The organism is Streptomyces sp. NPDC050743, assembly GCF_044456925.1.
Classification (GTDB): Bacteria; Actinomycetota; Actinomycetes; order Streptomycetales; family Streptomycetaceae; genus Streptomyces.
The window spans coordinates 125,984-239,660 of sequence record NZ_JBITGJ010000005.1; the positions used below are offsets into that span (position 1 = coordinate 125,984).

Annotated in this window: 99 protein-coding genes, 4 tRNA genes, 1 pseudogene and 1 riboswitch (2 of these 105 cut by a window edge); of the genes and pseudogenes, 49 read left to right on the forward strand and 55 right to left on the reverse strand. The window is 70.5% G+C overall.

Annotated elements, in window-relative coordinates; translation table 11 throughout:
* The 6 genes from trxB to ACIBJF_RS08060 all read right to left on the reverse strand — a co-directional run.
* A protein-coding gene (trxB, locus tag ACIBJF_RS08035) for a thioredoxin-disulfide reductase (protein ID WP_399172856.1) crosses the window boundary here: on the reverse strand, positions 1–847 show its 5' portion. Its footprint begins 125 nt before the window's first position; 847 of the gene's 972 nt are visible here — the first part of the coding sequence; its start codon is at positions 845–847; its stop codon lies off the left edge, out of view.
* 215 nt (positions 848–1,062) lie between these two features.
* A complete protein-coding gene (locus tag ACIBJF_RS08040; RefSeq protein WP_399172857.1) occupies positions 1,063–1,992 on the reverse strand; it encodes an anti-sigma factor family protein in 930 nt (309 codons plus the stop codon).
* Positions 1,989–2,714, reverse strand: coding sequence for an RNA polymerase sigma factor SigM (sigM, locus tag ACIBJF_RS08045; protein WP_399172858.1), 726 nt, complete (start codon positions 2,712–2,714; stop codon positions 1,989–1,991). The genes ACIBJF_RS08040 and sigM overlap by 4 nt, the downstream gene beginning before the upstream one ends.
* Positions 2,715–2,736: 22 nt before the next feature.
* Positions 2,737–4,437, reverse strand: coding sequence for a protein kinase family protein (locus ACIBJF_RS08050; RefSeq protein ID WP_399172859.1), 1,701 nt, complete (start codon positions 4,435–4,437; stop codon positions 2,737–2,739).
* A gap of 118 nt (positions 4,438–4,555) precedes the next feature.
* Positions 4,556–6,916 (reverse strand): murein biosynthesis integral membrane protein MurJ, encoded by a 2,361-nt coding sequence (gene murJ, locus ACIBJF_RS08055; RefSeq protein WP_399172860.1) that lies wholly within the window; start codon positions 6,914–6,916, stop codon positions 4,556–4,558.
* Positions 6,917–6,961: 45 nt separating this feature from the next.
* On the reverse strand, positions 6,962–9,343 hold the full coding sequence (locus ACIBJF_RS08060) for a DUF6049 family protein (protein WP_399172862.1): 2,382 nt from the start codon (positions 9,341–9,343) through the stop codon (positions 6,962–6,964).
* 276 nt (positions 9,344–9,619) lie between these two features.
* Here ACIBJF_RS08060 and ACIBJF_RS08065 point away from each other — a divergent pair, with 276 nt between their 5' ends.
* A complete protein-coding gene (locus ACIBJF_RS08065) occupies positions 9,620–11,062 on the forward strand; it encodes a CCA tRNA nucleotidyltransferase (protein ID WP_399172863.1) in 1,443 nt (480 codons plus the stop codon).
* A 110-nt stretch (positions 11,063–11,172) separates the two neighbouring features.
* Here ACIBJF_RS08065 and ACIBJF_RS08070 read toward each other — a convergent pair whose 3' ends face one another.
* From ACIBJF_RS08070 to ACIBJF_RS08085, 4 genes are all read right to left on the reverse strand, one after another.
* A complete protein-coding gene (locus tag ACIBJF_RS08070; RefSeq protein ID WP_399172864.1) occupies positions 11,173–11,688 on the reverse strand; it encodes a hypothetical protein in 516 nt (171 codons plus the stop codon).
* 87 nt (positions 11,689–11,775) lie between these two features.
* On the reverse strand, positions 11,776–13,038 hold the full coding sequence (locus ACIBJF_RS08075) for an MFS transporter (protein ID WP_399172865.1): 1,263 nt from the start codon (positions 13,036–13,038) through the stop codon (positions 11,776–11,778).
* Positions 13,039–13,132: 94 nt separating this feature from the next.
* On the reverse strand, positions 13,133–14,215 hold the full coding sequence (locus tag ACIBJF_RS08080) for an inositol-3-phosphate synthase (protein WP_399172867.1): 1,083 nt from the start codon (positions 14,213–14,215) through the stop codon (positions 13,133–13,135).
* 43 nt (positions 14,216–14,258) lie between these two features.
* Complete coding sequence (locus ACIBJF_RS08085; protein WP_399172868.1) at positions 14,259–14,936, reverse strand: helix-turn-helix transcriptional regulator; 678 nt, start codon at positions 14,934–14,936, stop codon at positions 14,259–14,261.
* Positions 14,937–15,319: 383 nt separating this feature from the next.
* Here ACIBJF_RS08085 and ACIBJF_RS08090 point away from each other — a divergent pair, with 383 nt between their 5' ends.
* Complete coding sequence (locus ACIBJF_RS08090; protein WP_399172869.1) at positions 15,320–18,019, forward strand: transglycosylase domain-containing protein; 2,700 nt, start codon at positions 15,320–15,322, stop codon at positions 18,017–18,019.
* Between the two features lie 161 nt (positions 18,020–18,180).
* Complete coding sequence (locus tag ACIBJF_RS08095) at positions 18,181–19,725, forward strand: glycosyltransferase family 87 protein (protein WP_399172870.1); 1,545 nt, start codon at positions 18,181–18,183, stop codon at positions 19,723–19,725.
* Between the two features lie 81 nt (positions 19,726–19,806).
* Here ACIBJF_RS08095 and ACIBJF_RS08100 read toward each other — a convergent pair whose 3' ends face one another.
* The 3 genes from ACIBJF_RS08100 to ACIBJF_RS08110 all read right to left on the reverse strand — a co-directional run bounded on the left by ACIBJF_RS08100 (position 19,807) and on the right by ACIBJF_RS08110 (position 22,458).
* Complete coding sequence (locus ACIBJF_RS08100) at positions 19,807–20,838, reverse strand: alanine racemase (RefSeq protein ID WP_399172872.1); 1,032 nt, start codon at positions 20,836–20,838, stop codon at positions 19,807–19,809.
* 83 nt (positions 20,839–20,921) lie between these two features.
* Positions 20,922–22,043 carry a peptidoglycan bridge formation glycyltransferase FemX gene (gene femX, locus ACIBJF_RS08105; RefSeq protein WP_365324074.1) on the reverse strand — a complete coding sequence of 374 codons (1,122 nt, stop codon included), beginning with the start codon at positions 22,041–22,043 and terminating at the stop codon, positions 20,922–20,924.
* Positions 22,044–22,146: 103 nt separating this feature from the next.
* Entirely contained in the window at positions 22,147–22,458 is a 312-nt protein-coding gene (locus ACIBJF_RS08110; RefSeq protein WP_399172873.1) for a hypothetical protein, read from the reverse strand.
* Positions 22,459–22,731: 273 nt separating this feature from the next.
* On the opposite strand from ACIBJF_RS08110, the gene rpsF reads away from it, so the two are divergent.
* The 4 genes from rpsF to rplI all read left to right on the forward strand — a co-directional run bounded on the left by rpsF (position 22,732) and on the right by rplI (position 24,438).
* Entirely contained in the window at positions 22,732–23,022 is a 291-nt protein-coding gene (gene rpsF / locus ACIBJF_RS08115; protein ID WP_014673750.1) for a 30S ribosomal protein S6, read from the forward strand.
* 77 nt (positions 23,023–23,099) lie between these two features.
* Positions 23,100–23,678 carry a single-stranded DNA-binding protein gene (locus ACIBJF_RS08120; RefSeq protein ID WP_030640108.1) on the forward strand — a complete coding sequence of 193 codons (579 nt, stop codon included), beginning with the start codon at positions 23,100–23,102 and terminating at the stop codon, positions 23,676–23,678.
* A 58-nt stretch (positions 23,679–23,736) separates the two neighbouring features.
* The gene (gene rpsR / locus ACIBJF_RS08125; RefSeq protein WP_003949403.1) at positions 23,737–23,973 is read left to right on the forward strand and encodes a 30S ribosomal protein S18; all 237 of its coding nucleotides are present in this window, start codon (positions 23,737–23,739) and stop codon (positions 23,971–23,973) included.
* Positions 23,974–23,991: 18 nt separating this feature from the next.
* Positions 23,992–24,438, forward strand: coding sequence for a 50S ribosomal protein L9 (gene rplI, locus ACIBJF_RS08130; protein WP_208899907.1), 447 nt, complete (start codon positions 23,992–23,994; stop codon positions 24,436–24,438).
* Between the two features lie 138 nt (positions 24,439–24,576).
* On the opposite strand, the gene ACIBJF_RS08135 is transcribed toward rplI, so the two are convergent.
* A complete protein-coding gene (locus ACIBJF_RS08135) occupies positions 24,577–25,914 on the reverse strand; it encodes an MATE family efflux transporter (protein ID WP_399172875.1) in 1,338 nt (445 codons plus the stop codon).
* Between the two features lie 481 nt (positions 25,915–26,395).
* On the opposite strand from ACIBJF_RS08135, the gene dnaB reads away from it, so the two are divergent.
* Complete coding sequence (dnaB, locus tag ACIBJF_RS08140; protein WP_399172877.1) at positions 26,396–27,874, forward strand: replicative DNA helicase; 1,479 nt, start codon at positions 26,396–26,398, stop codon at positions 27,872–27,874.
* Between the two features lie 244 nt (positions 27,875–28,118).
* On the opposite strand, the gene ACIBJF_RS08145 is transcribed toward dnaB, so the two are convergent.
* Entirely contained in the window at positions 28,119–28,319 is a 201-nt protein-coding gene (locus ACIBJF_RS08145) for a hypothetical protein (protein WP_399172879.1), read from the reverse strand.
* A 55-nt stretch (positions 28,320–28,374) separates the two neighbouring features.
* Here ACIBJF_RS08145 and ACIBJF_RS08150 point away from each other — a divergent pair, with 55 nt between their 5' ends.
* Positions 28,375–28,614 carry a phosphotransferase gene (locus tag ACIBJF_RS08150; protein WP_399172880.1) on the forward strand — a complete coding sequence of 80 codons (240 nt, stop codon included), beginning with the start codon at positions 28,375–28,377 and terminating at the stop codon, positions 28,612–28,614.
* 279 nt (positions 28,615–28,893) lie between these two features.
* Positions 28,894–30,279: a serine hydrolase domain-containing protein gene (locus ACIBJF_RS08155; protein ID WP_399172881.1), complete on the forward strand. Its 1,386-nt coding sequence runs from the start codon at positions 28,894–28,896 to the stop codon at positions 30,277–30,279.
* A 68-nt stretch (positions 30,280–30,347) separates the two neighbouring features.
* Here the strand turns inward: ACIBJF_RS08155 and ACIBJF_RS08160 are convergent, their stop codons facing one another.
* Together ACIBJF_RS08160 and ACIBJF_RS08165 are read right to left on the reverse strand one after the other, a co-directional pair.
* Positions 30,348–30,800 carry a GNAT family N-acetyltransferase gene (locus ACIBJF_RS08160; RefSeq protein WP_399172882.1) on the reverse strand — a complete coding sequence of 151 codons (453 nt, stop codon included), beginning with the start codon at positions 30,798–30,800 and terminating at the stop codon, positions 30,348–30,350.
* 9 nt (positions 30,801–30,809) lie between these two features.
* Positions 30,810–31,268 carry a MarR family winged helix-turn-helix transcriptional regulator gene (locus ACIBJF_RS08165; RefSeq protein WP_399172883.1) on the reverse strand — a complete coding sequence of 153 codons (459 nt, stop codon included), beginning with the start codon at positions 31,266–31,268 and terminating at the stop codon, positions 30,810–30,812.
* 142 nt (positions 31,269–31,410) lie between these two features.
* Between ACIBJF_RS08165 and ACIBJF_RS08170 the strand changes: the two genes are divergently transcribed.
* Both ACIBJF_RS08170 and ACIBJF_RS08175 read left to right on the forward strand, forming a co-directional pair.
* Complete coding sequence (locus tag ACIBJF_RS08170) at positions 31,411–32,619, forward strand: MFS transporter (RefSeq protein ID WP_399172884.1); 1,209 nt, start codon at positions 31,411–31,413, stop codon at positions 32,617–32,619.
* A 111-nt stretch (positions 32,620–32,730) separates the two neighbouring features.
* On the forward strand, positions 32,731–33,150 hold the full coding sequence (locus tag ACIBJF_RS08175; protein WP_356300880.1) for a heme-binding protein: 420 nt from the start codon (positions 32,731–32,733) through the stop codon (positions 33,148–33,150).
* Between the two features lie 72 nt (positions 33,151–33,222).
* Here the strand turns inward: ACIBJF_RS08175 and ACIBJF_RS08180 are convergent, their stop codons facing one another.
* Positions 33,223–34,089: a GNAT family N-acetyltransferase gene (locus ACIBJF_RS08180; protein WP_399172885.1), complete on the reverse strand. Its 867-nt coding sequence runs from the start codon at positions 34,087–34,089 to the stop codon at positions 33,223–33,225.
* A 151-nt stretch (positions 34,090–34,240) separates the two neighbouring features.
* On the opposite strand from ACIBJF_RS08180, the gene ACIBJF_RS08185 reads away from it, so the two are divergent.
* Together ACIBJF_RS08185 and ACIBJF_RS08190 are read left to right on the forward strand one after the other, a co-directional pair.
* A complete protein-coding gene (locus tag ACIBJF_RS08185; RefSeq protein ID WP_399172886.1) occupies positions 34,241–34,873 on the forward strand; it encodes an HAD family hydrolase in 633 nt (210 codons plus the stop codon).
* 322 nt (positions 34,874–35,195) lie between these two features.
* Positions 35,196–36,455, forward strand: a complete 1,260-nt coding sequence (locus tag ACIBJF_RS08190; protein ID WP_399172887.1) for a globin domain-containing protein — start codon at positions 35,196–35,198, stop codon at positions 36,453–36,455.
* A 5-nt stretch (positions 36,456–36,460) separates the two neighbouring features.
* Here the strand turns inward: ACIBJF_RS08190 and ACIBJF_RS08195 are convergent, their stop codons facing one another.
* The 5 genes from ACIBJF_RS08195 to ACIBJF_RS08215 all read right to left on the reverse strand — a co-directional run bounded on the left by ACIBJF_RS08195 (position 36,461) and on the right by ACIBJF_RS08215 (position 40,175).
* Positions 36,461–36,943 (reverse strand): NUDIX hydrolase, encoded by a 483-nt coding sequence (locus tag ACIBJF_RS08195; RefSeq protein WP_356300887.1) that lies wholly within the window; start codon positions 36,941–36,943, stop codon positions 36,461–36,463.
* An 88-nt stretch (positions 36,944–37,031) separates the two neighbouring features.
* Positions 37,032–37,937: a LysR family transcriptional regulator gene (locus ACIBJF_RS08200; RefSeq protein WP_399172889.1), complete on the reverse strand. Its 906-nt coding sequence runs from the start codon at positions 37,935–37,937 to the stop codon at positions 37,032–37,034.
* A gap of 216 nt (positions 37,938–38,153) precedes the next feature.
* The gene (locus ACIBJF_RS08205; RefSeq protein ID WP_399172890.1) at positions 38,154–39,302 is read right to left on the reverse strand and encodes a cystathionine gamma-lyase; all 1,149 of its coding nucleotides are present in this window, start codon (positions 39,300–39,302) and stop codon (positions 38,154–38,156) included.
* Positions 39,299–39,790: a low molecular weight protein-tyrosine-phosphatase gene (locus ACIBJF_RS08210; RefSeq protein ID WP_399172892.1), complete on the reverse strand. Its 492-nt coding sequence runs from the start codon at positions 39,788–39,790 to the stop codon at positions 39,299–39,301. Before ACIBJF_RS08210 ends, ACIBJF_RS08205 begins: the two co-directional genes overlap by 4 nt.
* A gap of 7 nt (positions 39,791–39,797) precedes the next feature.
* Positions 39,798–40,175, reverse strand: a complete 378-nt coding sequence (locus ACIBJF_RS08215; RefSeq protein ID WP_189818452.1) for a phage holin family protein — start codon at positions 40,173–40,175, stop codon at positions 39,798–39,800.
* A gap of 57 nt (positions 40,176–40,232) precedes the next feature.
* On the opposite strand from ACIBJF_RS08215, the gene ACIBJF_RS08220 reads away from it, so the two are divergent.
* From ACIBJF_RS08220 to ACIBJF_RS08235, 4 genes are all read left to right on the forward strand, one after another.
* Positions 40,233–40,550, forward strand: a complete 318-nt coding sequence (locus tag ACIBJF_RS08220) for a cupin domain-containing protein (protein WP_399172893.1) — start codon at positions 40,233–40,235, stop codon at positions 40,548–40,550.
* 165 nt (positions 40,551–40,715) lie between these two features.
* The gene (locus tag ACIBJF_RS08225; RefSeq protein ID WP_351802827.1) at positions 40,716–40,928 is read left to right on the forward strand and encodes a DUF5326 family protein; all 213 of its coding nucleotides are present in this window, start codon (positions 40,716–40,718) and stop codon (positions 40,926–40,928) included.
* Positions 40,929–41,143: 215 nt separating this feature from the next.
* Positions 41,144–42,085, forward strand: a complete 942-nt coding sequence (locus ACIBJF_RS08230; RefSeq protein WP_399172894.1) for an IclR family transcriptional regulator — start codon at positions 41,144–41,146, stop codon at positions 42,083–42,085.
* Between the two features lie 99 nt (positions 42,086–42,184).
* The gene (locus ACIBJF_RS08235) at positions 42,185–42,622 is read left to right on the forward strand and encodes an SsgA family sporulation/cell division regulator (RefSeq protein WP_351802823.1); all 438 of its coding nucleotides are present in this window, start codon (positions 42,185–42,187) and stop codon (positions 42,620–42,622) included.
* A gap of 210 nt (positions 42,623–42,832) precedes the next feature.
* Here ACIBJF_RS08235 and ACIBJF_RS08240 read toward each other — a convergent pair whose 3' ends face one another.
* Positions 42,833–44,341 (reverse strand): YibE/F family protein, encoded by a 1,509-nt coding sequence (locus tag ACIBJF_RS08240; protein WP_399172897.1) that lies wholly within the window; start codon positions 44,339–44,341, stop codon positions 42,833–42,835.
* Positions 44,342–44,412: 71 nt separating this feature from the next.
* Positions 44,413–44,589: riboswitch (TPP riboswitch) on the forward strand.
* Here ACIBJF_RS08240 and thiC point away from each other — a divergent pair.
* Positions 44,582–46,366, forward strand: coding sequence for a phosphomethylpyrimidine synthase ThiC (thiC, locus tag ACIBJF_RS08245; RefSeq protein WP_399172898.1), 1,785 nt, complete (start codon positions 44,582–44,584; stop codon positions 46,364–46,366). Its footprint overlaps the riboswitch before it by 8 nt.
* Positions 46,367–46,531: 165 nt before the next feature.
* Here thiC and ACIBJF_RS08250 read toward each other — a convergent pair whose 3' ends face one another.
* From ACIBJF_RS08250 to ACIBJF_RS08260, 3 genes are all read right to left on the reverse strand, one after another.
* Positions 46,532–47,395: a hypothetical protein gene (locus ACIBJF_RS08250; protein WP_399172900.1), complete on the reverse strand. Its 864-nt coding sequence runs from the start codon at positions 47,393–47,395 to the stop codon at positions 46,532–46,534.
* A gap of 180 nt (positions 47,396–47,575) precedes the next feature.
* Positions 47,576–48,655 carry a metallophosphoesterase gene (locus ACIBJF_RS08255; protein ID WP_399172901.1) on the reverse strand — a complete coding sequence of 360 codons (1,080 nt, stop codon included), beginning with the start codon at positions 48,653–48,655 and terminating at the stop codon, positions 47,576–47,578.
* 281 nt (positions 48,656–48,936) lie between these two features.
* Positions 48,937–50,049 carry a LacI family DNA-binding transcriptional regulator gene (locus ACIBJF_RS08260; protein WP_351802813.1) on the reverse strand — a complete coding sequence of 371 codons (1,113 nt, stop codon included), beginning with the start codon at positions 50,047–50,049 and terminating at the stop codon, positions 48,937–48,939.
* Positions 50,050–50,480: 431 nt separating this feature from the next.
* Here ACIBJF_RS08260 and hisC point away from each other — a divergent pair, with 431 nt between their 5' ends.
* The gene (gene hisC / locus ACIBJF_RS08265) at positions 50,481–51,560 is read left to right on the forward strand and encodes a histidinol-phosphate transaminase (protein ID WP_399172902.1); all 1,080 of its coding nucleotides are present in this window, start codon (positions 50,481–50,483) and stop codon (positions 51,558–51,560) included.
* Positions 51,561–51,573: 13 nt separating this feature from the next.
* Here hisC and ACIBJF_RS08270 read toward each other — a convergent pair whose 3' ends face one another.
* Positions 51,574–51,960, reverse strand: a complete 387-nt coding sequence (locus ACIBJF_RS08270) for a cyclophilin-like fold protein (protein WP_399172904.1) — start codon at positions 51,958–51,960, stop codon at positions 51,574–51,576.
* Between the two features lie 209 nt (positions 51,961–52,169).
* On the opposite strand from ACIBJF_RS08270, the gene ACIBJF_RS08275 reads away from it, so the two are divergent.
* Genes ACIBJF_RS08275 through cydD form a run of 3 tightly spaced genes read left to right on the forward strand, consistent with a single transcriptional unit; the run spans position 52,170 to position 58,387 of the window.
* Positions 52,170–53,678, forward strand: coding sequence for a cytochrome ubiquinol oxidase subunit I (locus tag ACIBJF_RS08275; RefSeq protein ID WP_399172905.1), 1,509 nt, complete (start codon positions 52,170–52,172; stop codon positions 53,676–53,678).
* A gap of 15 nt (positions 53,679–53,693) precedes the next feature.
* Positions 53,694–54,713 carry a cytochrome d ubiquinol oxidase subunit II gene (cydB, locus tag ACIBJF_RS08280; RefSeq protein ID WP_399172906.1) on the forward strand — a complete coding sequence of 340 codons (1,020 nt, stop codon included), beginning with the start codon at positions 53,694–53,696 and terminating at the stop codon, positions 54,711–54,713.
* Between the two features lie 59 nt (positions 54,714–54,772).
* Positions 54,773–58,387: a thiol reductant ABC exporter subunit CydD gene (gene cydD, locus ACIBJF_RS08285; RefSeq protein ID WP_399172907.1), complete on the forward strand. Its 3,615-nt coding sequence runs from the start codon at positions 54,773–54,775 to the stop codon at positions 58,385–58,387.
* Positions 58,388–58,478: 91 nt separating this feature from the next.
* Here the strand turns inward: cydD and ACIBJF_RS08290 are convergent, their stop codons facing one another.
* The 7 genes from ACIBJF_RS08290 to ACIBJF_RS08320 form a co-directional block, all read right to left on the reverse strand.
* Positions 58,479–59,366, reverse strand: coding sequence for an HAD hydrolase family protein (locus ACIBJF_RS08290; protein ID WP_399172908.1), 888 nt, complete (start codon positions 59,364–59,366; stop codon positions 58,479–58,481).
* Between the two features lie 71 nt (positions 59,367–59,437).
* Complete coding sequence (locus ACIBJF_RS08295; protein ID WP_399172909.1) at positions 59,438–60,340, reverse strand: LLM class flavin-dependent oxidoreductase; 903 nt, start codon at positions 60,338–60,340, stop codon at positions 59,438–59,440.
* Between the two features lie 42 nt (positions 60,341–60,382).
* Positions 60,383–60,850: a hypothetical protein gene (locus ACIBJF_RS08300; protein ID WP_399172910.1), complete on the reverse strand. Its 468-nt coding sequence runs from the start codon at positions 60,848–60,850 to the stop codon at positions 60,383–60,385.
* A 69-nt stretch (positions 60,851–60,919) separates the two neighbouring features.
* Positions 60,920–61,468, reverse strand: a complete 549-nt coding sequence (locus tag ACIBJF_RS08305; RefSeq protein ID WP_399172911.1) for an RNA 2'-phosphotransferase — start codon at positions 61,466–61,468, stop codon at positions 60,920–60,922.
* Positions 61,469–61,722: 254 nt separating this feature from the next.
* Positions 61,723–62,997: an ISL3 family transposase gene (locus tag ACIBJF_RS08310; protein WP_399172912.1), complete on the reverse strand. Its 1,275-nt coding sequence runs from the start codon at positions 62,995–62,997 to the stop codon at positions 61,723–61,725.
* Between the two features lie 547 nt (positions 62,998–63,544).
* Positions 63,545–65,299 (reverse strand): SDR family oxidoreductase, encoded by a 1,755-nt coding sequence (locus ACIBJF_RS08315; protein WP_399172913.1) that lies wholly within the window; start codon positions 65,297–65,299, stop codon positions 63,545–63,547.
* A gap of 32 nt (positions 65,300–65,331) precedes the next feature.
* A complete protein-coding gene (locus ACIBJF_RS08320) occupies positions 65,332–66,174 on the reverse strand; it encodes a M24 family metallopeptidase (protein ID WP_399172914.1) in 843 nt (280 codons plus the stop codon).
* Between the two features lie 267 nt (positions 66,175–66,441).
* Here ACIBJF_RS08320 and ACIBJF_RS08325 point away from each other — a divergent pair, with 267 nt between their 5' ends.
* From ACIBJF_RS08325 to ACIBJF_RS08350, 6 genes are all read left to right on the forward strand, one after another.
* Positions 66,442–67,422 carry an ABC transporter ATP-binding protein gene (locus ACIBJF_RS08325; protein WP_399173033.1) on the forward strand — a complete coding sequence of 327 codons (981 nt, stop codon included), beginning with the start codon at positions 66,442–66,444 and terminating at the stop codon, positions 67,420–67,422.
* A complete protein-coding gene (locus ACIBJF_RS08330; protein WP_399172915.1) occupies positions 67,412–68,329 on the forward strand; it encodes an ABC transporter permease in 918 nt (305 codons plus the stop codon). The genes ACIBJF_RS08325 and ACIBJF_RS08330 overlap by 11 nt, the downstream gene beginning before the upstream one ends.
* Entirely contained in the window at positions 68,326–69,237 is a 912-nt protein-coding gene (locus ACIBJF_RS08335; protein ID WP_399172916.1) for an ABC transporter ATP-binding protein, read from the forward strand. The genes ACIBJF_RS08330 and ACIBJF_RS08335 overlap by 4 nt, the downstream gene beginning before the upstream one ends.
* Before the next feature lie 10 nt (positions 69,238–69,247).
* Complete coding sequence (locus tag ACIBJF_RS08340; RefSeq protein ID WP_351802785.1) at positions 69,248–69,967, forward strand: ABC transporter permease; 720 nt, start codon at positions 69,248–69,250, stop codon at positions 69,965–69,967.
* A gap of 118 nt (positions 69,968–70,085) precedes the next feature.
* Positions 70,086–70,328 (forward strand): hypothetical protein, encoded by a 243-nt coding sequence (locus ACIBJF_RS08345; protein ID WP_399172917.1) that lies wholly within the window; start codon positions 70,086–70,088, stop codon positions 70,326–70,328.
* 251 nt (positions 70,329–70,579) lie between these two features.
* Positions 70,580–70,667 (forward strand) — tRNA-Ser (locus ACIBJF_RS08350).
* A 245-nt stretch (positions 70,668–70,912) separates the two neighbouring features.
* On the opposite strand, the gene ACIBJF_RS08355 is transcribed toward ACIBJF_RS08350, so the two are convergent.
* The 9 genes from ACIBJF_RS08355 to ACIBJF_RS08395 all read right to left on the reverse strand — a co-directional run bounded on the left by ACIBJF_RS08355 (position 70,913) and on the right by ACIBJF_RS08395 (position 81,046).
* Positions 70,913–71,713: an HAD family hydrolase gene (locus tag ACIBJF_RS08355; protein ID WP_399172918.1), complete on the reverse strand. Its 801-nt coding sequence runs from the start codon at positions 71,711–71,713 to the stop codon at positions 70,913–70,915.
* On the reverse strand, positions 71,710–72,987 hold the full coding sequence (gene serS / locus ACIBJF_RS08360) for a serine--tRNA ligase (protein ID WP_399172919.1): 1,278 nt from the start codon (positions 72,985–72,987) through the stop codon (positions 71,710–71,712). The genes ACIBJF_RS08355 and serS overlap by 4 nt, the downstream gene beginning before the upstream one ends.
* 607 nt (positions 72,988–73,594) lie before the next feature.
* Positions 73,595–74,527 (reverse strand): prephenate dehydratase, encoded by a 933-nt coding sequence (gene pheA, locus ACIBJF_RS08365; protein WP_351802777.1) that lies wholly within the window; start codon positions 74,525–74,527, stop codon positions 73,595–73,597.
* Between the two features lie 201 nt (positions 74,528–74,728).
* The gene (gene efeB, locus ACIBJF_RS08370) at positions 74,729–76,012 is read right to left on the reverse strand and encodes an iron uptake transporter deferrochelatase/peroxidase subunit (RefSeq protein ID WP_399172920.1); all 1,284 of its coding nucleotides are present in this window, start codon (positions 76,010–76,012) and stop codon (positions 74,729–74,731) included.
* 8 nt (positions 76,013–76,020) lie between these two features.
* On the reverse strand, positions 76,021–78,012 hold the full coding sequence (locus tag ACIBJF_RS08375; RefSeq protein WP_399172921.1) for a copper resistance CopC/CopD family protein: 1,992 nt from the start codon (positions 78,010–78,012) through the stop codon (positions 76,021–76,023).
* Positions 78,013–78,029: 17 nt separating this feature from the next.
* Complete coding sequence (locus ACIBJF_RS08380) at positions 78,030–78,512, reverse strand: copper chaperone PCu(A)C (protein WP_399172922.1); 483 nt, start codon at positions 78,510–78,512, stop codon at positions 78,030–78,032.
* On the reverse strand, positions 78,509–79,162 hold the full coding sequence (locus ACIBJF_RS08385; RefSeq protein ID WP_399172923.1) for an SCO family protein: 654 nt from the start codon (positions 79,160–79,162) through the stop codon (positions 78,509–78,511). The genes ACIBJF_RS08380 and ACIBJF_RS08385 overlap by 4 nt, the downstream gene beginning before the upstream one ends.
* A 105-nt stretch (positions 79,163–79,267) precedes the next feature.
* Positions 79,268–80,020 (reverse strand): YcnI family protein, encoded by a 753-nt coding sequence (locus ACIBJF_RS08390; RefSeq protein ID WP_399172924.1) that lies wholly within the window; start codon positions 80,018–80,020, stop codon positions 79,268–79,270.
* 162 nt (positions 80,021–80,182) lie between these two features.
* Positions 80,183–81,046, reverse strand: coding sequence for a hypothetical protein (locus tag ACIBJF_RS08395; RefSeq protein WP_399172925.1), 864 nt, complete (start codon positions 81,044–81,046; stop codon positions 80,183–80,185).
* 186 nt (positions 81,047–81,232) lie between these two features.
* Here ACIBJF_RS08395 and ACIBJF_RS08400 point away from each other — a divergent pair, with 186 nt between their 5' ends.
* Together ACIBJF_RS08400 and ACIBJF_RS08405 are read left to right on the forward strand one after the other, a co-directional pair.
* Positions 81,233–81,679: an ATP-binding protein gene (locus ACIBJF_RS08400; RefSeq protein WP_351802763.1), complete on the forward strand. Its 447-nt coding sequence runs from the start codon at positions 81,233–81,235 to the stop codon at positions 81,677–81,679.
* A 7-nt stretch (positions 81,680–81,686) separates the two neighbouring features.
* Positions 81,687–82,250, forward strand: a complete 564-nt coding sequence (locus ACIBJF_RS08405) for a GNAT family N-acetyltransferase (RefSeq protein ID WP_399172926.1) — start codon at positions 81,687–81,689, stop codon at positions 82,248–82,250.
* 10 nt (positions 82,251–82,260) lie between these two features.
* Here the strand turns inward: ACIBJF_RS08405 and ACIBJF_RS08410 are convergent, their stop codons facing one another.
* The 3 genes from ACIBJF_RS08410 to ACIBJF_RS08420 form a co-directional block, all read right to left on the reverse strand.
* The gene (locus ACIBJF_RS08410) at positions 82,261–83,625 is read right to left on the reverse strand and encodes a PLP-dependent aminotransferase family protein (protein WP_399172927.1); all 1,365 of its coding nucleotides are present in this window, start codon (positions 83,623–83,625) and stop codon (positions 82,261–82,263) included.
* A 67-nt stretch (positions 83,626–83,692) separates the two neighbouring features.
* The gene (locus ACIBJF_RS08415) at positions 83,693–85,153 is read right to left on the reverse strand and encodes an aminopeptidase P family protein (RefSeq protein WP_399172928.1); all 1,461 of its coding nucleotides are present in this window, start codon (positions 85,151–85,153) and stop codon (positions 83,693–83,695) included.
* 185 nt (positions 85,154–85,338) lie between these two features.
* Entirely contained in the window at positions 85,339–86,739 is a 1,401-nt protein-coding gene (locus ACIBJF_RS08420) for a PP2C family protein-serine/threonine phosphatase (RefSeq protein ID WP_399172929.1), read from the reverse strand.
* Between the two features lie 610 nt (positions 86,740–87,349).
* Here ACIBJF_RS08420 and ACIBJF_RS08425 point away from each other — a divergent pair.
* Both ACIBJF_RS08425 and ACIBJF_RS08430 read left to right on the forward strand, forming a co-directional pair.
* Positions 87,350–88,036, forward strand: coding sequence for a bifunctional DNA primase/polymerase (locus ACIBJF_RS08425; protein WP_356300982.1), 687 nt, complete (start codon positions 87,350–87,352; stop codon positions 88,034–88,036).
* A gap of 237 nt (positions 88,037–88,273) precedes the next feature.
* A complete protein-coding gene (locus tag ACIBJF_RS08430; protein WP_399173034.1) occupies positions 88,274–88,897 on the forward strand; it encodes a hypothetical protein in 624 nt (207 codons plus the stop codon).
* Positions 88,898–89,140: 243 nt separating this feature from the next.
* Here the strand turns inward: ACIBJF_RS08430 and ACIBJF_RS08435 are convergent, their stop codons facing one another.
* The 3 genes from ACIBJF_RS08435 to ACIBJF_RS08445 all read right to left on the reverse strand — a co-directional run bounded on the left by ACIBJF_RS08435 (position 89,141) and on the right by ACIBJF_RS08445 (position 92,059).
* Positions 89,141–90,106, reverse strand: coding sequence for a DUF5926 family protein (locus ACIBJF_RS08435; RefSeq protein ID WP_399172930.1), 966 nt, complete (start codon positions 90,104–90,106; stop codon positions 89,141–89,143).
* Between the two features lie 317 nt (positions 90,107–90,423).
* On the reverse strand, positions 90,424–91,059 hold the full coding sequence (locus ACIBJF_RS08440; RefSeq protein WP_399172931.1) for an ATP-binding protein: 636 nt from the start codon (positions 91,057–91,059) through the stop codon (positions 90,424–90,426).
* Positions 91,060–91,228: 169 nt separating this feature from the next.
* A complete protein-coding gene (locus ACIBJF_RS08445) occupies positions 91,229–92,059 on the reverse strand; it encodes a glycerophosphodiester phosphodiesterase (protein ID WP_399172932.1) in 831 nt (276 codons plus the stop codon).
* Between the two features lie 250 nt (positions 92,060–92,309).
* Between ACIBJF_RS08445 and ACIBJF_RS08450 the strand changes: the two genes are divergently transcribed.
* Together ACIBJF_RS08450 and ACIBJF_RS08455 are read left to right on the forward strand one after the other, a co-directional pair.
* Positions 92,310–93,812, forward strand: coding sequence for a trypsin-like peptidase domain-containing protein (locus tag ACIBJF_RS08450; protein ID WP_399172933.1), 1,503 nt, complete (start codon positions 92,310–92,312; stop codon positions 93,810–93,812).
* 221 nt (positions 93,813–94,033) lie between these two features.
* Positions 94,034–94,118 (forward strand) — tRNA-Ser (locus ACIBJF_RS08455).
* Positions 94,119–94,545: 427 nt separating this feature from the next.
* Here ACIBJF_RS08455 and ACIBJF_RS08460 read toward each other — a convergent pair.
* A complete protein-coding gene (locus ACIBJF_RS08460) occupies positions 94,546–95,043 on the reverse strand; it encodes a hypothetical protein (RefSeq protein WP_399172934.1) in 498 nt (165 codons plus the stop codon).
* A 330-nt stretch (positions 95,044–95,373) separates the two neighbouring features.
* Here ACIBJF_RS08460 and ACIBJF_RS08465 point away from each other — a divergent pair.
* Positions 95,374–95,849: pseudogene (locus ACIBJF_RS08465) on the forward strand (replication initiator); the annotation flags it as partial.
* Between the two features lie 96 nt (positions 95,850–95,945).
* Here ACIBJF_RS08465 and ACIBJF_RS08470 read toward each other — a convergent pair.
* On the reverse strand, positions 95,946–96,824 hold the full coding sequence (locus tag ACIBJF_RS08470) for a bifunctional DNA primase/polymerase (protein ID WP_399172935.1): 879 nt from the start codon (positions 96,822–96,824) through the stop codon (positions 95,946–95,948).
* Between the two features lie 369 nt (positions 96,825–97,193).
* Between ACIBJF_RS08470 and ACIBJF_RS08475 the strand changes: the two genes are divergently transcribed.
* From ACIBJF_RS08475 to ACIBJF_RS08500, 6 genes are all read left to right on the forward strand, one after another.
* Positions 97,194–97,511: a hypothetical protein gene (locus tag ACIBJF_RS08475; RefSeq protein ID WP_399172937.1), complete on the forward strand. Its 318-nt coding sequence runs from the start codon at positions 97,194–97,196 to the stop codon at positions 97,509–97,511.
* A 327-nt stretch (positions 97,512–97,838) separates the two neighbouring features.
* Positions 97,839–98,822, forward strand: coding sequence for a bifunctional MaoC family dehydratase N-terminal/OB-fold nucleic acid binding domain-containing protein (locus tag ACIBJF_RS08480; RefSeq protein ID WP_399172938.1), 984 nt, complete (start codon positions 97,839–97,841; stop codon positions 98,820–98,822).
* Positions 98,823–98,941: 119 nt separating this feature from the next.
* Complete coding sequence (locus ACIBJF_RS08485) at positions 98,942–99,388, forward strand: MaoC/PaaZ C-terminal domain-containing protein (protein WP_399172939.1); 447 nt, start codon at positions 98,942–98,944, stop codon at positions 99,386–99,388.
* Positions 99,385–100,551, forward strand: coding sequence for a lipid-transfer protein (locus tag ACIBJF_RS08490; protein WP_399172940.1), 1,167 nt, complete (start codon positions 99,385–99,387; stop codon positions 100,549–100,551). The genes ACIBJF_RS08485 and ACIBJF_RS08490 overlap by 4 nt, the downstream gene beginning before the upstream one ends.
* 262 nt (positions 100,552–100,813) lie before the next feature.
* Positions 100,814–101,407, forward strand: coding sequence for a SigE family RNA polymerase sigma factor (locus ACIBJF_RS08495; protein WP_399172941.1), 594 nt, complete (start codon positions 100,814–100,816; stop codon positions 101,405–101,407).
* A 121-nt stretch (positions 101,408–101,528) separates the two neighbouring features.
* On the forward strand, positions 101,529–103,205 hold the full coding sequence (locus tag ACIBJF_RS08500) for a long-chain fatty acid--CoA ligase (RefSeq protein ID WP_399172942.1): 1,677 nt from the start codon (positions 101,529–101,531) through the stop codon (positions 103,203–103,205).
* Between the two features lie 124 nt (positions 103,206–103,329).
* On the opposite strand, the gene ACIBJF_RS08505 is transcribed toward ACIBJF_RS08500, so the two are convergent.
* A complete protein-coding gene (locus ACIBJF_RS08505; RefSeq protein WP_399172944.1) occupies positions 103,330–107,739 on the reverse strand; it encodes a PAS domain-containing protein in 4,410 nt (1,469 codons plus the stop codon).
* Between the two features lie 399 nt (positions 107,740–108,138).
* Positions 108,139–108,555 carry an SSI family serine proteinase inhibitor gene (locus ACIBJF_RS08510; protein ID WP_399172945.1) on the reverse strand — a complete coding sequence of 139 codons (417 nt, stop codon included), beginning with the start codon at positions 108,553–108,555 and terminating at the stop codon, positions 108,139–108,141.
* 273 nt (positions 108,556–108,828) lie between these two features.
* Here ACIBJF_RS08510 and ACIBJF_RS08515 point away from each other — a divergent pair.
* Both ACIBJF_RS08515 and ACIBJF_RS08520 read left to right on the forward strand, forming a co-directional pair.
* Positions 108,829–108,919: transfer RNA gene (locus ACIBJF_RS08515), tRNA-Ser, on the forward strand.
* Positions 108,920–109,123: 204 nt separating this feature from the next.
* Positions 109,124–109,196, forward strand: a tRNA-Arg gene (locus ACIBJF_RS08520).
* Positions 109,197–109,314: 118 nt separating this feature from the next.
* On the opposite strand, the gene ACIBJF_RS08525 is transcribed toward ACIBJF_RS08520, so the two are convergent.
* Entirely contained in the window at positions 109,315–109,806 is a 492-nt protein-coding gene (locus tag ACIBJF_RS08525) for a MarR family winged helix-turn-helix transcriptional regulator (protein WP_399172946.1), read from the reverse strand.
* A gap of 91 nt (positions 109,807–109,897) precedes the next feature.
* Between ACIBJF_RS08525 and ACIBJF_RS08530 the strand changes: the two genes are divergently transcribed.
* From ACIBJF_RS08530 to ACIBJF_RS08550, 5 genes are all read left to right on the forward strand, one after another.
* Positions 109,898–110,266: an HGxxPAAW family protein gene (locus ACIBJF_RS08530; RefSeq protein WP_399172947.1), complete on the forward strand. Its 369-nt coding sequence runs from the start codon at positions 109,898–109,900 to the stop codon at positions 110,264–110,266.
* A 157-nt stretch (positions 110,267–110,423) separates the two neighbouring features.
* Positions 110,424–111,299 (forward strand): DUF2797 domain-containing protein, encoded by an 876-nt coding sequence (locus tag ACIBJF_RS08535; protein ID WP_399172948.1) that lies wholly within the window; start codon positions 110,424–110,426, stop codon positions 111,297–111,299.
* 87 nt (positions 111,300–111,386) lie between these two features.
* Complete coding sequence (locus tag ACIBJF_RS08540; RefSeq protein WP_399172949.1) at positions 111,387–111,743, forward strand: antibiotic biosynthesis monooxygenase family protein; 357 nt, start codon at positions 111,387–111,389, stop codon at positions 111,741–111,743.
* Positions 111,744–111,843: 100 nt separating this feature from the next.
* Positions 111,844–112,584 carry a response regulator transcription factor gene (locus ACIBJF_RS08545; RefSeq protein WP_351802716.1) on the forward strand — a complete coding sequence of 247 codons (741 nt, stop codon included), beginning with the start codon at positions 111,844–111,846 and terminating at the stop codon, positions 112,582–112,584.
* Positions 112,581–113,677, forward strand: the 5' portion of a protein-coding gene (locus ACIBJF_RS08550) for a sensor histidine kinase (RefSeq protein WP_399172950.1). The gene runs 559 nt beyond the window's last position; 1,097 of the gene's 1,656 nt are visible here — the first part of the coding sequence; it begins with the start codon at positions 112,581–112,583; the stop codon falls past the right edge of the window. Before ACIBJF_RS08545 ends, ACIBJF_RS08550 begins: the two co-directional genes overlap by 4 nt.

Below are 113,677 nucleotides of genomic sequence, written 5' to 3' on the forward strand. Positions count from 1 at the left end.
GGTCGACCACGTCACCGGCGGCGAAGACACCGGTCACATTGGTGCGGGTGGACGGAGCGGCGACCTTCAGGTAGCCCTCCTCGTCCAGGTCCAGCTGACCCTTGAACAGCTCGGTACGCGGGTCATGGCCGATCGCGATGAACAGACCGGTCACGGGCAGCTCCGACAGCTCGCCAGTCTTGACGTTGCGCAGCTTCAGACGGGCGAGCTTCTGCTCGCCCTGGATCTCGGCGACCTCGCTGTCCCACACGAACTTGATCTTCGGGTCGCCGAAGGCGCGCTCCTGCATCGCCTTCGAGGCGCGCAGCGTGTCCCGGCGGTGGACGATCGTCACGGACTTGGCGAACCGCGAGAGGAAGGTGGCCTCCTCCATCGCGGTGTCACCGCCACCGATCACGGCGATGTCCTGGTCCTTGAAGAAGAACCCGTCGCAGGTCGCACACCAGGAGACACCGCGACCGGACAGGGCGTCCTCGTTCGGCAGGCCCAGCTTGCGGTGCTGGGAGCCGGTGGCGACGATGACGGCCTTCGCCTTGTGGACCGTGCCTGCGGTGTCGGTCACGGTCTTGATCTCACCGGCGAGGTCAACGGAGACGATGTCGTCCGGGATGAGCTCGGCGCCGAAGCGCTCGGCCTGCGCCCGCATGTTGTCCATGAGCTCGGGGCCCATGATGCCGTCGCGGAAGCCCGGGAAGTTCTCGACCTCGGTGGTGTTCATCAGGGCGCCACCGGCGGTGACGGCGCCCTCGAACACCAGGGGCTTCAGCGAGGCACGGGCGGTGTAGAGCGCCGCCGTGTAGCCTGCGGGCCCGGAGCCGATGATGATCACGTTACGGACGTCGCTCACGGCTTGATTCCTCGTCTCTGGTCTGCGTCAGTCGACCGGTGGGAGCCCCTTTCAGGACTCTCACCCCACCCAACGGATCCTACGGGGCCCGCATTCCCGCTGTGCCGGGGCACACGCATGCGTCGGGTGACGGCGGGAGCGGCCCGGCCGACTCAGGGGTGGCGCCCTCAGCGACGGGCGCGGTCAGAGATGGGCGCGCACAGAGACGAGCGCGCTCACGGGCGAGCGAAGGAATGCTTCAGAAGAACCGTGCCGGCGGAGCCGGGCTGCTGCCCGATACAGGCCGCGTCGACGATGTAGACCGTGACGCGTGCGCTGTCGGCGGCGTCGGGCACCACCACCAGGTAGGCGGACTTACCGCCGTACGTTCCTGTCTTGGCGCCCAGTACGTCGTCGCCCTGGTGGAGCGCCGCCCGGACACAGTCGGGGACGGCGACATCGGTCTGGATCAGGGTGTTGGCGCTCTCGATCGGCTTGGGAGTGTTCTGCCCGGAATCGATGCCCGATCGAGGCCGCTGGCCCTGCCTCCCGCTCTTCTTGTTGGTGAGCAGATCCTTCAGCTGGCTCTGGACACTCGCGCCGGAGAACGTGCCGACGGAAGGGGTCGGCTTTCCATGGGCAGTGGTGGTGTCGGAGGAGTGATCACCGAGTGACTGCAGCACCAGTGACCCCACCCCCAGGACGGCCGCGGTCAGGACAGTCCCCAGGACCACTCGCCTCCGGCGGCGTCCCCGCTCGTGCCCCTTGCGTCCCGGACCGGTCGCCGCCTGAGGACGGCCGGCGGGCCGGTCCGAGGGAAGCGATGTTTCACGTGAAACATGGCCCTGGCCGTCGCCATGCCTCAGCTCGGTCTCCGGAGAGACCTGGGCGCTGAGCGGTTCCGGAGCGGAGGCGCTGAGCAGCGCCTCGGCGGCCAGCGCGGCATCGATGCGCTCGGCCACGTCGGCCGGCATCCGCTCTGCTCCCGATACGGATCCCAGCAGACCCCGGATCTCCTCCAGCGAGGCCCACACGTCCGCGCACAGCTCACACGTCTGCAGATGGCGCCGTACGTCCGCGCCGCGGTCCGGAGGCAGAAGGCCTTCGGCGAGGTCGGAGATCTCCGCGACGTCCGGGTGCCCGGCCGTGTCTGTCGTGGAAGTCACGCTCGCCCACCTCCGCCCTTCACTACGGCTGAATCGCTCGGTCCCGTGTCCTCGGAAGTTCCACTCGGAGCCCCCGTTGCCGGTGGGACGGATGTCCCCTCCACCCGGTTCCGTCCCGCGCCGGGTTCTTCTCCGCTTCCGGAGCCTTCGGGCCGTAGATGCGTGAGGAGGGGCAGTAGCCGGGCTCTGCCCCGGGCACACCGGCTCTTCACGGTGCCCGTGGGCACATCGAGGATCCGTGCGGCCTCGGCCACGGGATACCCCTGCATGTCCACCAGGACCAGGGCGGCCCGCTGGTCGTGCGGGAGAGTGCCGAGCGCTTCGAAGAGCTGGCGCTGGACATCGTTGCGTTCGGCCGGCGCCGAGGCCGACTCGTGTGGTTCCAGCAATTGTTCCAGCCGCTCGGTGTCGTCGACGGGAGCGGTCTTCCGCGAGGCCGCCTTGCGGGCGCGGTCCAGGCAGGCGTTCACCGTGATCCTGTGCAGCCAGGTCGTGACGGCCGACTGGCCCCGGAAGGTATGGGCGGCCCGGTAGGCCGACACCAGGGCGTCCTGGACCGCGTCGGCGGCCTCCTCGCGGTCGCCCAGCGTCCGCAGCGCGACCGCCCAGAGCCGATCCCGATGCCGCCGCACGATCTCACCGAAGGCATCGGGATCGCCTTCCACATGACGGGCGAGGAGATCCTTGTCGCTCACCCGGTCGTATCCGGCGCCCTCCGCCATCTGCCCCTCCCGAGTGGAGACCTCAGCCGGTCACCTTGACGTCTGCCACTCTGCCCCGCCAGTGGCCCGACCCGTCCGAGGGCAGCTCGGTCAGCCACACCAGGAGGTACCGGGTCTTCAGGGGCTTGTCGGGCTTGAGCACCACCGTCGTGCCCGAGCCGCTGGCAACCTTGCCGTAGGCGTCGAACGAAGTCGGTTGCGACCCGGCGTCCGCGCTCGCGGCACGGAGCTCGACCGAGGTCTCCCCCAGGAAGGTGACCGTTGCCTTTCCGACCTGCTGGACCTTGCCCAGGTCGAGGATGACCCCGACGCCCGGCTTCAGGTTTCCGAACTTGGGGCTGAGATAGAAGTCCGTCTGCCAGAAGGTGGACGGGCTGTTGTCGTAGACCTTTCCCACATCTGCGGGCTTCTCGGAGTGGTCCGCGCTGAACGGGTCGAAGTCGCGCGCCTTCTGGATGGCGATCGGCTTGCCTGAAGCCGAAGTCTTCGACCCCTGGTCGCCGTCGTCCGTCGGCTGGCTCTTGTTGGTGTCGTCGGACTTGCCGCCCTGGTCCATCAGTGCGTCCGCCAACTGCCAGCTGCCCAGACCGAGGGCGGCGATGAGGAGCGCGGACACCGCCCATTTCAGCACCTTGCCGGTACGGCTCTGCAGCGGCGGTGGCGGGGTGGTCATCGGCTGGGGCGCGCCGGGGTGCGGCGCCGGGCGGCCGTACGTGCCCTGCTGGTAGGTCGTGCGCTGGTACTCCGGCGGGGCCGTGAAGGCCGGCTCCGGCGGGCGGATGCGCGGCATCTCGCCGATCGCCTTCACCAGCTCCTCCGGCGTGGTGCAGGGGGCCTCGTGACGGGAGGCGGTGGCCCCGTCGTTGGCGAGTGCGCGCATGGACAGCTCGGAGAGGCCTCGGTGAACACCGGCCCGCACCTGGTCCGGTGCGATGAGGCCGACGCCCTTGGGTAGCCCGGACAGGCCGTAGGCGTCGCTCTCGTACGGCCAGCGCTGCGTCAGCGCCGCATACAGCAGGGCGCCGATCGCCTCGGTGTCGGTGCGCTGCGGGGTGTCCGAGTTGATGCCGCGCAGGGCGGCGTTCACGGCGAGGCCCCGGATGCGCCACTGGCCGGTCGAGGCGCGCAGGACGGCGTTGGGGTTGAGCCGGAGATGGGCGAGGCCCTCGCGGTGCGCGGCGGCCATGGCGGAGGCGACCTGACTGACCATCTGGTAGGCGTCGTGCGGCTCCAGCGGGCCGTTCGCGAGAAGCGTGGTCAGTTCGGTGGCGTCGGGCAGCCACTCGTGGACGACGTAGACGAGGTCGTTCTCCTCGACGGCGTCGAGGACCTGGACGAAACGGGGGTCGCCGAGCAGCGCGGAGGAACGGGCGGCGGCGAGGACGGAACGGGCCCGCACGTGCTCCGCGGGCAGGATGTGGACGCCGACGGCACGACGGAGTTTCTCGTCGACCGCACGCCAGCTGCTGAATCCGTCCAGACGGGTGACGCACTCCTCCAGTCGGTAGCGTCTGGCGAGCTTGTGACCGCTGTGCAGTTCGGGAGGCGAGGCCTTCTGTCCGGAGCCCTCGATACCGCCGCTCCCCTGTGCCTCGTCACTGTCCGTGTCCCGTTCCGGGTTCTTGGCCACCCCGTCGGCCGTGGACTGGTCCGCCTTGGCGGTCAGCGGCTGCTCGCCGCTGTTGTCTGCCACGTCGACGGCAGCTGTGCTCCGTTCCGCCACCGTCGTCCCTGCCTCCCCATCCGTTGCACGCTGTCCGACGCCGAAACCAATTGTGCCCACAGTCCGCCGCTATGCACGACACGCGGCGGCGGACGATGGTTGTGCGACTACCCCCGCCTCAGCGGCCCAGACGCCCGCGGACCATACCCACGAGCGAGTTGAGTTCCTCGATGCGCATTCGCCGGGCGGCGACGAAGAAGATGCCGAGCAGAACGGCCCCGCCGACGAGCAGCGCGGCGAAGGAGCCGATGACGCCCTGGCCGAGGGTGTGCCCGATGCCGTAGCAGGCCGCGCCGCTGAGCAGGGCCGCGGGCACCGAGGCGATGCCGAGGCGCGCGTAGGTCCGCAGCACCCGTGCGCCGTCCAGGTCGCCGCCGAGCCGCTTGCGCAGCCGCTGCCAGGCGACACCCACACCGATCGCGTAGGCCAGGCCGTACGCGGCCGCCATACCGGCCACCGCCCAGCGGGCAGGCAGCAGGAAGTAGCACAGCCCCGAGGCACCCGCGTTCACGACGGCGACGATGACCGTGTTGTAGAAGGGCGTGCGGGTGTCTTCGTAGGCGTAGAAGGCACGCAGGACGACGTACTGCACCGAGTACGGGATCAGGCCGAGGCCGAAGGCCATCAGCATGTAGCCCATGTTGGTGGCCGAGTCGGTGCCCGCGGAGCCGAAGATCAGCGTGCACATCGGAATGCCGAGGGCGAGGAAGCCGAAGGCGATCGGGACAATGGCGACCGCGGTGGTGCGCAGGCCCTGGGAGATGTCGTCGCGGACCGCGCCGCCGTCGCCCTCGGCGGCCGAGCGCGAGATGCGCGGCAGCAGGGCGGCCATCAGGGAGACCGTGATGATGGCCTGCGGCAGGCCCCAGATCAGCTGGGCGTTGGCGTAGGCCGCGAAGCCGGTGCCCTTGACACCGGAGTCCTTGCCGGCGGCGGTGGACAGCTGGGTGACGACCATGGCGCCCGCCTGGTTGGCGAGGACGAACAGGACCGTCCACTTGGCGAGCATCGCGGCCTTGCCCAGGCCGTGGCCGCGCCAGTCGAACCGCAGCCGGATCCGGAAGCCCGTCTCGCGCAGGTAGGGGATCATCGCCAGTGCCTGGACGACCAGACCGAGCAGCACACCGATGCCGAGCAGGCGCTGGCCCTCCGGCGGGATGTTCGTGACGGTCAAGCCGGAGTGTGAGGCGGTGCCGTAGACCCAGATGAACGCGCCGAGTGACACGATGATGACGATGTTGTTCAGGACCGGAGTCCACATCATCGCGCCGAACTTCCCGCGGGCGTTGAGGATCTGACCCATCACCACGTGGATGCCCATGAAGAAGATCGAGGGCAGGAAGTAGCGGGTGAAGGTGACCGCCACGTCGTTGGCGGCCGGGTTGCCGGCGATGGTGGGCGACAGCGCTCGCACCAGGAGCGGCGCGGCGAACATCGCGAGGCCGGTGAGCGCGGCCAGCGCCACCATCACCAGGGTCAGCAGGCGGTTCGCGAAGGCCTCCCCGCCGTCCTCATCCTCCTTCATCGACCGCACCAGCTGCGGCACGAAGACGGAGTTGAGACCGCCGCCGACGGTGAGGATGTAGATCATCGTCGGCAGCTGGTAGGCGACCTGGAAGGAGTCGGCGAGGAATCCGAGGCCGAGCGCCGCGGCGATCAGCGCCGAGCGGACGAAACCGGTGAGGCGGGAGACCATCGTGCCCGCCGCCATCACGGCACTGGACTTCAGCAGCCCGGCGGCCTTGCCGCCCTTCTTCGCGGGCGCGGCGGAAGCTGCGGGAGCCGGCTCCGGTTCCGCGTCCCGGTACGGACCGGCGGGATCCGGCGCCGCGGCCGGGGCGGGCACCGGCGGCTGCGCCGGGTTCCCCGGGGCCGCCTGGTAGGGCGCCCCGGCGTACGGGTTGCCCTGCTGGGCGCCCTGGCCGGGCGCGGGCGGGTACTGGCCGACGGGGCCGTACCCGGTGCCCGGAGCGGCGGCCGGCTGGGAGTAGCCGGGCGGATCCATGGGCGCGTGCCCACCGCTGTGCTGCTGGTCCTTGAAGAGATGCGCGAAGGCGTCCGGCTCCTGGTACTCCTCGCCCGAGTGCGCGACCAGGTCGTTGCCGCCCACGAACTGGGTCGTGCGCGGGTCGTCGCCGTAGGGCAGGTACGGGGTCGCACGGTCCGGCTCCGGCGTCGGCGTCTGTGCCCACATCCGCGGGTCGGGCGCGTACGGCGACTGCGCGGGCTGTCCGTAGAGCGGCTGCTGCCCTTGGCTGCCCTGAGGGGGCGGCGGGTGCGCGGCGCGGTCGTAGAGCGCCTCGGCGACCGGGTCCTGGGCGGCGAGGTCGTGCCCCCGGTAGGGGTCCTGGTCGTAGGCGTCCTGGAGGTACATGTCGGCCGCCTGCTGCGGCGGCACCTGGCCGGGCTCCTGCGGCGTCCCGGGGTAACCCGGGCCGGCCGCGCCCTGGCCGCGATCACCGTCGTACGGCGCGTTCATGCTTACCCCACCTCATCGTCCCTGGCCCACCGGCCACGACATCGCTCAACGGTCCACTCTCTCACCCGTCCCGGACGGGTCGGGGCTTTCCGGTGCGGTGTCCGGAGCGGGGTCACTCGCGTGCTCCGGGTCGTCTGCCCCGGTCGGAGAGCCGGAATCCTCCGGTTCCTCCGGGAGACGGTCTGCGGGGGCGTCGGGGTTCCCGGGCTCGTCGGCGGCCTGCCCGTCCGCGTCGGGTCCGTTCTCCTCCGTCTGGCGGGCGGAGGCGCGCTTGCGCTGGGTGTACATCCGGAAACCGGCCAGGACGAGGAGGAGCACACCGCCGCCGATGACCAGCATCACGGTGGGGGTGATCTCGGTGACCTTCACATCGAAGCTGACGGCGTCGCCGTACTTCTGGCCGTCCTCGGTATACAGCTGGGCGATCACCGTGACCCGGCCGTTGGCGTTGGCCGACGTGGTGAACTTCACGGACTGGCTGTGCCCGCCGGAGATCTCCACCGGCTGCTCGTCGTAGGCCTTGCCGCCGATCTTCAGACGGGTCGGCATGGTCGAGGTCAGGCGCAGGACCAGATGGCCGACCGGCTGGACGAGGTTGTTCTGGACGGTCACCGGGATGGTGGCGCTGCGTCCGGAGAGCTTGGTCTCCGACTTGTCGATGAGCTTGACCTGGTCGGCCAGCTCGTCGAGCCACCCCTCCACGCCGTCGCGATAGCCCCGCGCGTTGCCGCTCCTGCCGCTCCACGACGTGGACATCTCACGGTTTATGGCCCGCCCGAACGGCGTGACGACCCGGGACTGGTCGGAGAGGATCACCTGGAAGCTGTCGAGCTTGTCCTGGGTGCGCGCGATCTGCTCGAAGGCCGTCCGCGGCAGTTCCTGCGAGCGCAGCGAGGAGGGGTAGGCGGACCCCGACGGGATGTGCGTGGTGGCGTTCGGATCCGGCTTGTCCTTGGCCGCCGCGGAGAGGTCCTGGGACTCGGACCAGTTCCCGCCCTGGAGCGCCCTCAGCGCCGCCGCCATCGCCTGGGCCTGGCTCGCGGTGGGCATGCGCTGCGGGGCGACCACGATGCTGCGCTGCTTGTCCGTCTGCGCGTTCACCTCGAGGCTCTGCGCCAGGAACTCCTGCACGGCGAGCGTGGCCGAGTCCGCCTTCGTCAGGTCGCCCTCGAAGGCCGTGGACAGCCGGGCGTCGGAGACCACCGCCGTGGTGCCGCCGCCGACCGGGCGGGCGGCGGAGGGCGTGTACGGCAGCCCGGCGGTCTCCTGGAGGCTGTCGCTGCGGGCGATCACGCGGTCGGCGCCGGCGGAGGTCGCGACCTTCATGATCGCCGGGTCCACGGCGCCCTCCACCGGCCAGGCGAAGTCGGTGCTCGGTGTGACGTGGAGCACGGTTTTGACGGTGGTGGCGGCGACGTCGGTGGCGTCCTTGAGGTGGCTGAGCGAGCCGGTGACGCTGGTGCCGTTGTGCGCAAGGGACGCCAGGTCCGGGTCGGCGAAGGGCAGCGCGACGACCTCCTTGCCCGTCACCGCCTTCTGCAGGCCGGCCAGCCACTGCTTGGCGAGCGCCTGGTGCTCCTTCGGGCCGGGCTTGGTGGTGCCCCCGCCACCCGGCAGCCGGTAGTTGCCGGTCGCCATGGCGTCCACCGAGGCCAGTAGATCGGGGTCGATCACCCAGGTGACGTCCAGGTCCTTGCCCAGATCCACCATCTGGGCCAGCCGTCCGCCGGGCGCGAGTTCCTTGGCCAGGTCGTCGTTGCGGAACACCGGCGTCTGGAGCTCGCCTGCGCCCGTCTTGGCCGTCATGTGGACCGTGGAGATCAGCGGCCACAGGTACGTCGTCTTCGTCTTGGTGTCGGCCTCGGACGGCTGCCACGGCAGGAACGTCCGCTGGATGCCGAGCATCTGGTCCCAGGACTGGGCGGCGGTCTTGCCGGAGAGGGAGACACCGAACTCGTAGACGCCGTCGTCGCCGAGGTCGAGCTTGTCCACGGGGACGGAGATGCTGAAGTGCTCCGCGACGCCCGGGGACAGCTTGGCGAACTTCGCCGCGTACTTGCCACCGACCTCGACGCCGGTTCCGCCGGTCAGGTCGTCGGAGTGCTGGGCGACGGAGTCGATCCCCGAGCGGGTGGTCAGCATGGAGCCCACCCGCAGGTCCACGTGGGCGCCGGTGACGGTTTGCTTGCCGTTGTTGGTCACGGTGCCCGACACGGTCAGCGTGTCCCCGTCGGTGGGGGCGCTGGGGGTCAGTGAGTCCAGGGCGACGGACACCGTGTCCGAGGAGGCTGCCTGGGCGGGCGCCGCGGCGGGCAGCTGGAGCAGCCCGGCCAGCAGCGGCGCACCAGCGAGCAGCCCGCCGGCGCGTCGCAGCCACCGGCGGGCAGGTGAGGCACTGGTCCCCTGGAATTCAGCCGCCTCGGCCACGCGCTCGCCCGTCCCTCGTCATCAGTGGTCGTCGGAATGTGCGTCCACGCATGGTAACGATGCGCGCTGAGGGGAAGTGCCGCGGTCTACGTCACAAGATCGAAGAACACCGGCGTCCCGTCCTCTATATCCAGTATCGAGCGGAGAGCTTCCCTACGCCGCGAGGGCAGTGCTTGCGCCGGGTATGAAGGGAGCTGTCCGCGGCCTGTGCCGGCCGGCCGCCCTCGGCCAAATGGAGGGCGCCCCTGGTCGCCGGGGCACGTACCCTCTTCTGTTGTGCCGAACCCCAACGAAGACACTCCCTCTGCCCTGAGCCAGGCGCAGCAGCGCGCGGTCGCCGAGCTGCTGCGGGTGGCCCCCGTCGCCGACGATCTCGCCCGCCGATTCCAGGAGGCAGGGTTCTCCCTCGCCCTGGTCGGCGGGTCGGTGCGCGACGCGCTGCTCGGTCGGCTCGGCAACGACCTGGACTTCACGACCGACGCCCGGCCCGAGGACGTTCTGAAGATCGTCCGTCCCTGGGCGGACGCCGTCTGGGAGGTCGGTATCGCCTTCGGCACCGTCGGCGCACACAAGGACGGCTACCAGATCGAGATCACCACCTACCGGTCGGAGGCCTACGACCGCACCTCGCGCAAGCCCGAGGTGTCGTACGGCGACTCCATCGAGGAGGATCTGGTCCGGCGGGATTTCACGGTCAACGCGATGGCCGTGGCACTGCCGGAGAAGGAGTTCATCGACCCGCACGGAGGCCTGGAGGATCTCGCGGCCCGCGTGCTGCAGACGCCGGGCACGCCCGAGGAGTCCTTCTCGGACGATCCGCTGCGGATGATGCGGGCCGCCCGGTTCGCCGCCCAGCTGGACTTCGAGGTCGCCCCCGAGGTCGTCACCGCGATGACGGAGATGGCCGGACGCATCGAGATCGTCTCGGCCGAGCGGGTCCGGGACGAACTGAACAAGCTGATCCTGTCCGCGCACCCCCGCAAGGGACTGGCCCTGCTCGTCGAGACCGGGCTCGCCGACCATGTGCTGCCCGAGCTGCCGGCGCTGCGCCTGGAGCGGGACGAGCACCATCGGCACAAGGACGTCTACGACCACACGCTGATCGTCCTGGAGCAGGCGATGGCGCTGGAGCAGGACGGCCCCGACCTCACGCTGCGGCTGGCCGCGCTGCTGCACGACATCGGCAAGCCCCGCACGCGCCGCTTCGAGAAGGACGGCCGGGTCTCGTTCCACCACCACGAGGTGGTCGGCGCCAAGATGACCAAGAAGCGCATGACCGCCTTGAAGTACTCCAACGAGCTGGTGAAGGACGTCTCACGACTGGTCGAACTTCACCTGCGCTTCCACGGCTACGGCACCGGGGAGTGGACGGACTCGGCGGTGCGCCGCTACGTCCGTGACGCGGGCCCGCTGCTGGACCGCCTGCACAAGCTGACCCGCTCGGACTGCACCACCCGCAACAAGCGCAAGGCGGCCGCGCTGTCCCGAGCCTACGACGGCCTGGAGGAGCGTATCGCTCAGCTGAAGGAGCAGGAGGAGCTGGACGCGATCCGCCCAGACCTCGACGGCAACCAGATCATGGACATCCTGGGTGTCGGCCCGGGCCCTGTCATCGGCAAGGCGTACAAGCACATGCTGGAGCTGCGTCTGGAGAACGGTCCGATGGAGCATGGCGCGGCGGTGGCGGCTCTCAAGGACTGGTGGGCCGAGCAGAGCTGATCTCTGCCGGGCCGGGTTCGGCGATGTTTCACGTGAAGCACCGGCCCGGACCGAGTGCAACGGAGGGGCGATGTTTCACGTGAAACATCGCCCCTCCGCACATTCGAGCGCTACTTGTTGTCTCCCAGGCAGAGGACGAACGAGTCGCTGCCTTCCTTCCACTCGAGGGCCGCGGTCGTTCCCTTGACCGACTGGCAGGCGAGCTGGGCGACGCTGGTGCTGCCGTCCTTCTTGAGCACCTTGTAGTCCGCCTTCGAGTTGCCGCAGTCCAGCTGCTCGATCTCCGGGTCGCTGTCGCTTCCCTTGTTCGTCAGGCAGTCACCGACAGCGAGCTTCTTGGCGTCGTCGCTGTTGTTGAAGTACCAGCCGCCAGCGATGACGATGAGGCCGACGATGATGCCGGCTATGCGCAGGTACTGCCTGACGCCGCGCTTCGGCCGCTGAGGAGGCACCGGTGCATACGGTGCCGTGCCCTGCTGGGGGAATCCGGGCTGACCCGGCTGCTGCGGGTAGCCGTCCTGGGGCGGGTACGGGTCCTGGGGCTGGGGCTGGCCGTACGGCTGTTGGCCCTGGGGTGGCGTGGTGGTCACTTGGGGGTCCCCCTCAAGGAGTTGCTGAGCGCTCACGTAAGAAGCGCATAAGACGCAGGTAAGTTACCGGCCGCCACTGACACTCCTGAAACTCAAGGGGACTCTGTGGCTTTGATGTGACACTCACCGGCGTTCAAAGCGGGCCATAGTCCCAGCAACTGCCCCGTAGATGACGGCGACGGTGACGACCAGCGCGGCCGAGTGTCCGTCCGGCGGCAGCATCAGGGCCGCCACTCCGGCCGCTCCGACGAAGGCCACGTTGAACAGTACGTCGTACACGGAGAAGATCCGGCCGCGGAAGCCGTCGTCGACGGCGGCCTGGACGATCGTGTCCGTGGAGATCTTCGCGCCCTGAGTGACCAGTCCCAGGACGAAGGCGGCGACCAAGAGGGGACCGGTCGCGAAGGGGAGGCCGAGGGCGGGCTCCAGCACGGCGGCGGCGCCGGAGCACACCACGATCCAGCGCCCCGGACCGAGGCGTCCCGCCGCCCACGGCGTCACCGCGGCCGCCGCGAAGAATCCCGCACCCGACAGCGCCAGAGCGAGGCCGAGCAGCCGGAGCCCGTCCTCGGGGCTCGCGGACAGGGCGTACCGGCACAGCATCAGCAGGAGGACGAGGAGCGCGCCGTAGCAGAAACGCATCAGTGTCATCGCGGCCAGCGCCCCGGCGGCTTCCCTGCGCTGCGGCGCGGCCAGATGACGGACGGCCGCGCCGAGCTCGCGAGCCGTCTCGGTGAGGGCGGTGGCCATGTGCGGCCGTGCCGGCTGCCGGTCGGGACCGAGGAGTGTGGAAGGCATGGTCAGGGATGTCAGGCCGGCGCACAGATAGAGGAAGGCGCCGAGGAGCACCACCGCCGCGTCGGAGCCGGACGCCACGAGCCGTACGGCGAAGGCGAGACCGCCGCCCGCGGTCGCGGCGAGTGTTCCCGCCGTCGGGGACAGGGAGTTGGCGAGCACCAGGCGCTCGGCGTCCACCACCCGGGGCAGGGACGCGGACAGACCGGCGAGGACGAAGCGGTTGACGGCCGTGACACACAGCGCCGAGACGTAGAAGAGCCAGTCCGGGACCTGGCTGACCATCAGCATGGCGGTGGCCGCGGCCAGCAGGGCGCGCAGCAGGTTGCCGTGGACGAAGACCTGCCGGCGGCGCCAGCGGTCCAGCAGGACGCCCGCGAACGGGCCGACCAGCGAATAGGGGAGCAGCAGGACCGCCATCGCCGAGGCGACGGCCGTGGCCGAGGTCTGTTTCTCCGGGGAGAAGACGACGTACGCGGCGAGCGCGACCTGGTAGACGCCGTCGGCGCCCTGGGACAGCAGGCGGATGGAGAGCAGGCGTCGGAAGTACCGCAGGCGCAACAGGACGCGCAGGTCACGGACGACGGGCATGGGGCACAGCCTCACACATGCGGAAGGTCCCCGGGTCAGGGAACCCGGGGACCTTCACAGCCCTGGCAGGAGCGTTCTCGTGCGCCTTGTCGAGCTAGCGCTCGACCTCGCCGCGGATGAACTTCTCGACGTTCTCGCGGGCCTCGTCGTCGAAGTACTGGACCGGCGGGGACTTCATGAAGTAGGAGGACGCCGACAGGATCGGGCCGCCGATGCCGCGGTCCTTGGCGATCTTCGCGGCACGCAGGGCGTCGATGATGACACCCGCGGAGTTCGGGGAGTCCCAGACCTCGAGCTTGTACTCCAGGTTCAGCGGGACGTCACCGAAGGCGCGGCCCTCGAGGCGGACGTAGGCCCACTTGCGGTCGTCGAGCCAGGCCACGTAGTCGGACGGGCCGATGTGGACGTTCTTCTCGCCGAGGTCCCGGTCGGGGATCTGGGAGGTGACGGCCTGCGTCTTGGAGATCTTCTTGGACTCGAGGCGCTCGCGCTCGAGCATGTTCTTGAAGTCCATGTTGCCGCCGACGTTCAGCTGCATCGTGCGGTCGAGGATGACACCGCGGTCCTCGAACAGCTTCGCCATGACGCGGTGCGTGATGGTGGCGCCGACCTGCGACTTGATGTCGTCACCGACGATCGGCACACCGGCCTCGGTGAACTTGTCCGCCCACTCCTTGGTACCGGCGATGAAGACCGGGAGGGCGTTGACGAAGGCGACCTTGGCGTCGATGGCGCACTGGGCGTAGAACTTCGCCGCGTCCTCGGAGCCCACGGGCAGGTAGCAGACCAGGACGTCGACCTGCTTGTCCTTCAGGATCTGGACGACGTCGACCGGCTCGGCGTCCGACTCCTCGATGGTCTGGCGGTAGTACTTGCCGAGGCCGTCGAGGGTGTGGCCGCGCTGCACGGTGACACCGGTGCTGGGCACGTCGCAGATCTTGATGGTGTTGTTCTCGGAGGCGCCGATCGCGTCCGCGAGGTCGAGGCCGACCTTCTTGGCGTCGACGTCGAACGCGGCGACGAACTCGATGTCGCGCACGTGGTAGTCACCGAACTGCACGTGCATCAGGCCGGGGACCTTCGACGCCGGGTCGGCGTCCTTGTAGTACTCGACTCCCTGCACCAGCGACGCGGCGCAGTTGCCCACGCCGACGATGGCTACGCGAACCGAACCCATTCCGGTTGCTCCCTGTGTGTACGAGTGAGGCCCTGAGTGGGTCTCACGTGGCGGTGTCGCCGGGCGTATCCGTCCGGGGGGTGTCCCCGGGACGGGGCAGGCCGCCCGTCGATCCAGTGGTGGTGTCCTGCTGAGCGGACCCCCCGGACGCGGAACCCTTGAGGTCCCGCCCGGCCCGCTCGCTCTCGATGAGCTCGTTCAGCCAGCGCACTTCGCGCTCCACGGACTCCATCCCGTGGCGCTGGAGCTCAAGTGTGTAGTCGTCGAGGCGCTCACGCGTGCGCGCCAGGGAGGCCCGCATCTTCTCCAGACGCTCCTCCAGGCGGCTGCGCCGGCCCTCCAGCACGCGCATGCGCACATCGCGCGACGTCTGCCCGAAGAAGGCGAAGCGTGCGGCGAAGTGCTCGTCCTCGTACGCGTCGGGGCCGGTCTGCGAGAGCAGCTGCTCGAAGTGCTCCTTACCTTCTGCCGTCAATCGGTACACGATCTTCGCTCGGCGTCCGGCGAGAGGAACGGCGTCCTCGTGGGTGCTGCCCGGCTCCTCGATCAACCAGCCGTTGGCGACCAGCGTCTTGAGGCAGGGATACAGGGTCCCGTAGCTGAACGCCCGGAACACCCCCAGGGACGTGTTGAGTCGTTTGCGCAGCTCATAGCCGTGCATCGGGGACTCGCGCAGCAGACCGAGCACGGCGAACTCGAGGATGCCGGAACGTCGGCTCATCGTCGCCTCCTCTCGATCCCGCGGGTCTCTCAGCGCTTCTCGGCGTCTTTATCTCGCGCTGATGTATCGACTCGATACATCACGACGATAGAACGGCCGTCCGCAGGCGACAAGAGGGACGGTGGTGAACGGGGTCACATCACCGATTCATACGAGGCAGGTTGCCTGTTTTGGGGTGAACTTCGGGGTTCGGTGGGTTTTGGCGGTGCGTAGTCTGTGCGGCATGCACAGCACCGGGAACCAAGTGCCGCCTGGGGAGCGTCATCGTCCCCGGTGCAGTACGGGTGAATGCGGAACCGACCACATCCGTACTTCGGGGGGACCGGAAAACAGCCGCCGTTCCAGGCGCGCACGGGTGCGCCTGCCCGAGGAGTAATCGTTCGATGAGCGAGCACCGTCGCAAACCGCCGCAGCCGCAGGGAGGCGGACGTGCCGCGGCCCGACGCGGCCAGCCCGGCTCGTCCTCCGGTCGCCGTGCGGCACCGCGAGGCGCCACCGGGTCCCCATCCGACTCCTATGGGTCCAGTTCCTATGGGTCGGATTCCAGTAGTCCGGGAGGTGAAGAGCGTCCCTACGGCGGCCGTGCCGAGGCCCGCCGGGCGGCGCAGAGAGGCAGCCGCCGCAGAGGCGCCGACAACGCGGGCCCGGGTGGCCGGCGCGGCGGCCTGACCGGTCCCGGGCGCGGCAGGGGCCGTGCGACGACGGCACCCGGCAGGAAGCGGATCATCGACTATCCCAGGGCCGACAAGTACGGCTGGCGGCGCTGGGTCCCCTCCTGGAAGCTCGTGTCGGGCCTGTTCATCGGCTTCATCGGAAGCCTGGTGGCCGTGGCGGGCATCGGGTACGCGATGGTGAGCGTGCCCGACATAGCGAAGACGGCGACGGCGCAGAACAACGTCTTCTACTGGTCCGACGGCTCGGTGATGGTCGCCACCGGCGGCGAGGTCAACCGCCAGATCATCAACTACGCGGACATCCCCAGGGAGATGCGCTACGCCGTCATCTCGCAGGAGAACAAGACCTTCGAGACCGACAGCGGCGTGGACCCGAACGGCATCGCGCGCGCCCTCTTCAACATGGCCCGGGGCGGTCAGACGCAGGGTGGCTCGACGATCACCCAGCAGTACGTCAAGAACGCGATGCTGGACGACCAGTCCCAGACCATCACCCGCAAGTTCAAGGAGATCTTCGTCGCGATCAAGGTGGGCGCCACGGTCCCGAAGGACCAGATCATGGCCGGCTACCTGAACTCGGCGTACTTCGGCCGGGGCGCCTACGGCCTCGAGGCCGCCTCCCGCGCCTACTTCAACAAGGACGCCAAGGAACTGAAGCCGGGCGAGTGCGCCTTCCTGGCGGCGATGCTGAAGGGTGCCACCTACTACGACCCGGCGGGCGCCACCTCGCTCGACCCGGCTGCCACCCCGGACGCGAACAAGAAGCGTGCCCTGGCGCAGATGCAGGACACCCTCGACAAGATGGTCAAGTACGGCCATCTGAGCGCCGCCGAGCGGGCCCACTACACCACGCTCCCGAATGTGCAGAACCCGAGGTCGAACAGCCGGCTGAGCGGCCAGATCGGCTATCTGGTCGACCTCGCCAAGTCCTACCTGGTCAACAACAGCGACAAGACCGGGATCACCGCGGACAAGCTGCAGCAGGGCGGCTACCGGATCTACACGACCTTCGACAAGAAGAAGGTCAAGGCGCTGGAGGCCGCGGTCACCAACGTCCAGAAGGCGAACATCAAGCCCAAGCTGCGACCGAAGACCGACACCCACGTCCAGTTCGGCGGCGCCTCGGTGGACCCGTCGTCGGGTGCCATCAAAGCCATCTACGGCGGTGAGGACGCGACCAAGCACTTCACCGACAACGCCGACGCGACCGGCGCCCAGGTGGGTTCGACCTTCAAGCCGTTCGTGCTGGCGGCGGCCATGAAGTGGGGCGTGCGGAACCCGGATCTGGGCCCCGAGCAGGCTCAGGACGAGCGCACCCAGGTCTCCCCCAAGAGCATTTACAGCGGAAAGAACAAGCTCAAGATCAAGGAATACAACGGGAGGGTCTGGACGGACAAGGACGGCAAGGAGTGGCTCCAGACCAACGACGGCAACGAGTCCGTCAATCCCCCCAGCTACAAGATCGACCTGCGTGAGGCCATGCAGCTCTCGGTCAACTCCGCGTACGTCCAGCTCGGCATGGACGTCGGCCTGGACAAGGTCGAGCAGACGGCGCTGGACGCGGGTCTCCTCAAGGGCAGTCTCGCCAGCGCCAACTACCCGTCGTTCTCGATCGGTACGTCCGACCCGAGCGCGATCCGCATGGCCGGCGCCTACGCCACCTTCGCCGCGAGCGGCCAGCAGAACGACCCGTACTCGGTGGAAAAGGTCGAGAACAAGGACGGGCAGGTCTTCAAGCACGAGGCAGCGCCCAAGGAAGCCTTCACCTCGCTGGTGGCGGACAACGTCACCGACGTCCTGAAGTCCGTGGTCGACAAGGGAACGGGTACCAACGCCCAGCTTCCGGGTCGTGAGGTGGCCGGTAAGACCGGTACGACGGACGGCAACAAGTCCGCCTGGTTCGTGGGCTACACCCCGCAGCTGTCCACCTCGATCACCATGTTCCGCCTGGACGACAACGCGAACAACAAGGCGCGGACCTTCCTGGAGATGTACGGAACGGGTGGCCAGGAGAAGATCCACGGTGCTTCCTTCCCGGCCGAGATCTGGCACGACTACATGGCCGAGGCGCTGAAGGACCAGCCGGTGAAGGACTTCCCGACGCCGCAGCCCATCGGCACGGTGATCAACGCCGAACCGAGCCTGACGCCGTCCCCGTCGGCCACCCAGAGCCCGTCGCCGAGCCCGTCGCCGAGCCCGTCGCCCAGCCAGTCGTCCGTCACTCCTTCGCCCTCGCCGAGCCAGTCGTGCAACGGCTGGGGCTGGAACTGTGACAACAGCGGAGGCACGAACAACGGCGGCACCGACGGAGGCACGACGCCGACGCCGACCGTTACCGACACGACCGGGACCGGAGGCAACACCCGGGGCAACGGCAACGGAGGCTTCTTGGGCGGACAGGGAGGCTGACGGCCGACCACGCTGCAGGCCGGTGTTCGGCGCCTTTCTCGCGGCGAACACCGGCCTCTTGCGTTGTGCGTACGCTGGGAACGTCTGGTCTTCCGGTGCCGTTGGAGCAGAGTTCGCTGTGCTTCGCGCCGCTCTCAGACAGGTACGGCAGGATGTGCCCCATGCCCAGTGCAGAGATGACGCCCGCGAGCATGCGCGAGCCCGAGCCCGTGCGGTCCACCGCGGCAGAACCGGTGCGGCCGACGAGTGAGGACGAGATCGCCCGGGCCGGCAGCGAGCTGATCGGCGGTCCCCTGGGGCAGCGTGCCCTCCTCGGGATCTCCTGGTGGACCCCCGTTCGGGTCGTCGCGCTCGTGGCGATCGGCATGTTCGCCCTCGGCCTGGTCCAGAAGGCGCCCTGCTACCACAGCGCCTGGTTCTTCGGCGCGAGCAGTCAGTACACCAAGGCCTGCTACTCGGACATCCCGCACCTCTACCAGGGCCGCGGATTCGCCGATCACCTCGTGCCGTACTTCGACAGACTCCCGGACGACATGTCCGGCGGCATGGGCTATCTCGAATACCCCGTCCTGACCGGTGTGTTCATGGAGGTGGCGTCCTGGCTGACCCCGCACAGCGGCACCATCCAGCATCAGGAGCAGTGGTACTGGTTCGTCAACGCCGGGATGCTGATGGTGTGCGCGGCCGTCATCGCCGTCTGCGTGGCCCGCACCCACCGTCGGCGCCCCTGGGACGGTCTGCTGGTCGCCCTGTCGCCCGCCTTCCTGCTCACCGCGACCATCAACTGGGACCTGCTGGCGGTGGCGCTCACGGCCGCCGCGATGCTGATGTGGTCCCGGAGCCGCCCCGTCGCCTTCGGTGTCCTTCTGGGCCTTGCCACGGCCGCCAAGCTCTACCCCGTGTTCCTGCTGGGTCCGCTGCTCGTGCTGTGCTGGCGGGCCGGCAAGTGGCGGGAGTACGCCCAGGCCGTGGGCGGCGCGGTGATCGCCTGGCTCCTGGTGAACCTGCCGGTGATGCTCTTCGCCTTCGAGGGCTGGTCGAAGTTCTACACGTTCAGCCAGGAACGGGGCATCGACTTCGGCTCGTTCTGGCTGATCTGGGCGCAGAACTCCAGCAACCCGCCGAGCACGGGCTTTGTGAACACCGCCGCGATGGTGCTGGTGGTGCTGTGCTTCCTCGGCATCGCCGCGCTGGCGTTCACCGCGCCGCGCCGGCCGCGCTTCGCCCAGGTGGCCTTCCTGCTGGTGGCGGCCTTCATCCTCACCAACAAGGTCTACTCCCCGCAGTACGTCCTGTGGCTGGTGCCGCTGGCGGTCCTCGCTCGGCCCAAGTGGCGCGACTTCCTGATCTGGCAGGCCTGCGAGGTGGCGTACTTCCTGGGCATCTGGATGTACCTCGCCTACACGACCAGCGGCGACGCCCACAAGGGTCTGCCGACGCAGGGATACCACTGGGCGATCGTGCTGCACCTGGCCGGCACGCTCTACCTGTGCGCCGTCGTCGTACGGGACATCCTCATGCCGGAGCGCGACGTGGTGCGCCGCTCCGGCGACGACGACCCCTCGGGCGGCGTGCTCGACGGCGCACAGGACGTCTTCGTGCTCGGCGCGGCAGCCCATCCGCCGCGGCACGCCGCCCACTTCGAGGGGCCTCAGGTGGACTGGGGCAGGCCGGAACCGCCGTACCTCGAGGACCGTTCGCTCTGAGCGAACGCGCCGTCGCAAGCCCATGAAGAAGGCCGTACACGCAGGGTGCGTGTACGGCCTTCTCGCTGACCTGCGCCGGGCTCAGTGGTCCACGAGCCGGTCGAACTGTGTGGTGGTGTGCCGCAGATGGGCCACCAGCTCGTCGCCGACCTTCGGCTCCGGGGCGTCCGAGGGGACGAACAGGATCGACACCTGCATGTGCGGCGGCTCGGCGAACCAGCGCTGCTTGCCGCCCCAGACGAACGGAGAAAGGTTCCGGTTGACCGTGGCGAGGCCGGCCCGTGCGACGCCCTTGGCGCGCGGCATGACGCCGTGGAGCGCCTTCGGGGCCTCCAGGCCCACCCCGTGCGACGTACCGCCCGCCACGACCACCAGGAAGCCGTCGGAGGCCGCCTTCTGCTGCCGGTAGCCGAACCGGTCGCCCTTGGTCACGCGCGTGACGTCCAGGACGGCACCGCGATACTCGGTGGCCTCGTGGTCCCCCAGCCACAGCCGCGTGCCGATGCGGGCGCGGAACCGGGTCTGCGGGAACTGCTGCTGGAGCCGGATGAGTTCATCGGACTTGAGGTGGCTGACGAACATCGTGTGCAGCGGCAGCCGGGCCGCGCGCAGCTGGTCCATCCAGCCGATGACCTCCTCGACGGCGTCCGAGCCGTCGGTGCGGTCCAGCGGCAGATGGATGGCGAAGCCCTCCAGCCGGACGTTCTCTATGGCCTGGTGCAGCTGCGGCAGGTCCTGCTCGCTGATGCCGTGCCGCTTCATCGAGGACATCACCTCGATGACGACACGCGCGCCGACGAGGCCGTACACGCCGTCGACCGACGACACCGAGCGCACCACCCGGTCGGGCAGCGGCACCGGCTCCTCGCCACGCCGGTACGGCGTCAGCACCAGCAGGTCACCGCCGAAGTAGTCCTTGATGCGCGCGGCCTCGTAGGTCGTGCCGACCGCGAGCAGATCCGCGCCCAGTCGCGTGGCCTCCTCCGCCAGCCGTTCGTGCCCGAAGCCGTAGCCGTTGCCCTTGCAGACCGGGACGAGGCCCGGGAACTGCTCCTGCACGTGCTTGTGGTGCGCCCGCCAGCGCGCGGTGTCGACGTAGAGCGTGAGCGCCATGGCCGGACCCGGAACCTTTCTCGTGGCTGCGGTGTATCAGAGGTGTGAAAGCTGAGAACCCTATGGAATCAAACGCCCGTGGCTCAGCGGCGCGACATGTAGATGTCGAGCGCCTTGTGCAGCAGCTTGTTCAGCGGGAAGTCCCATTCGCCGAGGTACTCGGCGGCCTGACCGCCGGTGCCGACCTTGAACTGGATCAGACCGAAGAGGTGGTCCGTCTCGTCCAGCGAGTCGGAGATGCCACGCAGGTCGTAGACGGTGGCGCCGAGCGCGTAGGCGTCGCGCAGCATCCGCCACTGCATCGCGTTCGAGGGCCGGACCTCACGGCCGATGTTGTCGGAGGCGCCGTAGGAGTACCAGACGTGTCCGCCGACGATCAGCATCGTCGCCGCCGACAGGTTCACGCCGTTGTGCCGGGCGAAGTACAGCCGCATCCGGTTCGGGTCCTCGGTGTTGAGGGCCGTCCACATGCGCTGGAAGTACGACAGCGGGCGCGGCCGGAAGTGGTCGCGCACCGCGGTGATCTCGTACAGCCGCTGCCACTCGGCCAAGTCCTGGTAGCCGCCCTGGACGACCTCGACGCCGGCCTTCTCGGCCTTCTTGATGTTGCGGCGCCACAGCTGGTTGAGGTTCTTGTGGACCTCTTCCAGGGAACGGTTCGCCAGCGGCACCTGGAAGACATAGCGGGGCTGCACGTCGCCGAACCCGGCGCCGCCGTCCTCGCCCTGCTGCCAGCCCATGCGGCGCAGCTTGTCCGCCACCTCGAAGGCGCGCGGCTCGATGAAGTCGGCCTCCAGGTCCCGCAGGCGCTTGACGTCCTGGTCCTGGATGCCCTTCTTGATGGTGTCGGCGTTCCAGCGCCGGATGATCACCGGCGGGCCCATCTTCACGGAGAAGGCGCCCTGCTGCTTCAGGTGCGCCAGCATCGGCTGGATCCAGTCGTCCAGATTCGGCGCGAACCAGTTGATGACCGGGCCCTCGGGGAGATACGCGAGATAGCGCTTGATCTTGGGCAGCTGGCGGTAGAGGACCAGGCCCGCACCGACGAGCTCGCCGGTGCGGTCGTCGAACCAGCCGAGGTTCTCCGAGCGCCATTCCGCCTTCACATCGGCCCAGGCCGGGACCTGCATGTGGCTCGCCGCCGGCAGGCTCTGGATGTAGGCCAGATGTTGCTCGCGGCTGATGGTCCTCAGGGTCAGGCTCATGTCGGGGCGCTCCTCGGGCTGGTGTGTCCCCATGGGTACAGGGGCTCCGGCTCTCGCGCCGAAGCCTACTGCGCCGTGCGAGCGCCCCGACTGGGCGTACGGCTTAGAGGAGGCCGCCGAACAGTCCGCCGTTCGCCATGCTGATGAGGAAACCGACTCCAGCGGCACCCATTCCCACCACGAGCCCGAAGCGCTCTCGGGTGGTCACCGAGATCCACTGCCCGTAGATGCCGACGACCAGCCCCACCAGCCCCGCCCACGAGGACAGCAGGTGCAGGCCGGAGAAGAAGGACGTGATGAAGGCCAGCACGCCGAGGACGAGCGTGCCCGCCATCAGAGCGTCCTCGAGCGGACGACGCTTGCCGTCCGTGGCGAAGAGGGAACCGGCGACGTTGGGATGCAATGCCTGTGCCATGGGCACCTCCTGCGGAAGACGGCGCACAGTAGCGCCGTACACACCCGACGTGTACAGAGTGACGGCCTTCACGGGCGGATTTCAACCGGAAGCGGGTGTGCGGGTAGTCTGTACCGTCTGCACTGGTGTCTGCCCATGCCTGCCCAGGTAACACTGCGGGATCCCTTCAGAGGCCCCCGATTGTCAGTGGTGGCCGATACCGTTGCGTACGCATCACAACCCTCCTGCCACGGAACGACCGTGGCCGCTGAGTCCAAAGGAGGTGGGTTCCACATGCGTCACTACGAGGTGATGGTCATCCTCGACCCCGATCTCGAGGAGCGCGCTGTCTCCCCGCTGATCGAGAACTTCCTGTCCGTCGTCCGTGACGGCGGCGGCAAGGTTGAGAAGGTCGACACCTGGGGCCGTCGTCGTCTCGCCTACGAGATCAAGAAGAAGCCCGAGGGCATCTACTCGGTCATCGACCTGCAGGCCGAGCCTGCGGTCGTCAAGGAGCTCGACCGCCAGATGAACCTGAACGAGTCGGTCCTCCGGACCAAGGTCCTCCGCCCCGAGACCCACTGAGCCCTTCGCTCAGCTGATCTCGGGATTCGAGTAGCAACCAAGCAGCCAGAGCAGCAAACCCGCCGAGAGGTTCCCCCATGGCAGGCGAGACCGTCATCACGGTCATCGGCAATCTTGTCGACGACCCCGAGCTGCGCTTCACCCCGTCCGGTGCGGCGGTCGCGAAGTTCCGTGTCGCGTCCACTCCCCGCACCTTCGACCGCCAGACGAACGAGTGGAAGGACGGCGAGAGCCTGTTCCTGACCTGCTCGGTCTGGCGTCAGGCGGCGGAGAACGTCGCCGAGTCGCTCCAGCGAGGCATGCGCGTCATCGTGCAGGGCCGGCTGAAGCAGCGGTCCTACGAGGACCGTGAGGGCGTCAAGCGCACGGTCTACGAACTGGACGTCGAGGAAGTCGGCCCCAGCCTGCGCAACGCCACGGCGAAGGTCACCAAGACCGCCGGTGGCGCCCGCGGTGGCCAGGGTGGTTACGGCGGCGGTGGCGGCCAGGGTGGCGGCGGCTGGGGCGGAGGCCCCGGTGGCGGCCAGCAGGGCGGCGGCGCTCCGGCCGACGACCCGTGGGCGACCGGCGCTCCCGCCGGCGGCCAGCAGGGTGGCGGCGGCTGGGGCGGAGGCTCCGGCGGCGGTGGCGGCTACTCGGACGAGCCCCCCTTCTAGGTCCTCGGACCAGGGGCGGGCCGTACCCCAAACTTCTTGATCACACAGGAGAAACACCATGGCGAAGCCGCCTGTGCGCAAGCCGAAGAAGAAGGTCTGCGCTTTCTGCAAGGACAAGGTCACGTACGTGGACTACAAGGACACGAACATGCTGCGGAAGTTCATTTCCGACCGCGGCAAGATCCGTGCCCGCCGCGTGACCGGCAACTGCACGCAGCACCAGCGTGACGTCGCCACGGCCGTCAAGAACAGCCGTGAGATGGCGCTGCTGCCCTACACGTCCACCGCGCGCTAAGGGAAGGGTGACCGACACATGAAGATCATCCTCACCCACGAGGTCACCGGCCTCGGTGCCGCGGGCGACGTCGTCGACGTCAAGGACGGTTACGCTCGCAACTACCTGATCCCGCGGAAGTTCGCTATCCGCTGGACCAAGGGTGGCGAGAAGGACGTCGAGCAGATCCGCCGCGCTCGCAAGATCCACGAGATCCAGACCATCGAGCAGGCCAACCAGGTCAAGGCCCAGCTCGAGGGCGTCAAGGTCCGCCTGGCCGTCCGCTCCGGCGACTCCGGTCGTCTCTTCGGTTCCGTCACCCCGGCCGACATCGCTTCCGCGATCAAGGCTTCCGGTGGCCCCGAGGTCGACAAGCGCCGCATCGAGCTGTCCGCCCCGATCAAGACCCTGGGCGCCCACGAGACGTCCGTGCGTCTGCACCCCGAGGTTGCCGCCAAGGTCAACATCGAGGTCGTCGCGGCGTGACGCTGCGCTCGGCTTGAGCAGCTGAGAGAAGGGCCGTCCCCAGCGGGGCGGCCCTTCTTCGCGTGCGGGGCCGGAATGCGCAGCGCGCGGTGCGTCATGTTTCACGTGAAACCGGGACGGGTGAGCCTGCCGGTCCGGTCAGCGGGTAGCGCCGGTGACGAGCCAGCGACCCGAGCGTGCGCGCAGCCACAAGGTCAGCATGCGGACGGTCATCATCAGTGTCATGGCGGCCCACAGCGCGGTGAGACCGCCGCCGAGGGTGGGCACGAGCAGGGCGACCGGAGCGAACACCGCGAGGGTGACGACCATGGCCCCGGCAAGGTACGGCCCCTCGCCGGCTCCCATCAGGACTCCGTCCAGCACGAAGACGATCCCGCAGAGGGGCTGCGAGAGCGCCACCATCAGCAGCGCGGGCAGCGCCGCGTCCTTGACCACGGAGTCACTGGTGAACAGCGGCAGGAACAGCGGACGGGCGGCCACCACGAGCAGACCGAGAACCACACCGGTCGCGATGCCCCACTGGACCATGCGACGGCAGGCCTCACGTGCTCCGTGGGCGTCGTTGGCACCGAGGTAGCGGCCGATGATGGCCTGTCCCGCGATCGCTATCGCGTCGAGAGCGAAGGCCAACAGGCTCCACAGGGACAAGATGATCTGGTGGGCGGCGATGTCGGCATCGCCCAGATGCGCCGCGACCGCCGTCGCGATCATCAGGATCGCCCGCAGCGACAGGGTGCGGACCAGGAGTGGAACGCCCGCCTGTGCCGAGGCCCGGATTCCGGCGGCGTCCGGGCGCAGGGAGGCACCGTGTCGATGGGCCCCGCGGATGACCACGGTCAGATAGACGGCCGCCATGCCGCACTGGGCGATGACCGTGCCCCAGGCCGAACCGGCGATGCCGAGCCCGGCGCCGTAGACGAGTGCCGCATTGAGGACGCCGTTGGTGACGAAGCCCGCGACGGCGACATAGAGCGGGGTCTTGGTGTCCTGCAGTCCGCGGAGCACTCCCGTCGCGGCGAGGACGATCAGCATCGCCGGGATGCCCAGCGAGGAGATGCGCAGATACGTCGTGGCATAGGGGGCTGCGGTTGTGGAGGCGCCGAAGAGGTCCACGATGCCGGGGGCCAGCGGAAGGACGACGGCGATGACGCCCAGGCCGAGCAGCAGCGCCAGCCAGATGCCGTCCATGCCCTGGCGAATCGCGGCCTGTGGATCGCCGGCGCCGACGCAGCGGGCCACGGCGGCGGTGGTGGCGTAGGCGAGAAAGACGAAGACGCTCACCGCGGTGGTGAGCAGGGCCGAGGCAACACCGAGACCGGCGAGCTGTGCGGTCCCGAGATGGCCGACGATGGCACTGTCCGCCATGACGAAGAGAGGCTCGGCGACGAGTGCGACGAAGGCCGGGACGGCCAGCGCGACGATCTCTCTGTCGTGCCGCCGTCGGGTGGCCTGGGGTATCGCGGGAGCCTGTGTCATGAGCACTAATCTAATCGTCCACAGGTAAGTGATGCAACGCCCAAGTGGCCCTTACTTCTCCCCTCGGAGTGTGTCCTTTCGCGCACCGTTCGATGCGAACTTGGCCCGGCTGGCGAAGTTTTTCTTCTGCACAGCCGGTGGACGGTAAAGCCGCAGGTCAGGGCGATCTTGTGCGGGGGAGCGAGGGCTTGTTCACAGGGCTGTCCACCGGGTCGTGCACAGGTTTCGGCGAGTTCTCCACAGCATCCGGGCCGTCGTCCACATGGCCTGTGGATAACCAGATTGGCTGACGGTGCCGACGGGCCTACCGTTGTCCGGCGCCCGCTCCCTCCCTCGGCCCGGAAAGCGTCCTTTTCCCGGCCCGGGGATCCCCACAAATCCGACCCGTCGGAACCGGAGTTGGGCCTCTCATTTGTCAGTGTCGTGCCGTAGAACAGAGGGCACGGCGAGGTCCGCCGTGCGGACGGGAGGAGGTGGCTCGGTGAGCATTTCCGAGCCCTTGGACGATCCGTGGGCCGACGCCGGACCCAGTGATCGTCTGCCGGCCTCCCGTCGACGCGGTGACGGCGGCCGGGGTCGTGACGAACAGCACGACCGGGGCCGGGAGAGCGCCTCCTGGGACGGCGGGGGTTCCTCCTTCGAGCGGGTGCCGCCGCAGGACCTGGACGCCGAACAGTCCGTGCTGGGCGGCATGCTGCTGTCCAAGGACGCCATCGCCGACGTCGTCGAGATCCTCAAGGGCCACGACTTCTACAAGCCCGCGCACGAGACGATCTACCAGGCGATCCTGGACGTCTACGCCAAGGGCGAGCCGGCCGACCCGATCACCATCGCCGCCGAACTCACCAAGCGCGGCGAGATCAACAAGGTCGGCGGGGCCGCGTATCTGCACAGTCTCGTCCAGACCGTGCCGACGGCGGCTAACGCCGAGTACTACGCGGAGATCGTCCATGAGCGGGCGGTGCTGCGCCGCCTGGTCGAGGCGGGCACGCGCATCACACAGATGGGATACGCGGCCGACGGCGATGTGGACGAGATCGTCAACCGCGCCCAGGCCGAGATCTACGCCGTCACCGAGCAGCGCACCAGCGAGGACTATCTGCCGCTCGGCGACATCATGGAAGGCGCCCTGGACGAGATCGAGGCGATCGGCTCGCGCAGCGGCGAGATGACCGGTGTGCCGACCGGCTTCACCGACTTCGACTCGCTGACGAACGGTCTGCACCCGGGCCAGATGATCGTCATCGCCGCCCGACCCGCCATGGGTAAGTCGACGCTCGCGCTGGACTTCGCGCGGGCCGCCTCGATCAAGCACAACCTGCCGAGCGTCATCTTCTCCCTCGAGATGGGCCGCAACGAGATCGCGATGCGCCTGCTGTCCGCCGAGGCCCGGGTCGCCCTGCACCACATGCGGTCCGGCACGATGACCGACGAGGACTGGACCAGGCTCGCCCGCCGTATGCCGGATGTCTCGGCCGCGCCGCTCTACATCGACGACTCCCCCAACCTGTCGATGATGGAGATCCGGGCCAAGTGCCGGCGCCTGAAGCAGCGCAACGACCTGAAGCTGGTCGTGATCGACTACCTCCAGCTGATGCAGTCCGGCGGTTCCAAGCGCGCCGAGAGCCGTCAGCAGGAGGTCTCGGACATGTCCCGTAACCTCAAGCTGCTCGCCAAGGAGCTGGAGATCCCGGTCATCGCGCTGTCGCAGCTCAACCGTGGTCCCGAGCAGCGCACGGACAAGAAGCCGATGGTCTCCGACCTGCGTGAGTCCGGCTCCATCGAGCAGGACGCCGACATGGTCATCCTGCTGCACCGCGAGGACGCGTACGAGAAGGAGTCCCCGCGCGCGGGCGAGGCCGACCTGATCGTGGCCAAGCACCGTAACGGCCCCACGGCCACCATCACGGTCGCCTTCCAGGGCCACTACTCCCGGTTCGTGGACATGGCCCAGACCTGATAGCGGCCCAGTGAGTGCTTCTCCCCAGAGGTGGGCCCGTGCTGAGCGGCTCGATGCCGCCCGGATGATCGACGCCCTTCACGCGCAGGCTGGCGTTCGCTTGACCCTGGAAGGTGCCTGCCCAGGTGGGCAGGTGGGTGCCGCCTATGTGCGCTGGACGGACGGTCACCGGTCCGTCCTGAAGTGGCGGCCCCATGGCTCGGCCGATGAGATGCGGGCGGGACCGCTTGCCGTTGCCGAGGCGCTACGGCTGGCGGGCTATCCGGCTCCGGCTACCGAGCTGGTTGCCCAGGTCGGCCACGCGGTGATCATGGTGCAAGAGCTTCTGCCGGGCCGGAAGATCGACCACTTCGACCACCGCAGTCTGGACCAGGTGCTCCAACTCAACCAGTTGCAGGCGGATCGGCTTGCCGACCGCCCTGACATCCCCGCAGTGGAGCTTCACTTGTGCGGCGTTGGAACGTTGGATCGCCTCTGTCGGTGCCGACAGCCCGCCTCGGTTGACCGGGGCCGACGCGGTGCACTTCGACTTCCATCCGGGCAACATGCTGGCGACCGACGGAGTGATTACGGCAGTCGTCGACTGGGACGGCGCCGCCCGCGGTGATCGTCGATTCGACCTGGTCACCCTGCGCTTCGGCATTCACGCGAGGGAGATTGATCCAGGGCTGACAGAGCGTCTCGACGACGTCCTTGATTCGCTCCCTGAGGAGATCCTGCGTCCCGCATGGGCTCCCTGAGCCTTCGGATGGTCGACTGGGCCATCAGGCACTTCAGCCCGATCGACGTTGAGCACTGGCTGGACCTGGCCGAACGACGCGTGATCTGACGTTATGACAAGGAGATGACACGGCGCCGCGACAGGGCTGTCTGGCCAAGCCGTGGGCCAACCAGTGAAGCCGCAGGTCACGGCACTGCGCTGTGGCACGAGTCGCGGGAACCTGCAGCTGGCGCGGGGAGGACGGCTTTGCCGGGGAAATGAACTCGACGTCCGTCGTCACAGCAGGTGGACTGGGCGCATGACGTCATCTCAGGAAGAGCTGCTCCCCGGAACGCGCCGTGCCCTGCTGCACCGGATCGCCGTCGCCCAGGCGCAGGGACGGGCGCCGTCGCTGGTCGCGACCGTGGTGCGGGGCGGACAGGCCGTGTGGCACGGGGCGCGGACCTCGGTGGACGGGCACGGGCCGGACGAGAACGTGCAGTACAGGATCGGGTCCATCACCAAGACCTTCACCGCCGTCCTGGTGATGCGGCTGCGTGACGAGGGCCTGCTCGACCTCGGTGACCCGCTGGAGAAGCATCTACCCGGCACCGGTGCGGGCGAGGCGACGATCGCCGAACTGCTCGCACACACCGCGGGCTTGGCGGCCGAGTCACCCGCGCCCTGGTGGGAGCGGACCCCGGGCACCCTGCGCCCGGAGCTGAGCGACGTGCTCGGCGAGCAGCCCCTGGTGCACCCCGTCGGCCGACGGCACCACTACTCCAACCCCGGCTACACGGTGCTCGGCGCGCTGGTGGAGGAGCTGCGAGGCGCTTCCTGGGAGGAGGTGCTGCGCAGCGAGATCCTCGAACCGCTCGGACTGCACCGTACGAGCACGCAGCCGCGGGCTCCGCATGCCGGCGGATGGGCCGTGCATCCGTGGGCGGACGCGATGCTGCCGGAGCCGCTGGAGGATCTGGGCAGGATGGCTCCGGCCGGCCAACTGTGGTCGACGGCGGGGGACCTGGCGCGGTTCGCCGCGTTCCTCGCCGCGGGTGACGACCGGGTGCTGAGCGCGGAGTCGGTGCGGGAGATGCGCACGCCTGCGGCGCCCGCCGAGGCGGCGGACGTGCTGGACGGGGCGACGTATGGACTCGGTCTGCAGATCCAGCGCCGTGACGGCCGGCTCCTGGTCGGCCACTCCGGTTCGCTGCCGGGCTTCCTGGCGAACCTCACCCTCGGCGTCGAGGACGACGTGGCCGCGGTGGTGCTCGCCAACTGCACCAGTGGGCCGTTGCTAGGAGCGGTGGGCGCCGACCTGGTGCGGATCGTCGCCGAGGCGGAGCCGCGGATCCCGGAGCCCTGGCGGCCGCTGCGCGAGGTGGACCCGGCGGTCCTGGAGCTGGCGGGGCAGTGGTACTGGGGGACCAGTGCCTTCGGTCTTCGGGTGACCGCCGACGGCCTTCTCGCGCTGGGTCCGCTGAGTGGCAGCGGTCGGCGTTCCCGTTTCCGCTCCAACGGTGACGGCACCTGGACCGGGCTGGAGGGCTACTTCGCTGGAGAGTTGCTGCGGCCGGTGCGGCGCACGGACGGGACCCTGAGTCATCTCGACCTCGGCTCGTTCGTGTTCACGCGGCAGCCGTACGACCCCGAGGCGCCGATCCCCGGTGGCGTGGACCCCGAGGGATGGCGGGGGATCGGCTAGCTCTGCACACCACAGGGGTGTGTTTCACGTGAAACACACCCTGTGGTGTTCCTGATCCGGCGGCGCTGTCAGAGCGGCAGTTTGAAGCCCTCGTGCGTGGCGCTGAAGCCGAGCCGCTCGTAGAAGCGATGGGCGTCGGTGCGTGTCTTGTCGGACGTCAGCTGAACCATCCGGCATTCCAGCCGGCGGGCGGTGTCGATGGCCCACTCGATCAGCAGGCTGCCCAGCCCGCTGCCCCGTTCATCCGCGTGGATACGGACGGCCTCGATGAGCGCACGGGTCGCCCCCTTGTGGGAGAGGCCCGGAATGATCGTGAGCTGGAGGGTCCCGATCACGCGGCCTTCGCGGACGGCGACGACGAGGTGCTGGTTCGGGTCGGCCTCCAGGCGTCTCAGCGCGGACCGGTACGGGGTCATGTCGTCGGGGGACTCGCGCTGCGCACCGAGCGGATCGTCGGCGAGCATCGCGACGATCGCCGGAAGGTCGTCGGCGGTCGCACGTCGTATTTCAAGATCTCCCATGCGCGCACCCTATGCCGGTACGTTCAGCGACTCCACGACCCGTACCAGCGGCTTCAGTTCAGGGTTCCTGGAGGCCTCGTCCAGGGCCTCGCGCAGGGCGGCGTCATTGGTGGGGCGCGCCTCCTCCAGCAGTCGCAGGCCCGCCTCGGTGACGTTGGTGTAGATGCCGCGCCGGTCGGTGGGGCACAGGTAGCGCTCCAGAAGGCCGCGGTCTTCCAGCCGGGTCACCAGGCGCGTGGTGGCGCTCTGGCTGAGGACGACCGCGTCGGCGACCTGCTTCATCTGCAGATGCCCCCCTTCGCCGTCGTGCTGGCGGCTCAGTACATCGAGCAGTGAGTATTCGCGCACGCTCAGGTCGTGCTTCGCCTGCAGGGCGCGCTCGATGTGCGCCTCGATCCTTCCATGCAGGGCAGAGAGGGCGCACCAGCCCTGCGCGAGGGCAGTGAGCGCGGGGTCCGTCGCTGTCATTGGCGTTCTCCTCCGTCCCGGAGCGGCTGCATCAAGAGTAGAGCAAGCACGCAATAGTGCGCGCTTGCATTTGGCCCGCGTCTGCAACTATTGTGGACGCACGAAAAGCGCATCTGCAATCGCCTGGAAGGCGTACCCCTCCATGCCTCTCGCGCTCCTGGCCCTCGCGATCGGGGCCTTCGGAATCGGAACGACAGAGTTCGTGATCATGGGCTTGCTGCCCGAGGTCGCGGGCGACTTCGGGGTCTCCATCCCCACGGCGGGCCTGCTCGTGACGGGCTACGCGCTCGGCGTGGTCATCGGCGCCCCGCTGATGACCGTGCTCGGCACCAAGGTCTCGCGCAAGCGCATGCTGATGCTGCTGATGGGCCTCTTCATCGCCGGAAACCTGGTGTCCGCGGTCGCCCCCGCCTTCGCGATCATGCTGATCGGACGCGTGGTCGCCTCGCTCGCGCACGGTGCCTTCTTCGGTATCGGCTCGGTCGTGGCGGCCGAGCTCGTGGCGCCCCACAAGAAGGCCGGTGCCATCGCCATGATGTTCACGGGTCTGACCGTCGCCAATGTCGTCGGCGTCCCGCTGGGCACGCTCATCGGCCAGCACGTCGGCTGGCGCGTCACCTTCGGCATCGTCGCCGCCCTCGGGGTCGTCGGCCTCGCCGGCATCGCCAAGCTGGTGCCCGAGATGCCGAGGCCCGAGGGTGTGCACCTGCGGCACGAACTGGCCGCCTTCAAGAACGCGCAGGTCCTGCTCGCCATGGCGATGACGGTCCTCGGCTTCGGCGGCGTCTTCGCAGCCATCACCTACATCGCGCCGATGATGACTCACATCGCGGGCTTCGCCGACGGCTCCGTGACCTGGCTGCTGGTCCTGTTCGGCATCGGCATGGTCGGCGGAAACCTCATCGGCGGCAAGTTCGCCGACCGCGCCCTGATGCCGATGCTGTACGTCTCCCTGGGCGCCCTGGCCGTCGTCCTGGCGCTCTTCACGCTCACCGCGCACAACAAGATCGCGGCGGCCGTGACCATCGTCTTGATCGGCGCCCTGGGCTTCGCGACCGTACCGCCGCTGCAGAAGCGCGTGCTCGACCAGGCGCACGGTGCCCCGACGCTGGCGTCGGCCGTGAACATCGGCGCCTTCAACCTGGGCAACGCGCTGTCCGCCTGGCTCGGCGGCATCGTGATCGCGGCCGGCTTCGGCTACACGGCCCCCAACTGGGTGGGCGCCGTCCTCGCCGCGGCCGCCCTGGTCCTCGCCGTCCTGTCGGCGGCGCTGGAGCGCCGCGATGGCGCCCGCAGCACCGTGGTCGCCACCGGGACGCCCGCCGGCCGGCAGACGCCGGTCCACCACTGAGTCCCTCGCGCACAGGGCACCGCACCCGAATCCCAAGACGTCCGTACCGGGGTTCTCATCCCCGGTACGGCAAGCACCCCCCTCTCAGCTACACCCGAGGAGAAAGCCTCCATGAGCACCACCGCCGTCGCCCCGCTGTCCATCGACGACGCCGAACTGCTCGTCGCCACGGCCCGCCGCGCGGCCGAGGACGCCGGGGTCACCGTCAGCGTCACCGTGCTGGACGCGGGCGGCCACCTGCTCGCTTTCCGCAGGGACGACCGGGCCGTGCTGATCTCCGGCGAGACCAGCACCCGCAAGGCCTACACGGCACTCCAGCTCAACACCCCCACCGCCGACCTGGTCGACGCCGTGCAGCCGGGCGGCCTCTTCCACACGCTGCCCACGGCCCTCGACCGGCCCCTGCTGTTCATCGCGGGCGGAGTGCCCGTCCACCGGGACGGCCGCCTGATCGGCGCCATCGGCGTCGGCGGGGGTGCGCCGGAGCAGGACCACGGCTTCGCCACCGCGGCCGTGCGGGCGCTCGCCTGAGTCACGACCCCACAGGGACAACGCCGGTCTCGCCGCACGACGCGGTGGGACCGGCGTTCGTCGTACAACGGCTCAGCCCGCGGCCACGGTCAGCGGGGCGAACCGGCGGGTCCAGTCCCCCGGGAGAGCCGTGGTGCCATACGTCATCACGGCGTTGAAGGCCACGGAGGCCAGCCCCCGCGCCTTCGCCCAGGTCAGCAGTTCCTCATGGCGCACATCGATGTCGGTGCGCAGTTGACGGTCCGTGTGGGCCGCCAGCGAGCCGACCAGAGCCTTGGCCGTCTCCGTGTCCCGGGCCACCAGGGGACCGACGACATGGGTGTCCATGTTGGGCCACGCGGCCGCGTAGCCGATGATCCGGCCGTCCTCCTCGGCCACCCGCAACTGGTCGGCGAAGGCGGGCAGGCGGGTGATCAGGGGAGTGCGGTCGGCGCCGAACACCTCCTCGTCGAGACACAGGATCGCGGGTAGATCCTCCGCGGCAGCGGCACGGGTGAACACTCCGGATTCCGTCCCGCCGGGAGTGAAGTGGCCCTTCAGCATCTCCGCCCGGCCCGTCACCTTGAAGCCCAGCTCCTCGTACAGGGGACGGCCGTTGGGGGTGGCGTGCAGGGTGAGCGGAGTGGTCCCCATGGTCGACAGGACGTGGCCCATCAAGCGGCGCCCGACGCCCTGTCGGGCATGGCGTCCGGCCACCAGAACCATGCCGATGGCCGCGAGAGCCGGGCGCCCCCATGGGCCGTACTCCGTCACGACGCATGCGGCGACGAGTCCTCCCTGAGGGTCATCGATGCCGAAGCCCTTTCCGGCGGTGAGGAGGAATCCCCACTTGTGTTCCTCGCGTGGCCACCCCCGGTCCTGGGACAAGTCGGCGCAGACGGTGAGATCGCGAAGCGTCAGACGACGGATGGGCAGAGCGGCGAGGGAAGGAGTCGACACGCAGGTCAGGCTGTCTGACCGGCACCCTCGACGTCCACCCGTTTCCCTGCAGACACACGTGCTTTTGGTCATCTCGTGGCCCCCTACACAGCCCGTGGACAGCGGGGCGTGTTTCACGTGAAACATCGGCAGCCGGTTAGCCTCGGGGGCCATGGCGAGACTTCATCTCTTCGATCTCGACGGCACATTGCTGCACGGCAGTACGGCGCCAGTGGAGATTTCCCGCCAACTGGGGTTGGAAGCGGAGACCGTGGCGCTGGACCGGGCGATCGCGGAGGGCCGGATCGGGCCGCCGGAGTACGCGGCGCAGGTGTACGACCTGTGGTCCGATCTGACCGAGGCGCACATCAGCGCCGCATTCGAGACAGCTCCCTGGCTGGCCCGCATCCGGGAGGTCTGGGCAGAGATCAGAGGCGCGGGCGAATACTGCGCGGTGGTGTCGCTCTCGCCATCCTTCTTCGTGGAACGCCTTCTTGACTGGGGCGCTCACGCGGCACATGGATCCCGCTTCCCGGCTGTTCCGTTCACCGAGCCCGTGGATCCGTCCGGGGTGCTCAATGCGGCGGCCAAGGTGACCGTCGCGGACCGGCTCTGCGAGGAATTCGGCGTGGCACGGGCGGACTGTGTGGCCTACGGCGATTCGTCGTCGGACAAGGACCTGTTTGCTGTCGTACCGGTTTCCGTCGCGGTCAATGCGGATGCCCACCTGGCAGGACTCGCAACGCACTCCTACACGGGGCGTGATCTATGGGATGCCTATGAATTGGTTCGCTCTGCCCGGTAGTTGTCGTACTTCATGGTTCGCACCTTTGCTCGATTCGTGAGGAAGGAAGGGGGGACTTGTGTGCGCGGCGGCGGCCGGTAGGGTCGACTCCGGTTCACGTCCGGGATGGAGTCCACTTGTCCCGTGCGAGCCGAGAGCAGGGCAAGCAGCGTAACGGGACGGATGGCGCGAGATTCGCGTTTCCGGATATGTGACCGCGGCATCCGATCGGATGCAACGCTGCGCGGTGCTACGGCAGGCCGCCCGACGGGGGGAAAGCAGGCACCTTCTCCGAGAGAAGGTGCGCAGACCGACCGCAAGACGTTCGAGGCGAGGGCACACCATGGACGCTCCGACCACCACGTCGGGGGAGAACGGCATGCCGGGCGGGGACGGCTGGTTCAGGCCGCGCATGGCATCGTCGGCTCCGCCGCCGGACAGCCCGGAGCGCATGCCGGCTCAGCGGCCGGCGACGGCCGCCCAGGAGGGGTCTGCGGACGCCGTCCTCATACGCCGCACGATGGCCGAGATAGGCCCGATCGCCGCCAAGGTCACCTCTTACTTCTACGCACTGCTCTTCGTCCGCCACCCAGAGCTTCGGGCGCTGTTCCCGGCCGCGATGGACCTCCAGCGAGAGCGCCTGCTGAAGGCGCTGCTCACCGCGGCCGAGCACCTGGACAACACCTCGGTCCTGGTCGACTACCTGCAGAACCTGGGCCGTGGACACCGCAAGTACGGCACGCGCGCCGAGCACTATCCGGCCGTCGGGGAATGCCTGATCGGTGCCTTGAGCAGCTACGCCACCGCCGTCTGGAGCCCGGAGGCCGAGGCGGCCTGGGTGCGGGCCTACACGACGATCTCGCAGGTCATGATCGACGCCGCGGCGGCGGACGAACTGCGGTCCCCGGCCTGGTGGCACGCCGAGGTCGTCACCCACGACCTCAGAACCCCCGACGTCGCGGTCCTCACCGTCCGCCCCGACCAGCCCTACCCCTTCCTCGCCGGCCAGTACACAAGCGTGGAGACCCCCTGGTGGCCACGGGTATGGCGCCACTACTCGTTCGCTTCCGCGCCGCGCTCGGACGGGCTGCTGACCTTCCATGTGAAGGCCGTACCGGCCGGCTGGGTCTCCAATGCCCTGGTCCACCGCGCCCGGCCCGGAGACGTCATACGCCTCGGGCCGCCGACCGGCTCCATGACCGTCGACCATACGACCGACAGCGGACTGCTCTGCCTGGGCGGCGGCACCGGCATAGCGCCCATCAAGGCCCTGGTCGAGGACGTCGCCGAGCGTGGAGCGCGTCGGCCTGTCGAGGTGTTCTACGGCGCCCGCACCGACCACGATCTCTACGACATAGACACCATGCTCCGGCTCCAGCAGAGCCACCCTTGGCTGTCGGTCCGGGCGGTCATCGACCAGCAGGCCCACATCCAGCTCCCCGATGCCCTGCGCGACTACGGCCCCTGGAACGAGTACGACGCCTACCTCTCGGGCCCGCCCGGAATGATCCGCAGCGGCGTCGACACGCTCCGGGACATCGGTGTCCCGTCGAGCCGTATACGGCACGACTCGGTGGAGGAACTGCTCGTCGTCGGAAGCTGAGCGCGCTAACCGAGGTCGGGAGCGTGCATGGCGCGCACCCCCTCGATATTGCCGTCCAGATAGTGGCGCAGCGACAGCGGGACCAGGTGGACGGAGGCGATGCCGACACGGGTGAACGGGATACGGACGATCTCGTACTCACCGGCCGGCTCGTCCACTTCGGGGCCATGCCGCAAGGCCGGGTCCATGGACTCCAGCCGGCAGACGAAGAAGTGCTGCACCTTCACACCGGTGGCGCCGCCGTCCTCGCCGATGTGCTCGACGGTGTCCACGAAGCACGGCACCACATCGGTGATCTTGGCGCCGAGTTCCTCGGACACCTCCCGGTGCAGGGCGTCCACCACGGTCGAGTCCCCAGGCTCGACCCCGCCACCGGGAGTGACCCAGTAGGGATCGACACCGGGCTTGGTGCGCTTGATCAGGATCAGGTCGTCACCGTCGAGAAGAACGGCACGGGCGGTGCGCTTGACCACGGGTCGGACGGTCATGGGAGAAATGTGGCCCGGCTGGTTCCACGTGAAACATCGCATAGAGTCACCTTGTGATCGCCATGCGTGGACTCTGTGCTGGAGGGCCTCAGCACCAGGTCGTGGCAGCCCGCTGAAGCCACTCGTGGGCCCGCGCGATGTGGGGCATGGCGAGGGTGCCGGTGCGCACCACCAGGAAGTAGGTGCGCAGCGGCGGCACGGGCGGATCGTGCAGCGTCACGATCGTGCCGTCGGCGAGGGCGGGGGCACACAGATAGCGGGGCAGCACCGCGAGTCCGGCACCCGCGACCGCACAGGCGAGGACCGCGCGTAGATCCGGAACGACGACCGTGCCCGAGGCGGCTGGACGCGAGTCGAAGACGGAGGCCCAGTAGCGGGAGACGAAGGGCAGCGACTCGTGGACCTCGACGACGGGAAGATCCTCCAGCGCGGGCGCTCCCTTCAGGCGCAGCGCCTCCGCACCGATCCGCTCCAGCCAGCGAGGGGCGGCGACCAGTACGTGTTCCTCGTCGCAGAGCGGAGTCGCGGTCAGCAGAGCGCCGCGCGGACGGGCCGTGCTGATGGCCAGATCATGATGTCCGGAGGCCAGCCCCTCCAGCGTTTCCTCCGCCGTGCCGAAGGAGGCGCGGAGCGCGAATCCCTGGCCGTCGTCGCCGGTCAACTCCGTCAGGGCGGGCAGGGCGCGTTCGGCGGTGAACTCGGGCGGGCCGGCGAGGTGCAGGGTTCTGAGCGAGGACTCGTCGTCCAGGCCGCTCTCGGCTATCTCCACCAGGGCGTCGAGATGGGGAGCGGCCTTGTGCGCGAGTTCGTCGCCGATGGTCGTCGGGGTCACCCCGCGCGCCTGGCGGAGGAAGAGAGGCTTGCCCAGCTGCCGTTCCAGTGTGCGGATCTGCGAGGTGACGGCGGGCTGGGAGAGGCCGAGCAGAGCGGCGGCGCGGGTGAAGGAACCAGCCCGGTGCACAGTGACGAAAGTGCGCAGCAAGGCCAGATCCATGGCGTCCCCTTCCCCCTGTCCCTGCCCTCCTCCGGCCCCAGGCAGGCCCCAACTATAAATAAGTCGATAGGTCTCTGTCGCTAGCGTGATTGGACACTGACAGAGAGTCAACTAGCCTTGTTCGCACGGTTCTTCGCGCGCAGGAACCGAAGACGGTCCGAGCCACGAGGGGGGAGGCTCGGACCGTCGTGCGTCGTCGGCCGGACGGCCGCGGGTTCACTCGGCCGACTCGTCCAGGGCCCGCAGCACGTCGGCGATCAGGTCCTCGGGGTCTTCGGCCCCGACGGACATACGGATGAAGCCCTCCGGCACCGCGTCCCCGCCCCAGCGGCGGCGGCGCTCCGCCGTGGAACGCACCCCGCCGAAGCTCGTGGCGTCCTCCACCAGGCGCAGGGCTTCGAGGAAACGCTCGGCACGCGCGCGTGTGGGCAGCGTGAAGGAGACCACGCAGCCGTAGCGGCGCATCTGCTGCGCGGCGGTCTTGTGCGCGGGGTCGTCGGGCAGTCCGGGATAGCGCAGGCCGGACACCTCGGGCCGCTGCTTCAACGCCTCGGCGACCGCGAGGGCGGTGGCGTTCTGCCGGTCCACGCGCAGCTGGAGCGTGGCGATGGACCGGTGCGCGAGCCAGGCCTCCATAGGCCCGGAGATCGCCCCGACGATCTTGCGCCAACGCCGTACGGCGGCCATCGCCTCGGCGTCGCGGCCGGCGACATAGCCCAGCAGAACGTCACCGTGGCCGGTGAGCTGCTTGGTGCCGCTGGCCACGGAGAAGTCGGCGCCCAGCTCCAGCGGGCGCTGCCCGAGCGGGGTGGCGAGGGTGTTGTCGACGGCCACCAGGGCGCCCTGGGCATGGGCGGCCGCCACCAGCCGCCGGATGTCGCACACGTCGAGCCCCGGGTTGGACGGGGACTCGATCCACAGCAGCCGGGCGCCGTCGAGAACCTCCAGCTGAGCATCGCCGCCGGTGGGGGCGGTGCGCACCTCGACGCCGTACGCCTCCAACTGGGCGCGGACCAGCGGCAGCACCTGATAGCCGTCGGAGGGCAGCACGACCGCGTCCCCGGCGCGCAGCTGGGAGAAGAGCACGGAGGAGATCGCCGCCATGCCGGAGGCGAAGACCAGCGTCTCGACGTCGTCCCGCCCGGGCGCCTCCAGCTCGCCGATGGCCCGCTCCAGCAGCGTCCAGGTCGGGTTCTCGTCACGGCCGTAGAGATACGGGCCCGTCGCCTCGCCGGGCAGGTGGAAATGCGCCGCGAACACCGGTCCGGGCAGGGTCGGCTCGTGCTTGACCGGTTCGGGCAGTCCAGCGCGTACCGCGCGCGTGCCGTCGCCGGTACGGGCCTGTTCCTTGGGGGTGTCGCTCATGCGGCCCGTCCTTCCAGCTGTTCGCGTACGGCGGCGAGCAGACCGACGCTCGCCGCCTCCACCATCTCGAGACACTCCTCGAAGCCGCCCCGGTGTCCGTAGTACGGATCCGGCACGTCGAGGTCGTCACCGGCGGCGGGATCGTACGAGCGCAGCAGGCGGACCTTGCGCGCGTCCTCCTCGGTCGGCGCGAGGCGGCGCAGGGCCTTGAGATGGCCGGAGTCGAGGGCGATCACCAGGTCTAGACGGGAGAACCACGACGGCTGGAACCGGCGCGCGACATGATCGCTGTCGTAGGCGTGCTCCTCGAGGACCGCGATGGTCCGCGGGTCGGCGGGCTCGCCCTCGTGCCAGCCGCCGGTGCCGGCGCTGTCGACCGCCACCCGCTCCTCGAGGCCGGCTTCCGCCACGCGCGCGCGGAAGACGGACTCGGCCATCGGGGAGCGGCAGATGTTGCCGGTGCACACGAAGCAGACGCGGTAGGTCATCGTGGGCTCAGTCCTCGTCGGGCAGGACGACGTGCAGCGCCCAGGAGACGACGGAGACGATCAGACCGCCGACGACGGCCGTCCAGAAGCCCTCCACGTGGAAGCTCAGGTCGAGCTTGCCGCAGACCCAGGAGGTCAGGAGCAGCATCAGCGCGTTCACGACCAGGGTGATCAGGCCCAGGGTCAGGATGAACAGCGGGAAGGTGAGTACCTTCACTATCGGCTTGACCAGCCAGTTCACCAGGCCGAAGATCAGCGCGACGACGATCAGCGTGCCGGCCTTCTTGGCCGTGCTGTCACCCGTCAGAGTGATCTTGTCCAACAGCCACACGGCGACCGCGAGGGCGCCCGCGTTGGCGATCGTCTTGACTACGAAATTCTTCATGTGTCTGATCGTGGCAGACCGGATCGGAACAGAGCAGAGGCGAGGGCGACAGCGGCGATGAAGGCATTCCGGCTGGACGAACTGGAGGCGGAGCGCGCCGCCAACGAGGGGGCCTACCTTCAGTTCCTGCGGGAGCGGAACATGTCCGTCGGCCTGTACGCTCTGAACGCGGGCGAGCACGACCCGCAGACGCCGCACAACCAGGACGAGGTGTACTTCGTCGTCAGCGGCCGGGCGTCCGTCACGGTGGGACTGGAGACCACCGAGGTGGCGCGCGGCAGCGTGGTGTACGTGCCGGCCGGGGTCGCCCACAAGTTCCACCACATCAGCGAGGACCTGAGGGTTCTCGTCGTCTTCTCTCCCCCCGAGGCGTGAGCCCGGACCCCGGGATTCCCTAGGGGACGGGTCAGGGGAGGACAAGGGACGCCAGGCCCCCGCGGGACCCCTCGTCGGCCCTAGCATCGAGTGCAGGACATCGACGCCGTACGTGACAAGCGCGTACGAGCACTCAGACGTACGAGAACGCAAAGGACGAGGGCGATGCGAGAGATCTTCGCGGGACTGCCGTGGTGGGTGAAGTGGGTCGCGGTGCCGGTCATCGCCCTGGTCGTGTTCGGCGGCCTGATAGCGACGGTGGTCGGGTTCGTGATCGGTCTGCTGTTCAAGGCGCTGGTCTTCGTCGCCCTGGTCGGCGGACTCATCTACATCGTGCGCAAGTTCATGTCGAACTCCTCGTCGCGCGGCGACTGGTGACGGACCCGGGGACTGGTGACCGGCAACAAGATCACCGGTTCCCGGCAAGGCGATACCCGGTTTCCCTCGGGCGAGGGAAGTTTCCCGTGAGGCCCTCTGCGTGCGGCGGTGGACGATTAGAGTCCGAAACCACCGCGGGGTCCGGCCCCGCGGGCGGCGCAGATCCCCTCCGTGCTCTCCCCGCACGGGCTGCCCCTCGCGCTCCGGAGTGACCCTTGGCCACGGCTGACACCGCACCGGCAGAACCGCACGCACCCACCATCCCACCGCGCTCCTGCGCACCCCCCACCCAGCGGCCGCCCGCCATCGCGGTCCCGGGACAACCTCACCCCACCGACGCCTCCGGGCCACCCCACCCCACGGACGCCTCCGGGCCGCCGCCCCCCGTCGACGCCCCCGGTCCGCCGGCCGCAGCGACGCTCATCGGATCCGTCCAGCGCGCCATGCGCCTGCTGGAGTCCGTCGCCACCCATGTGTACGGCGCGCCCGCCAAACAACTCGCCCGCGAAACCGGCCTCGCCCTCCCGACGGCGTACCACCTGCTGCGCACACTGGTGCACGAGGGCTATCTACGGCGCGAGAAGGGGCTGTTCTTCCTCGGTGAGGCGGCCGAACGGCTCGGCAGCAGCGGAGCCCAGCAGAAACGTCGCAGCGCGGTGGCGGACACGCTTGCGCACTGGCGTGATTCCATCGGTGTGCCCGTGTATTACGCCATGTACCGGGATGGCGAGATCGACGTCATGTGCGTCTCCGACTCGCCCGAGGCGCCGGCGGTCGAGGAGTGGGCCGACTTCCGCGAGACGGGCCACGCGCACGCCATCGGGCAGTGTCTGCTCTCCCAGCTGGACGAGGACGCCCGCCGCGACCATCTCGCGCGCTACCCCGTGCAGTCCATCACCCCGTACACGGTGCGCGACAACGACGCCCTGTTGCGGCGGCTGGCCCGGTTGCCGCGCATGGAGCCGGTGGTGGAGCGTCAGGAGTACGCGCTCGGGACGGTCTGCGCGGCGGTCCCGATCACGGTCGGCACCACCGTGGCCACCATGGCCATGTCGCTGCCCGCCCACCAGGCCGACCGGCTGCTGCCCGCGGCGCGCCGGCTGCAGACGGAGATCGGGAGGCATCTGGCAACGCTCGCCATCTCTATCAGTATCTGAAAACTTACTCCTTGTGATCTCCTGTGTACGTTCAGCAAGATTTGACCACGGTTAGAGGGATCAATCCGGCCAGTCGATGTCCATACGACGGGGTAGACGATGCGCGAGTCCGTACAGGCAGAGGTCATCATGAGCTTTCTCGTGTCAGAGGAGCTCTCCTTTCGCATCCCGGTGGAGTTGCGCTACGAGACCTGTGATCCCTATGCCGTCCGGCTCACCTTCCATCTGCCCGGTGACGCCCCGGTGACCTGGGCGTTCGGTCGTGAGCTGCTGATCGACGGCGTCGGCCGGCCGTGCGGGGAAGGGGATGTGCACATCGCTCCCGCCGACTCCGAGCTGCTGGGCGAGGTGCTGATCAGGCTTCAGGTCGGCGGAGACCAAGCCCTGTTCCGTTCCTCCGCGCCGCCGCTCGTGGCCTTCCTGGACCGCACGGACAAGCTTGTGCCGCTCGGTCAGGAGGGCGCGCTGGCCGACTTCGACGCCCATCTGGAAGAGGCTCTGGACCGCATCCTGGCCGAGGAACAGAGCGCCGGCTGAAGCGTTACGGCACGGGGCGCCGGGCGCTCCGCCGTGCCGCGTGGGATTGTGCAGGAACGCTTCTGCGTGGGGAGTCGAGACTCGGAAAAGCTCACCGCGCCTAGCACCGGTCACGGCGGGCTCGCTGCCTCCTGGGTCGGTTTCCGGCGGGCTCACTGCTTGCTTGAGTCGGCCTCGGGCGGGCCCACCGCCGCTCGTGTCGTCCCGGCCCTACCGCTTCCGGCGGCGCCCGCGGCCACCGCGTGCCGGGACGGGCCGCGTCGCGGCCGGTGCCGCGGTGTCCGGGCCGGGACGGTCGGCCGAGACCACCAGGGCGGCGAGCGCCGTGGTGACCGGGACCGAGGCGACCAGACCGATCGAGCCCACCAGCGTGCGCACGATCTCCTCGGCCACCAGCTCGCTGTTGGCCACGGTCCCGACACCGCTCTGCGCGATCGAGAACAGCAGCAGCAACGGCAGCGCGGCGCCGGCGTAGGCGAGGACGAGGGTGTTGACCACGGAGGCGATGTGGTCGCGGCCGATGCGGATGCCCGCGCGGTACAGCCCGCGCCAGCCCATCGTCGGATTGGCCTCGTGCAGCTCCCAGACCGCCGCCGTCTGCGTCACGGTGACGTCGTCCAGGACGCCGAGCGAGCCGATGATGACGCCGGCCAGCAGCAGACCGCTCATGTCGATCGACGGATACAGGCCGTGGATCAGGCCGGTGCTGTCGTCCGTGTTGCCGGTGAGGGCGGCCCAGCCGATGAACTGCGAGCCGAGGACGCCGATCAGCAGCAGCGAGACCAGTGTGCCGAGCACCGCCACCGAGGTGCGGGCCGACAGGCCGTGGCACATGTACAGGGCGAGCAGCATGATGGCACTCGATCCGACCACCGCCACGAGCAGTGGATTCGAACCCTGGAGGATCGCGGGCAGGATGAACAGGGTCAGCACCAGGAAACTGACCGCCAGTGCGACGAGCGCCATCACGCCGCGCAGCCTGCCGACCACCACGACCGCGAGCGCGAAGATCCCCGCGAGCAGCGTCATGGGGAACTTCCGGTTCACGTCGGTCACCGAGTACTGCAGGTCCTTCGGCGCCGAGGGCTCGTAGGCGACCACCACCTTCTCCCCCTGGCTGAGCTGCCGGCTCTGGTCCGGCTGCACGATCTCGACGAACGTACGGCCTCTGTCCTTGCCGGTGTCGACCCGGACGGTCGCCTTCTTGCAGCTTCCCTTCGCCTCCTGATCCGCCGAGGTGCCCGCGGCGGGGGAGCTGTCGCCGGCCGGGGCGCCCCCGGAGGCGTTCACCGACTTGCAGCTCACCTCGACGACCCTGGTGACCGTGGCCTGCTGGGTCTCCCGGTCGAAGCCGACGCCACTGCGCTTGTGGGACGGGGCTCCCCCGGGCCAGAGCACGACCAGGCCGACGACGACCGCCACGGTGAACGGGACCAGGACCGCGGCGATGACCTTGCGCAGGTGCCGGGAGACGGGCGCGGCGGGCCCATGGCTGTGGCTGTGGCCGCCGCCATGACCGTGTCCGTGCCCATCGTCGTGGCCATGGTCCTGCTCATGGCCTTGCCTGCGGCTGTGTCCGTCTGACTGCCCATGGCCATGACCGCGGCCGTCGTCCCGGCTGCCCTCCCACTCGGAGGCATGGCCGTCGGCGCCCTGCCCCGAGCTCGGTCGGTGGCGCGGCTCGGGAGGCCGATATGGGTACTGCTGCATTCCGGTCACCGCCCGATCATCGCAACAACGGCAGGGGCCCACTGTTCACCGCGCCACTTATGACGCTAGCGTGGAGGCACCTTTGCACACGCGGGAGCTCGGAGCACCGGGCTGAGAGGGCGCTGACCTCCGTAGGCGCGATGTTTCACGTGGAACAGGCGATGTTCCGCGTGGGTGTCGACAGACGGAAACCGCTGCGTCGACCGCCGAACCTGTTACCGGGTAATGCCGGCGTAGGGAGTAGGTCTCATGACCAACAAGGACGCACGCACGCCTGCCTCCGTTCAGGGCGAGAAGTCCCAGGAGGCCGGGAAGTCCATCGGCTGGCACAAGGCGTACATCGAGGGTTCGCGCCCCGACCTGCGCGTGCCGGTCCGTCAGGTGCATCTCACCAACGGGCAGTCGGTCACGCTGTACGACACCTCGGGCCCGTACACCGATCCGCTCGTCGACACCGATGTCCGCAGGGGTCTGCCGCCGTTGCGGGAGAACTGGATCATCGCCCGCGGTGACACCGAGGAGTATGCGGGCCGTCCCGTCCGTCCCGAGGACGACGGGATCAAGCACACCTCGCCGCGTGGCGGACTGCGCAACCTGGACGCGGTCTTCCCCGGACGGCCGCGCCAGCCGCGCCGGGGCCGGGCCGGTGAGGCGGTCACGCAGCTCGCATACGCACGCCGGGGCGAGATCACCCCGGAGATGGAGTACGTGGCCATCCGGGAGAACGTGTCCGCCGAGGTCGTCCGCGAGGAGATCGCGGCCGGCCGGGCGGTGCTGCCGGCCAACGTCAACCACCCGGAGATCGAGCCGATGATCATCGGCAAGCGGTTCCTGGTGAAGGTCAACGCCAACATCGGCAACTCGGCGGTGACCTCCTCCATCGAGGAGGAGGTGGAGAAGATGACCTGGGCGACCCGTTGGGGTGCCGACACGGTCATGGACCTCTCCACCGGCCGCAACATCCACACCACCCGCGAGTGGGTGCTGCGCAACTCCCCCGTCCCCATCGGCACGGTGCCGCTCTACCAGGCCCTGGAGAAGGTCGACGGCAAGGCTGAGGAACTGACCTGGGAGATCTACAAGGACACGGTCATCGAGCAGGCCGAGCAGGGCGTGGACTACATGACCGTCCACGCGGGCGTCCGACTGCCGTACGTGCCGCTCACCGCCAACCGCAAGACGGGAATCGTCTCGCGCGGCGGCTCGATCATGGCCGCGTGGTGCCTGGCGCACCACAAGGAGTCGTTCCTGTACGAGAACTTCGAGGAGCTCTGCGAGATCCTCGCCGCCTACGACGTCACCTACTCGCTGGGCGACGGCCTCCGGCCCGGTTCGATCGCGGACGCCAACGACGAGGCGCAGTTCGCGGAGTTGAGGACGCTCGGGGAACTCAACCGGATCGCCAGGCGTTTCAACGTACAGACGATGATCGAGGGCCCGGGACACGTCCCGATGCACAAGATCAAGGAGAACATCGACCTTCAGCAGGAGATCTGCGATGAAGCTCCGTTCTATACGCTCGGCCCGCTGACCACGGACATCGCGCCGGCGTACGACCACATCACCTCCGGCATCGGCGCCGCGATGATCGCCTGGTGGGGCACGGCGATGCTCTGCTACGTCACGCCCAAGGAGCACCTTGGCCTGCCCAACCGTGACGACGTCAAGACCGGTGTCATCACCTACAAGATCGCCGCGCACGCGGCCGACCTCGCCAAGGGGCACCCGGGCGCCCAGGAGTGGGACGACGCACTGTCCGACGCCCGCTTCGAGTTCCGGTGGGAGGACCAGTTCAACCTCGCTCTGGACCCCGACACGGCACGGGAGTTCCACGACGAGACCCTTCCGGCGGAGCCGGCCAAGACGGCCCACTTCTGCTCGATGTGCGGGCCGAAGTTCTGCTCCATGAAGATCTCCCAGGACATCCGCCGTCAACACGGCGGCAGCCAGGAGGAGATCGAGGAGGGCATGGCCCAGAAGTCGAGGGAGTTCGCGGCGGCGGGTAACCGGGTGTACCTGCCGATCGCGGACTGAAGGCCGGACGCGAGCGTCCGCGTTTCCGAGCCGCCGCAAGGCGTCACGCGAAGCGCGGACCCGGCCGGCGCCGGTCAGGGCACCGGGACGCCGGCACCCCGGTGGGCCGCCCGGTCGGTCCCACGTCGGTCGCGAGCGCGGGCCGTGTCCGGGCTGCCGGTGGGGCTACTCGGGCTGGTGCTCCGGGCCGCCGAAGTCCGGGCTCGTGTAGTCCGGGCTGGTGAAGCTCGGCCGGCCGGACTGGGTGCCGTCGTCGGGGCTGCTGAATCCGGGGCGGTCGTACCCCAGACGGGGCATGCGGCCGCGCGGGGCGGGTGGGGTCGTGTGGTGCAGGGGAGCCGCTGGCCGGGGTTCGGCCAGTGCCTCCGTGAGGAACGGCAGGATGCCGCGCTCCAGCAGGGCGGCCCGCCAGGCCTCTCTGGCGCTGTCCAGTTCCCGGTGCGCCGCGTCCAGTGCCTGGGCCTGTGGCGAGTTGCCGTTGCGCAGGGCGGTGAGGAGCAGTCCGACCGCGGCCAGGAGGACCGTGGCCGCGGTCACCGCGCTGAACACCCACCCGGCGGTGAGCATGGTCTGGGCGAAGCCCTGTCCGGGGCTCAGCGTCTTCAGGATGTATCCGACGAGCAGGAAGATCGCCGCGGCGGTTCCGGAGAGGAGGGGAGCCAGTACGGCGATGACCGCGACGGCACCCGCGCCGGTGCTCTCGGCGGCCTCGCCGAAACTGCTGACGAGCCCGGGGATGGCCGAACTCTGGTCCGCGGGAACGGACTCACCGGAGGCCGAGGGAGTCATCGCGGGCTGACGCAGTTCCTGGCGGACCTTCACATAGTGCTGGTATTCGGCCGCCGCGGCGGCCGTTATCAGTGCGGTGGCGTTGAGCGCCATGGTGCGCAGTTGTTCCGGATTGAGCCGCTGTCCGACAGCGGCCAGTTCCGGTCGCTGTGGTGCGGAGCGCAGCGCCTCATCGAGGAGCCGCTCGAATTCCTGGCGGTCCTCGCTCTGCAGGTGCTGCGGAACGCTGTTCATGTGCATCCCCCGATGCTCCGTAGGGCTTGGGGCTCGCACGCCGGCGAGCCGTCGGGCAGAAACGGAGGGGAGCCTGCTACGGATAAGCCGATGGTAGAGCCGTCACGGCACACGGTGACAGGGGGTTGCCGGAAATTGCCCACCGGCCTGCGGGCACTCCGCCGGGGGCGGCCGCTGGCGGAACGGTCAGTTGGCGAGGGGGAGTTGCCGGACGAGTAGCTTTCCGGCCATGGTCACCCCGCCGTCCATCGCGATGGCGAGCCCGTCGGCGTAGACGTGCGGGCCCTCCACGACGGGACCGGTGCCGTCCTCGCCGTCCTCGGAGCCGACCTCGCCGAGGAGATAGGGGATCGGGCTGTGACCGTGAACGATGCGGGTGCCGCCGTACGTATCGAGGAGCGAGCGCACGGCGTCGGCGCCGCCCTCGTCGCGGAAGGAGAAGCGCTTGGTGAACTTGCGGAACAGATCCCAGCACTCGTCCGCGTCGTTGCGGGTGAGGGTCTCGCGGACGGTGTCGTTGACCGCCTCGATGGAGTCGCCGTAGTCGAGGTAGGCGGTGGTGTCCGAGTGCACGAGCAGATAGCCGTCGACCTCCTCGACGGCGTCAAGGCGGGCCATCCACTGCAGATGGTGGTCCTGGAGGCGGTCCATGTCGGTCTTCTGGCCGCCGTTGAGCAGCCAGGCCGCCTGGAAGGTGGCCGTGCCCGCGCCGGAGTTGACGGGGGTGTCGCCGAACCGCTTGGCGCCGAGCAGCAGCAGCTCGTGGTTGCCCATGAGGGCCTTGCAGTAGCCGCCGGCCGCCGCGGCCTCGGCAGACAGCCGCATCACGAGGTCGATGACGCCGATGCCGTCCGGTCCGCGGTCGGTGAAGTCGCCGAGGAACCACAGCCGGGTGGTGCCGGCACACCACTGGCCGGAGTCGTCGATCAGCCCCTGCGCCTGCAGTGCGGCCATCAGTTCGTCGAGGTACCCGTGGACGTCTCCGACGACGAACAGCGGTCCGGGCCCGGTCGCCGGCTGCGGGGCCGGGGTCGCGGGTGCCGTCTCGACGGGGACCTGGGCCGTCTCCGTGCGGTTGATGACCGGGAGGTCGCGCTGGGTGGGTGTGTAGTCGTCGGGGTACGCCGGGTCCGCGGGCGGCGCGGTGTCGCCCGGGTGGGCGGTGTGGGCATACGGACCGGTCTCGTGGACGTACGCAGGTACCCGGAAGTCGCGCAGCGTCGCCGTCCGCTCCACTTCGGGTCCCTGACCGGCCCCCTGAGTCATCAGACCCCTCCACCATCGCGCCGCCTGTGCACCCCTTCGGACTGCCTGGTCGCAGCGGTCCGCGGTGTCGTGGGCCCATCATAGGAATGCGCGTCGCGCCGTGTGATGACCCAGGGGTGGTGAATCGGAACAAGACGCCAGTTCACCGCGGCTTTCGCCCCGTTTGGTCAGGTGTTCGGCCGGCTCTGCACCGGCCGAGCACCCGGCCCGCCGGTCGCCGGCCCGCCGAGCCCCCTCTCTCGGCCGGTGCGTGCACGGGGTGAGCGCCCCGCTTTCCGGCGCTATCTGCCGTCCGGCGACCGTGGTGGGCTGACCGTCGTGCGCGGCGGACGCCGCTGCGAGGAGGTGCGCACGATCAGCTCGGTCGGTATCACCTGCTCGACCGGCTGGTCCGACTCCACGCCCTCGATGGCGTCGATGAGGAGCTGGACCACCGCGGTGCCGATGCGGCGGGGCTTCAGGGAGAGCGTGGTGATGGGCGGCTCGGTGCTGGCGTACACCATGGACTCGCTGCAACACACGAGCAGCAGGTCGTCGGGGACGCGGAGCCCGTAGCGCCGGGCGGCGGCGAGCAGGTCGGTGCCGTTGGGGTCGAAGAGGCCGTAGACGGCGTCGGGCCGGTCGGGGCGGGCGAGCAGCCGGTCGGCGGCCACGGCGCCCGCGCACGGGTCGTGTGCCGGGTAGGCCTCGTAGACCGGGTCCTGGCCGACCCGCTCGCACCAGCGCAGGTAGGCGGTGGTGGACAGGTGGGTGTACGTGTCCGTCGTCGTGCCGGTGAGCAGGCCGATGCGGCGGGCGCCGGCGGCGGCGAGGTGGTCGAGGATGCCGAGGACGGCGGCCTCGTGGTCGTTGTCGACCCAGGCGGTGACCGGCAGCGAGCCGGCCGGGCGGCCGTCCGAGACGACGGGCAGCCCCTGCCGGACGAGCTCGCTGACCACCGGATCCTGATCGGAGGGGTCGATGACGACCGTGCCGTCCAGGGCGACGTTGGACCACACGTCGTGGCGGGAGGTCGCGGGCAGGATTACGAGGGCGTAGCCGCGGGCGAGCGCGGCCGAGGTGGCGGCCCGTGCCATCTCGGCGAAGTACGCGAACTCCGTGAAGGTGAAAGGTTCATCCCCGTACGTCGTCACGGTCAGGCCGATCAGCCCCGACTTGCCGGTACGGAGCGTGCGGGCGGCGGCGGAGGGACGGTATCCCAGCCGGTCCGCGACCTCACGGACGTGGCGCCGGGTGGCATCCGGGAGCCTGCCCTTGCCGTTGAGGGCGTCGGAGACGGTTGTAATGGAGACTCCGGCGGCGGCGGCCACGTCTCTGATGCCCGCCCGGCCCGGCCGGCTGCCTCGACGTGAGGTTTCCGCGCGGCTCACCTGGTGCTTCCCTGCTGCTGTCATGGCGAGCCGATAGTAGGGCTCATGCGGTGGGGTAGTGCGGACGCATATGCACGCGTTGACAGGCACGTTTCTGCATGGTCATACGGCGTCAACTGCCTTGGAAAGATAGGAAGTTGAACGATCCTGCGCCAGGACGTGACGTAGTGACGCGTATGGACCTGCCAAGTGCCGGATGTCTCGAAGAGGTCTCAACTCACCTGCACGGGTGATGCGCGCTACGGAGCGAGCCACCGGCGCATAGATATATGTACGGCGCGCCCCCTGAAACGTACGCCTTCGTGCGGTGATGCCCTGGGATGGCGCGGGGGCGGACAGGGTTCACGTTTTGCAGGGCCGCCACCTGTACGCACCGGGGCCGAATCCTCATAAGGTGAGGAGTATTGGAAGCCGGCGGCGTCGACGGTCCGCCGGTGGTCGCGAGGAGGACTGCGGTGAGCGAGACGAGCCCCAAGCTGCGCGCCGAGCTGGAGGGTATCCCCACCTACAAGCCGGGCAAGCCCGCCGCGGCCGGCGGGCCGGTCGCCTACAAGCTGTCCTCCAACGAGAACCCGTATCCGCCGCTGCCCGGCGTGATGGAGAGTGTGACGGCGGCCGCCTGCGACTTCAACCGCTACCCGGACATGGCGTGCACCGGGCTGATGGCCGAGCTGTCGGAGCGCTTCGGCGTCCCGGTCTCCCACCTGGCCACCGGCACGGGTTCGGTGGGTGTCGCCCAGCAGCTCCTCCAGGCCACCAGCGGTCCCGGTGACGAGGTGATCTACGCGTGGCGCTCCTTCGAGGCGTATCCGATCATCACGCAGATCAGCGGTGCCCGGTCGGTGCAGGTGCCGCTCACGCCCGGCGATGTGCATGACCTGGACGCGATGGCGGACGCGATCACCGACCGGACGCGTCTGATTTTCGTCTGCAACCCCAACAACCCGACGGGCACGGTGGTGCGGCGGGCCGAGCTGGAGCGGTTCCTCGACCGGGTGCCCGGCGATGTCCTGGTCGTGCTGGACGAGGCCTACCGCGAGTTCATCCGCGACCCGGAGGTGCCCGACGGCGTCGAGCTGTACCGGAACCGGCCCAACGTCTGCGTTCTGCGCACGTTCTCCAAGGCCTATGGGCTCGCGGGGCTGCGCGTCGGTTTCGCGATCGCCCATGAGCCGGTCGCGGCGGCGCTGCGCAAGACGGCGGTGCCCTTCGGTGTCAGCCAGCTCGCGCAGGAAGCGGCGATCGCCTCGCTTCGGGCCGAGGACGAGCTGCTCGGACGGGTCGGCTCGCTGGTGTGTGAGCGCACGCGCGTGGTCGACGCGCTGCGCGCCCAGGGCTGGACGGTGCCCGAGACGCAGGCGAACTTCGTCTGGCTGCGGCTGGGGGAGGGCACGGTCGCGTTCGCTCAGGCCTGTGAGCAGCACGGTGTGGTGATCCGGCCGTTCCCGGGCGAGGGTGTGCGGGTGACGGTCGGAGAGACCGAGGCGAACGACATCTTCCTGAAGGTGGCGGAGGCGTTCCGCAAGGAGCTGTAGCCCGGCGCGGGCTCTACTTGTCGATCAGTTCCACACGTTCCACACGGATGGGGTCGCCGTTTCGTACGGTCGCCAGAACGCGGGCATCCCCGTCCAGGCTTCCAAGAACGTTGCACGGGCTCGCGAGGCGGCACTCGTCGCCTCGCGAGATCGGTGTCGGGCCGTAGGGGAGGGCGAGCGCGTCGCCGTCCGTCCAGAAGGCCACCGTGCCCGGCTCCACGACCTGCCGGGCGTCAGTTTCACGTGAAACGGCGATACCAGTGTCGAAATAGACCTCCTCGCCCCATGTGCAGGCGCTGGAGGTGAGAGGCAGTGCCTTGGCGAGGGCCTGCGTGGTCGGGGTGTCTGCGTCGAGGGTCGCGGTGACGTTTCCCGCGGGCCAGGAGATGCGTATCTGCATGGCGCGCAATTCAACAAGATGTTGAACTCGCTGCCAAGGTCTTGACGTTGCGGCAGGAGGGCCACCCCGCCCTACCGGACCGAAAATCGGTACGTCATAATGGCTTGTGAATGTGAACGCGTTCACAAGTGCGTCCCGTTTGCCCCGTATGTACGCGACAGACGGGGCGAATCGCCGCTGTACCACGGCGTAGTAAGGAGAGTGACGACGTGGACCTGGCTCTGGCGCCGGAGACACTGGCGCGCTGGCAGTTCGGCATCACCACCGTCTACCACTTCCTGTTCGTCCCGCTGACGATCTCCCTGGCCGCCCTCACGGCCGGGCTGCAGACGGCCTGGGTGCGCACGGAGAAGGAGAAGTACCTCAGGGCGACGAAGTTCTGGGGCAAGCTCTTCCTGATCAACATCGCGATGGGTGTGGTCACAGGCATCGTGCAGGAGTTCCAGTTCGGCATGAACTGGTCGGACTACTCCCGCTTCGTCGGTGACATCTTCGGCGCCCCGCTCGCCTTCGAGGCACTGATCGCGTTCTTCTTCGAGTCCACCTTCATCGGCCTGTGGATCTTCGGCTGGGACAAGCTGCCCAAGAAGATCCACCTGGCCTGCATCTGGATGGTCTCGATCGGCACGATCCTGTCGGCGTACTTCATCCTGGCGGCCAACTCCTGGATGCAGCATCCGGTCGGCTACAAGATCGACAAGGCGAAGGGCCGTGCCGAACTGACCGACTTCTGGGCCGTGCTCACCCAGAACACCGCCCTCAGCCAGGCCTTCCACACCTTGTCCGCGGCCTTCCTGACCGGCGGCGCCTTCATGGTGGGCATCGCCGCCTATCACCTGGCCCGCAAGAAGCACATCCGCGAGATGAAGACCTCGCTGCGGCTCGGCCTGGTCACCGTGGTCATCGCCGGCCTGCTCACCGCGGTCAGCGGCGACACCCTCGGCAAGGTCATGTTCAAGCAGCAGCCGATGAAGATGGCGGCCGCCGAGGCGCTGTGGGACGGCCAGAAGCCGGCACCGTTCTCGATCTTCGCCTACGGCGACGTGGAGAAGGGCCACAACACCGTCGCGATCGAGATCCCGGGCCTGCTGTCCTTCCTCGCCGACGACTCCTTCACCTCGTACGTTCCCGGCATCAACGACGTCAACAAGGCCGAGCAGCAGAAGTTCGGCCCGGGCGACTACCGGCCCAACATCCCGGTCGCCTTCTGGGGCTTCCGCTGGATGATCGGCTTCGGTATGGCCTCCTTCGCCATCGGCCTGGCCGGACTGTGGCTGACCCGCAAGAAGTTCATGCTGCCGCAGCATCTGCGGGTCGGCGAGGACGAGGTGCCGCATCTGGTGCTGTTCAAGAACAAGGCGCTCAGCCCCAGGCTCACGCCCTGGTACTGGCGCATCGCGAGCTGGACCCTGGCCTTCCCGCTGATCGCCAACTCCTGGGGCTGGATCTTCACCGAGATGGGCCGCCAGCCGTGGGTCGTCTACGGCGTCCTGCAGACCCGGCACGCGGTCTCCCCCGGTGTCTCCCAGGCCGAGGTCCTCACCTCGATGATCATCTTCACCTCGCTGTACGCGATCCTCGCCGTGATCGAGGTCAAGCTGCTCGCGAAGTACGTCAAGGCCGGCCCGCCCGAGCTGACCGAGGCCGACCTCAACCCGCCCACGAAGATCGGCGGCGAGACCCGTGACGCCGACAAGCCGATGGCCTTCTCGTACTAGGCCGGGGGGACAGTCATGCAACTTCACGACGTCTGGTTCGTCCTGATCGCCGTCCTGTGGACCGGCTACTTCTTTCTGGAGGGCTTCGACTTCGGGGTCGGGATCCTCACCAAGCTGCTGGCCCGCAACCGGCCGGAGCGCCGGGTGCTGATCAACACCATCGGGCCCGTCTGGGACGGCAACGAGGTGTGGCTGCTCACGGCAGGCGGTGCGACCTTCGCTGCGTTCCCCGAGTGGTACGCCACCCTCTTCTCGGGTTTCTATCTGCCACTGCTGATCATCCTGGTCTGCCTGATCGTCCGGGGTGTCGCCTTCGAGTACCGGGCCAAGCGGCCCGAGGAGAACTGGCAGCGCAACTGGGAGACGGCCATCTTCTGGACCTCGCTGATCCCGGCGTTCCTGTGGGGCGTGGCCTTCGGGAACATCGTGCGGGGTGTGAAGATCGACCAGCACTTCGAGTACGTCGGCACCGTCGGGGACCTGCTCAACCCCTACGCCCTGCTCGGCGGCCTGGTCACGCTCACCCTGTTCACCTTCCACGGAGCGGTCTTCACCGCGCTCAAGACCGTGGGGGACATCCGGGTGCGGGCGCGGAAGCTGGCACTGTGGGTCGGTCTCGTCGCGGCCGTCGTGGCGGTCGGCTTCCTGCTGTGGACGCAGGCAGACAGCGGTGACGGCAAGAGCCTGGTGGCCCTCGTTGTAGCGGTCGCCGCGTTGGCGGCCGCGCTGGCCGCCAACCAGTTCGGGCGTGAGGGATGGGCGTTCGCGCTGTCCGGCGTCACCATCGTCGCCGCCGTGGCGATGCTCTTCCTGTCGCTCTTCCCGAACGTCATGCCGTCGACGCTCAACGGGGACTGGAGCCTGACGGTCACCAACGCCTCGTCGAGCCCCTACACCCTGAAGATCATGACGTGGCTGGCGGCCATCGCCACGCCTCTCGTCCTGCTCTACCAGGGCTGGACCTACTGGGTCTTCCGCAAGCGGATCGGTACGCAGCACATCGCTCCCGATGCTGCGGCCGGCGCCGCGCACTGAGTCCGTCGAGGGTGTGTTTCACGTGAAACACACCCTCTGGGCCGAAGGGTACGTTTCACGTGAAACCAATCGATCCACGTCTGCTGCGCTACGCCCGCGCCACGCGCTTCTTCCTCGGGGCGGTCGTCGGTCTGGGGGCCGTCGGCGCAGGGCTGGTCATCGCCCAGGCGATGCTCATCGCCGAGGTCGTCGTCGGTGCGTTCCAGCACGGGCAGTCCGTCACCGAACTGCGTACGCCTCTGCTGCTGTTGGCCGCCGTGGCCGTGGGTCGGTCGATCGTCGCGTGGCTCACCGAACTCGCCGCCCATCGGGCGAGCGCGGCGGTGAAGTCGGAACTGCGGGGGCGGCTCCTCGACCGGGCGGCGGCGCTCGGTCCCGGGTGGCTGGCCGGGCAGCGCACCGGTTCGCTGGTCACGCTGGCCACGCGCGGGGTGGACGCCCTCGATGACTACTTCTCGCGCTATCTGCCGCAGCTAGGGCTCGCGGTGGTCGTTCCGGTCGCGGTGCTGGCGCGGATCGTCACCGAGGACTGGGTGTCGGCGGCGATCATCGTCGGCACCCTGCCGCTCATCCCGCTCTTCATGGTGTTGATCGGCTGGGCCACCCAGTCCCGGATGGACCGTCAGTGGCGGCTGCTGTCGCGGTTGTCCGGGCACTTCCTCGACGTGGTCGCCGGACTGCCCACGCTGAAGGTGTTCGGCAGGGCCAAGGCGCAGGCCGAGTCCATTCGCCGGATCACCGGAGAGTACCGGCAGGCCACCCTGCGGACCCTCCGGATCGCCTTCCTCTCCTCCTTCGCGCTGGAGTTGCTCGCCACGCTGTCGGTCGCCCTGGTCGCGGTGACGATCGGCATGCGGCTCGTGCACGGTGACATGGATCTGTACATCGGCCTGGTGATCCTCGTGCTGGCGCCCGAGGCCTACCTTCCGTTGCGGCAGGTCGGTGCGCAGTACCACGCGGCGGCGGAGGGTCTGGCTGCGGCGGAGGAGATCTTCGACGTGCTGCGGACGCCGGTTCCGGCGTTCGGCACGGGTGCGGTTCCGTCTGGCGCTGTGGCCTTCGAGGGGGTCACTGTTCGCTATCCCGGTCGTTCGGTGGACGCCGTGACGGATGTGTCGTTCAGTGTCGAGCCCGGTGAGACGGTGGCGCTGGTGGGGCCGAGCGGGGTGGGCAAGTCGACGCTGCTCAACGTGCTGCTCGGGTTCGTCTCACCGAGCGAGGGGCGGGTGCGGGTCGGGGGAGCCGATCTGGCCGAACTCGATCTGGAGGAGTGGCGGTCGCGGATCGCGTGGGTGCCGCAACGGCCGCATCTGTATGCCGGGACCATCGCGGAGAACGTGCGGCTGGCGCGGCCCGACGCGGACGACCGTGCCGTACGGCGGGCGCTGCGGGACGCGGGTGCGCTGGAGTTCGTGGAGGCGCTGCCCGAGGGGACGGAGACCGTGCTCGGGGAGGACGGGGCCGGGCTGTCGGCGGGGCAGCGGCAGCGGTTGGCTCTTGCCCGGGCGTTCCTCGCCGACCGGCCCGTGCTGCTGTTGGACGAGCCGACGGCCTCGCTGGACGGGGGCACGGAGGCGGAGGTTGTGGCGGCGGTCCGGAAGCTTTCGGTGGGCCGAACCGTGCTGTTGGTGGTGCACCGGCCGGCCTTGCTTGAGGTTGCGGATCGAGTGGTGCGGCTGGAGAGCGCCGAGTTGTCGAGTGCGCCGAGCAGCCGCCTTTCCGGGGGGCTCCGCCCCTTGGACCCCCGTCCTCGCCCTCTCGCCACCCGACTCGGTGGGCTGGATGGCGACTCGCAGGGCTCCGGGGCTGGGCGGCTGGATGGTGGGTCGGAGCGGGCTCGGCCGGGGCACGGGGAGATTGGCTCGTCGGCGGGTCTGCGCGGGCCGTTGGAGAGTGGCTCGGTCGCGGGGGCCTCGGCGCGGTCCCGGCGTGTGCTGGCGCGGGTTCGTGCGCTTGCCGGGCCGCGGCGCGGGCGGCTCGTGTGGGCGTTGGTGCTCGGCAGCCTTGCGCTCGGTAGTGCCGTCGGGCTGATGGCGACCTCGGGGTGGCTCATCTCGCGGGCGTCGCAGCAGCCTCCGGTGCTGTATCTGATGGTGGCCGTGACGGCCACGCGGGCCTTCGGGATCGGGCGGGCCGTGTTCCGGTACGCCGAGCGGCTGGTGTCGCACGACGCCGTGCTGCGGATGCTGGCCGACACCCGGGTCGCCGTGTACCGGCGGCTGGAGCGGCTGGCGCCGGCGGGGCTGCTAAGCGCCCGGCGCGGTGATCTGCTCACCCGGCTGGTCGCGGACGTCGACGAGCTCCAGGACTACTGGCTGCGCTGGCTGCTGCCCGCGTCGGTCGCCCTCGTCGTCTCCGCCGCCTCCGTCGGCTTCACGGCCTGGCTGCTCCCCGAGGCCGGGGCCGCCCTCGCGGCGGGCCTCGTGGCGGCCGGCGTCGGCGTCCCGCTGGTCACCGCGACCGTGGCCCGGCGGACCGAGCGACGGCTGGCCCCGGCCCGGGGCGCCCTCGCCACCCGGGTCACCGATCTGCTCACCGGCACCGCCGAGCTGACCGTCGCCGGCGCGCTGCCCGCCCGTACGGACGCGGCCCGGCGAGCCGACGGCACCCTCACCCGGATCGCCTCGCGGGCCGCCGCAGTGACCGCGCTCGGTGACGGGCTCACCGCGCTGGTCTCCGGCCTGACCGTCACGGCGGCCGCGCTGTTCGGCGCCCAGGCGGTGGCCGCGGGCCGGCTCAGCGGTGTGGCGATGGCCGTGGTCGTCCTCACTCCCCTGGCCGCCTTCGAGGGCGTACTCGGACTGCCGCTCGCCGTGCGCCACCGGCAGCGGGTGCGGCAGAGCGCGGAGCGTGTCCATGAGGTGCTGGACGCTCCGGAGCCCGTGCGCGAGCCCGAGCGGCCCCGGCAGGCGCCCGCCTCGCCGTTCCCGGTGGTCGTCAAGGGTCTGGCCGCGCGGTACGAGGGGCAGCGGCAGGACGCGCTGGTCGGCTTCGATCTCACCCTGGAGGAGGGGCGGCGGATCGCGGTGGTCGGGGCGTCCGGCGCCGGCAAGACGACCCTCGCCCAGGTGCTGCTGCGCTTCCTCGACCCGCAGGAGGGCTCGTACACGCTCGCCGGTGTGGACGCGTACGCGCTGGCCGGTGACGACGTACGGCGACTCGTCGGGCTGTGTGCGCAGGACGCGCATCTCTTCGACAGCTCGGTACGCGAGAACCTGCTGCTGGCCAGGAAGGACGCCACCGAGGCCGATCTGTGCCGGGCGCTGGACCGGGCCCGGCTGCTGGACTGGGTGGACGGGCTGCCCGACGGTCTGGACACGCTGGTCGGCGAGCACGGGGCCCGGCTGTCCGGCGGTCAGCGGCAGCGTTTGGCGCTGGCCCGCGCCCTGCTGGCCGACTTCCCCGTCCTGGTCCTCGACGAGCCCGCCGAGCATCTGGACCTGCCGACGGCCGACGCACTGACCGCGGATCTGCTGGCTGCAACGGAGGGCCGTACGACGCTGCTGATCACGCACCGGCTGGCGGGGCTGGAGGCGGTGGACGAGGTGATCGTGCTCGACGCGGGCCGGGCGGTGCAGCGGGGAACCTACGCGGAGCTCCTCGCGGTGGACGGGCCGCTGCGGGCGCTCGCGCGGCGGGAGGCCGAGGCGGAGTCGCTGGTCGGAGCGCGGTGACGGTGACCACGGTTCGCCGCCCCGGTCTCCATGGGACCCGAGGCGGCGGGCCGAAGCGCTCGGCGAGGACCGCAGCAGGCTCGGCGGTGCCTCAGATGCTCTCGGCGAGCAGTTGCTCGATCACGACCGCGACGCCGTCCTCGTTGTTGGCGACCGTACGGCCCGACGCGGCGGCGATGACGTCCGGGTGGGCGTTGCCCATCGCGTAGGACTGGCCGGCCCAGGTCAGCATCTCGACGTCGTTGGGCATGTCGCCGAAGGCGACGACCTCCTCGTGCGAGATACCCCGCTCGGCGCAGCACAGGGCGAGCGTGCTGGCCTTGGAGACGTCGGGGCCGCTCAGTTCCAGCAGGGCGCTGGGGCTGGAGCGGGTGACGTTGGCCCGGCCGCCGATCGCGAGCCGGGCGAGGGTGAGGAAGGCGTCTGGGTCGAGATCCGGATGGTAGGCCAGGATCTTGAGCACGGGCTGGTCGGCGTCCGGGCCGTCGGGGGCGAGGAGACGCTCGGCGGGCAGGAGGTTGTCCGGTATCTCCATGTGCAGCTTGGGATAGTCCGGCTCCTGGTGGAAGCCGTACGTCTGCTCCACCGCGAACACCGTGCCGGGTGCCGTCGCGCGCAGCAGCCGCACGGCGTCCAGGGCGTTCGCGCGCGCCAGTTCGCGTACCTTCACGAAGCGGTGGGCGCCGGGGCCGCCGTGCAGGTCGACCACGGCGGCGCCGTTGCCGCAGATCGCCAGGCCGTGTCCGTGGACGTGTTCGCTGACGACGTCCATCCAGCGGGCGGGGCGGCCGGTGACGAAGAAGACCTCGATGCCCGCTTCCTCGGCGGCGGCCAGCGCGGCCACGGTCCGCGGGGAGACCGACTTGTCGTCGCGCAGCAGGGTGCCGTCGAGGTCGGTGGCGATCAGCCGCGGCCGTACGGCGGCGGACGGGGTCCCGGGCTGTCTGGTCGCTGAGGTCACTCGGTCATTCTCGCGCATATGCCCGCACGGCCGTGCGGAACTCCGCGCAGATGAGACAGAGATGACGTCGCGCCTCGCCGGCGTACCGATCAGTCCAGCTGGGCGGTGGCCTCCATGGCGATCTGCTCGAAGACCTTCTCGTCCGCGGCGAAGTCGGAGTCCGGGATGGGCCAGTGGATCACGATCTCGGTGAAGCCCAGCTCCCGGTGCCGGCCGGCGAAGTCCACGAAAGCGTCCAGGGACTGAAGCGGCCGGGCCCGGTCCGGGGTGAAGCCCGTGAGCAGGATCTTGTTGAGGCCGGTCACGTCCCGCCCGGCGTCCGCGCAGGCCTCGGACAGCTTGGCGATCTGCCCGCGCAGGGCCTCGACGGACTGCTCCGGGGTGCCGTTCTCGTACAGCTTCGGGTCGCCGGTGGTCACCCACGCCTGGCCGTGCCGCGCGGCGAGCTTCAGGCCGCGCGGTCCGGTGGCCGCCACCGCGAACGGCAGCCGGGGTCGCTGCACGCAGCCCGGGATGTTCCGGGCCTCGTGCGCCGAGTAGAAGGGGCCCTCGTGCGTCACCGCGTCCTCGGTGAGGAGCCGGTCCAGCAGCGGCACGAACTCGGCGAACCGGTCGGCGCGCTCGCGTGGGCTCCACGGCTCCTGGCCCAGCGCCGTCGCGTCGAAGCCGGTGCCGCCGGCGCCGATGCCGAGGGTGATCCGGCCGCCGGAGACGTCGTCGAGGGAGATCAGTTCCTTGGCGAGGGTCACCGGGTGCCGGAAGTTCGGCGAGGTCACCAGCGTGCCGAGGCGCAGCCGCTCGGTGGCGGCAGCGGCGGCGGTCAGCGTCGGGACCGCGCCGAACCACGGGCCGTCACGGAAACTGCGCCAGGACAGGTGGTCGTAGGTGTACGCCGTGTGGAAGCCGAGCTGCTCGGCCCGCACCCAGGCCGAACGGCCGCCCTCGCTCCAGCGGCGGTACGGCAGGATCACGGTGCTCAGACGCAGACTCATGGGTCCGAGAGTAAGCGGACCCACGGACGACGGACCAAACGGTCACCATACGCGGCTGCTCAGCCACGGGCTGAGCAGGGCCATGGGGACGTACTCCTTGTGCGTGCGGTCGCCGGGCAGCGGGACGACGAGGCGGTAGCCGGGCGGGAAGCGGCGCGCCTTGACATGGGCGAGGCCCTCGAAGACGGAGCGGAGGAAGGCGGGCACGTCGTCGCGCGGGATGTCGGGGCACTCGATGCCCTCGACGGTGATCAGCGCGTCGTCCTCCGGGTAGAGACGCACGCTCACCCGTGGCACGCCGCCGAACTCGACGTACGCCTCGTGCGGCAGGGAGCCGTCGGGGTCGGTGATCACACCGATGCCCGCGGCGCTGCGGCGTGAGATCTGGTCGGCGCCGATGTCGTGGGTCACCTCGATCTCGCGGGCGTAGTGGGCGGCGAGGGCGCGCAGCGCGGCGACGGCGGACTCGGTGGTCGGCAGGTGCTCGGGATGTTCGGGCGGGTGGTCCATATCACTGATCATGACGGCGGTCGGGCGCGGCTGTCAGCCGAGGGCCGGGGCAAGCAGAGGGCCGAACATTCAGTGCGGTCCAGGAAACCGCAGGTAGCGCGGGGGTACGGCCTTCGTCAGCCAGACGCCGTTGGCGCTGACATGGAAGACGTGGCCGTCGCGGTGCATGGCTCCGGCGTCGACGGTGAGCACCACGGGGCGGCCGCGCCGGGCGCCGACCCGGGTGGCGGTCTCGCGGTCGGCGGAGAGGTGGACGTCGTGCCGGCTCATGGGCCTGAGGCCGTCCGCCCGGATCGCGTCCAGATTGCGGGCGACGGTCCCGTGGTAGAGATACGGCGGCGGGGTCGCCGGGGGCAGCCCGAGATCGACCTCGATGCTGTGGCCCTGGCTGGCGCGGATCCGGCTGCCCTCGATCTTGAAGCGCTGTTTGTCGTTGGCGGCCACCACGTGGTCCAGTTCCTCACGCGTGAACCGGAAGCCGTGGGCGGCGGCCGCGGCGATCAGCGTGTCGATCTCCACCCAGCCGCCCTGGTCCAGGGTGAGCCCGATGCGCTCCGGCTGGTGGCGCAGGTGTTTCGAGAGGTACTTCGACACCTTCACGGTGCGTCTTTCGTCCATGCGTCCAGGGTGCGGGAGAGACATGGATCACGCAGGTTCTTTTTGCTCGTAGGTTTGGTCCACAACCAAGTGGTGTTATCCACAGGGGGAATTGACGATTCTGTGGACAAGTGACGTGCGCATTAGGGTGATTCGGTAACTTCCTTGCATTGTGAGGTGCATGAGGCCGAACAAGTCAAGGTACGGGCCGTTACCTCACGTTCAGCGACCAATGTGATGGATTTGGGGCTCTCCTGTCGCTTCCGTGGGTGGGGTTATGCGAGTTGACGGCCTGGTAGCTGCGGGCGGTGTCCGCCGAGGCTGAGCATCGCCAGGGCGATCAGGGCGTCTGGGCTCTTGAACCCGAAGGCCAGGCGGGTGATGAGCCGGATCTTGGTGTTCGTGGATTCGATCAGCCCGTTGCTCAGGTTGTGCTCGGCCGCGGCGATGATGGTGTCCCAGTGCCGGACGATGGCGCGTTGGAGGTCGACGAAGGCGGGGATGCGGCAGCGGCGGGCCCAGATCACCCAGTCCCACAGCACCTCGGTGGCGTCCTTGCCCTGCTTCAACGCCATACGCAGGCCCTCCTTGAGGAGGTAGGCGCGGTGCAGCAGGGGGTGCGCGGCGGCGATGAAGGCGAGCTGGGCCTGCTGGCCGGCGGTGAGATCCTCGGGGTTCTTCCATAGCGCGAAGCGGGCCTTCTTCAGCGACTTCGAGCCGCGGGTGGTCCGGCCCTTGCCACCTCGCTCGGCATTCCACACGTCCCGGCGGACGACGTCGAGGGCGTCGGTGGCCCACTTCACGACGTGGAACGGGTCCATGCAGCGCACCGCACCCGGGCAGCGGGCCGCAACGACGGCATCGATCCACTCGGCGCCGTCCGCCGACACATGCGTGATCTTCCCGGCGCGCTCGGCGCCGAGGGCGTCGAAGAAGGTGTGCAGGGTGTCCTTGTCCCGGCCGGCCGCGGCCCACACCAGGCGCCCGGAATCGTGATCGACCACGATGGTGAGGTACTTGTGCCGCTTCTTGTAGCTGATCTCATCGATGCCGATCCGCCGCAGTCCGGCAAACAGGTCCACCGATGCCTCGACGTCGGCCCAGACCCGCTCGCAGATGCTGCCGACGGTGCGCCAGCCGATCCGCATCAGCTGGGTGACGGTGGTCTTGCTGCAGCAGGTGGCCAGCCATGCCACCGTGTCGTCGAAGGCCAGTGTGTGCCCGGCGCCGTGCCTGGCCCACGGCACCGAGGCCACCGTCACGCCGTGCTCGGGACACAACACCCGCGGCGCCTCCGCCTCGATCACCGCCCGCAGCGTGCCCAGATCCAGCGCCCGCCAGCGACGCCGCCCCTCCCCGTTGTCGTACTTGCCGCACCGCCGCTCGCAGACCCCGCAGCGCAGCCGACGCCCGCGTGCGGGGCGGGCATGCACCACGATCAGCACGTCCCCAGGGTTGATCTCGTCAGCCTCGGATTCCTCGACCTCGACCCCCTCGATCACGGTCCTTTCGACACCGAGCAACCGAGTCCATATCCTTGAAGATCGCACGCCGTATCCAGGTTCTTCCGTTTCGTACCTTCAGCAGTCGAAACGTATCCCGGGTACGGCGTGTTCTCTGCATCAGCCCTGGTCAGCGACCCACGGAAGCGACAGGAGAGCCGGATTTGGCAACATATTCACTTCCAACAGGCTTGTCTGGGGCCCGGATCGCCTCAGTGAGGCGAGCGGCCGGAGTGCTCTTCGCAGGATCGCCACCCCCAGGTGTGTGCGCGGACGTCGGTCACCAACGTGGCTGTCGCACCCACGAGTTCAGCCTTCACGGTCTGCTGGGCCAGAGGGCGCAGCCGACGTACCAGTATGGCCGATTCCACCGTGTGCGCGTCCGTACGGTGACCGGGTGCGTCCAGGTAGCGCGCGAAGACGTACTCGGCGATCTGACCATCAACTCCCTTGGGTGACTTGCGACAGCGGACAGCGACACGGCGGACCGGTGTAACTCGACGGCCAAGCAGAACTCTTGGTGACTCGGCGCGGCTGGTGATCCGAAGCGGCGGCGGGCACTGCAACTCCCCAAGTGAGTGCGACCCCCGGGTAGTTACAACTTCGGCTCCACCCGTGCCAGCCCCCGCAGCGCTCCCGGCAGAAAACGCGACAGCAGATGCGCGCCCCGCGCTTCCGGCGTCACCGGCACGACCGCCCTGTTGCGGGCCACGGCGTCCAGGATGGCCTCGGCGACCTTCTCCGGTGGGTAGTTGCGCAGGCCGTACAGGCGGGCCGAGTTCTTCTGGCGGCGCCGCTCCTCAGCCTCGTCCACTCCCGCGAAGCGGGCCGTGGAGGTGATGTTCGTGTTGACGATGCCGGGGCAGATCGCGCTCACCCCGATGCCCTGCCCGGCGAGTTCGGCCCGCAGGCACTCGGAGAGCATCAGCACCGCGGCCTTGGAGGTGCCGTAGGCGGGCAGGGCCCGGGAGGGCTGGAACGCCGCCGCCGAGGCGATGTTGACGATGTGGCCGCCCTGGCCGCGCTCGGCCATCCGCGCGCCGAAGAGCCGGCAGCCGTGGATCACACCCCACAGATTGACGTCCAGGACCCTGCGCCAGTCCTCGGAGGTGGTGGCGAAGAAGGAGCCCGACAGCCCGATGCCCGCGTTGTTGACCAGTACGTCCAGCACGCCGTACTCGCGGTGCACCTTCTCGGCGAGCTTCTCCATCGCCTGCTCGTCGGAGACGTCGGCCGGCTCCGCCCAGGCGTCGGGGGCGCCGATCAGCCGGGACAGCTCGGCGGTGCGGGTGGCGGCCTCGGCGTCGCGGTCGACGGCCACCACGCGGGCGCCGGCCTCCGCGAACGCGAACGCCGTGGCCCGGCCGATGCCGCTGCCGGCCCCGGTGATCAGGACCAACTGGCCGCCGAACCGGTCGGCGTGCCGGCCGGTTGCCTTGGGCTCTGGGCGCCCGCCGTCCACGGACATGATGAATTCCTCGATCCAAGAGGCGAGTTGATCAGGGCGGGTGCGCGGGACCCAGTGCTTGGCCGGGAGCGTGCGGCGGGTCAGCCGGGGCACCCACCGCTCCAGGTCGTCGTACAGGCGCTCCGAGAGGAACGCGTCCTGCTGGGGCGTGATGAGCTGCACGGGCGCGTGCGCGTACGCGTCCGGGCGCGGCCTGAGCAGCCGGGCGCGGACGTTGTCCCGGTACAGCCAGGCGCCGTGCGCGGCGTCGGAGGCGAGGGAGGGGGTCGGGTAGGCGCCGCCGGGGACCTTCTCGACCCGCTGGAGGATCTTCGGCCAGCGTTTGCCGAGCGGGCCGCGCCAGGCCAGTTCCGGCAGGGCCGGAGTGTGCAGCAGGTACACGTACCAGGACTTGGCGCCCTGGCCGAGGAGCTGGCCCACCCTGCGGGGCGTCGGACGCTGTACGCGCGCGTTGATCCAGTGCCCGAAGTGGTCCAGGGACGGGCCCGAGATCGAGGTGAAGGAGGCGATCCGGCCCTCGGTGCGGCCGACCGTGACGAACTCCCAGGACTGCACCGAGCCCCAGTCGTGCCCGACGAGGTGGACCGGGCGGTCCGGGCTCACCGCGTCCACGACGGCCAGGAAGTCGTCGGTGAGCTTGGCCAGCGTGAAGCCGCCGCGCAGCGGCCTCGGCGCCGTCGAACGGCCGTGGCCCCGGACGTCGTACAGGACCACGTGGAAGCGGTCGGCCAGGCGGACGGCGACCTCGGACCAGACCTCCTTGCTGTCCGGGTAGCCGTGCACCAGCACCACCGTGGGCTGCTCCGGGTCACCCAGCTCGGCCACACACAGCTCGATCCCGCCGGTCGCCACCCGGCGCTCCCGCGCACCCTTCGGCGTCACGTCCGCCGTCACTCCTTCCGACCCACCCGCCGTCACTTCTCCTCCGCCCAGCGCCGCACGTGCGGCAGCTCGTCGTCCAGCCAGAACGCGCTCTCCCCGGGGTCCTTGGAGTCGGTGACCACGAGGATCTCCTCGAACTTCGCACCCGTGCCCCGGAAGCCGAGGTGCGGTTCGACCGCCCACAGACCCGGCCGCGGCGGATGGTCGGAGAAGCGGTACGGCGACCACAGCGGCGACCAGCCCTCGCGGTGGCCGTGCAGCGCGTCGGAGGCCAGGCCCTTCAGGGACTGCGTGCCGAATCCGAACACGTGGGGGGAGAAGCGGCGCTGCTTCACTCGGTCCACCTTGTGGGCGATCACACCGAACGGGTACGCGCGATGCCGGTTGGCGTAGCCCTGGCGGACCATGAGCCGGTCCACGTCCTCGTAGATCTCGCGCAGCGGCCGCCGCTCGCGCACCTCGCGCAGGATCAGCTCGCGGTGCGCCTCCAGATCGGCCATCAGCCGGTCCTGCACCGGGTTGACGCCGAGTGAGCCCGAGTAGCCGATGTCCGCCGTGTAGCCCTCGAAGACCGGCGCCATGTCCAGGATGAACGGCATCCCGGGCTCCAGGGCGCGGTCGGTGGGGAAGAACTGCAGCGGTACGCGGAAGTTCACGAACGCCGTGCGGTCGCCGAACCAGGCGAAGGGCAGATGGAACCAGTCCCGCACCCCGCGCTCGCGCAGCCACTCCCGCTGCATCCGCGCCGCCTCGCGCTCGGTCACGCCCGGCTCCAGCCGCGCCGCGACCGCCTCCGCGCATTCGTAGGCGAGGCGCTGCACCCGCCTGAACCCCCGCAACTCCACGGAGAGTTCGCTGCTCACTGCCGTCGTCATGCCGCCCCGTCCCGTCGCGTCGCCGACTCGTCCCGTCGATGCGCCGACTCGTCTGTGGACCGCCGTACTCGTCCGTAACTTGACACTGGCGAATGTGGCAGTTGTTAGAGGCCGCGTCAATAGGACGGCTGGCAGGCTGTGGAGAACCCGGGGTAACCCTTAGGCGTGGCATCCCCTAGGGCCCCGTAATACTTGGGTCTGACGCGAAGACGGCTCTGAGGTCTGACGACCGGCGTGGCATGTATCACTACCTTCGTAGGCGTGACTGTGATCGCGACCGAAAGCCTGAGCAAGCGGTTCCCCCGGGTGACCGCGCTCGACCGGCTGTCCGTGGACATCGGAGCCGGTGTGACCGGACTCGTCGGAGCCAACGGCGCCGGCAAGTCCACCCTGATCAAGATCCTGCTGGGTCTGTCCCCCGCCACGGAGGGCCGCGCCGAGGTGCTCGGCCTCGACGTCGCCTCCAGGGGCGGCGCCATCCGCGAGCGCGTCGGCTACATGCCGGAGCACGACTGCCTGCCGCCCGACGTCTCGGCCACCGAGTTCGTCGTCCACATGGCGCGCATGTCCGGCCTGCCGCCCGCCGCCGCGCGTGAGCGCACCGCGGACACCCTGCGCCACGTCGGACTGTACGAGGAGCGCTACCGCCCCATCGGCGGCTACTCGACCGGCATGAAGCAACGGGTCAAGCTCGCCCAGGCGCTGGTGCACGACCCGCAGCTGGTGTTCCTGGACGAGCCGACCAACGGCCTCGACCCGGTCGGCCGGGACGAGATGCTCGGCCTGATCCGCCGCATCCACACCGACTTCGGCATCTCGGTCCTGGTCACCTCCCACCTCCTCGGTGAACTGGAGCGCACCTGCGACCACGTCGTCGTCATCGACGGCGGCAAGCTCCTGCGCTCCAGCTCCACCACCGACTTCACCCAGACCACGACCACCCTCGCGATCGAGGTCACCGACAGCGACACCCACCCCGACGGCACCCGCGCGGTCCGCGACGCGCTCCACGCGCGCGGGGTGGAGACCGAGAACGAGGGCGCCGGACTCCCCGGCGCCGGACACATCCTGCTGCTGACCGCCCAGGGCGAGGAGACGTACGACCTGGTCCGGGACGTCGTCGCCGACCTCGGCCTCGGCCTGGTGCGCATGGAGCAGCGCCGGCACCACATCTCCGAGGTGTTCACCAGCAGCGCCGAGCACAGCGGCGACGAGCAGCCGAAGGAGGCCGTCCGCCATGGCGGTTGAGCACCCCTTGCAGCCCCTGACCTCACCCGCGGGCGACCAGACCCGCATCCACGACATCGGCTACCGCGGCTACGACGGCCCGCGCCTCGGCCGCGCCTACGCCCGCCGCTCGCTGTACGCGCAGTCCCTGCGCGGCGCCTACGGCCTCGGCCGCTCGGCCAAGTCCAAGGTGCTGCCGATGCTGCTGTTCGCCGTGATGTGCGTGCCCGCGGCCATCATGGTGGCCGTCGCCGTCTTCACCAAGGCGCATGAACTGCCGGTCGCCTACACCCGCTACGGGATCATGATGCAGGCCGTGATCAGCCTGTACGTCGCCGCGCAAGCACCCCAGTCGGTCTCCCGCGACCTGCGCTTCAAGACGGTCCCGCTGTACTTCTCGCGGCCCATCGAGACCGCCGACTACGTGCGCGCCAAGTTCGCCTCGCTCGCCTCGGCGATCTTCATCCTGACCGCCGCTCCCCTGCTCGTGATGTACGTGGGCGCGCTGCTGTCCAAGCTGGGCTTCGCCCACCAGACGAAGGAATTCGCCGAGGGACTGGTCTCCGTGGCCCTGCTCTCCCTGCTCTTCGCCGGCATCGGCCTGGTCATCGCCGCCGTCACCCCGCGCCGCGGCTTCGGCATCGCCGCCGTGATCGCCGTGCTCGTCATCTCCTACGGAGCGGTCAGCACCCTCCAGGCCATCGCCGATGTGCAGAACCACACCTCCGCCATCCCCTGGATCGGCCTGTTCTCCCCGGTCACGCTCATCGACGGCGTCCAGTCGGCCTTCCTGGGCGCGACCGCCCGCAACCCCGGCGCGGTGAACCCGTCGACCGGGCAGGGCCTGGTCTACGTCCTGGTCGTGCTCGCCCTGATCGCCGGCAGCTACGGCCTGCTGATGCGCCGCTACAAGAAGGTGGGACTGTGACCACGCTCAGCATCGACCACGTCTCGCGCTGGTTCGGCAACGTGGTCGCCGTCAACGACATCACCATGACCATCGGCCCCGGCGTCACCGGCCTGCTCGGACCCAACGGCGCCGGAAAGTCCACGCTGATCAACATGATGGGCGGCTTCCTCGCCCCCTCCACCGGCACGGTCACCCTCGACGGACAGCCGGTGTGGCGCAACGAGCGGATCTACCGGCACATCGGCATCGTCCCCGAGCGCGAGGCGATGTACGACTTCCTCACCGGCCGCGAGTTCGTCGTCGCCAACGCCGAGCTGCACGGCCTCGGCGACAAGGCCGCCAGGCGAGCCCTCGCCACGGTCGAGATGGAGTACGCGCAGGACCGGAAGATCTCCACGTACTCCAAGGGCATGCGGCAGCGCGTGAAGATGGCGAGCGCGCTGGTCCACGACCCGTCGCTGCTCCTGCTGGACGAGCCGTTCAACGGCATGGACCCGCGCCAGCGCATGCAACTGATGGACCTGCTGCGGAAGATGGGCGACGAGGGCCGCACGGTGCTGTTCTCCTCGCACATCCTCGAAGAGGTCGAACAGCTCGCCCGGCACATCGAGGTCGTCGTCGCGGGCAGGCACGCCGCCAGTGGCGACTTCCGCAAGATCCGCCGGCTGATGACCGACCGCCCGCACCGCTACCTGGTCCGCTCCAGCGACGACCGCGCCCTCGCGGCTGCGCTGATCGCCGACCCCTCGACGGCGGGCATCGAGGTCGACCTGACCGAGGGCGCACTGCGCATCCAGGCCGTCGACTTCGGCCGCTTCACCGCCCTGCTGCCGAGGGTCGCCAGGGACCACGGCATCCGACTGCTCACGGTCTCGCCGTCCGACGAGTCCCTGGAGTCCGTCTTCTCGTATCTGGTCGCGGCGTAGGAGGCCGAAGATGTACGACCCCACCGTCGCCCGGCTCACCTACCGGGCCCTGCTCGGCCGTCGCCGGGCCCTCATCCTCGGCGCGCTGCCGCTGCTGCTGATCGTGATCTCCGTGGCCGTACGCGGCCTGACCGGAGCCGACGACCAGACGGCCTCCGACGTACTCGGCGGCTTCGGGATCGCCACGATGGTGCCGATCATCGGCGTCATCGCGGGCACGGGCGCGATCGGACCGGAGATCGACGACGGCTCCGTCGTCTATCTGCTGTCCAAGCCGCTGAAACGGCCCACGATCATCTTCACCAAGCTGATCGTCGCCATCGCCGTGACCATGGTGTTCTCGGCGGTCCCGACCCTGATCGCGGGCCTGATCCTCAACGGCAACGGCCAGCAGATCGCCGTCGCCTACACCGTCGCCGCGCTGGTGTCCTCCATCGCCTACTCGGCGCTCTTCCTGCTGCTCGGCACCGTCTCCCGGCACGCGGTGGTCTTCGGACTCGTCTACGCGCTGGTCTGGGAGGCGCTGTTCGGCTCACTGGTGCCCGGCGCGCGCACGCTCAGCGTCCAGCAGTGGTCGCTGGCCGTCGCCCACAAGCTCGCCGGCGGTGACCTGGTGACCTCGGACGTGAGCCTGCCGACGGCCACGGTGCTGCTGGTGGCGGTGACCGTGCTGGCCACCTGGTACGCCGGGCAGAAGCTGCGGACGCTGAAGCTGGCGGGCGAGGAGTAGGCCCGCCGGGGGTCCCGCCAGGGCTCCGGGGTCCCCACCGGGCCCCGGGGCCTTGACGGGGACTTCATCTCGACCCGGGCACACTGGGCAAAGCGGATGTACGGCTAGGAGGCCGGTCATGGCACAGGAGATACCGCAGCACGACGAGTGTGGGCGCTCCGGCGGTGACGTCTGGGACGAGCTGGTCCTGGACGAGTCCTTCGTGCGCTCCGCCGAGACCTCCGAGCCGTCCGCGAGAGCACGGATGCTGGCCGCCCGCTGGCGGGCCGAGGAGCCGGAGCCGCAGCCATGGCGCTCCGACGAGCCCCCGGCGGGCTGGTTCTTCAGCAAGGCGCGTCGGCGCAGATGGCGCCGGCGCTAGCGGCGCCCTTTTATTCGGTGGCGCCCAACTCGGCGGTCAGGCACAGTGATTGTGCCCCATCCGCCGGGATCGTCCCGGCGTCATGAACCGGGAGTGGAGGTGGGCGATGTCCATGCACGGCAGTACGCCCAGCTCCCGCCAGGGCAGCCCGAGGCCGGCTCCGGTGTAGTTACCCCGCCGTGGAGCCCTAGGAGCTGCCCGGGGCGGCCGCTTCGAGCACGCGATGTCGCTCTCGCGTGGGCCGCCCACCCGGAGGATTGGCCGAGTGGTAAGGCACCGGTTTGCTAAACCGTGGTCGGGCCTGAAAAGCCCGCGCACGTTCGATTCGTGCATCCTCCGCGAGACGTTGTCACTGGGAGTTGGCCGACTTGCCGGCTGGGAGTACGTGGGGTGGCGCCCGGTGCTGTGGGTGGCCGACGGGGTGTCTCACGCGCCGGCGCCGGCAGGGTGCCCTCTGCCCGCAGCGGCGGCGGCGCTTGGAAGGCGCCGGTGCTGCAACGCCCCAGGGGCGGGGAATCGCGCGACCAGCCACGACGCACCCGCACCCGGCGACGGACCGCACGTCGCACGGCGAGCCCCGGCCGCTAAGCCAGCAACCGCTCCAGCACCACCGCGATCCCGTCCTCCTCGTTGGAGGCGGTCACCTCGTCGGCCACCGCGCGGAGCTCCTCGTGGGCGTTGGCCATGGCCACGCCCCGGGAGGCCCAGGCGAACATCGGGATGTCGTTGGGCATGTCGCCGAAGGCGATCGTGTCCGCGGCCTTCAGACCGAGGCGACGGGCCGCCAGGGAGAGGCCCGTGGCCTTGGACAGGCCCAGCGGGAGGAGTTCCACGACGCCCGCGCCCGCCATGGCCACGGTGACGAAACCGCCGGCCGCCTGCCGGGCGGCGTCCGCCAGCTCGTCGTCGCCCATCGTCGGATGCTGTATGTAGATCTTGCCCAGCGGAGCCGTCCAGAGGTCGGACGCGTCCGTGAAGGGGGTGGCGGGGAGCCTGCCCGTGACCGCGTAGCCCGGGCCCACCAGCACCTCTCCGTCGAGACCGTCCCGGCTGGCCGCCAGGTACAGCGGACCCACCTCGGCCTCGATCTTGGCCAGGGCCACGCCCGCCAGCTGCCGGTCCAGGGTCACGGACGTCAGCAGGCGGTGCGCACCGGCGTCGTAGACCTGCGCGCCCTGGCCGCAGACGGCGAGTCCCTCGTAGCCGAGGTCGTCCAGGATGTGCCGGGTCCACGGGACCGCGCGGCCGGTGACGACGATGTGGGCCGCGCCCGCCGCGGTGGCCGCGGCGAGCGCGTCCCGGGTGCGCTGGGAGACCGACTCGTCGGAGCGCAGGAGCGTTCCGTCGAGGTCGGTCGCGATCAGCCGGTAGGGGAAGCCGGTCACTTGGCGACCGGCTCCAGGACCTCCCGGCCGCCCAGGTACGGGCGCAGCACCTCGGGGACCCGGACCGAGCCGTCGGCCTGCTGGTGGTTCTCCAGGATCGCCACGATCGTGCGCGGTACGGCGCACAGCGTGCCGTTGAGGGTGGCGAGCGGCTTGACCTGCTTGCCGTCGCGGACGCGGATCGACAGCCGGCGGGACTGGAACTCGGTGCAGTCCGAGGTCGAGGTCAGCTCGCGGTACTTGCCCTGGGTCGGGATCCACGCCTCGCAGTCGAACTTCCGGGCGGCCGAGGCGCCGAGGTCACCGGTGGCGACGTCGATGACGCGGAACGGCAGCTCCAGCGAGGTCAGCCACTGCTTCTCCCATTCCAGCAGGCGCTGGTGCTCGGCCTGGGAGTCCTCGGGGGCGACGTACGAGAACATCTCGACCTTGTCGAACTGGTGCACACGGAAGATGCCGCGCGTGTCCTTGCCGTGCGAGCCGGCCTCGCGGCGGAAGCAGGGCGAGAAGCCCGCGTACCGCAGGGGCAGCTGGTCGGCGTCGAGGATCTCGTCCATGTGGTAGGCCGCCAGCGGGACCTCGGAGGTGCCGACCAGGTACAGGTCGTCCTTGTCGAGGTGGTAGACGTCCTGGGCGGCCTGGCCGAGGAAGCCGGTGCCGGCCATGGACTGCGGGCGGACCAGCGCCGGGGTGAGCATCGGGGTGAAGCCGGCCGCGGTGGCCTGGGCCATCGCCGCGTTCACCAGGGCCAGCTCCAGCAGGGCGCCGACGCCGGTGAGGAAGTAGAAGCGGGAACCGGAGACCTTGGCGCCGCGCTCGACGTCGATGGCGCCGAGGATCTGGCCGAGCTCCAGGTGGTCCTTCGGCTTGAAGCCCTCGGCGCCGAAGTCACGGATCGTGCCGTGCGTCTCCAGCGTGGCGAAGTCCTCCTCGCCGCCGACGGGCACGTCGGGGTGGACGAGGTTGCCGAGCCGGAGCAGCAGCTCCTGGGTCTCGGCGTCGGCCGCGTCGCGCTCGGCGTCGGCGGCCTTGACGTCGGCGGCGAGCTGGCTCGCCCGCTTCAGCAGCTCGGCCTTCTCGTCGCCGGTGGCCTTGGGGATCAGCTTGCCGAGCTGCTTCTGCTCGGCGCGCAACTCGTCGAAGCGGACGCCGGAGGACCTGCGCCGCTCGTCGGCAGACAGGAGGGAGTCGACGAGCGCGACGTCCTCTCCACGGGCGCGCTGGGACGCGCGCACACGGTTGGGGTCCTCACGGAGCAGGCGAAGGTCAATCACGAGGCCAAGGCTACCGTTGCGGGCTCGCCGCTCACGAATCCCTATTCCAAGCAGCTCGGATTCATCACCATTTGTCGCTTACGTTCCGTAATGTGCAGATTACGCAGCGTGATGCGTCAAAACCCGTCGGCGCCGGCCGGAACTGCCAGGAACGTGTCAAGGAGAAGTGTCCCACTCCCTGGTGCGGGGCAGCGCCCCGGCGCCGGGTTGACCGGATTTCCATGGGGAGGACGGGACTTCGGGGCCCGCTGTCCACAGCGATCCACACCCCTCCGAAGAGTTATCCACAGGCTGTGTGGAAGGTCTGTGGATTTCGGAATTGATCACTCCGGAACATCGCGGCGGACTGGAGAATTCCCAGGACAAACCCGGTTCACACCCACTTTCGAGTGGAAAGGGGTCGCTCCAAAAGATGAATCAATGGAAACGAGTGGACGAAGGGTGAGGTGCGGGATGGTGGCCGCGTCGGGGGCATGGGGGGCGATTTGTCGACCGACTCACGCACCCTTGTCGACTTGTCCCCAGGTCGAGAAGCGGACCTGTGGATAACTTCTGTGGATAACCAAGATATGCAGGTAGTACTGGTCGGAAGCAGTCTACGGCCGCGTCAGAACCGGCCGTCCTGGCAGCGCGCCACCCAGTCCGCCGCCGCCATGAACTCCTCGTCCGACGTCCCCGGCCGCGTCGCGGGAGCCTCGGCCGGCCCGATGTCCGCACGCGGATAGGAGCCGAGGAAACGCACCTGCAGGCAGATCCGCTTCAGGCCCATCAGCGCCTCCGCCATCCGCCGGTCGGAGATGTGGCCCTCGGCGTCGATGCAGAAGCAGTAGTTGCCGATGCCGGCGCCGGTCGGCCGCGACTGCAGCAGCATGAGGTTGATGCCGCGCGAGGCGAACTCGCCGAGCAGGTCGCGCAGACCACCGGGATGGTCGTCGCGCTGCCACAGCACCACCGAGGTCTTGTCGGCGCCGGTCGGCGCGGCGGGCCGGGCCGGGCGGCCGACCAGCACGAACCGGGTCTGCGCGTTCTCCGCGTCGTGGATCTCGGTCTCCAGGGCCTGAAGGCCGTACCGGGCGGCGGCGAACTCGCCCGCGAAGGCGGCGTCGTAGCGGCCCTCCTGAACCAGGCGTGCGGCGTCCGCGTTGGAGGCGGCCGACTCCCAGTGCGCGTCCGGGAGGTGCTTGCGCATCCAGTTGCGCACCTGCGGCTGGGCCGCCGGGTGGGCGGAGACCGTCTTGATGTCCGTGAGCTCGGTGCCGGGCCGGACCAGCAGCGCGAAGGTGATCGACAGCAGCACCTCGCGGTAGATCATCAGCGGTTCGCCCGCGACCAGCTCGTCCAGGGTGGTGGTGATGCCGCCCTCGACGGAGTTCTCGATCGGCACGAACGCGGCCTCGGCCTCGCCGGTGCGCACCGCGTCCAGCGCGGACTGCACCGACACATACGGGACGAGCTCCCGGGTGGCCGCTTCCGGGAGCGTCCGCAGGGCGACTTCGGTGAAGGTGCCCTCGGGGCCGAGATACGCATAGCTCGCTGGCATGTCCTCACCCTAATCGCCGCAGGCCGTCCGGGCTCGGGTGTCTCACGACAACCACTCGACCGAGTGGTTTGAATCCCGAATACCCCTAAAGCGCGTAACTCCGACAGAGCGGTGACCCGCTCGAACGTGTTTCCCCGTCACACGTCGTCCCAGCCCGCCCCTGTCACGCGCCGGCCCCACCCCCGTCACGCGCCCGCCCGCTCAGCTCTCCAGCAGCCGCTGCCCCACGTACTCGCCCTTGGCGGCACCACCCGGCACCGCGAACAGCCCGCTCGCCTCGTGCCGGATGTACTGGGACAGTGCGTCGCCCCGGTCGAGCTTGCGCTGCACCGGGACGAAGCCCCGCAGCGGGTCGGCCTGCCAGCAGACGAAGAGCAGACCGGCGTCGGGCGTGCCGTCCGCGTCGAAGCCGTCGTGGTAGGAGAAGGGACGCCGCAACATGGCAGCGCCGCCGTTCTTGTCGGGCCGGGTGATCCGGGCGTGGGCGTTGAGGGGGACGACGTACTCGCCCTTGGCGTCGGTCTTCTCCAGGTCCATGGGGGTGGTCTCGTCACCCCCGGACAGCGGCGCCCCGTTGGACTTCCGGCGCCCGATGACCGCCTCCTGGGCCGAAACCGACAGCTTCTCCCAGTCGTCGAGGAGCATGCGGATGCGGCGTACGACGGCGTAGGAACCGTTCGCCATCCAGGCCGGCTCGCCCGAGGCGGGCACGAAGATCCGCCGGTCGAAGTCGGCGTCGGCCGGCTTCGGATTGCGGGTGCCGTCGAGCTGGCCCATGAGGTTGCGGGCGGTCATGGGGTGCGCGGTGGCGCCCGGCGTGCGGTTGAAGCCGTTCATCTGCCAGCGCAGACGGGCCGCGCCCCCCGCGTCCTTCTGGATCGCGCGCAGGGCGTGGAAGGCGACCAGGGCGTCGTTCGCGCCGATCTGCAGCCATAGATCGCCGTCGCTGCGCGCCTTGTCGAGGTGGTCGGAGGAGAAGTCGGGCAGGGGGTCCAGCGCGCTCGGCCGCTGCTTCTCCAGACCGGTCCTGCCGAAGAAGGAGTGCCCGAAGCCGAAGGTGATCGTCAGCGAGGAGGGTCCGGCGTCGCAGGCCACATCGGTGTCGTCGTGCGGCGCGGCCTCGCCCGCCATCAGCCGCTCGGCCGTCGTCGACCAGCGGCGCAGCAGGGCCGCGGCCTCCTTGCGGCCGGCGCCCGCCGTCAGGTCGAAGGCGACGAGATGACCGCGCGCCTGGAGGCCCTCGGTGATGCCGGGCTGATGTTTCCCGTGAAACATCGCCCGGTCGGAGCCCACCGAGGTCAGCGGGGTGGCCGGGGCGGGTGCGGCTGTGTAGCCCACGGCACCGCCCGCCGCGCCGAGCACGAGCCCGGTGGCGCCCGCGGTGCCGAGCAGGGCGCGCCGCGAGATGCCGTGGCCGCCCGCGGGCTCGGTCGCCTCGGAAACCTCGGCGGCGGTACGGGCCTGAGGGATGGACTGGTCGGGCATGGTGTCGTTCAGCCGATCTGCGCGTTCTTGGAGACGGTCACCTGGTCGATGTCGGAGGTCCGCACGGTGACGGCGATCTTCCAGTCGCCGGCCATGGGAATCTGCACTCCGCTCGCCGACCAGTGGCCGGTGGTGATGTGGTCGGGGGTCACGGGGAGCGGGCCGATCTTCTTCGCCTCGAGGGTGAAGGCGACCTTCACCTCGGGGATGTCGAAGGCGCGGCCGTTGGGCCGCTGGACGTACACATGCATCTCGTTGCCGCCCACGCGCGCGGGGTCGAGGTCGATGCTGACGACGCCCTTGCCGTCGGTGCCGCCGGTGTCGAAGGGCATGTCCAGGGTCAGCGCGCCGTTCGAGGGCGCCGTGGCCGAGGCGGAGGAGGACGAGGAGGCGGCCTTGGCGTCCAGCTCGGTGCGGCCCGGCTCGGTCTGGGTCAGCCAGGTGGTGACGGCGAGCAGGACGACCGCGACACCGGCCTCGGCGAGCACCGTACGGCGCAGTCCGAAGCGGTTCGCGTCGCCGTCCCGCAGCCGCTTCTGCCGGGCGGTGGCCATCGCGGCCCGCTGCCGGGCGAGCTGGGCGGCGCGCTCCGAGTCGCCGGAGCCGGTGCTCTTCCCGGCCGCCTTCGCCGTGGCGGCACGCTCCTTCTCCGCCGCCCTTGCCGCGGTGACGCGTTCCTTCTCGGGCTCCTCGGCGGCCGCGGCCGTTTTCCCGGCTTCCCCGGCGTCGGCAACAGCGTCGGCGTTGTGCGCGTCGTCGGCGAGCCGCCCCGTCCACCGTCGCGATATCGAGGCGATGCCGACCAGGAGCGCCACCAGCCCGATCTTGACCAGCAGCAACTGCCCGTACCGGGTGTCGGTGAACGCCGACCAGGAGCCCAGCTGCCGCCAGGACTGGTAGATACCGGTGGCGACGAGCACGACGACGGAACCGAAGGCCAGCCGGGAGAAGCGGCGGACGGCGGAGGCCTCCACCGGTGTCTCGGCGGGCGCCCGGTACAGGGCGACCAGCAGGGCGGTGAGCCCGCCCAGCCAGGTGGCGACGGCGAGCAGGTGGACGACGTCGACGGGCATGGCGATGCCCGGCTGCAGCCCGACCGAGGCGTGCTCGGCCATGGCCCAGCTGCTCGCGAGCCCCGCCGCGACGACCACACCGCCGATGGCGAGCCCGAAGGTCAGGTCGCGTTTTTCCTGGCCCTCCTCGCGCTTGGTGTAGGCGCCGAAGAGGACGGCGACGAACAGCGCGGCGGCGGCGAGCAGCAGCAGCCGGGAGACCAGCGCCGCGCCGGTCTTTGTCTGCAGCACCTGGCCCAGCAGATCGAGGTCGAAGACGTCGGCGAACTTCCCGGAGGTGGTGTAGGAGCCGCGCAGGAGCAGCAGCCACAGGGTGGCCGCGGTGAGCGTGAGCCAGCCGCCGACGACCAGCCGCTGCAGGGCCCGTACACCTGCGCCGCGCTGCCAGCAGGCGAGCACGAAGGCCGCGCCGCCGGCGAGCACGATGAACCCGGCGTACGACGCGTACCGCCCGAACGCGTAGAGACCGCCCACGGCTCCGCCGCCCGCGACCGGACCGGTGCCGGAGACCACGGTCTGCGAGGGCGCCCCGATGGAGAAGGTGTAGGCACCGGAGACGGGGTGGCTGTCGGCCGAGACGACCTGGTAGGTGACCGTGTAGGTGCCCTTGCCGAGGCCGCTCTTGAGCTGCACCGCGTACGTCGTGCCGCTCACGTTGGTGGGTGTGCCGGTCTGGACCGGTTTGCCCCGGGGGTCGAGGACGCGCAGGGAGTCGTCGTTCATCGCGACCTTCTCGGAGAAGGTGAGCGACACCTGGCTGGGCGCCTGCTTGACCACCACCCCCTGTGCGGGGTCGCTGCCGGTCAGCGCCGCGTGGGCGGAGGCCGCTCCGGCGCCCGCGAGCAGTGCGCCGATGGCGGCGAGGAGCAGCAGCACCAGGGTGCGCAGGCTGCCCCGGTGTCCCGTGGGGGTGATGGTCCGCGTCACGGTGGTCGGTCCCTCCCTCAGTGGCCGGTCGACGGGTTGTACGTCGCGGACTTCACCGGTATCTCGACGGTGAGGGGCCCGGACTTGGCGAAGGTGAGCTTCACGGTGACCGTCTGGCCCTGCTTCGGCTGGTGCTTCAGCTTCTCGAACATCAGATGGTTGCCACCGCTTTTGAACACGAGTTGACCGTGGGCGGGTATGGCGAAGGAGCTCTTCTCCCGCATGGCGCCGCCCATGGTGCTGTGCATGGTGACCTGGCCGGCGACGTCGCTGGTCACCGCGGTCAGCTCGTCCTCGGCGCCGCCCTTGTTGGCGATCGTCAGAAAGCCGGCGGCCATGTCGGCGGAGACCGGCTGCGGCATGTACGGCCCGCTCACCGACAGTTCGGCCTTCGAGGAGCCGGAGCCGGACGACCCCGAGCCCGGGCCGGAGCAGCCGGCGAGGGCCAGCGCACCGGCGAGCGCGGCGCCCGCGGTCACGAGGGCGGGGCGGTGCCTCACGGGTTCGCCCCCTTGACGAGCTCGGGCAGGTCCTTGGTGTAGTCGTCGACCGTGGCGTCCTCGCCGTAGAGGACGTAACCGCCGTTCGTCTTCGGGGAGAAGGCGATGACCTGGGTGCCGTGGACGGAGACGAGCTTGCCGTTCTTGTCCTTCGTCGTCGGTTCCACGGAGATGCCGACGGAGCGGGCGCCGGCCTGGATGGTGGCGAAGTCCCCGGTCAGGCCGATGAACTGCGGGTCGATGCCCTTGAGCCACTTGCCCAGCTCGGCCGGGGTGTCACGGCCGGGGTCGGTGGTGACGAACACCACCCGCAGGTCGTTCTGCTCGGACTTGGGCAGCGCCTTCTTGGCGACGGCGATGTTGCTCATCGTCGTCGGGCAGATGTCGGGGCAGTGGGTGTAGCCGAAGTACAGCAGCGTCGGATGGCCCTTGGTCTCCTGGCGGAGGTCGTACTTCTCGCCGTGGGTGTCGGTGAGGACCAGGTCCGGCTTCTGGAAGGGCTGGTCGAGGACGGTGGCGGCCTTGCCCGAGTCGGACTCCTCCGAGACCACGGAGACCGGCGACTTGTCGTCGTTCCCGCTGCCGCAGGCGGAGAGGGTCAGGGTGGCGGCGGCGAGCAGCGCGGCCGCGGCGAACGTCTTCTTGCGCATAGAAAAATGTCCCAGATGTGAGTGCTCCGGCGCGCACCGGGGTCGTACGACAGCCACGACAGCGTCGCACGCCCCGCACGACCCCGGTGCGCGGTCCGGAGGGGCTTAGGCGGTCCGGCGGCGGCCCGCGAGGACGCCGTAGGCGACGCCCGCGACGCCGACGACGATGCCGACGACGCCGAGCACGCGCGCGGTGGTGTCGGTGTCGTGGGAGCCGGATCCGGAATCGGCGGCGGCCGTGGTCGCGGTCTTGTCGGAGGCGTCCTCGGCGCCCGCCGTGCCGTGGTGGTCGTCGGTCGCGGCGGACAGTTGCAGCACGGGCGCCGGGTTCTCCGGCTCGTCCTGGCCGGCCTGCGGCACCTCGATCCAGCGCACGACCTCCTTGTTGGAGTACGTCTGGACCGCCTTGAAGACGAGCTGGTCGGTGTTCTCGGGCAGGGCGCCGAGGGAGAGCGGGAACTTCTGGAAGTAGCCGGGCTGGATGCCCTTGCCGTCGGCGGCGGTCCAGGTGACCTTGGTGACGGCCTCGTCGATCTTCTCGCCGTGCACGGTCAGCGGCTTGTCGAGCTTGGACTTGGTGACCTTCACGTTCCAGCCGGCGACGGATTCGGGCATGACCGAGGCCAGCGGGTGGTCGGCCGGGAAGTTGACCTCGATCCTGGTGGTCGAGGCGCTGTCGCGCTCGTTGGGGACCTTGAAGTCGACGACCGCGTAGCCGCCCTTGGCCGCGGTGCCCTCCGGCTGCACGGAGACGTGCGCGAAGGCGGGGACGGACAGCGCCAGGACGGCCGTGCCCGCGACGGCGCCGGCGGCGAGGGAACGGGAAGCGATACGAGAAGCGATACGAGAAGCCTGCATGGCAGGAGCACTCCACTCTGAGAGTTCCGGTGAGGAAGAGGGGTACGCGTGCGCGTGGCCGTATCCTTCGGCGGGTTCACGGTGCGCACGCGCGCGTGCCGCGCGACGGCGGCAGCCCTCTGCTCCGGATCACCGGATCAGTGGAGTGGTGCGCGCGTCGCGTCAGGCGGCGAGACGGAAGGCGGCGGCGGGCGGGCCGCGCCGGATCACCGTGTGCTGGAGCGCGGTGGTGTGCGGGTCGGGTGCGTCGTCCCGGGCGGTACGACGGCCCAGCGGGAAGGGCTCGGAGGCGGGAAGCAGCCCGGCGCACAGGGCGCGCGCCAGCGCGAGCGCGGCGCGCAGCGACCGTACGAGCGCCCCCTCTGCGACTCCATGCGCCGACAACTCGATCAGCCGCAGCAGGGCCAGGTCGCCCCGGCGCAGCAGCCAGCCCGCGGTGACGGCCGCGAGGACGTGGCCGAGCAGCATCGGCAGCGAGGGCAGCAGCGCGGTGGAGGAGTCGGCGGCGTCGTAGGCGTGGTGCACGCCGCCCATGACCGCCACGGGCCGTCCCGAGCGGTCCACGAGGTGCGCGGCGAACAGCAGATGGAAGGCGCGCCCCGGGGTCAGGGCGGCCGGGCTCGACCCGCACAGCAGCCGTGCGGCCTGCTCGACCAGCGCGGTGTCGCTGAGCGAGGAGACCGTCGAGCCGGTGGAGTTCATCGACCCCATCGACCCCATCGCCGTCCCGCCGGAGGCCATGGCGGCGCCGTGCTGGCCCAGCCCGAACAGCGTGTGCAGCGCGGTCTGGCCGAGCGCGAGCAGCGCGGCGATGCCCGGCAGCGAGCGGGCCCGCCCGGCGAGCGGCACCACCAGCAGCAGACAGCCGAGGAAGCCCGCGCCCAGCGTCCACAGGGGCACGCTCGCGCAGGAGGCGAGGGTGTGCCCGCACGCGGCCAGCGCGACGCAGACCGCGGCGAACACCGCGGCCCGCAGGATCCGGAGCCCGGCTCCGGGACGCGCCGTGCGCGGGTGGGGGGCAGTCATGGCGCGCTCATCATCGCACTGCGCTTACGGGCGCCCTACGGCAGGGCCGGGGGAACGTCCCACATACACCGATTCCTCCCTCTGCGCATCGGCTGTATGGGCGGAGTCACGTCAACTGTGTGCTTACGGCCCCCTACGGGCGGCAATACGTATCGGTATGTCGAGCCGCGGCCAGGAGGCTGGAGCATGAGCATCTGGTGGTCACTCCATCTGCGCCGCGAGGCCGCGAGCGTGCCGCTCGCCCGGCGGCTTTTGATCGGCACCATGGAGACGGCGGGCGTCGATCCCGAAGTCTCCTACGACCTGTCCGTGGCCCTGACCGAGGCCTGCGCGAACGCCGTCGAACACGGCGGGAACGCGCCGCACGGCGGCGTCTCGGAGGCGTACCGGGTGACCGCGTATCTCGACGGCGAGAAGTGCCGTATCGAAGTGGCCGATTCCGGACCGGGGTTCGCCCGCACCCAGGAGATCCGGCCCGCCCGCGCGGACGCCGAGCACGGCCGCGGGCTGTGTCTCATCCGGGAACTCGCCGACCACGTGCACATCGGTGCCAAGCCCGGCCGGGGCGGCACGGTGGTCAGCTTCGACAAGATTCTCAAGTGGACGAAGGATCCCTCGCTGCTGACGGCATAGTGAGGGCATGGAGATCGAGAGCGCAGACATAGCGGCCGGGGTGACGCTGCGGCTGCTGGAGCGGGGCGACGCGGCCCCGCTGAGCGCGGCCTATGCGGACAACCGTGAGCACCTGCGGCCGTGGGAGCCGCGCCGGCCGGAGTCCTTCTTCACCGAGGCGGGGCAGCGGGAGCGGATCGACGGGATGCTGCGGGTGTTCTCCGAGGGCGGCGCGGTTCCCTTCGTGTTCCAGGCGGCGGACGGGCGGATCGTCGGGACCATCACCATGACCGGGATCGCCCGAGGGCCGTTCTGCAGTTCCTCGCTCGGTTACTGGGTGGCCGCCGACCAGCAGCACCGCGGCCTGGCCACGGCCGCGGTGGAGCGGGTCTGCCGGATCGCGCGGGACACGGTGGGGCTGCACCGGATCGAGGCCTCCACGCTGCTCGGGAACACCGGCTCGCAGCGAGTGCTGGCGAAATGCGGGTTCGAACCGATCGGCATGGCCCCGAAGTACCTGCACATCGACGGGGAGTGGCGGGACTGCCGGCTGTTCCAGCGGATCCTGCACGACCGCGATCCCGCCCTGTGACGAGCCCCTCTCAGGCGTCCAGCACCTTCGCCAGCACCTCCAGGGCCTCCGGATACGCCCGCTCGCGGGGCGTGCCGTAGCCGACGACCAGGCCCTGCGGCCGGCCCTGGCCGGGTATCTGCCAGTGGTCGCCGAGGGCGCCGAGGGCGAGGCCCTGCGCCTCCGCGCGGGCCAGCACCGCCGCCTCGTCGGGCACGTCGATCAGCGCGTGCAGCCCCGCCGCGATCCCGTGCACGCTCCGGCCCGCCCCCAGCCGGTGCAGCAACTGGTCCCGGCGGCGCCGGTAGCGCAGCCGGCACGCGCGCACGTGCCGGTCGTAGGCGTGGCTGTCGATCAGCTCGGCGAGCGCCAGCTGGCCGATGGTCTCGGTGTGGTGGTCGCTGTGCAGCTTGGCGTCGGCGACCGCGTCGACCAGGTGCGCGGGCAGCACCATCCAGCCGAGGCGGAGTGCGGGGCCGAGCGTCTTGGAGGCGGTGCCCAGATAGACCACCTGGTCCGGCGCCATGCCCTGCAGCGCGCCGACCGGCTGGCGGTCGTAGCGGAACTCCCCGTCGTAGTCGTCCTCGACGATCAGCCCGCCACACGCGCGTGCCCAGTCGCCGAGCGCCCGCCGCCGCTCCGGGTGCAGGGTCACCCCGGTCGGGTACTGGTGCGCCGGTGTGACCACCACGGCGGCGGCCTCGCCCAGCTCCTCGGGGCGCACCCCGTGCGCGTCGACCGGCGCCGGCAGGACCGTTCCGCCACCCCGCCGCACGACCTCCCGGTGGAACGGCAGCCCGGGGTCCTCCATGGCGACGGCGGCGCCGTCCAGCACGCGCGTGAGCAGCGCGAGGCCCTGGACGTACCCGGAGGTGACGACGATCCGCTCCGGCGGCGCCAGCACCCCGCGCGCCCGGCCCAGATAGCCGGAGAGCGCCGTGCGCAGCTCGATCCGGCCGCGCGGGTCGCCGTAGTCGTACGCCAGCGAAGGCGCCGTCGCTATGGCCCGGCGCAGCGCGCGCAGCCAGGCCGCCGCCGGGAACGCGCCGACGTCCGGGCTGCCGGGGCGCAGATCGAAACGCGGGGCACGCGTGCGTGTCGCCGTGCCGGGCTCCGCCGAGGCCACGGGCGGCAGCTCGGCGACCCGGGTGCCCGAGCCCTGGCGCGCCGTCAGGTACCCCTCGGCGACGAGCTGGTCGTAGGCGGCCTTGGCGGTGCCGCGTGAGATGCCGAGCTCGGTGGCGAGCCGCCGGGTGGCCGGCAGCCGGGTCCCGGGCACGAGCCGCCCGTCCCGTACGGCGGCCCGCAGGGCCCGCTCGAGTCCGATACGGCGCCCGTCCGCCGAGTCCGGCTCCAGATGCAGATCGACACCGACACCGGACCAGAAGTCGTTCACGAGAACCTTCCCCCCAGGCACGCGAATGGCCGGGCACCTTCCCGGCACCCGGCCATTGAAACCCAGATCAGCCCTTCAGGGCGGCCATCCAGGCCTCGACCTCGTCGGAACGGCGCGGCAGGCCCGCCGAGAGGTTCCTGTTGCCGTCCTCGGTGACGAGGATGTCGTCCTCGATCCGGACGCCGATGCCCCGGTACTCCTCCGGCACGGTCAGGTCGTCGGCCTGGAAGTACAGCCCCGGCTCGACGGTGAGCACCATGCCCGGCTCCAGCGTGCCGTCCACGTACGTCTCGGTCCGCGCGGCGGCGCAGTCGTGGACGTCCATGCCGAGCATGTGGCCCGTGCCGTGCAGGGTCCAGCGGCGCTGCAGACCCAGCTCCAGGACGCGCTCCACCGGGCCCTCGACAAGGCCCCACTCGACGAGCTTCTCGGCGAGCACGCGCTGGGCGGCGTCGTGGAAGTCGCGGTACTTGGCGCCCGGCTTGACCGCCGCGATACCGGCCTCCTGGGCCTCGTACACCGCGTCGTAGATCTTCTTCTGGATCCCGGTGTACGTGCCGTTGATCGGCAGCGTGCGCGTGACGTCGGCGGTGTAGAGAGTGTGGGTCTCCACACCGGCGTCGAGCAGGAGCAGGTCGCCGGAGCGGACCGGGCCGTCGTTGCGGACCCAGTGCAGGGTGCAGGCGTGCGGGCCGGCCGCGCAGATGGAGCCGTAGCCGACGTCGTTGCCCTCCACGCGCGCGCGGAGGAAGAACGTGCCCTCGATGTAGCGCTCGGACGTGGCCTCGGCCTTGTCGAGGACCTTCACCACGTCCTCGAAGCCGCGGACCGTGGAGTCGACGGCCTTCTGCAGCTCGCCGATCTCGAACTCGTCCTTGACCAGCCGCGCCTCGGAGAGGAAGACCCGCAGCTCCTCGTCGCGCTCGGCGGTGACCTTGTCGGTCAGCGCGGCCTCGATGCCGGCGTCGTAGCCGCGCACCACGCGCACCGGGCCGGTGGCCTCACGCAGCTTGTCGGCCAGCTCGCGCACGTCGGCGGCCGGGATGCCGTACAGCGCCTCGGACTCGGCGAGGGAGTGGCGCCGGCCGACCCACAGCTCGCCCTGGCCGGAGAGCCAGAACTCGCCGTTCTCGCGGTCGGAGCGGGGCAGGAGGTAGATCGTCGCCTCGTGGCCGTCGGCCGTGGGCTCCAGGACCAGGACGCCGTCCTCGGTCTGGTTGCCGGTGAGGTACGCGTACTCGACGGAGGAGCGGAAGGGGTACTCGGTGTCGTTCGAGCGGGTCTTCAGGTTGCCCGCCGGGATCACCAGGCGCTCGCCCGGGAAGCGGGCGGAGAGCGATGCGCGGCGGCGCGCGGTCTCGGCGGCCTGCGGGATCGGCTGCAGGTCCCGCAGCTCCGTGTCGGCCCAGCCGGACTTCATGTTCTCGGCCAGCTCGTCGGAGACGCCCGGGTACAGGCCGTTCTTCCGCTGCTTGATGGGCTCCTCGGACTCAGCTTCCGGGGTCTCCGGGTTGAGCTCGTCGGACACGTGATCCTCCTCGGTACGGCGTGTGATCTCCCCCGGCGGCCCGTGCTGCTCGCGATCGTGTCGGAGCGGGGAGCCTCCATCATCGTACGTTCGTACCGCGGGCGGACCAGGGTCGTACGACCTGTTATGCCCGGTCATGCATGGCGATGCCCGGCCGAAGCGGGCCGTCGGCGGCGGGGCGGTGCTCAGTCGAAGCGGGCCGCCAGCAGCACCACGTCCTCCTCGCTGTCGGCCGCGTCCAGACCGTCCGGCAGGACGGTGCGCAGGACGTGGTCGGCGATGGCGCCGGGGTCGCGGCGCAGCGCGCGCGGGACGCTCGCGGCGGCGGCGTGCAGGCGGGCGAAGGCGCGGTCCGTCGGGTCGCCGGTACGGTGCAGCAGCCCGTCGGTGTACAGCAGCACCGTCTCCCCGGCCTCCGCCTGGAACTCCACGCTCGGCGCCTCCCAGTAGGCGAGCATGCCGAGCGGCGCGGAGACGGAGGTCTCGGCGAACTCGGTGCGCCGCTCGCCGATCAGCAGCGGCGGGCTGTGTCCGGCGCCGGCCAGGGTGACCTTGCGCAGGGCGGGCTCGCAGTAGGCGAACAGCGCGGTGGCCGAGCGGGCGGGTTCGGTCAGCCGCAGCAGCAGTTCCAGGTCGGACAGGACGGCGACCGGGTCCTCGCCCTCCATCACGGCGTACGCGCGCAAGCTGGCGCGCAGCCGGCCCATCGCGGCCACGGCGCTCGGCCCGGAGCCGGTGACCGAGCCGACGGACAGTCCGAGCGCGGCGTCCGGCAGCGGCAGCGCGTCGTACCAGTCGCCGCCGCCGAGCGGGCCGGTGCGGCGCCGGGCCGCGAGCTGGACGCCGGGCACGCGCGGCAGCCGGGCGGGCAGCAGTTCCTCGGCGATGGTCGCCACGCACGCGCGTGCGCGTTCCAGCTCCACCAGCCGGGCGAGGTGCTCGGTGGCGTGCCGGACGTAGAGGCCGGCGAGGTGGCGCCGGCGCTCGTCGGGTTCGGCCGGTTCGTCGTAGAGCCAGACGGCGGCGCCGAGACGGCCGGCGGACTCGGAGGCGAGGGGCAGGGCGTAGCTGGCGGCGTAGCCCAGGCGGGCGGCCACCTCGCGGTGCCGGGGGTCGAGGCCGTCCTCGGCGAGCAGGTCCGGGTGGACGATCTCGGCGGCCGTGCCGGTGTCGTACGGCAGCGCGCCGCGCGGGACGGTCTCGATGTGGCCGAGGTCGGCGCGGCCGAGGCCGAGGCCGAGGGTGGTGCGGGGGCCGAGTCCGTCGCCGGGCTCCAGGGCGACCAGGCCGCGGCGGGCGCCGACGAGGGCGGCTCCGGCGCGCAGGAATTCGTGCAGGGCCGGTTCCAGGGCGTTCGTCCGGGACAGGCACTCGGTGAGTTCGTGGAGGGTGGTGAGGTCGGAGACCCAGCCGGCCAGCCGGTCCTGGAGGAGGGCGCCGGGCGCGGGGGCGTTCGGCGCGGGGACGGGAGCGGGGTCCGGGGAGGGACCGGCGCCGGCGGCGGGGGGAGTGGGCGCGACAGTGTGTGCGGGCGTCGGAACCGCTGGATCGATTCCAGCCACTTTCGGAGGGTGCGGGGCGTTCATGGCGTCCGGCTTTCAGGCCGGTGCGTAGTGCTGAAAAGCATCGCAAACCCCCATGGCATTCTGCGCCGCTAGCAGTGTCTCCACATGTACACGCACTCGTGAGGGGATGTCCAGTATTGTCCTGCTGGGATTCCTGGTGTCCATGAGCCGGACGAGGTTTCCCTCGAACCCCTTGCCTTACTGCCAAGTTGGCTGAAAACTGCACCAGGTATCGGTCCATTGCGGTCGACTGGCCTTGCTCCACGGAGCGTCACAGCGGTCGTGATGGGTACGTACTCGGTGAAGGCCAGGGGTGGTTGGGGGCCACCCGGAACCTGGCGACGGACCCGGGCGTCATAGCCACCGACGGCCGAGCCCCATCCTCCCTGGCGGAGGCGGAGAGAAACACGCGCGACGGCAAAACGCCATACTTCGCCACCCCCGCGCCGCAGCCGTGCTTGTGGAAGACGCACTATGGACGCGGACGCGACCCTTGCTCGACCCCTTGGGGATCCCCCTGCCGTGTGCAGGGGTGTGATGCGCCAACAGGTACGCACAGTGAAGTGATCGACACATGGTGTGATGTGGACCACGGTGTTGCCAGCGGTGCAACGGAAAGGAACGAGCGCTCATGCGCGAGATCCTCGGAAGGCGACGCAGGCTCCTGTCCAGGCGGAACGACGGGATGCCCGGGCGGAACGACGAAAGGCCTGAGCTGATCGGTGCGGCCCTGACCTTCGCGACCGAATGGCAGTGGCCGGTACTCCCGGGCGTGGCCCCGGACCCGCGCGGGCGGGCCCGCTGCGCGTGCCCCGACCCGGAGTGCACGGTGCCCGGTGCGCACCCCTTCGATCCCGGCCTGCTCGCCGCCACGACCGACGCCCGTATGGTGCGCTGGTGGTGGACCAACCGGCCGAGCGCGCCGGTCGTCCTGGCCACCGGGGGCAAGGCGCCCTGCGCGGTCAGCCTGCCGGCGCTCGCCGCCTCCCGCGCCCTCGCCCTGCTCGACCGGCGGGGCATGCGCCTCGGCCCGGTGATCGCCTCCCCGACCCGCTGGGCGCTGCTGGTGAAGCCGTACTCCCTGGAGCAGTTGGGCGAACTGCTCTACGCCAAGGACTTCGTCCCGGGTTCGCTGCGCTTCCACGGCGAGGGCGGCTACCTCGCCCTGCCCCCGTCCGAGACCGGCCAAGGCGCGGTCCGCTGGGAGCGCGCGCCGCTGCCGGGGTCGGCCGCGCCCTGGGTGCCGGATGTGGAGGCCGTGGTGGACGCCGTGGTCGACGCCCTCACTCGTACGGGTGTGAGCGCGCCCGAGTTGTAGGGGTGTCCGGCGCGGGCGGGGCCGTGCGTCCCGCCCGCTCGTTATCTTCCGCACATGCTGCGAGATTCTCGGGGACAAGGCACTCGGTTCTCCGGGAGGCCTTCGGGGCGGCACGGCCGCCGATCGGTACGGGGAGCGGCGCGGTCGCCACGCGTGCGGCCGACGGGGGTGACCTCGACGGGTGCGCAGCCGACGGCGGTGCCGCCGGGGCGTGTGCGCCGGGCCGACTCCCGGACGCTGCGGCTGCTCGGGCTCGCCGCCGTCGTGACGGCCGCGGTCGTGCTGCCGCTGGCCGTGGCGTCCGCGCGACAGGTGGGCAAGGCGGCCCGGCACGAGGTGGCCGGGAAGGCGCGGGACGCCGTACGGGCCCCCGGGGCGCAGGACGCCACCGGGAGCGTCGGGGACCTGGAGCGGCGTGACGGGGGCCTCGGGCGCGAGGATGCCAAGCAGCCCGCGCCCGACCGGACGCCTCGGGTGCTCGGGCTGGGCCTGGCCACCGCCACACGGTGCGGCCCCCAGCTCACCTCCCCCGACGGCATCGAGGCCCAGACCTGTGTGCTGGCCGAGGGCACCGACACCTGGGCCCGCACCTACTACCGCAACTCCACTGGCAAGTCGCTGGACTCCGTGCTCAGCCTGATGGGCCCGGGCGGCCACAGCCTGCAGACGCGGTGCGTCACGGGCACCGACGACGAGCCCGCCACCTGCGAGACACCCCGCGAGCACAGCCGGGGCGGCATGGACGCCTACACGGCCGTCACCGAGTTCGCCGCGCACGGGACCGACGGCCCGCTGCTGCTGCGCTCGGGCAGCGACTCGGTGGTCGCCGACAACAACTCCGGCTTGGCCAACGGGAGTTGACGCTCCGCGACGCGCCGTACACCGTTACGCGGACATGGAAAGACCCGGTTGCTGGCGACGGGGGATGCACCAGCAACCGGGCTACTGGAACGGTAACAAGAGATCGGCGGTTCGCAAATTCCGTCCGGGGCATTCGGCCACCGATTTCCCTGTCGTCAGGGGGAGTTGTGACAGGAGTCACCTGTTTCACGGCCTGCGCGCGCCTTACCGACCGTTCAGTCCCAAGACGCGCGCGGCGCCGCGTCAGCTGAGCGTGACCTGCCGGTTGGTCAGTCCGCCACGCGCCCGGCGCTCTTCCGGCGTGAGCGGCTCGGTGGCGGCCAGGGCGGCGGCGAGCCGCTCGGCGAACTCGGCGGCCGGCTTCTCCACGTCGTCCGCCGTGACCCCGCTCGGCAGGTCCCAGACCGGCACGGTGAGGCCGTGAGCACGGAAGGAACCCACGAGCCGGGTGCCCTCGCCCAGATGGGAACGGCCCGCCGCGTGCAGCCGCGCGAGAGCGTCCAGAAGCTGCTCCTCCGGATGCGGCATGACCCAGCGCAGGTGGTTCTTCTCCGGGGTCTCGCACCAGTACGCGGCGTCCACGCCGGTCAGCCTCGCCGTCGGGATGGCGGCGGCATTGGCCCGCTCCAGGGAGGCGGTCACCTCGGGCGTGGCGTTCTCCGCGTCCGGCACCCAGAACTCGAAGCCGCTCTGCACGACCGGTTCGAACGGCGCCTGGAGGTCGAGCAGGTCCTGCAGCCGCGGACCGCCGACCGGGGCGCGACGGCCCTGCACCGGGGTGCCGGGCTGGGCCTGGAGGGCGCGCTGGAGGGTGTCGGCGAGGTCGCGGCTGAGGTCACCGGACGCCGTGTCGTTCTGCAGGCCGAGCAGGATCGACCCGTCGTCGCGGCGCAGCGCGGGCCAGGCCATCGGCAGCACCGTGGCCAGCGTGACCGACGGGACGTCCTCGGGCAGGCCGTCCTTGAGGGTCAGCTCGGCCGTCGCGGCCGGCACCAGCTCACGCAGCGCCACCCAGTCGCACTCGCCGGGCAGCCCCTCGAACGGGCGCTGCACCAGCTCGGTCACCGCGTGCGCCGCGGCCCGGCCGTGGCATGCCTTGTAGCGCCGGCCGCTGCCGCAGGGGCAGGGCTCGCGGGCGCCGACAACCGGGACCTCCGCATCGCTGAGCTGCGGCCGATCGGCCTTCGTCTGGGGTCGCTTCTTGGCCATCGTGCGTGTCTCCCGGTTACGGCTCTTCTCGTACGGGCGGGAGCCTAGCCGTTCAGGCCATGACCGGCGGGAACCTGTGGACAACGCACGTCCGCTCGACTCCAACGGTGTGAATCCGCGGACAATTCAGGGGCGTCCCGCGGCCGGCTCCCGGTCCTGCGGGCGGGGGTCGCCGGCGTCGGGTCGGCTCACGGCCGCGGGTCCGGTCTGCGACCCTCGCCCATCGGACCGGGGCTCGCGTCGCCGGGCCGGTGTCCTTCGCCGCGTGGCTCAGGCCCTCGATGACGCCCCTCGGCCCAACTCCTCGACCGTGTCGTTCAGTCCATGTCCTCGAACGCGTCCGCGAAGTCCAGCCCGGGCAGGTCCGGCACGCGGGACGTGACGCGCGTAGCGAAACCGTCCCGGCGGCCCCCCGCATCGGGATCGTGGACGTCTTCGTGGACCACCACCCAGACCGTCACCTCGCCGTGCACGTCGTCCCGGACGCCCCAGTCGTCGGCGAGTGCCGTGATGATGTTCAGCCCGCGGCCGCCGTGCGCCGTCACCGACGGGGTGGCCGGCGCCGGGCGCGTCGGGCCGCCGCCGTCCGTCACCTCGACGATGAGCCGGCCCCCCGCGTCGACCCGCCACGCGGCGAGCACATCGCCGTCGCCGGCCAGCGCGTCACCCAGGGGCCGCCCGTGTTTGCAGGCATTGCTCAGCAGTTCGGAAAGGATCAGTACGGCATCGTCGATGACCGATTCGGACACGCCACCGCTGCGCAGCTGCGAACGCATCCGGTGTCTCGCCTTCCCCACGCCCGCAGGGCCATGGGGAACGGCCATGCTCGACGACGTGGGCACCTCCTGTGCCACCACCAACGCCACCCCCGAGACCTCCTTTGCCCCACGCCACGGTGTGGATGCCCCAACGGCCTGTACCGGAAACCGGCCAATCCTCTTCCGGTGACGCATTCGCAACGGCCCTGCACGGAGCGAACCCGCCGGAGCACTCCCTGTGACGAAGGCCCTACCGTGGGTCGTCGTATGGCTGGATTTCAATGGTGTGGCCGAGAGTGGAGGATTCAGCAGCCGCACGGCGGGGGTCAAGGGACGGGCACGGCTCTTTACCGCCCTCTTGAGGTCACACCCGCCCCAGCTGACGCAGGACCGCGCGCGGGCGGTTGGTGATGATGGCGTCGATGCCCAGCTCCACGCAGAGATCGACGTCCTCGGGCTCGTTCACGGTCCACACGTGCACCCGGTGACCGGCGCGCTGCAGCCGCTCCACATAGGCGGGGTTGTTGCGCAGGATGCGGATCGAGGGGCCGGCGATCCGCACGCCCGCCGGCAGCCGTCCGTCGCGCAGCCGCGGTGTGAGGAACTGCACCAGGTAGACCGTCGGCAGCGTCGGCGCGGCGGTACGCACGCGGTGCAGCGAGCGCGCCGAGAAGCTCATGACCCGGACCTGGGACTCGGCGGCGGAGGCCGGCGCGTCCAGGGCGAACCGCTTCAGCAGCGTCAGCAGCCGCTCCTCGACCTGGCCGGCCCAGCGCGTGGGGTGCTTTGTCTCGATGGCCAGCTCCACCCGCCGCCCGGCGTCCGAGACCAGCTCCAGCAGCCGCTCCAGGGTGAGCACGGAGGTCTCCTCGCGGTCCTCCGGCCGGTGCTCCCAGTCGGGCTCCTCGTCCCGTCCGCGCCAGGAGTCGCGCGGCTTCCAGGAGCCGAAGTCGAGGGCGGCGAGATCGGCCAGCTCCAGCGCGGAGACGGCGCCCCGACCGTTGGAGGTACGGTTCACCCGCCGGTCGTGGACACAGACCAGGTGGCCGTCGGCGGTCAGCCGTACGTCGCACTCGAGGGCGTCGGCACCGTCCTCGATGGCCTTCTTGTAGGCGGCCAGGGTGTGCTCGGGAGCGTCTTCGGAGGCGCCTCGGTGGGCGACGACCTGGACGGAGCGCTGTAGTGCGTGGGTCACCGCGTCATGGTGCCACCGTCCAGGGGTGCGCGGGGCGGCTCGGGCGCACTTGGTGCCCGTTTGTGTAACTTTTGCCAGGAATTCCCTATATAAAGACTGGTCACGGACCCACAGCCACCGCTTATGGTGCTCTGACGGCCCGTGGGAAAAGCTGACTGCATACAAACGGCACAGTGGAAACTGAACCCAGCACCATGCACAGCTGCCGAGCGTGACCGAGAACAACAGCCGTGGACCGAGGAGAAGAGCTGTGAGCACCGAGAACGAGGGCAACGAGGTACCCCAGGCCCCGTCCGCACCTCCCGTGCCGGTGGCCTCTCCCGCCACTTCCCCGCAGGGCTCCGCCCCCGGGGGGAACGAGCCGACGGCTCCCCTGCCGCCGGTGCCCCAGGACGCGCCGGCCACGGCCGGATCCCAGCCGGGCCAGGCCACCACCCCGCACGCCTCCACCCCGCACGCATCCGGCCCCGCCGCCTCGGGTCCGGCCCCCGACGGCTCCTGGCCGCCTCCGCCGCCGGCCAACCCGCCGTACGGCGGGGGCGCGTCCTACGGCGACGGCGGTGCCGCCGGTATGGGCGGTGCGGGCGGCGCCGGCGGCTGGGGAGCGTCGTACCAGCAGCCCGCTCCCAAGCCGCGCAGCGGGCGCGGCGGTCTCGTCGCCGCGGTCCTGGTGGCCGCGCTGGTCGCGGGCGGTCTGGGCGGCGGCCTCGGCTACACCCTGGCCAAGGACAACGACAGCGGCTCCACCACCGTCTCCGCCTCCGACGGCAGCGCCGCGCAGGTCAAGCGCGCGCCCGGCACGATCGCCAACGTGGCCGCCAGGGCGCTGCCCAGCACGGTCACCATCGAGGCCGAGAGCACCAACGGCGAGGGCGGCACGGGCACCGGGTTCGTCTTCGACACCCAGGGCCACATCGTCACCAACAACCACGTGGTGGCGGACGCGCTCGACGGCGGCAAGCTGACCGCCACGTTCCCGAACGGCAGGAAGTACGACGCGGAGGTCGTCGGCCACGCCCAGGGCTACGACGTGGCCGTCATCAAGCTCAAGAACCCCCCGACCGACCTCAAGCCCCTCGCCCTCGGCGACTCCGACAAGGTGGCCGTCGGTGACGAGACGATCGCCATCGGCGCCCCCTTCGGCCTGTCCAACACGGTGACGACCGGCATCATCAGCGCCAAGAACCGCCCCGTGGCCTCCAGCGACGGCAGCTCCTCCAGCAAGGCGTCGTACATGAGCGCCCTGCAGACCGACGCGTCGATCAACCCGGGCAACTCCGGCGGCCCGCTGCTGAACGCCTCCGGCGCGGTCATCGGCATCAACTCGGCGATCCAGTCGACCAACAGCGGCGGCTTCGGCTCGGGGCAGTCCGGCTCGATCGGCCTGGGCTTCGCCATCCCGATCAACCAGGCCAAGTACGTCGCCCAGCAGCTGATCAAGACGGGCAAGCCGGTGTACGCCAAGATCGGCGCCTCCGTCTCGCTGGAGGACTCCACCGGTGGCGCGAAGATCACCGACCAGGGCGCGGCCGGCTCCGCCGCGGTCGAGTCGGGCGGCCCCGCCGACAAGGCGGGCCTCAAGCCGGGTGACGTGATCACCAAGCTGGACGACATGGTGATCGACAGCGGCCCGACCCTGATCGGCGAGATCTGGACCCACAAGCCCGGCGACAAGGTCACGATCACCTACAAGCGCGGCGGCCAGGAACACACGACCGAGCTGACCCTGGGCTCCCGGATCGGCGACAACTGACCAGACCGACCGACACGCACACGTGGGGGCGCTTCTCGGCAGAGGGGCGCCCCTCGCCGCGCCGGGGGCGCCTACGCCGGCCCGGGCGGTGGTTGCCTGTCACCACGCGGCCACCCTGGGTTCCGTACCGGCTCCCAGGGCCCCCGCTACCGACCACACCACCCGCCGGACGTTCGATCCCGGTACGCTGTACCCGCTCCGCCCCAGGTGGGCGGGAGCGAGGTGGGTTGCCCGAGCGGCCTAAGGGAACGGTCTTGAAAACCGTCGTGGCGCGAGTCACCGTGGGTTCAAATCCCACACCCACCGCGCAGGTTGACGGCCCCTGACCAGGCAGATCGGTCAGGGGCCGTCGTGCTGTGCGCACTCCGTGAGTGCCCGTCGTTCTCCGGTGTTCCCCGCTCGACAACGGAGGGGCACGGCACCTTCTGATCCATGGCTCTGTAGAGATCGATCAACGGGGGTCATACAGGCCGCTGCTCGGTCTCTCGGGGTGGCTGTCGGGCGTGGTCGGTTGGCCGGGATCGCGTACCTTGCCGCTGTACCGCCACCAGCTTCGCTGAGCCGCACCCCTATCAGGGCGATCACGTCTGCCCTGGAAGTCCCAGCTGGAAGGCGGTCTCGGCGGTTCGCGTCTGCACCGGCCTTCTCGTCCATGAGCACGGCCCAGCCGGAGAACGCATCGCCTAGCTCGGCCGGAATGCCCCGGATTTCCCAGGCGTCGGTACGGTCGTTGCTAGTTCTTCGGTGGTTGGGTGACGACGATCCGCCAGATCACCGAATTAGCCGCCGAGAATTTCCACGCCAGTTCGTGCATATGGGCGTGCGGGATCTTGGCGGTGAACACGCCGCTCCCATCACCGCACTGAGAGCCGGCCAGGAGATTTCTGGCGGCGACAATGTTGAATTTGGAAGGTCCGGCGCATGTCCACCTCACTGTGATGGATGAGGCTTTCCCCGCTGAAGCGGGAAGCGTGACACTGCCCGCACCGTGACCCGAGCCCGTGTACAGCGTCTTCGACCCCACAGGGATCGGAGACTGGACCGGATTGGGAAGGCGGTCCGGGCTCGTCGGGGTCTGGAGCGGGGAGACGGTCGCGCCGGTCCCCGTCGTCGCTTTCGACGGAGGCGGCGTCGCCCCGTGGGTGGCGGTCGCCCGGGAGTGAGCGCCGCCGGAACAGGCCGACACAAGCACCAGGGCCGACAGGCCGGCGGCCCGCAGGGAAAGCTTCATGAGATCGTCCTCAACTCACGAGTGGGCGATGTAGGGCGAGAGCGCCGGGAGCTTGGCGGTCCCCTGGTTAGAGACGATCCACTTGCAGCCACCGTTCGTGGAGCCGCGTTCCCAGTTGAAGGAATATCCCTTGGAACCCAGGGCGAGCCAGAGCAAGGCGGTCAGCGCGGCGGCCGAGCATGCTCAATCAGAGAAAGCCAAGGCTTGACTCTTGCCTGGTCGAGATTGCTGGAAAGCGGTGTCACCTGCCGCAACGTGAGGTTCGAGGTTCGTGGAACCGGCCGCCCCGGCCACGACGGTGTTTTGAGCTCGGCTGGGCCGTCCCGGCTCCGCCGGGAACTCGCTGATCACCTCCGCGTCTCCTACGGCAGGTCGCCGAGTTCCAGAAGCGCGGTGCCCTGCACTTCCACGCCGTGATCCGGCTCGACGGACCGGAGGGTCCCGAGACGCAGCCGCCTGCCTGGGCCGCAGTCGACGTCCTTGCCGACGCGATCCGTGCAGCTGCTGGGCACTCGTACACGCCCGACTCGGTCTCGGCTGGCGGAGACCAACCGGCCCGGACGTTCCGCTGGGGCCGACAGCTCGACGTCCGGCCGGTCAAGGCCTTCAGGGACGGTTCGGACATCACCGAACAGGCCGTCGCCTTCCTACGTGGCGAAGCAGCCACCGAGGCCACCGAGAACACCGGCACCCTCGGTCGCCGCATCGGCGAACTCACCGAGTTCGACCGCCACCAGGTCCCGGAGCACGCCCGCCGACTCATCAAGGCCTGCAAGGAACTCGACCCGCTCTATCCCGACCGGCGCCAAGGGTCTCAGCGCCTCGCGGATCAGGCAGGCGTACCGGGTCCTGTCGCAGATCATGCGGGCGCCCCTTTCACGTGCCCGTCGGCTTCCCCGCCGTCACGGCTGGTGCCCCGTCATCCGTGCCGCCGAGGCGATCGTCGCGCGGGCCTCGTGTTCGGACAGGCCGGTGCCCAGGGCGGCCTCGGTCAGGGGGTCGGCCAGGGCGGCGCCGATGCCGTTCTCGTAGGCGCGGCAGGCCGCCCAGAAGAGGCGGGTGTTGCGCTGGCCCTCGTGCGCGGAGAGGACGAACTGGACCAGGCCGCGGCCGTGGTCGCCGGGGACCGGAGGGTTCGGGTGCGCATGCGGGGGCCGGGGCGGCGGCACCAGCAGGCGCAGCAGGGACGGCGGACAGGGGGCGGGGGCCAGGTGCGTGGTGCCGGGGGCGGTCGTGTACACGCCGTGGTCGGTACGGGAGCCCGGGCCCACGAGGTAGCCGCCGGCGCCTCGGATGTCGATACCGGGGGCGAGGCGCCCGGCGGAGTTCGGTACGACGACGTCCGGCGGGCCGGTGAGCCAGAGGTGACGCCCGCCGCTCGGGGTGCGGACGACGACCGTCTCCGGAATGGTGAACAGATGGCGTAGCGCCAGTTCGCGCAGCGCGGTCGAGGAGTTCGTGCCGGACTTGGTGTCCAGGTCGACGCCGATCAGGTGGTACGGCGGCAGCCCGCATGCGATGCCGTAGCCGGTGGCCCAGGGCGCGGCGGCGAACAGCTCGCGGATGCGGATGGGGTCGGCCGAGGCGTCGTACACGCCGTGGCCGAAGCGGCCGCACTCGCCGTGGCAGCGGGGTCCGGCCGGGTCGGGGTCGTCGCGGTGGGGGGAGCGCAGGGCCGGGAGCTTGGTCCGGGACAGGGGGATGACGGCCAGCCCGCGTTCGGCGGCCGACAGTGCGTGTGCGAGGGCCAGCGTCGTGGCCTGCCGGTCGGTGTAGGCCATGGCTCTATGTTCGTACGTACGTTCGAAAAAGGGAAGGGGGGTCGGCGGCGACGCGCCGGTGGCCGGGAAATTGGCCGGATATGTGACGGAACGATTCCCTCCTTGTGTCGCTTGGTGAGTGAAAGTGCCATCTAGTTCCTCTCCGGGAGTGAAGTGACGAAAGGTGGCGATAAGGGTTTATCGACTTGTCATCACGCTTGCGTGCGAATCGGATCTTCCGGGGTGGTTCGCCGGGGATTCGGTGGGCAACTCTGATCTCGCGACGTCGTCCATGACAGTCAGAGCGGTCGGCCAACTGCCCTGACATCAGCTGTACTTCACGCACTTCCGGCCCTAGGGCCGCAGAGTTCTCGGTTCTGGAGGAACAACATGGCAAGCATCCGTACCGCCCGCGTTCTCGCCGCCGTCGCCGCGCTCCCGCTCGCAGCCGCCCTCTTCAGTGGCGTCGCGGCCGCCGACAACGGCTCCTTCGCGGACAACGGATCGAGCGCCAACACCGGTGTGGCGGGCGTCATCGGCAGCGGAGTCGGCCACAACAACAACGGCAACTCGTCCACCACGCAGCAGAACGCGGTCGGCAACGGTGCCTCGAACCAGAGCAACACCGCCCAGGTCAACGGCTCTGCCTGGACGGCCATCCAGCAGGGCAACGAGAACGTGGCCATCCACTTCACGCGTCTGTGGTGACCCTCGGGCGAGGTCTCTCCCGGTGAGGGGTCTCGTGGGGTGTGCTTCGGGGTCGTAACACGTCTGCGCGGCGGTGCTTCGGTGCCGCCGCGCAGGCGTTTTCCCGCGCCCGGCGCCGCGCCTGTGGGCCTTGACGCCGGCGGTCCGGCCCCGAGGGCCGCCGGCAGCGACCTTGACACCCACAGCTATCTGACGGACAGTCAGAAATCGTGGCGCGGATCAACACGTTCGGGGGCGGGGTGAGCGAGGTGTGGCGGGAGATCGTCGCGACGATGCGGCTCGGGATGACGAGGGGGCGGCGGTGAGCGCGGAGGGCAGGGAGGCGCTGTGATCACCGAGGGCGGTCAGGGGCGGGCCACGGAGGGTGGGGAGGCGCGGGTCGCGCACGCGGCCGGCGCGGCTGTCGACGGACTCGGCGCGCGGCTCAAGGCGTACGAGGGGTGGCCGGCCGCCGTCGCCGGGATGGGTAAAGACCCGGTGAACGCGCCGATGATCCGGCACTGGTGCGAGGCCATGGGCGACACCAATCCGGCCTACTCCGGCCCGGACCCCATCGCCCCGCCCACCATGCTCCAGGCCTGGACGATGGGCGGCCTGTCCGGGCACGAGGGCCGCACGGGCGCCTACGACGAGCTGCTGTCCCTCCTCGATGCCTCGGGCTGCACGGCCGTGGTGGCCACCGACTGCGAGCAGGAGTACCTGCGGCCCCTGCGCCCGGGTGACCAGGTCACGTTCGACTCGGTGATCGAGTCGGTCTCCGGCCGCAAGACGACGAAGCTGGGCACCGGGTACTTCGTCACGACCCGCACGGACCTCCGCGTCGGCGCCGACCTCGTGGGCACCCACCGCTTCCGCATCCTCAAGTACGCCCCGGCCCGCCACGAACCCCCGGCCCCGCGCCCCCGCCCGGTGGTGGGCCGGGACAACGCCGGCTTCTGGCAGGGCGTGGCCGAGCACAGACTCCTCATCCAGCGCTGCACGGACTGCGGCACCCTGCGTCACCCCTGGCTGCCGGGCTGCAACGCGTGCGGCTGCCTGGACTGGGACACGGTCGAGGCGAGCGGCGAGGGGACGGTCTACTCGTACGTGGTGATGCACCACCCGCCCTTCCCGGCCTTCGATCCTCCCTACGCGGTCGGTCTGATCGAACTCGCCGAGGGCGTACGGCTGGTGAGCAATGTGGTCGGGGTGCCGTACGACAAGGTGCGCATCGGCCTGCCGGTCCGGGTGGAGTTCCGGACCTACGAGGACGCGGACGGCGCCCTGGTCCTGCCGGTCTTCCGGGTCGTCGAGGGCGAGGGCGAGGCCTGACATGGACTTCACGCCCGCCGCGGCCCGGACCGAGGCCCGTGACCTGGGCCGCCTGTCTGGGCTGCAGGGCCGAAGTGCTCCAGGAGCTGGGGGAGTTGATCGCGAGTGGGGAGTGAGCCATGAGAACCGCGCCGAGGACGGCACCGACGGCGGGCGCGAAGCTCCCGCCGCTGGAGATCCCGGTCACGCGGACGCTGATCGTGGCCGGGGCGATCGCGTCGCGGGACTACCAGGACGTGCACCACGACGCCGAGTCGGCCAGGCGGAAGGGCTCACCGGACGTCTTCATGAACATCCTGACGACCAACGGCCTGGTCGGCAGGTACATCACGGACCACTTCGGCCCGACGGCGGTGCTCCGCAAGGTCGCCATCAGGCTCGGGGCGCCCAACTATCCGGGAGACACGATGGTGTTGACGGGCACGGTCGAGGCGGTCGACGGCGACACCGCGACCGTACGGGTCGTGGGCGCCAACGCCCTCGGCACACATGTGACGGGCACGGTGACGGTCACGGTCCCGGCGGACCCGGCTCCGCCTGCCCCGGACCCGGAGGGCCGCTCATGAGCCTCCAAGCCCGCGACACCCTGGCCGGCCGCGCCGCGATCGCCGGGATCGGGGCCACCGAGTTCTCCAAGGACTCCGGGCGCAGCGAACTGCGGCTGGCCGTGGAGGCGGTGCGGGCCGCGCTGGACGACGCGGGGCTGGCGCCGGCGGACGTGGACGGGATGGTGACGTTCACCATGGACACCAACCCGGAGATCACGGTGGCCCAGGCCTGCGGGATGGGCGAGCTGTCCTTCTTCTCCCGCGTGCACTACGGCGGCGGTGCGGCCTGCGCGACCGTGCTCCAGGCGGCGCTCGCGGTGGCGACGGGCGTGGCGGAGGTCGTGGTCTGCTACCGCGCCTTCAACGAGCGCTCGGGCCGCAGGTTCGGTGCCGGCGTGCAGCACCGGGAGCCGTCGGCGGAGGGCGTGGCGCTCGGCTGGGTGCTGCCGTTCGGGCTGCTCACGCCGGCCTCCTGGGTGGCGATGGCGGCCCAGCGGTATCTGCACGCGTACGGGCTGACGCCGGAGGTGTTCGGGCATGTGGCCGTGCTGGACCGCAGGTACGCGGCGACGAACCCGGCGGCCTACTTCCACGGCCGCCCGATCACGCTCGCGGAACACGCGGCGTCCCGCTGGATCGTGGAGCCGCTGCGGTTGCTGGACTGCTGTCAGGAGACCGACGGCGGGCAGGCGATCGTCGTCACCTCGGTGGAACGGGCCCGGGACCTGCCGCGTCCCCCGGCGGTGATCGCGGCGGCCGCCCAGGGCGCCGGCCGGGCGCAGGAGCAGATGACCAGCTTCTACCGGGACGACCTGACCGGCCTGCCGGAGATGGGCGCGGTGGCCCGCCGCCTGTGGAGGTCGTCCGGCCTCGGCCCGGCTGACATCGACGTGGGGATCCTGTACGACCACTTCACACCGTTCGTGCTGATGCAACTGGAGGAGTTCGGGTTCTGCGGGAAGGGGGAGGCGGCGGACTTCGTGGCCGAGGAGCGGCTGCCGCTCAACACGCACGGGGGCCAGCTCGGGGAGGCGTATCTGCATGGGATGAACGGCATAGCGGAGGCGGTGCGCCAGCTGCGGGGCACGGCGGTGAACCAGATACCGCGCGCGACCCGGACCCTGGTGACGGCCGGTACCGGGGTGCCCACCTCCGGGCTGGTCCTGACGGCAGACGCCTGACCGCCTCCCCGTCCCCGAGCGGCCGACTGGCAGGGCTGAACCCCACCCTGTCACCGAGCCGGACCCGCACCGCCCTCGGGGTCGGCCGGCGGGCGGAGCCAGGTCCGATCGGGGTGGAGTCAGGGTCGTACCCGCATACGGAGTGCACCCGCCGTCCACCTTCAGGAGGTGGAGCCGGCCCCACCCCTACAACCTGAGGGGGACGCCGCTTCGGGACCTGGGGGCGATCCGCCGTACGGGGGTCCGCTCCTAGCGTGGAGCCATGACCACACCCGTCTGCACCAGCGCCTCGGCCGCCGCCGCACCAAGGCGGCAGACCCTCCCGCACCCCCGGCTCCGGCCGAGCGGGGAGAGTCCGACATATCCGACGTTCGCGTCGTATGTGCGGGCTCGTCAGCCGGTCCTGCTGCGTACCGCACGCTCGCTCACCGCGAACCTGAACGACGCCGAGGACCTGCTGCAGACCGCGCTCGCCAAGACCTACATGGCCTGGGAGCGGATAGAGGACCAGCGGGCGCTCGACGGCTATGTGCGCCGTGCGCTGCTGAACACCCGCACCTCGCAGTGGCGCAAGCGCCGGGTGGACGAGTTCACCTGTGACGAACTGCCGGAGCCGGAGCCGGTGCCGGGCGACGACGACCCGGCCGAACGGCAGGCGCTGCACGACGCGATGTGGCGGGCGATCACGAAGCTGCCCGCGCGGCAGCGGGCGATGGTCGTCCTGCGCTACTACGAGGACCTCAGCGAGGCCCAGACCGCCGAGGTGCTCGGGGTGTCGGTGGGCACGGTGAAGTCGGCGGTCTCGCGTGCGCTCGGCAAGCTGCGCGAGGATCCCGAGTTGGGCCTTGTCCGCTAGCGGCCCGGTGTCGCAGGCGGCGTCCGGGGGTTGTGTCCCCGACTGATTGTTCGCCCTTCCCTAGTGACATACCGCGCGGTATGTGCGCAGAATCAGCGCAACCTGTACCACCGCGAAGGCAATGCCGCCCCGGGAGGACTCCGTGCTGAGCACCATGCAGGACGTACCGCTGACCGTCACCCGCATCCTGACGCACGGGACGCTGGTGCACGGCCGATCCCAGATCATCACCTGGACCGGGGACGCCGAGCCGCAGCGGCGCGGTTTTGCCGAGGCCGGCGTGCGCGCGGTGCAGTTGGCGAACGCCCTGCGCGACGAACTCGGCGTCCGGGGTGACGACCGGGTGGCCACCCTGATGTGGAACAACGCCGAGCACGTGGAGGCCTACTTCGCGATCCCGTCCATGGGCGCGGTGCTGCACACGCTCAATCTGCGGCTGCCCGCCGAGCAGTTGGTGTGGATCGTCAACCACGCGGCCGACAGGGTCGTCATCGTCAGCGGCTCGCTCATCCCGCTGCTCGCCCCGCTGCTGCCCAAGCTGCCGACGGTCGAGCACATCGTCGTCTCCGGCCCCGGTGACCGCTCCCCGCTCCAGGGCGCGCACGCCCGTCTCCACGAGTACGAGGAGCTGATCGCGGACCGGCCGACCACCTTCGACTGGCCGGAGCTGGACGAACGCCAGGCCGCCGCCATGTGCTACACCTCCGGCACGACCGGCGACCCCAAGGGCGTGGTGTACAGCCACCGTTCGATCTACCTGCACTCCATGCAGGTCAACATGACCCAGTCGATGGGCCTGACCGACCAGGACACCTCGCTGGTCGTCGTCCCCCAGTTCCACGTCAACGCCTGGGGCCTGCCGCACGCCACCTTCATGACCGGCGTCAACATGCTGATGCCGGACCGCTTCCTCCAGCCGGCGCCGCTCGCCGAGATGATCGAGCGCGAGAGGCCGACCCACGCCGCCGCCGTCCCGACCATCTGGCAGGGCCTGCTCGCCGAGCTGCACAGCAAGCCCCGCGACGTCTCCTCCCTCACCCAGGTCACCATCGGCGGCTCTGCCTGCCCGCCCTCCCTCATGGAGGCCTTCGACCGGCTCGGCATGCGCGTCTGCCACGCCTGGGGCATGACGGAGACGTCCCCGCTCGGCACGGTCGCCCGTCCCCCGGCCCACGCGGCCGGTACGGACGAGGAGTTCGCCTACCGCCTCACCCAGGGCCGCTTCCCGGCCGGCGTCGAGGCCCGGCTCAGCGGCCCCGGCGGCGAACGCCTCCCCTGGGACGGCGAGTCGGCGGGCGAGCTGGAGGTGCGCGGCCCCTGGATCGCCGGCGCCTACTACAACGGCCCTGACGCTGAACCCCTCCGGCCCGCCGACAAGTTCAGCGAGGACGGCTGGCTGAAGACGGGTGACGTCGGGACCATCTCCCCCGACGGCTACCTCATCCTCACCGACCGCGCCAAGGACGTCATCAAGTCCGGCGGCGAGTGGATCTCCTCGGTGGAGCTGGAGAACGCGCTGATGTCCCACCCGGACGTCGCCGAGGCCGCGGTGGTCGCCGTACCCGACGAGAAGTGGGGCGAGCGCCCGCTGGCCACCGTCGTCCTGAGGGAAGGCGCCACCGCCGACTTCGAGACCCTGCGCGTCTTCCTCGCCGAGGAGGGGCGCATCGCCAGGTGGCAGCTGCCCGAGCGCTGGACGATCGTCGAGTCGGTGCCGAAGACGAGCGTGGGCAAGTTCGACAAGAAGGTGCTGCGCAGGCGGTACGCGGACGGGGAACTGGACGTCACCCGCCTGTGACACCGCGGGCCGCGCCGGGCAGCGGGACTCGCCGCCCGGCGCGCGTCCGGCGCCGGCCGCCGAGCGCCTGCCCGAAGGAGCGCTCGTCCGCGGCCCTTCGTACGAGGTACGAAGGGCGCGTGCGCTAGTTGGTGCCGATCCGGGCCAGCAGGTCCACGATCCGGCTCTGGACGTCGGTGCTCGTGGACCGCTCCGCGAGGAACAGGACCGTCTCGCCCGAGGCCAGCCGGGGCAGGTCGGCCTGGTCGACCGCGGCGGTGTAGACGACCAGCGGGGTGCGGTTGAGCTGCCCGTTCGCGCGGAGCCAGTCGATGATCCCGGTGAACCCGGCCTGCCGGCGCTGCACCTGCATCAGGTCCATCACCACGAGGTTCGGCCGGAACTGCCCCGCCAGCGTCACCGCGTCGCTGTCGCTCGCGGCCCGCGCCACCTGCATCCCGCGCCGCTCCAGCGTCGCCGTCAGCGCCAGCGCGATCTCCGCGTGCTCCTCGATGAGCAGCACCCGCGGCGGATGCTGCTCGCTGTCGCGCGGCGCCAGCGCCTTCAGCAGAACGGCGGGATCGGCGCCGTACGCCGCCTCGCGCGTCGCCTGCCCGAGCCCGGCCGTCACCAGCACCGGCACCTCGGCCGCGACGGCCGCCTGCCGCAGCGACTGCAGGGCCGTACGCGTGATGGGCCCGGTCAGCGGGTCCACGAACAGCGCGGCCGGGAACGCCGCGATCTGCGCGTCGACCTCCTCACGGGAGTGCACGATCACCGGCCGGTAGCCACGGTCGCTCAGCGCCTGCTGGGTCGGCGCGTCCGGCGCGGGCCACACCAGCAGCCGGCGCGGGTTGTCCAGCGGCTCCGGCGGCAGCTCGTCGTCGAGCGGCTGCGGACGCGGGGTGTCCGAGATCTCGACGGCACCCCCGGGCCCGTCCAGCGGTTCGGGGCCTTCGGCGGCGTTGGCGTCCGGTGCGCCTATGGCGTACGACCGTCCGCCGCCCTCGGTGCCCGGGGCGAGCCGGGCCTGCCCGGCCAGGGACGGATGCGCGGTCGTCGGCTGTTCGGCCGCCGGATGCGGCCGGGCCGCCTGTTCCGCCTGCTGCTCCGGACGCTTGGCCGGGTCCGGAGGCGTGCCCAGCTTGCGCCTGCGGCCGGAACCGCCCGGCGCGTGCGGCGGCGGGGTCGCCGTCGGCTGCTGCACCTGAGCGGCCTGCCGCGAGAACGGCACACCCTGCCCGAGCGTGCGCACGCTGATCGCCCGTCCCTGCGTCGAGTTCGGGTCGGCCGCTGCACTCTCGGCGGGCAACGGCTGCGCGGCCCGCGGCGCCTGGACTCCGGCGTGTGCCGCGGGCAGCGGGGTGCCGGGGGCTGGCGTGCCGCTCTGCGGTACGGGCGTGCCCGCGCCGGAGGTGTCACCGGTGCCGGGCCACTGCTGGGGCACGCTGGGCGCCTGAACGGCCGTCGGCACCGGGCCGGCACCGGCCTCCGCGGGCAGCGGCTGGGCGCCCGGCGTACCACCGGGCGGCGTCGCGGGCGTTGCCGTCGCGGTGGGCTGCTGGGCCGGGACCGCCTGTCCCGGAGCCGCCGGAACCGGCCGGCCGGCGGTGTCGTGCACGGGCGCGGCGGGGTGCGGCACGGCCACCTGCGGCACGGCCGCCTGCGGTACGGCCGTCTGCTGACCGGGCGCGGCGACACCGGCCGGGGCGCCGGGCGCCACAGCGGGCGTCTGCGCGGGCGCCATCGCGGGACCGGCCTGGGCGGGGATGTTCTGCCCGGCCGTACCCTGCGCCGGAACGCCGTGAACCGGCGTGCCCTGACCGGGAGTCGGCGTCCCCGCCGGATGCGGCACGGCCTGCCCGGGAACGCCCTGTGCCGGAGTGGCCGGGGCAGCGGGCGCCGGTGCCGGGACCGGCTGCGCGGGATTCGCCGGCTGGGCCACGGCCCGGCGGCGCCGGCCGGTCGGTGCGCTGGTCGGATGCGGCTGCGGCGGGGTGTGGTCGGCGGACTGGTCGAGCGGTACGGCGTCGTGCCGGCCGGCGTCACCCGGTACCCCCGCGGCGGCCGGCGGCAGCTGGGCGGGCACCTGCACCGGACCGGCGGCCTGCGGCTGCCCGTCGGCACCACCCGGAACAGCGCCGGCACCCGGGGCGACGGGCACACCGGCACCCGGAACCGTACCCACTCCGCTCGCCGAGTCCGGGGACTGCGGTGAGCGGTCGGCCTCGGCCGGCGGCAGGGCGAAGACCGTACGCGCACCGGCCGCCTCCTGGGCGGCGGCACGTTCCGCCGCGGCGGCCAGCGCACGCCGGCGCCGCCCGGTGGGCTGCCCACCGTCGGCCGGTACGGCCTCCGCACCCGGCATCGGTCCGCTGCCCGCCGCCGGCAGCGCGGGCGCGGCCGGCAGGGCGGCCTGCGGCACGCCCTGCGGCGGAACGGTCGGGCCGAGTCCGTTACCGGTGGCGGCGGTCCCCGCGGCATGCTCGGCCGCGGTCACCACCGCACCCTCGCTCACACCCGTGTCGGCACCGGTGCCGCCCTCGGCGGGCCGGCCACGGCGTCGTCCGGTACCCCCGGAGACGCTCTCCGCGGCCTCGGCCGCGACCGCGCCCGTCTCCTCGGCGGGCGCCGCGGCACGCCTGCGGCGGCGGCCGGTCGGCGCGGGCCCGTCGGTCTCCCCGGTCTGGCTGGCGCCGGGAACGTCACTCTCCAGGAAGGCGTCGGTGGAGGACCGCCGGGCCCGCCGCCGTCCGCCACCGGCGGCCTGTCCGGCGGCACCGGTCTCGATCACGGCCACCTCACCGGCGCCGGCGGCCTGCCCGCCCGCATCGGGCGCGGCGGACGGAAGCGCGGCGGGCGTCTGTGCCGCGCCCGCGCCGACGACCGTCCCGGCGCCACCGCCGAGCGGCACCTCCAGCACGTACGCGCTGCCGCTCATGCCCGGCACCTCGTGCGTCTGCAGCACGCCGCCGTGGGCCCGAACGATCCCGCGCACGATCGGCTCGTGCACCGCGTCTCCCCCGGCGTACGGCCCACGCACCTCGATCCGCGCGACCTCACCGCGCTGCGCGGCCGCGACGACGACGGTGTTGTCCAGGTAACCGCCCGCGGAGACCGGCGAGTTGCCGGTCGCGTCCACACCGGCGACATCCGCCACCAGATGGGCCAGCGCCGTGGCGAGCCGCTGCGGGTCGACCTCGGCCTCGATGGGCGGCGCGTGCACGGCGAACTGCACCCGCCCCGGACCGATCAGCTCGACGGCCCCGTCCACACCGGCGGCGACGACGGCGTCCAGCAGCACCTTCGTACGGGTGATGTCCTCGGCGCCCGAGTCCAGGCGCTGGTACCCGAGGACGTTGTCGATGAGCGTGGTGATCCGCGAATATCCGGCCGAAAGGTGATGCAGCACCTGGTTGGCCTCGGGCCACAGCTGCCCGGCGTCGTCGGCGGCCAGTGCCGCCAGCTCGCGCCGCAGCTCGTCCAGCGGACCGCGCAGCGACTGCCCGAGCAGGGTCAGCAACTGCTCGTGCCGCCCGGTGAGGGCCTCGTACCGGTCCTTCTCCCGCTCGGCGAGCGCGGCGTAGCGCTCCTCGCCGGCCGCGATCTCCTCGGCGTGCTTCTCGCGCAGCTCCTCGACCTCGGTCACATGCTGCTGGCGCAGCGCGGTCAGGTCGGAGGCGTGCTCCTCGGAGAGCCGCTCGACCTCCTCGGCGTGCGCCTTCTCCAGCGCGGCCTTCTCCTTGGCGAGGGCCTCGTAGGGCCGCCGGTCGGTGAAGGTCATCACGGCGCCGACGAGCTGGTCCCCGTCGCGCACGGGCGCGGTGGTCAGATCGACCGAGACCTTCTGATCCCCCTTGGACCACAGCACCTGCCCGCGCACCCGGTGCTTGCGCCCGGAGCGCAGGGTGTCGGCGAGCGGCGACTCCTCGTACGGGAACGGCGACCCGTCGGCGCGCGAGTGCAGCACCAGCGTGTGCAGCTCCTTGCCGCCGAGCTCTCCGGCCCGGTACCCCAGAATCTGGGCGGCGGCCGGGTTGACGAGCACGATCCGCCCGTCGGTGTCCGTGCCCACCACACCTTCCGAGGCGGCCCGCAGGATCATCTCGGTCTGCCGCTGCGAGCGTGCCAGCTCGGCCTCGGTGTCGACGGTCCCGGAGAGATCCCGGACGACGAGCATGAGCAGCTCGTCACCCGTGTATCCGTAACCGTCGTACGCCTGCTGCCCGTTCTCCAGATTCGCGCTCGTGACCTCGACGGGGAACTCGGACCCGTCGGTGCGCCGCGCGACCATCCGCGTGGGCTTGGTCCGCCCCTGCGGATCCATGTGATCGGGCCGCCGCATGGACCCGGGGATCAGCCGCGAGTCGAATTCGGGCAGCAGATCGAGCAGCCCACGCCCCACGAGAGCCGTACCCGGCGCCTCGAACGCCTCGAGCGCGATGGTGTTGGCGTTGACGACGGTTCCGTTGGCGTTGACCAGGACCAACGCGTCCGGCAGCGCGTCGAGTATGGCTGCGAGGCGAGCAGCGCCTCGGGATGGCCTGCTGCTCACGAGACGCCTTCCTCCCTGTTACCGCATCTTGCCGACCGCTCGGGCCATCTTGCCAACCGGCCCGCGACGTGTCACGCGAGGGAGTCTAAGGGCACACGTTGCGCTCGCGACGCCGGATGAGAGCGAGGTCCCACGACACGGTGACACCGAACCGGCCACCGCCCACCGACCACGCCCTCCGACTCCGCGAGACCTTCGCGGGACCTTTACGGGACCGGTGATTTCGTTGGGAGGAGCCGGCGAGCCGGTTGGGTGTGGCCGGCGCCGGTGCGGGCGGGGCGGGTCTGCGGGCCATTGGGCTGGTGGGGGCCGGTGGGTCGGCAGGCTGACGGACGCCCCCACGGGGCTGCCGACCCGGCGGGCTGACGTGCCCACGGCCGGCCCGGCACGCCCAGGGCCTTACGCCGCCGAGCCCGCCTTCGGCAGCAGCGGCACCATCCGGTCCCACCGCCCGATCTCGCAGCCGTTGCTGCGGTCGTAGGCGGCGTCGACGCCGCGTCCGGCCCAGGTGCCGGTCACCCGGGCGGTGGCCGGTCCGCCGTAGAGCATGGTGCAGGTGGTGCCGGGCGCCACCGGGGCGAAGAGGTCCCGCCCCCACTGCGTGTGCTCCTCCAGCGTCTGGCAGGCCTCCGCCGCGTCCGGGTGGCTCCCGCCGGCCGGGTGACAGAACAGCTCGTAGGTCCCGTCCCGCCCGGGCCCGGCATGCCGCACGACGACGGTGAGGTGGTCACCGACCCGCTCCTCGGGCCGCACGGGCGGCGGCAGGACGGGCGCGGCGACGGCGGGCACGGCGGAGAGGGCGACCAGGGCGGACACGCCGGCGAGGACGGAGGCGCCCCTGCCATGTACACGCCCCCGCTGGAGAGATCCGTGCCCCTGAGTCCGCTGCCGGCCCGGCTGAAGAAGAGAAAACATGCCCTGCCCAACGCGCCGGACCCTCGGACGTTGCGTCCGCACCGCCGCGCCGGGCGGAAGCCCTTTGCCCTGTGACCCGACTGCCTAGTACCGTGGGAGCCGATTGGTGACGAGCCGCTTGGCTGTGTCATCATCTGCACGCACCACTCGCGCGCTCGCGTGAGCGGTTGTGCTGGAGGCGTCGCCTAGTCCGGTCTATGGCGCCGCACTGCTAATGCGGTTTGGGCCTTAAAGCCCATCGAGGGTTCAAATCCCTCCGCCTCCGCACCGATCCCGAAGCCCCGGTCCCCAGGACCGGGGCTTCGGCGTTCCCGCCCCGTGTCGCCCCTCTGTGCGTCCAGAGGCGTTTCCGCAGGTCACAAGGGTGTGCCAAACGGATTTCACATGTCGGCGGCAGTCATGTAATGTTCTTCCTGTCGCCGGGACGGGCCGAAAGGGCCGAAACCGAGAGGCAAGAACAAAAGAACAAGCACTCGTAGCTTAACGGATAGAGCATCTGACTACGGATCAGAAGGTTGCAGGTTCGAATCCTGCCGAGTGCACACAGGTGAGAGGCCCCGGAGTGATCCGGGGCCTCTTGCGTTTTGCCGTGTGCGGCAGATCGACGCGGGCCCCGGGAGAGTCCGGGGCCCGGGGAGCGGGCGGCGTCGGCGTCGGGCGTCAGCACTCCGCGTCCGGGTCGTTCCGGTTCAGCTTCTCCAGGTATTCGTGCGCCAGGGTCGTGGCCCGGGTGAACCAGTCCGTGATGATCGCCAGTTCCTCCGGGGAGTAGTCGGAGAACAGGTCCGTCAGGCGCTTGTAGTGGCCCGCGTACACCGCCTCCACACGGGTGACGGTGTCCGGTACGGCGGCCACGCGGACCCGGCGGCGGTCCGTGGGGTCGGGGCGGCGGGTGACGTAGCCGGCGCGTTCGAGGCGGTTGAGGATGCCGGTCACCGCGCCGGTGGTCACGTGGGCGCGGGCGGCGAGGTCGCCGGCGGTCAGCAGGTCGTCGCCGGCCTCCAGGACGAAGGCGAAGCAGGTCAGGTCCGTGACGTTCAGGCCCAGCCGCCGGGCGAGCTCCTGCTGTCCGATCAGGTGGGCGGCGATCAGGTGGTCCATCGCCGACAGCGCCTGGGCCGGAGTGGCGGGTGGGCGCGGCGTGCCGTGCATCTTTCGAAATCCCTTAGCTCGTGAGATATTCGGTTGAGGAGACTTCTTAGCCCGTGAGGGAATCTGCCTTCTTGTTCCCGGAGGTTGCTGTATGAGTCTGTACGACGAGGGTCACACGGTCGCCGGCTGGACCGGCTTCGGCATCGCGACGGCGGGAAGCGGTGTGGTGGGGCTGGGCGTGTGTACGGCCTCGCTGCCGCTGGTCGCGGGCGGGCTCGCCGTGGTGGCCGTGAGCGTTCTGGTGACGTGGATCCTGCGTCTGGCCGGCTGGGGCAAGCCGCCGGGGGTGCGGCCGCGCGGGCAGTGGGGGATGCGGGTCCGGGACGCGCAGGCCCGGGAAGGGCATCCAGGGTGCGTCAGCTGCCGGCTGGCGGGGCGGGGGCGGCGGGCTGTGGTGATGGCTGCGGCGGCGGGGCGGTCGACTGCTGCGGAGTCGGTACCTCTGTCACCTGTCGAGTGAATGTGCTTTCGAGGAACGGCGGTTGGTGATCGCCGTCGCTGGCTTCCGGGGTGGAGGTGGGAGCAGGTCGCGGAGTGCACGCGGCTCCCCTCGCTCGCCCTATGCCACTCCGCCGCCCGGAACCCGTTGTCGGACCCGACCCCTACCCTGGCGAGTGATGGCACACGTATGGAAGTGCACCGGACTGCGCTGGTCGCCCGACGGTCCCGTGCTGGTGTGGGACGGCGGGCGGCGCAGTGCGCTGCCGTGGGGGAAGCGGGTCGCCTTCGCCGTGCCGGAGGGGAGCGCCCGGCACTGTGTGGGCGCCCGTGGCCACGCCTGTCCGGTGGGCGCGGTCGTGCCGGCGCGGAGCACGGGCGCCCGGTGCGAGGAGTGCGCGCGGCTGGACCGGGCGCACTCCGTGGCCGCCGACACGATCGCCGACGACCCGCGGCCGTACCGGGTGTATCTGGCGTGGTTCGGGCCCGGGATGGTGAAAGTCGGGATCACCGCGGTCGAGCGGGGCTCGGCCCGGCTGCTGGAGCAGGGCGCCGTCTGTTTCAGCTGGCTCGGCGCCGGCCCGCTGATGGCCGCCCGGCGCACCGAGGAGCTGCTGCGGGCCGCGCTCCAGGTGCCGGACCGGATCCCGTACGCCGAGAAGCGTGCGGTGCGGTCGGCGTTGCCGGGGACCGGGGAGGAGCGTGCGGCGCAGGTGCGGGAGCTGCACGCGCGGGCCGTGGCGCTCAGTGGATGGCCCGAGTCCCTTCGGCCGGAGCCCTGCGAAGTCACCGATCACATGGGGGTCTTCGGGCTTGCCGGTGCCGCGTCCGCGTTCGGGGAAGTGGCGGAACTCGTCCCCGGTGGCGGGGTCGGCGGTGAGCTGGTCGCGGCCGCCGGGCCCGATCTTCATCTGGTGGTCGGCGAGCGCGGGGTGGTCGTGCTCGACACACGGCTGATGACCGGCTGGGAACTGGTGCCGCCGGCCGCTTCGCAGGCGGCCGGACTCACCTTCCCGCTCCGGGAGTTCGCACGAGGGCAGGAGGGGCTGTTCTGAGGCGAAGGCAAAGACTCGGATCCCTTACGGATCCCTTTCGGCAAGGCCCGTGGACGCCGAACGGGCCCACGGCCGACCGTGGTTGTCATGAGCGATCAGACGGATGCCGCTGTACAGCCCACCTCTCTGCCCGAACCCCCTTACTACGCCGCCATCTTCACCTCCCTCCGCACCGACGACGACCCCGGCGGATACGACCACACCGCCGAGCACCTCTCCCGACTCGTCCGTGAAATCCCCGGCTTCCTCGGCGAGGACTCCGCCCGTACCCCCGGCGGACTCGCGATCTCCGTCGCCTACTTCCGGGATCTCGAAGGGATCGAGCGATGGCGGCGGCACCCCGAGCATCTCGCGGCCAAGCGCCGTGGCCGGGAGCGGTGGTACGAGCGGTACGTGATCCACATCGCCAGGGTCGAGCACGCTCGCGTCTTCGCGCGGGAGTGAGCGCTTCCCAGGTGCTGCCTGAGGGGTGCCTGTGTGTTTCTCAGGGAAATCACAGATGGGGGAAAGCCTCTTCTCAGAGGACCCGGACAAGGTGTCCACCATGACCACGACCTCGCCCCAGGGGCGCACCGAACTGCTGAGGCCGGACGGGAGCCCCGTCCGAGTGCTTGTGGTGGACGACGAGCTGTCGATCACCGAACTGCTGAGCATGGCTCTTCGCTACGAGGGCTGGCAGATCAGGAGTGCGGGGGACGGGCAGGGCGCCGTCCAGACCGCCCGCGAGTTCCGGCCCGACGCCGTCGTGCTGGACATGATGCTGCCCGACATGGACGGACTGACCGTCCTCGGGCGGCTGCGGCGCGAACTGCCGGACGTGCCCGTCCTCTTCCTGACCGCCAAGGACGCGGTCGAGGACCGCATCGCCGGGCTCACCGCGGGCGGCGACGACTACGTCACCAAGCCGTTCAGCCTGGAGGAGGTCGTGGCGCGGCTGCGGGGGCTCATCCGCCGGTCCGGGGCCGCCGACCGGCGGTCCGACTCGGTGCTCGTCGTGGGCGACCTGACCCTCGACGAAGACAGCCACGAGGTGTCGCGGGCCGGGGACTCCATCCACCTCACCGCCACCGAGTTCGAGCTGCTGCGCTTCCTGATGCGCAACCCGCGGCGCGTGCTCAGCAAGGCGCAGATCCTGGACCGGGTGTGGTCGTACGACTTCGGCGGGCAGGCCAATGTCGTCGAGCTGTACATCTCCTATCTGCGGCGGAAGATCGACGCCGGGCGTGAGCCGATGATCCACACCCGGCGTGGGGCGGGTTATCTGATCAAGCCCGCCGTCTCATGAGCGGACGGCGACGACCGGGCCCGCGGCAACGGCAGAAGCGACCGGGACAGCCGCGCACCCTGCGGACCCGGCTCGTCGTCGCGTCGGTCGTGCTGATCGCCGTGGTGTGCGCGGTGATCGGCACCGTCACCACGGTGGCGCTGCGCTCGCATCTGTACCAGCAGCTCGAGGGCAAGGTGAACGAGACCGCCGCGCGGGCGGTCGGTCATATGCAGGCTCCGGCCGGCGCGCAGCCCGGTGCGGTCCCGGGGAGCCTGGACCCCTCGGCGTCGGACGCCGCGACACCGAGCGACAAGGTCGACACCCTGCTCACCAGGGGCCCGACACAGCCCCGTACCGTCGCGGCGTACGTGAAGAACGGCTCGATCACCTCCGCCGCCGTGGCCCAGCAGCAGAACGACGACTACGGCCTGTTCAAGCGGATGCGCGCCGCCGGCCTGACCGCCGCGCAGAAGACCGCGCTGAACTCCGTGGCCAAGGACAACAAGGCGCACAGCGTGGAGATCCCCGGGCTCGGGGACTACCTCGTCAAGTACGTGACGAGCCGGGACAACGGCGACGCGTTCTACATCGCCCTGCCGACCAAGGACGTCGACGACAACATCGACACCCTGATCCTGGTCGAGATCAGCGTCACCGCGGCCGGTCTCATCGCCGCCACCCTCGCCGGCACCGTCATCGTCGGCGTCGCCACCCGCCCCCTGCGCAAGGTCGCCGCCACCGCCACCCGGGTCTCCGAACTGACCCTGCACACCGGCGAGGTCAACCTCAGCGAGCGGGTCCCGGAGTCCGAGTGCGACCCGCACACCGAGGTCGGGCAGGTGGGCGCCGCGCTCAACCGGATGCTCGACCACGTCCACGGCGCCCTGCACGCCCGGCAGCAGAGCGAGACGCGGGTACGGCAGTTCGTCGCCGATGCCAGCCATGAGCTGCGCACCCCGCTCGCGTCCATTCGCGGGTACGCGGAACTCACCAGACGCGGGCGGGAGCAGGTCGGGCCCGACACCCGGCACGCCCTCGGCCGGATCGAGTCCGAGGCGGGCCGTATGACCCTCCTCGTCGAGGACCTTCTCCTCCTCGCCCGCCTCGACGC

Coding starts and splice junctions, on each gene's coding strand:
- ACIBJF_RS08535 (WP_399172948.1), top strand. CDS start 110,424: ATGGCACACGTATGGAAGTGCACCGGACTGCGCTGGTCGCCCGACGGT.
- ACIBJF_RS08210 (WP_399172892.1), bottom strand. CDS start 39,790: ATGACCTACCGCGTCTGCTTCGTGTGCACCGGCAACATCTGCCGCTCC.
- murJ (WP_399172860.1), bottom strand. CDS start 6,916: ATGAACGCGCCGTACGACGGTGATCGCGGCCAGGGCGCGGCCGGCCCG.
- ACIBJF_RS08225 (WP_351802827.1), top strand. CDS start 40,716: ATGCGAGAGATCTTCGCGGGACTGCCGTGGTGGGTGAAGTGGGTCGCG.
- ACIBJF_RS08205 (WP_399172890.1), bottom strand. CDS start 39,302: ATGAGCGACACCCCCAAGGAACAGGCCCGTACCGGCGACGGCACGCGC.
- rpsR (WP_003949403.1), top strand. CDS start 23,737: ATGGCGAAGCCGCCTGTGCGCAAGCCGAAGAAGAAGGTCTGCGCTTTC.
- ACIBJF_RS08290 (WP_399172908.1), bottom strand. CDS start 59,366: ATGCGCGAGAATGACCGAGTGACCTCAGCGACCAGACAGCCCGGGACC.
- ACIBJF_RS08120 (WP_030640108.1), top strand. CDS start 23,100: ATGGCAGGCGAGACCGTCATCACGGTCATCGGCAATCTTGTCGACGAC.
- ACIBJF_RS08440 (WP_399172931.1), bottom strand. CDS start 91,059: ATGCGTCACCGGAAGAGGATTGGCCGGTTTCCGGTACAGGCCGTTGGG.
- ACIBJF_RS08080 (WP_399172867.1), bottom strand. CDS start 14,215: ATGGGTTCGGTTCGCGTAGCCATCGTCGGCGTGGGCAACTGCGCCGCG.
- ACIBJF_RS08135 (WP_399172875.1), bottom strand. CDS start 25,914: ATGACACAGGCTCCCGCGATACCCCAGGCCACCCGACGGCGGCACGAC.
- ACIBJF_RS08470 (WP_399172935.1), bottom strand. CDS start 96,824: ATGGCCTACACCGACCGGCAGGCCACGACGCTGGCCCTCGCACACGCA.
- ACIBJF_RS08490 (WP_399172940.1), top strand. CDS start 99,385: ATGAGCCTCCAAGCCCGCGACACCCTGGCCGGCCGCGCCGCGATCGCC.
- cydB (WP_399172906.1), top strand. CDS start 53,694: ATGCAACTTCACGACGTCTGGTTCGTCCTGATCGCCGTCCTGTGGACC.
- ACIBJF_RS08165 (WP_399172883.1), bottom strand. CDS start 31,268: ATGACAGCGACGGACCCCGCGCTCACTGCCCTCGCGCAGGGCTGGTGC.
- ACIBJF_RS08100 (WP_399172872.1), bottom strand. CDS start 20,838: ATGGCGCTCACGCTCTACGTCGACACCGCGCGCTGGCGGGCGCACCAC.
- ACIBJF_RS08160 (WP_399172882.1), bottom strand. CDS start 30,800: ATGGGAGATCTTGAAATACGACGTGCGACCGCCGACGACCTTCCGGCG.
- ACIBJF_RS08190 (WP_399172887.1), top strand. CDS start 35,196: ATGGACGCTCCGACCACCACGTCGGGGGAGAACGGCATGCCGGGCGGG.
- ACIBJF_RS08255 (WP_399172901.1), bottom strand. CDS start 48,655: ATGACTCAGGGGGCCGGTCAGGGACCCGAAGTGGAGCGGACGGCGACG.
- thiC (WP_399172898.1), top strand. CDS start 44,582: ATGACCAACAAGGACGCACGCACGCCTGCCTCCGTTCAGGGCGAGAAG.
- ACIBJF_RS08175 (WP_356300880.1), top strand. CDS start 32,731: ATGAGCACCACCGCCGTCGCCCCGCTGTCCATCGACGACGCCGAACTG.
- ACIBJF_RS08320 (WP_399172914.1), bottom strand. CDS start 66,174: ATGACGACGGCAGTGAGCAGCGAACTCTCCGTGGAGTTGCGGGGGTTC.
- ACIBJF_RS08235 (WP_351802823.1), top strand. CDS start 42,185: ATGCGCGAGTCCGTACAGGCAGAGGTCATCATGAGCTTTCTCGTGTCA.
- ACIBJF_RS08220 (WP_399172893.1), top strand. CDS start 40,233: ATGAAGGCATTCCGGCTGGACGAACTGGAGGCGGAGCGCGCCGCCAAC.
- ACIBJF_RS08075 (WP_399172865.1), bottom strand. CDS start 13,038: ATGCCCGTCGTCCGTGACCTGCGCGTCCTGTTGCGCCTGCGGTACTTC.
- ACIBJF_RS08485 (WP_399172939.1), top strand. CDS start 98,942: ATGAGAACCGCGCCGAGGACGGCACCGACGGCGGGCGCGAAGCTCCCG.
- ACIBJF_RS08090 (WP_399172869.1), top strand. CDS start 15,320: ATGAGCGAGCACCGTCGCAAACCGCCGCAGCCGCAGGGAGGCGGACGT.
- rplI (WP_208899907.1), top strand. CDS start 23,992: ATGAAGATCATCCTCACCCACGAGGTCACCGGCCTCGGTGCCGCGGGC.
- ACIBJF_RS08330 (WP_399172915.1), top strand. CDS start 67,412: ATGGCGGTTGAGCACCCCTTGCAGCCCCTGACCTCACCCGCGGGCGAC.
- ACIBJF_RS08155 (WP_399172881.1), top strand. CDS start 28,894: ATGACGTCATCTCAGGAAGAGCTGCTCCCCGGAACGCGCCGTGCCCTG.
- ACIBJF_RS08345 (WP_399172917.1), top strand. CDS start 70,086: ATGGCACAGGAGATACCGCAGCACGACGAGTGTGGGCGCTCCGGCGGT.
- ACIBJF_RS08400 (WP_351802763.1), top strand. CDS start 81,233: ATGAGCATCTGGTGGTCACTCCATCTGCGCCGCGAGGCCGCGAGCGTG.
- sigM (WP_399172858.1), bottom strand. CDS start 2,714: ATGGCGGAGGGCGCCGGATACGACCGGGTGAGCGACAAGGATCTCCTC.
- ACIBJF_RS08340 (WP_351802785.1), top strand. CDS start 69,248: ATGTACGACCCCACCGTCGCCCGGCTCACCTACCGGGCCCTGCTCGGC.
- ACIBJF_RS08250 (WP_399172900.1), bottom strand. CDS start 47,395: ATGCACATGAACAGCGTTCCGCAGCACCTGCAGAGCGAGGACCGCCAG.
- ACIBJF_RS08215 (WP_189818452.1), bottom strand. CDS start 40,175: ATGAAGAATTTCGTAGTCAAGACGATCGCCAACGCGGGCGCCCTCGCG.
- ACIBJF_RS08530 (WP_399172947.1), top strand. CDS start 109,898: ATGAGTCTGTACGACGAGGGTCACACGGTCGCCGGCTGGACCGGCTTC.
- ACIBJF_RS08185 (WP_399172886.1), top strand. CDS start 34,241: ATGGCGAGACTTCATCTCTTCGATCTCGACGGCACATTGCTGCACGGC.
- ACIBJF_RS08300 (WP_399172910.1), bottom strand. CDS start 60,850: ATGGACCACCCGCCCGAACATCCCGAGCACCTGCCGACCACCGAGTCC.
- ACIBJF_RS08495 (WP_399172941.1), top strand. CDS start 100,814: ATGACCACACCCGTCTGCACCAGCGCCTCGGCCGCCGCCGCACCAAGG.
- femX (WP_365324074.1), bottom strand. CDS start 22,043: ATGAGCCTGACCCTGAGGACCATCAGCCGCGAGCAACATCTGGCCTAC.
- ACIBJF_RS08425 (WP_356300982.1), top strand. CDS start 87,350: ATGCGCGAGATCCTCGGAAGGCGACGCAGGCTCCTGTCCAGGCGGAAC.
- ACIBJF_RS08500 (WP_399172942.1), top strand. CDS start 101,529: ATGCCGCCCCGGGAGGACTCCGTGCTGAGCACCATGCAGGACGTACCG.
- ACIBJF_RS08085 (WP_399172868.1), bottom strand. CDS start 14,936: ATGAGCCGACGTTCCGGCATCCTCGAGTTCGCCGTGCTCGGTCTGCTG.
- ACIBJF_RS08540 (WP_399172949.1), top strand. CDS start 111,387: ATGAGCGATCAGACGGATGCCGCTGTACAGCCCACCTCTCTGCCCGAA.
- rpsF (WP_014673750.1), top strand. CDS start 22,732: ATGCGTCACTACGAGGTGATGGTCATCCTCGACCCCGATCTCGAGGAG.
- ACIBJF_RS08110 (WP_399172873.1), bottom strand. CDS start 22,458: ATGGCACAGGCATTGCATCCCAACGTCGCCGGTTCCCTCTTCGCCACG.
- ACIBJF_RS08260 (WP_351802813.1), bottom strand. CDS start 50,049: ATGACAGCAGCAGGGAAGCACCAGGTGAGCCGCGCGGAAACCTCACGT.
- ACIBJF_RS08385 (WP_399172923.1), bottom strand. CDS start 79,162: ATGCGCAAGAAGACGTTCGCCGCGGCCGCGCTGCTCGCCGCCGCCACC.
- ACIBJF_RS08270 (WP_399172904.1), bottom strand. CDS start 51,960: ATGCAGATACGCATCTCCTGGCCCGCGGGAAACGTCACCGCGACCCTC.
- ACIBJF_RS08475 (WP_399172937.1), top strand. CDS start 97,194: ATGGCAAGCATCCGTACCGCCCGCGTTCTCGCCGCCGTCGCCGCGCTC.
- ACIBJF_RS08435 (WP_399172930.1), bottom strand. CDS start 90,106: ATGGCCAAGAAGCGACCCCAGACGAAGGCCGATCGGCCGCAGCTCAGC.
- ACIBJF_RS08195 (WP_356300887.1), bottom strand. CDS start 36,943: ATGACCGTCCGACCCGTGGTCAAGCGCACCGCCCGTGCCGTTCTTCTC.
- ACIBJF_RS08305 (WP_399172911.1), bottom strand. CDS start 61,468: ATGGACGAAAGACGCACCGTGAAGGTGTCGAAGTACCTCTCGAAACAC.
- ACIBJF_RS08295 (WP_399172909.1), bottom strand. CDS start 60,340: ATGAGTCTGCGTCTGAGCACCGTGATCCTGCCGTACCGCCGCTGGAGC.
- ACIBJF_RS08420 (WP_399172929.1), bottom strand. CDS start 86,739: ATGAACGCCCCGCACCCTCCGAAAGTGGCTGGAATCGATCCAGCGGTT.
- ACIBJF_RS08170 (WP_399172884.1), top strand. CDS start 31,411: ATGCCTCTCGCGCTCCTGGCCCTCGCGATCGGGGCCTTCGGAATCGGA.
- ACIBJF_RS08200 (WP_399172889.1), bottom strand. CDS start 37,937: ATGGATCTGGCCTTGCTGCGCACTTTCGTCACTGTGCACCGGGCTGGT.
- efeB (WP_399172920.1), bottom strand. CDS start 76,012: ATGCCCGACCAGTCCATCCCTCAGGCCCGTACCGCCGCCGAGGTTTCC.
- ACIBJF_RS08390 (WP_399172924.1), bottom strand. CDS start 80,020: ATGCAGGCTTCTCGTATCGCTTCTCGTATCGCTTCCCGTTCCCTCGCC.
- ACIBJF_RS08095 (WP_399172870.1), top strand. CDS start 18,181: ATGCCCAGTGCAGAGATGACGCCCGCGAGCATGCGCGAGCCCGAGCCC.
- ACIBJF_RS08545 (WP_351802716.1), top strand. CDS start 111,844: ATGACCACGACCTCGCCCCAGGGGCGCACCGAACTGCTGAGGCCGGAC.
- ACIBJF_RS08395 (WP_399172925.1), bottom strand. CDS start 81,046: ATGACTGCCCCCCACCCGCGCACGGCGCGTCCCGGAGCCGGGCTCCGG.
- pheA (WP_351802777.1), bottom strand. CDS start 74,527: ATGCCAGCGAGCTATGCGTATCTCGGCCCCGAGGGCACCTTCACCGAA.
- ACIBJF_RS08460 (WP_399172934.1), bottom strand. CDS start 95,043: ATGAAGCTTTCCCTGCGGGCCGCCGGCCTGTCGGCCCTGGTGCTTGTG.
- ACIBJF_RS08405 (WP_399172926.1), top strand. CDS start 81,687: ATGGAGATCGAGAGCGCAGACATAGCGGCCGGGGTGACGCTGCGGCTG.
- ACIBJF_RS08525 (WP_399172946.1), bottom strand. CDS start 109,806: ATGCACGGCACGCCGCGCCCACCCGCCACTCCGGCCCAGGCGCTGTCG.